The following is a 108,121-nucleotide window of genomic DNA, read 5'->3' on the forward strand; positions in this document are numbered from 1 at the left end:
ATTCTGGTCTCGAGGCAGTCCACGTAGGATTTGTAGGTGAGGTTGTCTCTGCACGTTATCGAGAAGGGTCCAAGTCCAGTTGTCCCTCCAGCCGACTCGCTACACCCAACCCAAGGTAGGCCACCGTGTGGAAGGCTTGACTCGCAACCACCGTTGCAATTGCTGGCGACCTTCTCCAGCGCGGCAATCCTGGCCAATGGTGGACCTGATCCACCCGTGGGCGTGCCGTCGTCGACCGATGACGTCTGGCGGACCGACGATCTGCGGTGAGACACCACCGTGTGTGCCACCCGCTCCGGCCTGCTTGGCCTTGCCACCTGCTTCGGCGCTTCGACCGTGATGGAGGGGAGCGGGGCGGTGGCGTCTGTTTGCGACGCGGCCGGGCCGCACAGCGCGACAGTTGACAACATAGCGACGGCGGAAGGCACGACAAGGCTTGACGACCATCTCATGACCATGTCCTTTCAAGGGACGCACATGCCGTCCCAATTGCGTTACCACGCATATTCAACTAGCCGAAATCTCCAAACTTGGCCACCGTAGGTCAAAAAGATTCCTGTTTGATCCTTGGCGGTCCGTCGATTCGCAATGCCGCCGAACTATCCGCCCTGGCGCAACCGCGCCAGCACCTTCAATCCACCATAGCCGTCGGCGGGCAGCAGGCCCATTTTTGCCTGGTAGTCCTTGATCGCCTGCATGGTGTCGTTGCCGACACGGCCGTCGGTTCCGCCGGTGTCGAAGCCGGCTTTGGTGAGCCGGGTCTGCATCTCCTGCACTTCGGCCAGCGTCAGGATGCGCTCCGATCCCGGGAATGGTTGGATGAAAGGCGGTCCGCCGAGACAGCGATCGCCGAGATGGCAGATCGCCAGCGCATAGTTCATCGACGGATTGTAGCTCTTCACCGAATTGAAGTTCGGTCCCAGCAGAAACGCCGGGCCGCCCGCAACGGGGATCCAAAGCTGTGCGCTCGCGTTCGGTTGCGGGAATGGCTGGCCGTCGGCACGGGTGACGCCGGCGCTCGCCCACGCCTCATAGGTGCGGTTGCCGCTTGAGCTGGCGCCGGGCGCGCGGACCTCGTAGCCCCAATGCTCGCCGCGGCGATATTTGCCACGATTGAGCAAATATTTTGCGGTCGAGCCGAGCGCATCGTCGGGCCGGCCGAATGGCGAGACCTTGCCGTCGCCGTCATAATCGAAGCCGACATTGAGCCAGACCTCCGGCATCCATTGCGAATGCCCCATCGCGCCGGCCCAGGAGCCGTTCATCTCCTCGGGCGTGCCCCAGCCGCGCTGCACGATCTTCATGGCGTTGATCAGCTCGGTCTCCCAATAGGCTTTGCGGCGCGGCTCGTTCCAGGCGAGCGCGGCGAGCGAGGGGAACACCGGCGTCATGTGGTTCTGCTGCACCAGCGGATCGCCATAGGCGGATTCAACACCCCACAGCGCGAGCAGCGTGCCGCGCTCGACGCCGAAATCGCGCTCGATCCGGGCGAACAGCGCCTCGTTCTTTCTCAGCGCTTCCTTGCCATGGATGATGCGCCAGTCGGAGACGCGCCGGTTGATGTACTGCCAGATCTGCTCGTGGAATTCAGGCTGGTTGCGCATCTGCTTGAACACGCTCATGTCGGGCTCGACCCGCGCCATGCAGCGGTTCCAGGTCGCTTCCGTGATGCCTTTTGCTATTGCACGAGCGCGAAAATTGTCACGCCACTGATCGTAGCCCGGAGGCGAGGCCGCCAGCGCGCGGAGCGGATTGGCGAGCAACACAGCCGCAGCAAGCCCCGTCGTCAGGACGGCGCGGCGGGCGGGGAAATTCGGAGAATCAGGCTGTTTCATTCGGCCAGTCTAGCGGCGCTGATGGTATGGACCAAAAGCCGTGACGCCGCAGGAGTTATTTGTTTGAGCATGATCTTCTCGGAAAACCGGTACCCACTTTTCCGGATCATGCTCTAGCTATCCTGAAACTCTGCGGCGATTTTTGACAGCCAGCGCCGGATTACGCGTTCCGCCTTGGGGGTGAGGCTGGCGGCCAGCCGCCGTTCCAGCGCCTGGGCGATGCGGCGACATTTCACCAGCAGCGCGGTTCCACGGCGGGTCAGGGTCCACTGCAGCGCCCGGCCGTGGACCGGGTGCGGTGTCTTGCGGATCGCGCCGTCGCGCTCGAGGTTGCCGATGATGACGCCGACAGTTTGCGGGGTCAGGATCGCAACCCGCGCCAGATCGGCGCCGGACAGGCCCGGATAGGCCTTCAGCATGGTGAGGACGACGAATTGCGGCGTGGTGACGCCGAGGCGTGCGAGCGCGCGCTCCATCGACAGCCGCGACGCGGCCTGGGCCTGGCGGAGCAGGTAGCCGAGGTAACCCTGCTCGCCGCGCTTGCCCTGGCCGGGCGGCGGGGGAACGGGCAGGGCGAGATCTCGTGTCGGCGCTTTTCGAATCGCCGCCGGCTTTTTCCCGGTCCGGCTCTTCGCGGGCCGTTTTCCGGCGGCGCCGGATTTTCCGTATTTTCGCATTTCGGCCATGCCGCCTGATCTTGCCTTCGCCGAATTTGCAGTCTTGCTGATCATATCAGTGCTCTGATAAGATATCAGGACTCTGATAACATAGGGTTCGACCAATGTCACACGCCCGCAAGGAATACGCCGATTTCGAGAAGCTCGCGCCCGACGCGTTCGCCGCCGTGCGTGCACTCGGGCAGTTCGCGGCGAAGGCCGGCCTCGACAAGCAACTGCTCGAGCTCGTCAAGCTGCGCGCCTCGCAGATCAACGGCTGTGCGTTCTGCGTGCAGTTTCACATCCTGCAGGGCGAGAGCCTCGGTATTGCCACGGACAAGCTCAACCTCGTCGTGGTGTGGCGCGAGGCACCACAATTCTCAGGCCGCGAGCGCGCCGCGCTGGCCTGGACCGAAGCGTTGACGATGTTGCCGAACGGCGTCAGCGACGAGGTCTATGCGCAGGCGACCGCGGAGTTCTCCGAGCAGGAGCTGACCTATCTGACGTCGGCGGTCGCATCGATCAACGTCTGGAACCGGTTCGGCGCGGCCTATCGCTGGACGCCGCCGGCGCGGAAGCAGGCGGCGAACGCAGCGGCGTCTTGACCGATTCCGGGAAGCAGATCTGAAACAACAACCCTAGGGGAGAACAACCGATGACGTCGATGGCTACGACACTGTCTCTTCCGTTGATCCGGCCGCCACGGCCGGTTTCGCTCGCAATCGTTGCAGGGCTGGCTTGCGCCACGGCGATCGGCAGGGCCCTGCCTGTGACGATGGATGCGATCACCTCGGCGATCGTGCCGCTGTGCGCCGCCGCGGAGGGATCTGATCTCAACAAGGTCGAAATCATCACCTCGCACGCGTTGCCGAACGTGGCGGGCAAGCGCGTCACGGTGGTCCGCGTGACCTATGGCCCCGGCGGATTTACCCCGCCGCATCGCCACGCCGGTTCTGTGACGGCCTACATCACCAGGGGCGAGATCCGCTCCCAGCTCGGCGGCGGGCCGGTCGAGACCTTCACGGTCGGCCAATCCTTCTTCGAGGCGCCGGGCTCGACCCACGTCGTCTCGGCCAATGCAAGCAACACCGAGCCGGCGGAGCTGATCGCCGTGTTCGTGGCCGACGAGGGCGCGCAGCTCACGACGATGCTGCAGTAGCCACGGGTCAGGAGCACTGGACCACTTTGCTCCAACTCCGCAGCAGACTGGACCTTGCAAGCATGGCAGGTGAGGGGATTGATGGGGCTGCGGCGAGATGGGTGCTCTCGCCGTCTGCTGCTGTTTGACGTCACGAGGAGGACAATGCCATGGTCGATTTCAAGGGGCTTTCTGCGTTCCCGATCACGCCCTCGGACCCCGACGGGCGGATCGATGTGGGAGCCCTGCGCGCGTTGCTGGAGCCCTTGATCGCGGCAAGAGTGGATTCGATCGGGCTGCTCGGCAGCACCGGGTCATATCCATATTTCAGCCGCGAGGAGCGGCGGCGAGCGGTGCAGGCGGCCGTCAGCGTCGCGGATCGTCGGACGCCGATGCTGGTCGGCGTCGGCGCGCTGCGCACCGACGACGCGGTGAGACTAGCGCAGGACGCGCGCGATGCCGGCGCGGCGGCGGGGTTGCTGGCGCCGGTGTCCTATACGCCTCTGACCGATGACGAGGTGTTCGAGCACTTCCGGACCGTCGCGCACGAGAGCGGGTTGCCGATTTGCATCTACGACAATCCCGGGACGACGCATTTTCGCTTTACGCCGGCGCTGATCGGCCGTTTGAGCCGTGTGGAGGGCATTGTCGCGGTGAAAAGCCCCGCGCTGGACGCCGCTGCCTTGCCCGGCCATATCGCGGAGTTGCGGGCCGCCGTCCCCAACGGCTTTCCGCTGGGTTACAGCGCCGACTGGAATTGCACGGCAGCGCTGCTGGCAGGCGCCGAGACCTGGTACAGCGTTCTCGGAGGAGTCTTCCCGAAAATCTGCCTCGACATCGTTCGAGCCGTAGCGAGTGGCAATACTGCCAGGGCGCAAGAACTCGACGCACGTCTGCAACCGGTCTGGCAATTGCTGAAGACCTTCTCGAGCCTCCGGGTCGTCTACGCGATCGCCAATCTCAGCGGAATCTGTGCGGCCGAGCCGCCGCGTCCGATCTTGCCATTGCCTCCGGACGCGCAGCGGAAGATCAGAGATGTGTTGGCCGGACTGGAGATCAGTTGATCCCGGCTTACGCCAGATCGTAAGGCGCCGAGCGAGCCCGATCCGTTGTTGGTTGTCGGCGCCCGCGCAAATCTGCTCGCTCGACTGCTGACGTCGCCCTTACGACTTGAACGCCAGACTGGTGCAATACCCTATGGTTTCAATATCTCTCAAGCCGAGAGCCAGTCCGGCCGTCTTGCACTCGCTGTAGGTCTTGTAGTGGCCGACGTTGCGGCACGTCGTCGAATAACTGATAGAAGACCAGTTGCATCCGACCCAGGGTTTGTTGCCCGACGGCAGGCTTGATACGCAACCATCGACGCAGCTGCCGGTGATCATATTCGGAAGCCTTGCAAGCTTCTCCATCGGCGTCAGCGTCGATGCGCTTGGCGACGTCCTATGGAGTACGCTGCTGCGGACAACGCTGTGCTGGATCGGCTTGTGCGGCCTCGCGACGTGGCTCGGCGCGTCGACCGTGACGTCGGGAAGCGTGGTGGTGGCGTCGCCGGTTTGCGACATTGCCGTGCCGCTCAGGCCGCACAGCAGCAGTGGGATCGACAAGACAGCGATAGCTCGACTCGCAACGAAGAGTGACGAAAACCTCATAGTCCGTGTCCTCCAAATGCGGGGACGGCCAATTCCATCCTAGGACGCAGGATATCAGGTCCCGATGCGAATTTGAGCTACAGACAATTTCAAATTGTGTCACCAAGGGCTGAAACAGGCCAGGACCTGCCACGCCAAAGGCTGGTCAGCTCACACGCTCCATCGCGTTGTCGGAGGACGGTGGCGCGAGCATCACATCGATCTCGAATGAAAGTGTCTGCCTCAGTCCGTGGGGGTGTCGGTTCTCGATCTCCAGGAATCCGCCTTGCCGCTCAATGATTTCCTTCGCAATTGCAAGCCCCAGTCCGGCGCCCGGGATCGGCTGGCGACGCGCAGGATCGACGCGAAAAAATGGTTCGAAAGCGCTTTCAAGGAATTTCTCGGGAATGCCGGGGCCGTCATCTTCGATGACGACGCGCGCTACTCCGTCGGACGCCACGACGCTGACGATCGCGCCGCCGCCGTGTGTCGCGGCGTTGATCACAAGGTTCCGCAATGCCCGCGTTAGCGCGATCGGAGAGATTCTGACGACGGCTGGCTCGATATTGGCGGTCCGAACCGGCAGCTCAATCAGGCGAAGTTCATTGCAGATGCCGCCAACGAGTTCGTCCAGCCTGGTAATTTCGGTACCCTTTCCGACTGTTTCTTCACGGACGAGCTGGATCGCGCTATCGGCAATCCTGTCCATCTCATCGAGATCACGGAGCCATTCCGCGCGTTCGCCATCCCCGAGGAATTCCGCACGGAGCCGCATGCGCGTCATCGGCGTTCTCAAATCGTGTCCGGCAGCGGCAACCAGTCGGATTTTGCTGTCCATCGCCTTCTTCAGGTTGTTAGCCAGCACGTTGAGAGCGCGGGCAGTCGCCTTGATCTCTGCCGACCCTTCTTCGCGGATGACAGGCAGAACGCCATCTTTCCCGACCGACAGCGCCATGGTCTCGAGGAATTTGAGTTGCTTCGTGGTTTGATGGGCGACGGTGAGGGCGACGCCTATGACGCCCGCCGTAACGAGCGCCATCCACCCGGCCAGGCCGTACCAGACCTCGAGCGGCGGCGTATGGTCGGGCACCGGCCAACTGAGCCAGCCCGGCCCCATTTTGATCGACGCCCAGACGCGACCGTTTGGTGCTCGCTTGACGAAAATGTCGAACTGGCTATGTGACTTCGCGAACGACCGCTTCAGGAGTTCCGTCGGCTTCTCCAGGATTTCTCCTTCCGCCGGCGCCGGCTGCAGATGCAAAATCGCAGTGTCGTCCTTGAAGGTGATGATATTGGAAAAGGCCGTGACGCGATCCGTCAGTCCGTCGCGAAAATTCTGTTCGACGAGGCGCACGACCATCTGCGACATCACTGCGCCGGCCAGGACGACGACGCACAGGACCGAACAGACAAGCATCACGGTGATGCGAACCCGGATCGAATTCATGACTCTTCGCCGATTGTTTCAACGCGTGCAGAAAACGTATAGCCATGGTTCCGCACGGTTTTGATCAGTTGCATGTCGTCGTTGTCGCCGAGCTTTTTTCGCAATCGGCTCATGAGGACGTCGATGGACCGGTCGTACACGTCTTCGCTGCCGCGGTTGGTGAGGTCGAGGAGCTGGTCTCGCGTGAGCAGCCGTCCCGGGCGTCTGACGAGCGCAAATAGCAACTCGTATTCGGCGCTGGTCAGCTCGAGTGGAAGCTCGGCATCGGTGCAGACATGGCGGGTGCCGGGACGCAGCCTGAATTTGCCGAACCGGTGTTCGACGGTCTTCGCGATCTTGATGTCCTGAGCTGTTTTCCGGCGCAGGACTGCGCGAATTCGTGCCAGTAATTCGCGCGGATTGAACGGCTTTCCGAGATAGTCGTCGGCACCGATTTCCAGGCCGATGATACGATCGACGTCCTCTTTCAGGGCGGTGAGGAGAATGACCGGGACCTCGGATCCCTCGCGACGAAGGTCGCGGCAGATGTCGAGGCCGGATCCGTCGGGCAACATCACGTCGAGAACGATCAAGCTCACCTCGTTTGCGATCAACGCGTCCTTCATCGTCCGCTGATCGGAAGCCAGATGTACGCGATAGCCCTGTTCGGTGAGATAGCGGCCGAGCAATCGCCGGATCTCGAGATCGTCGTCAACGATGAGAATTTGCGAGACGCCTTGCATGCCATCCAGATCGATGTGGCCCATCACGTCAAATCCGATTCAACCATCGTCACCCTCAGTGTACCAGCCAAGACGGCAGCCGCGCCGCCGATCTAGGTCACTGCACGACCGGTGTCGCATCATCGGTCCATTCTGGCGGCTGTCCCAACTTGCCGCCGACGAGAGACGTAATGCCGATCCGACCAAACGCGTCGCAGGCGGCATATTTTGGCGTTCCGCCCAGCGACGATTGCACGCGTTGGCCGGTCAGGAGCGTCAGATGATGGTCAAACGGGTTCTCGCCGGTGTTCAGCAATTTGCTGAAGTCGGCGCCGAATTCGCCCGCCAGATCATACGCGTCCCCTGAAGCGGCGACCCGGGCATTGCTGGTCAACATATCCGCACCCCGCGCCCAGACGAAAGCCGCGCGTTGCCGGCCGCTCGCATCCTTGGCTTCCGCCTCGACCGACAAGGCACCCATCCCGTAGGGAATGCGAGGCACGATAATGGGGACGCTTGAAGTTATGAACATCGGCGCAATCGAAGCGGCCTTGGATACGCCCGCCACGACCGCGTCGGTGATCGTGACGTGGGTGATGGTGACATGTGCCGTGAGATCGGCGGGCTGCCCCAGGGTGACGACAACAAATCGATCGCTCAACCCTATGCACAGCGATCGATCGATGGCGTTGGCGATGACGCGGCGCTGCTTGTCCGACAGTCCGGGTGTTGTGGCTGCGCTCGAATACGCCGTAGGCGCGATCGCAACGCTCCTGGCCGCCAGCACGTCGGCCTTGTCGATTCGAAGTTTCGACTTGGTCGCAAGGCCATCCGCGGGGCCCAACTCGTCGTATGACGCCAACGATCCCGCCGTTTCCAGCTGCGCAGTCGCGCACCCAGCCAAGGTTACCACGAGGGTCGACATGAAAATGACCTGGGATATCGTTGTTCGTGGCGCAGCCCGCATAAGTAGTCCCCAATTGTTCGGAACTACCTTCGTAGGCGGCCATCATGGCCGGCAAATTTCGGAACATTGCAGACACGGAGGCGCATATTGCTGAATGTTGCAGAGCGCTCTAATTGCCGCCACCCTCCTGGATGTCGATGTGATGCGCGACGTCGTCGGGCAGGGCATGGGCCACGGCGGCCGCAGGTCCCGGCTCCGGCCCGATCTCGCGGCCGCGGCCGCGGATCAGCCGCTCATAGGCCGACACCAGCGTGGTGTAGGGATTGACCCACAGCCAGCCGTCGCGCGTGAACACCTGCACGTCGAAATGCAGGTGCCGCGACGTGCCGTTGGGGTGATCGAGATAGTTCGAGACCACGCCGATCTTCTCGCCCTCGGCGACGCCGCGCCCGTTGAGCAGGCCCTCGGCGTCCATCACCGATGGGTTCATGTGCATGTAGCGGAAGCGGACATGCTCGGTTGTTGTGTTGACCTGCAGGGTCGCGGCCTGCTGCTGCGGCGAGCGGATCACGATGCTGTCGCGCACCGCGACGATCGCCTGCTGCTTGGGATCGCAACCATCCTTACTGTCCGCCGGACATGCGCCCGGTCTGATATCCTGGCCCTGATGGCCGAAACCGCTGGCGCATTGCCCGACCTCGAAGCTGCGCGCCTCGCAGAAATTGTCCTGCCATGGATAGCTGTCGGCAGGCCCGTCCGATTTGCGCTTCGCAAACGACTGCGAGTGGGCGAAGGCCGGCGCCTTCTCGAGCGGAAAGCGGATCTGCGAATAGGCGGTGATGTCGGCGTGGCCGCCTTGCTTGCGCCCGCCGCTGTTGGCGATGATGTCGCCGCTCGGGTGATAGGTGAAATCGGGCGAGGGCGCCGCGGGCCGTTCGGCGACGTCGGAGGCGATATCGTTGCGTGGCCGCGATGGCTGTCCGCCGGTGATGCGCAAGGCCTTCAGGAAGCGTTCCGCGACGGGATAGGCCTCGCGGCAGGCCAGCCGCTTCGGGCGCGTCGCGCTGTCGAGGCACTGGATCGACACGACATAGGGAATGCCGAAGCGGGAGAAGGCGTAGCGGACATAGCCTTCCCGGATGAAGCGCCGCATGTCGGGGAATTGGGCCGCCAGCGGCTTGACCGCTTCGCCCTTGCCGCCGAGCCGGTCGACCAGGTCGTAGACCAGGATCGAGCCTGATATCTGCACCTCGACCGGCTTTGCGTAGGTCCGCTGCGGCATGCCGTCGCCGGCGCCTGGTTCGAGCGAGAATACGGCGTCATAACCGGCTGCACCGGCATCGAAGAAATCGGCAGGGCGGAAGTCGGCCTGATAGCGCTGCAACGACAGGCTGTCCGGCGCACCGCGTTGCCGTGCATCGAGATAGCTTGCGGTATCGAACGGCAGCAGCACGGGAACAGGGCTGCGCGCGATGCCGGGGAAGATCGTTGATGTCATCGCGTTCAACTGCACCAAAGCGGGCATTGAACGCGGATCGGAGGCCGGGACACGGCGCTGCCTAGCGAAGGTGAAGCTTTGGGCAATGGCCGGCTGGGCGTTGATCTCCTGCCGGAGCTGCTCGAGCACGGCGCGCCATTCGACCCGCATGGCCGAGATCGATGGTGTCCTGAACTCGTCGGCGCAAGCGCCGGGCAGGGGCAAGAGCAGGGCTGCCAGCCAGCAACTGACGAAGCTGACAACCTTCCTGTTCAATGCCCCCCCCGGCCCATGCGAGTCATCGCCAGAGAAGAGTAGCGCCTAATCCTTGGCGCGTTCAACGTAGGAACCGTCCTCGGTCATGACAACGATGCGCGTGCCCGCGGCGACGTGCGGTGGCACGCCGGTGCGGACGCCATTGGAGAGGATCGCTGGCTTGTAGGAGGAGGAGGCGGTCTGGCCCTTGGTCACCGGCTCGGTCTCGACAACTTCCAGCGTCACGCGCTGGGGCAATTGAATCGCGACCGGATTGCCGTCGTGCATCGAGAGCTTCACGGTCATGTTTTCCTGCAGGTATGGCGCCGACGATCCCACGGTCTCCTTGGAGACCTGCACCTGGTCGTAATTCTCGCCATTCATGAAGTGGAAGCCGTCGCCGTCTTCATAAAGGAAGTTGTAATTCTGGTCCTCGACGGTGGCCTTCTCGACCTGGTCGGTGGTCTTGTAGCGCTCCGCGACCTTCACCCCATCGCCGATGCGGCGCATTTCGATCTGGCTGACCGGGGTGCCCTTGCCCGGGTGAATATTCTCGGCTGACAGCACCACATAGAGCTTGCCGTCCTGCTCGATGATGTTGCCCTTGCGGATGGAGCTGGCGATGACTTTCAAAGGTGTTTTCCTGAATTTGACGGCCGTGGACGCAAACCGAATGGGCTGTCCCTAGAGCCATGGGGCGATTTCGGCTGCAACATACTGATTTGTCCCTGAGATGCCAGCCTTTTGCGGTCGATTTCGACCGGTTGCCAGGGTTCAGTCAGGGGCGCATGGACAAGGCGGGCGTCTTTCGACATGAAGGGACGAATTCCGGCGCGTTTCCGTGAGATGTCAGGCTATGCCAGTCGTCAATTGGCTTAATTTCAATGGCTTGCACTTGTTTCCTCAACAAGATGGCGGGCGTCTTGATGTCGATTCCAGAAAGCCGGAGGCGGCATGACCGTACAGGACAAGCCCTCACCCTGGTGGACAGCGGCGCGCTATGCCGACCGCAGGCCGTTCCTGCTGGCGCGGAGCGCGATCACAAAGGCGGCCAGGGCCTGGTTCGAGGAGCAGGGCTTTGCCGAGGTCGAGACCGGAATCCTCCAGGTGTCTCCGGGCAACGAGACGCATCTGCATGCCCCCCGCACCGAGCTGACGAGGGCCGACGGCTCACATGTGACGCGGTTCTTGCGCACCTCGCCGGAATTCGCCTGCAAGAAGCTGCTCGCGGCCGGCGAGCCGAAAATCTACGAGTTCGCGCGGGTGTTCCGCGACCGCGAGCATGGCGATCTGCATTTGCCCGAATTCACCATGCTGGAATGGTACCGCGCCAATGCGGGCTATGACGCCATCATGGCCGACACGATCGTCGTGATCGCCCACGCCGCGCAGGCCACAGGGATCGGGCCGTTTTCGTTCCGCGGCAGGACCGCCGACCCCTTCGCCGAACCGGAGCTGCTGACCGTGGCTGCGGCCTTCGAGCGGTTTTCGGCCATCGATCTCTTGGCGACGATTGCCGGCGGCGAGGGCGATCGGGCGGCGCTGGCGGCCGCCGCGAGCGGGCGGGTGCGGATCGCGGACGACGACACCTGGTCCGATATCTTCAGCAAGGTGCTGGTCGAGCATGTCGAGCCCAATCTGGGGCAGGGCCGGTTGACCGTGCTGTTCGAATATCCGTCGCCGGAAGCCGCGCTGGCCCGCACCAAGTCCGGCGATCCGCGGGTGGCGGAGCGCTTCGAGGTCTATGCCTGCGGCGTCGAGCTTGCCAACGGCTTTGGCGAGTTGACCGACGCCGCCGAGCAGCGTCATCGTTTCACCGCCGCGATGGACGAGAAGGCCCGCCGTTACGGCGAGCGCTATCCGCTCGACGAGGATTTCATCGCCGCGGTTGGCCAGATGCCCGAGGCCAGCGGCGTTGCGCTCGGGTTTGACCGGCTGGTGATGCTGGCGAGCGGCGCATCCAGGGTTGACCAGGTGGTCTGGGCCCCTCCTGCAGGAGAGACATGAACAGGATCGATCCCAAACTGACGGCGACGCTGCGCCAGCCGCGCGACCTCATCGAGGCCGCTCTCGTGCCAGCCTCGGCGCTTGCCGACCTGGAAAAGGTGGCGGCGCGCTATGCGGTCGCGGTGACGCCGGAGCTCGCCGCACTGATCGATGTGGCCGACCCCGATGATCCAATTGCGCGGCAGTTCGTCCCGAGCGCCGAGGAGCTCGTCGAGCAGCCCGGCGAGACGGCCGACCCGATCGGCGACGATGCGCATTCGCCCGTTTCCGGGATCGTGCACCGCTATCCCGACCGGGTGCTGTTCAAGCTCGTTCATGTCTGCGCGGTGTATTGCCGGTTCTGTTTTCGCCGCGAAATGGTCGGGCCGGGCAAGGCTACGGCCTTGTCTGATGACGCCTATCGCGCGGCACTGGATTACATCCGCGGGCATCAGGAGGTTTGGGAAGTCATCCTGACCGGCGGCGATCCCTTGATGCTGTCGCCGCGCAGGCTGTCGGAGATCATGGCCGATCTCGCCGGGATCGATCATGTGAAGATCATCCGCATCCATACAAGGGTGCCGATTGCCGATCCGGAGCGGATCAATGCCGACCTGATCGCGGCGCTGCGCTGCGACGGTGCGACAACTTGGATCGCGGTCCACGCCAACCATCCGCGCGAACTGACCGCGAATGCCCGCGCAGCCTGTGCGCGCCTCACTGACGCCGGAATCCCGCTGGTCAGCCAGTCCGTGCTGCTGCGCGGGGTCAATGACGATGCCGCCACGCTGACAGCGCTGATGCGGGCGTTCGTCGAATGCCGGATCAAGCCGTATTATCTGCACCACGGCGATCTCGCGCCGGGCACCGCGCATCTGCGCACCACGATCGAGGCCGGGCAGGAATTGATGCGGGCCCTGCGCGGGCGCGTCTCAGGCCTGTGCCAGCCGGATTACGTGCTCGATATCCCCGGCGGCCATGGCAAGGCGCCGATCGGGCCGACCTATTTGTCGCGGCCTGCTTCCCGCGAACGTGAAGATTCCGCGGAACTGCCGTATCGTATCGTCGATTATTGCGGTGACGTTCACGTGTACCCGCCTGAAACATGAGCCGGCGATGAGCCGGGCCGCGGATGGACGGCGGGAGCCGCAGGAGGACGAGGGCAGACGCGGGATCGAGAATGCTGTGATGCCCGGATTCTTTGTGGTGCCGGCCGACGCGGGAATCTGGCTACTTGGCGCGATGGCCGATATACGGAAGGTGCAGGATTGCGCAGCACACGGGCGACGCAACTGCGCGACCATCGATGCCCCGAACGGGCGCGATCAAAGGGCTGAGAAGCGGAGACGCGAGATGCGGAAAACAGTTTTGTCGTTGGCGTTGCTGGTCGCGGTTGGGGTGCCCCAGATTCTGGCGCAACAGGCGTTGGCGCAGCAAGGCGGATCGTCCACCGCGCAGAAGGGCGGCCAATTGCCCCCGGCACCCGTCGGCCACCGCCAGCCGCGGGCCGGCGACGTGCCGAGCGAGAAGAATTTGAGCAATCCGAACGATCCGGCGAACAAGGAAGACGCCGCGCTCGACAAGAAGATCAAGAGCATCTGCCGCGGCTGCTAGCCGGGACAGGAGGCAGGCGGAGCGCGACATCGCGCGCCCCGCCCTTGGCGCTCAATCCAACCCTCAATCCATCTTGCCGCGTCAGGCCGTGAGCTCCTTCAGGCTGCCTCGTCGCGCGCCTCGCCGGGCCGCGACGGCGTCAGCCAACTGCTTCAGCACAGTAACCGTCGTATCCCAGTCGATGCAGCCGTCGGTGATGCTCTGGCCATAGGTCAGCGCGGTGCCTGGCACGACGTCCTGGCGACCCGCGACCAAATTGCCCTCGATCATCGCGCCGACGATGCGCTGCTCCCCGCCCGCGATCTGGCGAGCGATATCGGCGGAAACGATTGGCTGGTTCTCCGGCTTCTTGCTCGAGTTGGCGTGGCTGGTGTCGATCATCAACCGTGGCACAACGCCGGCGCGGCCGAGTTCGGCCGAAGCAGCATCGACGCTGGCGGCGTCATAGTTCGGCGCGCGGCCGCCGCGCAGGATGACGTGGCAGTCCTCGTTGCCGCTGGTTGCCGCGATCGCCGAACGGCCGCCCTTGGTCACCGCCATGAAGTGATGCGGGTGCGAGGCCGACTGCACCGCATCCGCCGCGATCCGAACGCCACCGTCGGTGCCGTTCTTGAACCCGACCGGGCAGGATAATCCCGACGCCAGCTCGCGATGGATCTGGCTCTCGGTGGTGCGCGCCCCGATCGCCGCCCACGACACGAGATCGGCGATGTATTGCGGCGTCGTCATGTCGAGGAATTCGGTGCCGGCCGGCAGGCCGAGATTGTTCACCGCCGACAGCACGCTGCGGGCCAGGCGCAGGCCCTTGTTGATGTCGAAGCTGCCGTCGAGATCGGGATCGTTGATCAGGCCCTTCCAGCCGACGGTGGTGCGCGGCTTCTCGAAATAGACCCGCATCACGATCTCGAGGCGGTCGGCGAGCTGTTCGCGCAGGCCGGCGAGGCGCTCGGCATAGTCGACGGCCGCCGCGGGATCGTGGATCGAGCAGGGGCCGACGACGACCAGCAGGCGGTCATCGGTTCCGTGCAGGATCGCGTGGATGGCGTTGCGGGCGCCCATCACGACCCGCGTCGCCGTCAGGGTGCGCGGGACCTCCCGCATCACCTCTTCGGGCGTACTCAGCTCTTTCAGTTCCTTGATCCGAAGATCGTCTGTTGTGCTCAACACGGCTTGGCTCCTTTGGGGACTGGGACCTGCCGGCACAAAAAAAGCCGCCAGGATCTGGCGGCTTGGTTCGGACTTATGCTGCAATTCTTTAGATTGAGCGTGATCCTCCTGCCGCCAGCAAGCTGTCGTAGCTAAAGTACCAATAGCTGGTGGCGGCGGTGATCATGGGGCGGCTCTATAGCGCACGGATTTTGGCTTGTCATCCAAAATCCGACAGCGCCGGTCTTGTCCGGCTATGAGGCGCTGCGCGCCGCCAGCGCCATGCCGATCAGGGAGGCGCCGCCGAACATCAGGTTAAGGCCGACGAGTAGACCGAGCGCCCATTCCGCGGAGCCCGGCAGGCCGGCAATGATGAAGAAGGCGATCACGATGTCCATCAGGCCGGCGATCAGCAGCCACGACCAGCGCCCGGACAATTCGCGCCGGTGCTCCAGCGCGTACATGATGGTGGTGACGCCCTCGGCGAGGAAATAGGCGCCGACCACGATGGTCAGTGTCAGCACGCCCTGGACGGGGCGCGTCAGCAGCACCAGTCCGGCGAGAACGGCGAGGGCCGCCGAGATCAGCGACCACCAGAAGCCCGGCATGTTGCGGGCCCAGAACGTCACGATCAGCCCGCCGATGCCGGAGATCAGGAACATCCAGCCGAGCATGATGGTGACGGCGAGGCTCGCCAGCGGCGGCACGATGACAGCCGCGATACCGAGGATCACGAGCAGGATGCCTTCGAACAGGAAGGCCTTCCAGTGCTCCTTGACCGCGGCGCTCAGCTCCGACCTCAGCTTGTCGAGGTTGTTGGAAACGGTCATCGCGGCTCTCCCGGTGTCGGAGCGTGAGCGCTACCCTAGCCCGGACCGGGGGCCGACGAAAAGCCCTGCGGCGCCGTTCGCATCCGGTTGCGGCCGAGAAAGTAGACTGTCGTGGTCGCGATCAGCAGCGCAAGACCGATCAGGATCGACGTGAAGCCGATCGGAACCAGGATGAACGAGGCATTGCGCTCGGGGTTGACGTACCAGTGATGCAGCGAGGTGAGCAGGAAGGCGACGCCGGCAAAGCCTGCGCCGCTGCCGATCAGCAGGAGTGCCCACATCCGCCGCAACTGGCTGAGCCGCTCGCGCGCAAGTTCGGTGCGCGGTGCGTGATGCCTGCCGACGCGCCGTACCAGCCGTATCGCGAAGCCGATTGAAGAGAAGCCGATCAGCACGCTCGCCGAACCGAGCAACAGTCGCGTGGTTGAACTGAGGTCTGGATTGCGCTGCAGGGAGAGCAACGGAAAGTCGAACGCCGCATGCAGCGCGATCGGCGCGAACAGCACCAGCGCCCAGCTCGAGATGCGCTGCCAGTCGCGATTGCGCCGGTGCGCGCCGAGTGCGCCGCCCGAGCGGGCGATCGCAAGGTAGGCGCCGGCGATGACGCCGAGCGAACCATGGAAGGGGACGGTCAGCACACTGCGCAGGGCCGCGAGCGCGCGCCACATGTCCTTGTGCTGGACCAGATAGGCGAGGTTTTCATAGGCGGCAAAGCCAAGTCCGGCCGCGGCGCCATAGACCACCGTATCCATCGGGTCGGCGAAGGCGCGGCGCCGCGTCGAGATGGCGACGATGACGAGGACCTTGACGATTTCTTCCGGCGCCGCGACGCCGAACAGCGAACGCACCGCCTGCGTCATCCAGGGATTGCCCGGAATCGCGAGTAGCGCGTTGAACGGCACCCGCGCCAGGCCCAGCAGCGAAATGCTGGCCGCGCCGAGCACGAAGGCCAGCCACACCTGGGTGGGCGGCCCAGGGCGCTCGTCGGCGGCGATCACCAGCCAAAGCACCAGCAACGCAGGCGCGATGGCGGCGACGCCAATCACAGTCGGAAGTGACTCAAGCAACCACATGAACGAAATCTGACCTCGCTTTGGACGAAAATGGCCATAAATCCAGCGCTTTGCAAGTCGGTCCGTCGCCGTGGGCCCGCATTCGGAACTCACATTCTGCTGTAGCTGACGGTTGGCTTCTGACGCGCAAGGATCAAGCGGCGCGATGAACGGCGTGGTAGACGTGCATTGTTGTTCAGACGGGAGGCGTTGCCGGGTGCTGTTACGTGGAGCGGAGACTCATGCGCGGTCGATCCTCAAGGCCGTCAGCTGGCGGACGCTGGGAACTCTCGACACCTTTGCGATCAGCTGGTTCATGACCGGCAAGGTCGCGATCGCAGGCTCGATCGCCGGGCTCGAAATCGTGACCAAGATCGCCTGGTACTATGTGCACGAGCGCGTCTGGGCGGTGGTTCCGTTTGGACGGCGCGCCTAAAGCGCGATCAGCGCGGTGCGATGGCCCCTTGGACCGGTTGCGCCAGCAGGCGCCGGCAGGCTTCGACAAAGACTTCGGCCCCCATGACGATGTCGGCATCGTCGGTGTTTTCGGTCCAATGATGGCTGATGCCGCCGATTGACGGCACGAACAGCATGGCTGATGGCATGATGGTGGCGAGGGTCTGGGCGTCGTGGCCGGCACCGCTCGGCATTCGCACCGATCTGCCGCCGGCAAAGCTGGCGCTGGCTGCCTCGATCGCATCCTGGAACGCGGTGTTCATGATCGCAGGCACACCGGTTCTGATACGCTCAACCTCGACGCCGCAACGGCCTTGTGCCGTGACCTCGGCCGCCAAGCGGCGCAGATGCGCCTCAAGACGCGCGATCACATCAGGATCATCGTCGCGGATCTGGAACAGCATCTCGGCGCCGCCCGGAATGATGCTCGGCGCGCCGGGGTCCAGTGTGATGCGGCCCGTGGTCCACACCGTGCGCGGTCCGCACAAAGCAGGGAAGCTGTCGTCGATCGCGACGCAGAATCTGGCGAGCGCGAGCCCCGCGTCCTTGCGGATCGCCATCCGCGTGGTGCCGGCATGGTTTTGCGCGCCGGTGAACGCGATCCGGTACTGCCAGATCCCGACGATCGAGGTGACGACGCCGATCTTGAGGCCGCTGCTCTCGAGCGCCTCGCCCTGCTCGATATGGGCCTCGAGATAGCCGATGTGGCGACCCGGTGCGACTTGCAGGCGTGGGCGGCCGGCGAGTCCTGCGTCCTGCAACGCCTGCCGCATCGTGCGATCGCTGCTGCGGTCGCGCGCGGCATCGATATCGGCTTCGGTGACGGCACCGACATAGGAGCGGCTGCCGAGGAAATGGCCGAAATGTCCTTCCTCATCGCACCAGGCCGCCACCTCGACCGCACCGTTCACGCTGCTGTCGGGGTTGAGCACGCGTGCCGCTTCGAGCGCATAGATGACCCCAAGTGGGCCATCGAGCCAGCCCGCATGGTTCTGGCTTTCGAGATGCGAGCCGGCGAGCAGCTTCGATCCCGCCTTTGCGCTGCTGCCGAGAACGTTGCCGATCCCGTCGATCGTCGCGGTCAGACCTGCCTCGGGGAGCCGCTGCGCAAGCCAGTCGAGCGAGCGGATATGCGGTTCCGAAAATGTCGGCTTGTGGACACCGGTCTTGTAGGCGCCGATGGCCCGGAGTGCGTTGAGGTCGGCGAGCACACGCCTGCCATCGAAGCGACCGTTGATGTCAGACATGATCGGGTTCCTGTTTTGCCGTTTGTGCCTCAATACCGTCTTCGTTGGATACGATGGTCGGGAAACAGGGCAAACGATTTCTTAGCGGTTCTGCTTTTAGGTCACAGTACAAATAGCGTGAGAGTGTGAACATGTCCTCGTTCCGGAACTGGGTGAGCAGGGCTGCGGTCCTGCTTCTGCCGATCTCGCTTGGTGCCTGTGCGCAATATGCGCAATACGGCATGACGACCACATCGGCACCAACTGGACCGGGACCGATCGCCTGGGACGGCGCCGGACGGGATCCCAATCTCGCGCCGCCGCAACGGCATGCGCGGAACGCCTCGCCGGCTGTAGCGCAATCGGCCGACAGCCAGCAGCCATTGGCCGCTGATGACGACGACCAATTGGCGCGGAAACTCGTGATCTGCAGCACCTGCATCAAGCCCGCGGCGCAGCCAAGCGACCGCCAGGATGTGGCCAGCGTCACCAACCGGTAAGCGGGTTGCAGGTCCGGCCGCCGCGTGGGTTCGCCTCTCACACAGGCGGGCCCATCGAAACCATTACATTTTCACGGGTCGCCTGATCGCGCGGTGTGATCCACCAGAGCAGCATCAACAGCGCCAGCCCGTTGGAGAGGAAGGTGGTCGACAGCGGCACGTTCAACAGCGTGTGCGGAACGATCGCGCCGGAAATCAGCACAAAGCGCGCAGGCAGCCCTGACGCGACCTTGTTGCCGACCCCGATGATGAGCCCGCAGACCAACGCGGCCAACGGCATCCACAGCGCCCCGACCGACGCAACGCCCTCGGTTGCGAACAGCGACGCGTTCATGCTGCCGATATGGTATTCGTTGGCCATCAGAACGCCGAGCTGGTCGGAATAGGGGCAACTCATCAATGGCCTGAGGAAGGACACCTGGCAGAAATAGGTGTGCGGGTGATGCTGGAAGAAAGCGAAATAGTGCTCCAGCGAAATCGCAGGAACCGCCAGCAGCCGGAAATCCAGGATTCCAAACACGATCTGGCGGAAGACGTTCATGTCCTGCTTCTCGCTGCCGGCGATCGCTACCAGTCCGATCAGCAGCGGTATCATGAGCGACAGGATGACAACGATCCGCGCCTCAAAGCGCACAGACATCGCGGCCACAAAGACCACGAAGGGCGCGATGAGGATCGCCGTTTTGGTGAACGTAATCGGATAATATGCCAGCGACACGACGCAAAGCGCCGCCACCATCCACTTCCGGTCGCGCATGAAGGCGCACGCCAGGGCGAAAGGGATCAAGGCGCCGTTGATATTGCCGATCGCATATTCAGCGAGGCGCGGGCGCGCGATCGCAGCCCTGTATTTCTCCATTTCGTCGAAGCCGACGATATGGAAGTTGTCAAGCGCGCACCAAATCAACACGAAGGTCGAAATCGCGAGAATGATTTCGGGGGCCCGGTTCAGAACCGCGGCCGAGAGCTGTGGCCGAATGATATCCCCGCGGACCATCAAAGCAGGCAGCAGAAACAACACGATCGAGATCGCTGATGCGACGAGGGCCTGATGGTGATCGTAGCTGAGCAGGCTGAAGGCATTGAGCCAGAAGTAGCCTGCCATCATCACGAAGAGATAGAATCCGACCAGATAGCCGAAGCTGAAGCGCGCAAAAACGAACGCGGCTCCGATTGCGATGGTCAGGCAGACCGGCACCGCAGAGAGCGCCAACCACCGGTCGCTAAATCCGACGTGGAACAACGGCTGGATCCACGAGACCTTGGTGAAGGAAAAAAACAGCAGTCCGAAGAACGCGAACAGGAGGGCGGCGCGCGTCAGCGCCTCGACCTGGGATGGCTTCGAATCGAGCGGCGTCCGGCCCGGCAAGGGGACCGGGTCTTCGAATCCGCGCGACCGGCTGCTTGGGTTGCTACGCCGCGACACGATCTTCGTTGCACTCTTCATCGATGGTCAGGATCGCCGGCATGGCCTTTTCATGGATGGCTGCAACCATGACATTCAATGTCGTCGGTCGTCAGCGTCGTTCGTTGTGAGGAAAGTCGCAGACCAAGTGAGGGCCCGGCACCGGCCAAGGCTCGGTGCCGCAGGTCGGCGGTGCGCGAATCGAGACCACACACATTGGATTTTTACGGTGTTCCAAACAGGACAGCACCTTAACAATTGGAACAGTTGGTGCAGCCAACAACAATCCGCATGGATTAAGTTGCTATCGCAAGGCGTTGAATAATAGGGATAATTTTGGGGGAGCTTTGCGATGTGGCGCTCCCTAGCGGAATCGAACCGCTCTCTCCACCGTGAAAGAGATAAGAACACGTCCATGGCGGACTACGTCCGTTTGCAAATCTGAATTCAATCAACAAGTACTGCCACATAGGACCATGCCCATCCATTGAACGTCCAGCCACAGATATTGGACATTCGTTGGACACGATGCTTTTTCGACCTTTTCGGGGGTGATGCATGGCCCGCACAGTCCGAGACGCGAATTTGGAAAAGCGAGAGGCTCGCCGCCGGCTCCCTGTCCGCGGGAAGCCTCATTACCGCGTGATGGAGGAGGGGCTCCACATCCGTTACCGGCGGCTCAAAAACGGCACCGGCAGCTGGGTAGTGCGGAGCTACGTCGGCGAGCAAAAGTATGAGGTCGAAACGATCGGGCCGGCCGACGACCTTTCCGATGCCGACGGCGTCAAAATCCTCAGCTTCTCACAGGCGCAGGCGAGGGCGCGCGAGCTCATGGTCGACCGCGCCAACAAGGCTGCGGTCAAGACCGGACCAATCACCGTCAAATCCGCCATCGACGCCTACATCGAGTTTTTGGAGGCCAAGCGTAAGTCCGGGCAGTTCAGTCGGTACGCCGCGGACGCGTTCATCCTGCCGGTGCTCGGTGCGACCGAGGTCCACGACCTGACAAAGGACCAGATCGAGGCTTGGCACCACGATCTCGCCAAGGCCGGCGCGCGCATCCGAGTGAAGAAAGGCAAGGAGCAGCGGTTCAAAGAGATTGCCGACCCTGAGGAGCACCAGCGCCGGCGCAAGTCCTCAGCAAACCGCATTCTTACAGTGCTCAAGGCCGCGCTGAACAAGGTCTGGCGCGAGCGGAAGGTACAAACGGATGCCGCCTGGCGGGCGGTTGAGCCCTTCAAGGGCGTCGACGCGGCGCGCATACGGTACCTCGAGCTCGCTGAGGCGGCACGACTGCTCAATGCCGCGGATAAGGATTTCCGCCGCTTGGCCCGGGGAGCGCTCGAGACCGGCGCGCGATATGGCGAGCTGACGCGGCTCAAGGTGACCGACCTCAGCCACAACTCCGGCACGGTTTCCATCCGGAAATCCAAGGCGAGCAAATCCCGGCATATCCATTTGACCGAGGACGGCGTCGCTTTCTTCCGCTCAATCACGGCCGGCCGTTCTGGGACTGTCTTTCTGTTCGTCAAAGAGAACGGCGAACCATGGAAAAAGGATCACCAAAAGGATCCCATGCGGGATGCCTGTGAGCGGGCGAAGATTGATCCGCCGATGGGTTTTCACGGCCTGCGCCACACATGGGCTTCTCATGCCGTCATGAACGGCGTGCCATTGATGGTGGTCGCGAAGAACATGGGCCACAGCGACACCAGGATGGTGGAGAAGCATTACGGCCATCTCGCTCCCAGCTACGTCGCCGATGCCATCCGCGCTGGCGCGCCGCGGTTCGATGTCATTGAAGATGGGAAGATTGCGGCGCTGCCGGGGAGGGTGTGATCATGGCCCCGCGAGGTTCATTCAAGAACGAACTCGCCGAGTATCGCCGCTCGCTTGGGCCGATTGGAGATGACCGGCAGGAACTGCTCATGGTTGCCGTTCTCGATCGTTGGCAAGAGCATACCGACGTCGAATTAATCTGGGTAAAGATCACGGGTGCCGTCCCGGACCTTTCTGCCCAATCTTTCATCGGAGGCGTGTTGCACGTCCGCGAGCAGTGCGATCGGCTGCGCCACGTTCTTGAGAAGCCGCCCGGCCTTGTCGCCGACGCGCGGACATCGGCAGCGAAGGATGATGATGCCGATGAGTATGAAGTAGCCGCCTTGAAGCGGCGCATGGCGAAGCAAATGTTGGACCGCGCCAATCGATTGGTCGGTCACAAGAAGGTAAGTGCGCCCCGGCAGCAATTCATGAGGGAGACCAGCAGGATGGTGGAACTCAACTGCGGGAAGCACCTTGATGAGGTCGTGGCAGCGCTGACCGAGATTGCCTTCGACTCCACGACTGACATAAAGGCCGTTCGTGACGCTCGGCGGGCCCCTAAGCGACGCCGGGACATTCGTACCCCAAAATAACGATCGAATGTCCCTCTAAGCGCTCCCGCAAATCACCGAGTCTACTCCCGCACACACGGATGCAGGGAGTTACCGATGCACGCTCAGACCATCTCTACCAAGCGCTCGTTCCGCGTCGACGAGTTTGCCGCCCGCAATTCGATCAGTCGAGCGCAGGTCTATGTCGAGATGAGGGAAGGGCGCCTCAATTCGCGCAAGGTCGGCACCGCGACGCTGATCACGATTGAAGACGAGAGCGCGTGGCTGGCATCTCTGCCGCAGACGAAGCCGCACGCCGGTATTCAGGCGGCGTAGCAGAACGCCGCCCATCCCCGGCCAGGGAGAGCGGCGCTTTTTGCATTTCCCTTTGCGATCACCACCGCAGAGATCACGGACATGGACATATCACCCGAGAGTCCGGCTTGCAAACCCACACCAGTGCGGAAGCGGCTGCAAAACCGCCGAGCCTGCGAAACGTTCGCATTTCAACACCAAGGCGCCGACTTCACCATGTCGACCGGCTGCTATCCGGACGGCACGATGGGCGAAGTTTTCATCAATGCCGCGCACGCAAACAGCGCACTCGATGCGCTCGCTAGCGATGCAGCGATTGCCCTTTCATTCGCCCTGCAGCACGGCGCCGACCTCTCCACCATCGAGCTTGCAATGAAGCGAACGGCCGGCGGTGATCCATCTTCGCCGATCGGCGCGGCGCTGGATCGGTTGTTACCATGACCACGCCGAACACGCTCGCCGACCCGATCGAGATCGCAAAATTCTGGAAGAACAGACGCTGCAACGAGTCCGTGCATGTCGCACTCAGCGGATACGAGGGCCATCCCCTCATCAACGTTCGCGTCTATTCGACCGGGACGGACGGCATCGACCGTCCGACGCTAAAGGGAATAGCGCTGGCAGTCCGCAAATTGCCGGAGCTTGCCCAAGCGATCAAGAAGGCGCTGGTGAAGGCGCAGGCGTTGGGCCTGCTCGACGGCGGGGGCGAGTGATGGGCCTCATCGAACTTGTTCGCCCCGCGCCGCTGCCGATCGAGATCGAGCCGAGGCCTTGCGAGCGCTGCGGACGCACGATCGATCAGCACGATTGCCGCGACGACGGCGATGGACCGCTGTTTTTTTGCTGGAGCGACGGCGACATCGTGACGCTCTGGGAACTCGCCGATCCGCGCGACGCTTGGCGGCAAACGGGGGAAGCACCGCCGGCCTGGACCGTTCGCAATTCGGATATTGCGGGCAGTACGCCTGAAAGGCCGCAGCTCTATCGCACCGCGCAGTCGACCGTCGAGGCATTCCGGTTTGTCGTCGCGGCGGGAGACATTCAGCACGTCAAAGGATGGCTTGGCGACCATCCGAAAGACGCGCCTTACCTGATATCAATTCTGGAGCGCCAGAACCATGCAGCTTAGCCGCGCTCACCTCGACGAACTGCAGCGCGAGTTTGGCGCGCGCGACCAGCAGCCGCCGGCCGATTTCATTCCGCTGCCCAACGGGCCCGAGGACTACGGACTGCAGTCGGACGACGAAACCATTGCCGACGAGCCTTTCGGAAGCTGGGCTCCGGCGCGTGGAGGGGACGGCAAGGGCCGCGGCTCCGATACCGAGGTTACACCGGAGCCGCTCCGGGTGATCACGCCGCCCCATTGGAAGGGGAAGCAGCATGAGTTGCACTGTTCCTTTCTTGCAAGGAGCCGGAGCACAATATCCGCGATCGCGGCGAACGCATCTGCAAGCATCGCGGGTTGGATCTTCACACCATTGCAGACCTGCATATGGTTTTTCCGGATTTGGATGCGACGTGGCTTGTGCACGCGGGCAGAGACGGCCGAATGGCTAGGGCACCGCTGCTCGACTGGCTGGAAAGCTGGATTAAGGAACATAAGCCCGTCCTGGTCGTGATCGATTCCATCGCCGCGGTGTTCGACGGCGAGGCCATTGCTCGGCGCCAGGTTCGCGCCTTCTTCGCGATGTTTCGGAAGATTGCCCGGGATCACGGCATGGCCATTGTGCTTCTGGACCACCCCAGCGTCCGCGGCATGGCCGACGGCACCGGGACGGCCAATAGCGTCGACCGGCGCAATTCGGTTAGATCACCCGACGCGCCGGAACATGGGAAGGGCTGCGACATGAAGCGCCGTCGACGCCTCCGGAAGCGCAACCGACAGCGGCTAGTGGCGCATGCCCGTCGGCTGAGGCGATGACAAAAACTCCGCTCGCGCGCATGCTTTGCAAGCGGGCGGAGTTGATTCGGCCATGGAGATAGAAGCCCTAGTGTCGCTCATGGGACTCGGCGCTTGCGCCTTGCTGCTCATTGCCTTCTGGGGACTCACATCGCGATAGCCACCAAAAAGCTACGCCGGCGGGCTCGAAATACATTGTCCCGGCGGCCGCCTGTTCCAGGCTGGGGCTCTATAGTTCCCAGTAAGTCGATATCAGCAAGCAGCGGGCCAGCGTCTGCGGTGATCGTCCACACGCTCGCGCTGACCGACCGGGGGAAGCAGCAGCCAGCCCGGAGGCTCACCAGCGGCCTCGCCAGAGTCGTGGCCGGGGCCCTAATCGGACACCTCATCCCAGAACTAAGACGGTGGTCAGAATTGACCAGCCAGCCATGGCTGCATGTGATCAACTAGAAGTGGAAATGTTGCTTAGCCGCGGGCTAGCGACATACCCACAGACGGCTCCAGCGCTCGCCAGCCCCGGTGCTGGAGCCAGTCTGCCCACCGGAGGTGCATCCTTTTGGCAAGCCAACGATTCAGACGATGGTCTCCCGGTGACGACGCGCGGCTTTTAATGGTGTGGACCACCGAACTTCATCCAAGGGAGATAGGGAAGGCGCTCGGCCGAACCGAGGTCGCGATTGGTCTTCGTCGCGCCATGCTCGTCAAAAGGCAGCCTGATTATGAGTCCATGAATGCTGATGGTGCTACCAAGTCGTTCTTCGGCCGGAACGAACACCGCTTGCTAAGCATCGGGTCGCCAAGTCGGGCCACCTGCTGGATCAGCGACCTCGGCTTTGTTAGCGTGAAGTAAGGCCAGCCCGATCACAACCACCAGCACCGTTGGGCCCCCTCAGAGACATGGCGGACATTCTGGCGCCCACCGGCACGCCGCCGACCGAGGCGGCCTCCATGCACTCTCAGTCGTCGTTCGCGGCCGAGGGCCGAGTGGCTCCGTCTGCACCTGACATGAAGAGCCCGCAGGCTGTCCGCGGCCGCGTCGCTAACTCCCGCTCAATCTCCGCCATAAGTTGGCGGATTTCTTCCGTGCTGAAGCTCTCCAGGGTTTCGTTCAGATGGGCCCTTAATTCGTCAGGCTGTATCATAGGTTCGGTTGACATGGCGTGACCCGCAATTGGTCAGTCGGAAGCAGCAAGGACTCCCGGTCGCCGAAGATTGCCCAAGGCTGTGCGGCGATGGCTGAGGCTACTTTATGCCCGGCGTTTGACATAATTAATTCAGGCAGTTCTTCGGAACTCCGTTTACCCGCGTTAATCCGTTTGCAGAAACCGCCTTGGGGAGGGGGCGACGTTCGACGCCTGGCGGCTTGGCTTGGATATGAGGCCCCACGCGCGGAATTCAGGAAACGATAGCCGGCTCAGGGCAGCCCTACGAGTCGAGCGACCGTGCCAGGATCTACATGCCGGTCGCGATCGACCCCGTATCGCGCAAGCGCGAGCGAAAGCGACAGGCCGACGAGCTGAAGATCACTACGATCGTCAGGCTTGAAACCCGAAAACTGGCCGCGGTCTGTTGTGTGATCGCAATCATCGGCTGTCCCCTATTTGGTTAGCGGTGCCGACTGGTACGAACAGCGTCGACAGCGTGGGCGAGGAAAACGCTAATGCTCAAGAACACGAGAAGGGCGGCAAATGCCTCGATCATGATCGCGCCCCCGGCCTCGGCATGGCACCGAGGTAACTACAAAGCCAGTGCTGATAGAACTTGTCCAAAATGAACTTCAACATGACGTTCCCCTCTTTAGTTAAGGAACGCTAGCTGCGGCGCGTTGCACGCACATTTCGTGCTTCCCGCAAAATGGTTTCGTCGTCTGTTTCGTGGGAACTCTCACTTCCAGCGGGCCAGCGGCCCGTTGGCGCTGTCGATCGGCACCAAGACAGCCGCCGATCCGGACCCGCATCAGCGGCCTCGTCAGAGTCATGGCGGGGCCTTTAAATGAGCTTCGGGAGCGGGCGCAACTGAGGCGGCCTCAAACTCCAAACGAATGCCTCATTTGGCTCACCATGCGCTGCAGAGCGTAGGTGTACTTGCCTTGGGCGTATTGTTGGTCAGCGAAGTAAAGGGCAGCAATAACGCCCCTTTCATGAGAAACCTCCCAAGGAATTGAACTGGATTGTCGCGCTTCCGCCGGGTTGGGCCATGACCCAAACAGGTCAATTAAAAACGAATGGCCGCGTTGCTCGCTGAACCAGGACAGTCCCGCTTACGTTTCTAGTCTGTCGGCTATCGCTCCTGTTGAATGGCAGGGGGCAATTGGAAGTGGCCGGCAGGGGCCGTCCGTTTTACCTCCGGACGGCCCCAATAACCGCTCGCGTCGAAAGCTGCCGATGCACCAGGGGCTCGCCAGAGTCACGGCAGGGCCCATCTGGCGGCGGTAAGGGCTGCCAACTGAGGCGCCGCCTCCATGCACTCTCAGTCGTCGTTCGCGGCCAAGGGCCGAGTGGCTCCGTCTGCACCTGACATGAAGAGCCCGCAGGCTGTCCGCGGCCGCGTCGCTAACTCCCGCTCAATCTCCGCCATCAATTGCTGGATTTCATCAATGCTATAACTTTCCAAAACCTCGGTTAGAAGCTCCGTCATCCAGCCAGGTGCTGGTACGCGGTGGTTTGACATGGCGTGACCCGCAATTGGTCAGGCAGAAGAACACTCTCAGTCGCCGAAAATTGCCTAATGCTGAACGGCGATGGCTGAGGCCTGTTTCAAAACTGGGGCCCTGAAATCCCAGTGATATGAAATTAGCGAATGCATTGCCAAGCAGATGTGAAGTGGTTCACGCTGGCGCGTGGCAACTTCGGATTTAATGAGCGCGGAGTGTTAGTGCCCCCAACCCCGACACTCCAAGCGCGCGGCCTCGGTTCCCAAAGACTGGGGCCGTACCTTTTGGGGTGACCGCTTGGACACGGACCGAGGCGCCGCCCATTATTCGCTGATAATGCGCAAAACTTCTTCGGGGATGGGGCGCGGCTTGTGGTCTGGGACGCGTTTCGGCTCCTTCGCTTGGGTCTCGCGAAGCTTGCGCAGGATCGCCTCCATCGTGGGCCGTTCTTCCATGACGGTCATCATATTCTCCGTTCGTTGATGACCGGTTATCAGGAACTCTGTTCACCGTGTGCTCCCGCCTGTGAACACGGGTGCGCACGGGCGGGGTCTCCGCAATCTGGTTTGCGATAGGTGCCCCATTCTCAATAAATTTTTAATCGCGGATTGCTACGCATTGCTCAATCGTGGACAGCTCCCAAGCCCCCGCGAGAGTGCGGAACCCGCCGACCTCAACCTCGGTGGGTTTCTGCGTTGTGGGCTGGTGCCCAGGCGCTTGGCGGCCGTCGACCGGCACATGACAGCGGGAAATCCGGACCCGCACCAGCGGCCTCGCGAGAGTCACGGCGGAGCCGTCTGACGGCTGGCGTCGATTGTGACCGAACGGCCTGGCAGCGATAGGCTGCCTCAATCGGCAGCGGGAAAATGCCGGACCGCAAACTCAATCTGACCGTCCGGGAGTTGCCGCCATTTCTCAATGACTGCGGTGAAGCCGCTCTGCGGCGCCTCGTGGATAATTTCGCGGGCTTTGCAGCGAGCAGCGGCCAAGGGCAACGTAAGGATCTCCAGCTGCTGCCCGTTAGACATTCGGTCTGATATATCACGAGGGCGAATGAGCATGTCGGAACTCCAAAGTGGGTGAAAGCCGACGGGTCGTGAGCAATCCGATCGTCGAACTACGGCATGCGCAATCGAGCAGCCATTTTTGTCCCCGCTGTCCACCGATCGGCCCCGTCAACCAACGGCGTCAGTCCATGCCCGTATATGGGATGCACGTTGGACACGCTGCCGGAGGGACGGGATAAGCCATTGAAATAATTGGCGCTCCCTAGCGGAATCGAACCGCTCTCTCCACCGTGAAAGGGTGGCGTCCTAACCGATAGACGAAGGGAGCAAAACTCCCGGCAGATCAATACGTTACCCGTGAGATGCGCCGGACCGGCCACAGCCGTTCAACGACCGCGACGAGCGAACGTATAGTGGCGATTGGCCGGGCCGGCAAGCGCTCTGGAGGGCCTTTTCCCGGCTTGGCGCAGCCGCCGCCACAATCCCAGAATCGCTCTAATCCCGGATGATTTCGCAACCCTTTGTAAAGCCACCGGCGGTAGGGCTGAGCCTTGGGGACGATGTGATGGCTTTAGGGACCAAGAAGCGCGAAGCGCGCAAATCGCTGCGCCAATCCGGCTGGATCACGCTGGATGGCGGATTTGCTGCGCGCCCCTGCATGGTCGAGGATATCTCTCCGTCAGGCGCCAAGATCACTGTCGCGGACAACAACACGCTGCCGGCCAAGCTGCGGCTGGCATTATCGCGCGACACCCGCAGCGGCCGGGCCTGCGAAGTGGTCTGGCGTCGCGGCAAGACCTGCGGCGTCAAATTCGTGAGGTAGAGCGTTTTCGAGCGAAGTGGGTACCGGTTCGCGCAAAGAGAACGCGTCAAAACAAGAATCTAGAACCCCGTTCCGATTCCATCGGAACGGAAACGGCTCTAGCCGCTTCGCGAGCTAGCGTCTTGAGCTAGCCTCTTGGGGCCACGCGCGATAAAAGGCCTGATGCGGACAACATCCTTCGCCATCATCGTCGCCTTGCTGCCGGCTGTTGCGTTCGCCCAGCAAGGCAACCGCTGGAATCTTCAGACACCGACCGATGCCGGCAAGACGCTGCCGTCGAAGGCCACGGCGCGAAGCAATTCCTGCGCGTCGTATGGACCGGGCTACGTCAAGGTCGAGGGCTCCGACACCTGCGTGAAGCTTGGCGGCAGCATCAGCGTGGGCGCCGGAGCGTCCGCCGGGCGCTGACGCGCCTCCTCAGCAAGTCACGACATCGGCGGTGCAATGAAGCGGACGAATCCGGGCCGCTGTGCGATCTCGTTGAACCAGCGCTCCAGATTAGGCAGCTTCGGCTTGCTGACGCCTTCGACGCCGAGCCAGCGCCGCGCATAGGCGCCGATTGCAATGTCGGCGACGGTGAACTGATCGTCCTCGATGAAGCGGCGGGTTGCGAGTTGGCACTCGATAACGCGCCACACGATCGCTGCGGCATCGGCGTCCTTCTGGATCTGCACCATGTCGCGTTTTTCGGGCGGCGTGCGCACCAAGGCCCAGAACACCGGGCGGTCGACCGGCTGTAACATCGACAGCGTCCAGTCGAGCCAGCGGTCGATCGCGGCGCGCGCCTTCGGCGATTGCGGATAGATCGGCGCGCGCTCGCCATAGGCCATGCAGAGATAGCGCATCACCGAATTGGATTCCCACAGCACGTAGTCACCGTCGACCAGTGTCGGCACGCGGCCATTCGGATTCATCGCGAGATAGTCGGGCTGATCGTTCTTGCCGAACTGCATGCCGGCGTCGACGCGCTGAAAGGGCAGGTCGAGTTCAGCCAGGCACCAGAGCACTTTCTGCACATTGACCGAATTGGCCCGGCCCCAGATCGTCAGTTGCTGGTTGCGATCAGTCACGCGTTCTCTCCCGCTGTTGCTGTTTGTCGATGGTCTTAGCGGAGTGCTCGAGGAAAAGCGCGGCATGAATTGTCCGGAGTGCAAAAAAGAGGCCCCGCCGCGTCACGGCAGGGCCTCTCGCATCTCAGTCGGTTGCAGCATTTAAGTCCGTTGCCGGCGCGCTGCGCGTGAACTGGATTCAGCGGCCGAAGAACAGCCACAACAGGATGATCACCGGGATCGGCACACCCAACAGCCAAAGCAAAAGTCCTCTTCCCATTGTCGTCTCCTCCTTGATGGAAGAGCAACGTCGTGGGCCGCTTCATGTTCCTAATCTGGATCCGTAGCGGCTATCCCGCGGATACAAGGCGTCAATCCAGGCTCGAAACGGCGGAGGAATTCGTTCGGCTCACCAGTGGCCGGTGTTCGGCATCGAGGTCCACGGCTCCGCCGGCGGCTTCGGATCGCCCTTCTGCAAGAGCTCGATCGAATGCAGGTCGGGCGAGCGGACGAACGCCATGTTGCCGTCGCGCGGCGGGCGGTTGATGGTGACGCCCATCTTCATCAGTCTGTCGCAGGTCGCGTAGATGTCGTCGACCTCGTAGGCGAGGTGGCCGAAATAGCGGTCCTCGCCGTACTTCTCCTCGTCCCAATTGTAGGTGAGTTCGACCAGCGGCGCGCCGCGGGTCTGCGGCACCGACTTGAGTAAATGGAAATCTTCGGGTGCGCAGAGAAATACCAGCGTGAAGCGGGCCTTGTCGTTGTCGATGCGGCGCACTTCCTGCAGCCCCAGCGCGTCCTGATAGAACTTGATCGCGGCGTCGAGGTTGCGGACGCGCAGCATGGTGTGGAGATAACGCATGGTTGTTGGCTCCCTGGAGTTTCTGGGGACGGTTTGGTCGAGCGGTTCGCGGCACTCAATAGCAGCAAACGGCGTGTCATGGCAGGGTGTCGCAGCGCTTCTGCAATGCCGGTCCGGTCATGGACCCTGGTCGATCTGGCTGTGCATCGGCGTGTCAGCGCGCTCTTAATGTTTTGTAAATGGATTCGGGTGGAATGGCCGTCGGGGACGGCTCCGGACCGGATGCCACGCCAGTTGCGCAAAATCGCCGCAACGCGTCCCGCTCGCGAACCGCCCCGGTTCGCGCCATAATGCTGCAACGGGAGACGGGCGACGAGAGTGATGAAGAACGGACTTTACTCGCTTCACATGCACATGACCGATGGTGTGAGGGGCCGGGACAGCGGCATTCTGATCCTGCGGGATGGCCTCCTGGTTGGCGGCGGTCCGCATTTCTGGTCGATCGGCGCCTACACGGTCGGGGACGGGACCTGGAAGGGACATCTCCGCACCAACCAGCACACGCCGTTTCCGGATCCATTCGTCCGGCCGCTGTCCGGCGGGCAGGAGGTCAATAGCGGCTTTTCGGGTACGTTCTGGGAGGGCGGCGCGGATGCGTTCGGCACCGCGCTGGTGGGAACCCGCAGCCTGAGCTTCCGGGCCACCCTGAAACGGCTGGCCGAGGCGTGATCCGCCTGAACGTGCCGAACACATGTGGCCTGTGGATTTGTGCGCAGCAAGATCACGAAGCCGCTTGGTAAATTCGTTTGGCGCGCCGGTGGATTTGCTGCGGACAAGCTCTGGATAAGGCGGTGGAAGACTTTGGCGGCGGCACGCGCTGAAGCGTTTCCGCATCGGCGATAACCTTGTTCAGTTAGGTTAAGCGCAGGATTGCGTTGCACCGACCTGTGGTTGCGTTACCGATGGCTGCGGTGACAGCCATGATGCCTTCGTTTCACAATGCGGACAGACCGACCCACCGACGCGTGATGGTGGTGGGGCTGCTGTTCTGTGCTGCCTTTGTCGCGATCAGCTTTTGGCTCCGGCCGCAGCCGGAAAACGACCACGTGCTGGTGAAGGCGGATAGGTTGGTTCGTACCGCGGGCGACCCGCACAAAGCGAACTGATGGGGGCAACGCCAATCGACGGCTGCGACCGGCTCAGTCCGGCAGTTTCCCATTCGGGTGCTTGTGATACGTTGCGATGCCGATGAAGCCGGCAAACGCCACCACATTGAGCACAAGTTCCATCCACGCTGGCATGACGCCAACCTCGCTTTCCCGCGAGCTTAAACCCGCAGGTTGTCTTTCTGTTCCGGCGCAAACTGATGGTAGCTCTGCGCAATCGCATGGCTGAGGAACCTGACGACAACGCGCGGTCCGACATCCGATGATCCACGGTTCGTGAGATGGACCGACGGGGCCAATCTGAAACCATCGCCCCGAACTCGCGTTGACATGCCGAACGATGCGAGGAGGATGTGCATGAGAAAGACATTGGCAGTTGTGGCGACGGTGGCGGCAGTTGGCGCAACCACGCTGAGCGCGCCAGCGCAGGCACGCGGTATTGGTCCCGCTTTGGGCTTCGGTCTGGCGGCTGGCGCGATTGCGGCCGGCGTCGCAGGCGCCTACGGCCCTTACGGATATGGCTACGGACCCTATTACGGGCGGGGCTACTATCCGGGGTACGCGTATGGTCCGCGCTACTACGGCCCGGGACCGTACGCTTACTACGGCGGTCCGTATTATCGGCACCACTATTATTACCGTCACTGGTAATGAGGAAAGCCCGGAGCGCACCACTCCGGGCTTTTCAATAGCGCGGCTGACGTGCGCCGGCAGCGCAACGGACATCGTCACGCCTCAAGCGGTCTCCCGCTGAAATCCGCTCCAGGCCCCGCCGAGGGTGCTGGCGTAATATTCCTGGCGCTCGCGCTGAAATCTGTCCTGCGTCGCCTTGAAGCTGGCGATACGCGCGGCGATCTCTTCGCGCTCCTGCACGAGGCTGTCTTCCTTCTCGGTCATTGCCCATCCTGCTTGTGGTCCTATCCTGATGCGAATAGGCGCGGGCGATTTGGGCGTGAATGCGGAATGGACGTTGCAGGATTGTGATGAAGCGAAGGCGGTGGATAAGGCGTACGCCGCCTTGTCGGTCGCTCAGCTTCCCGCTAGCCAAAAGAAAAACCGGAGGCCGCGATGGCAAAGATCGATCTGGACGCACTGAGCATCGAAGAACTCGCAAGCCTGCGCGATCAGGCGACCGAAAAGCTTTATGAGAAAGTTGCGGCACGCCAGGCGGAGCTCGAAGCCGAGCTTCTCAAGCTCTCGCAATATGCAAGGCCGGTGAAGAAGCTGCCGGCGGCGGCACCGATTGCCAAGGTCAGGAAGAGCGACGAGGCTGAGACGCCGAAGGAGCAGGTCGCCAAGGCGGCCTGACCGCCGCGCATCGGTCCCGCAGTAGGTTGAGCCGTGCTATGGTTGGCGCGGCCAACCGGACAATGTCCAGTGATTGCAAAACACGTGATCGCAAAAGGCGTAGTTGCAAAAGATCTCGGCAGCGGCGTCGAGCAACTCGGCAACATGATCGCCGAGGCGTCCTCGATCGTTCCCTTTTCCGGAGCCGGCATCTCCACCGAGTGCGGCATTCCCGACTTCCGTTCGCCGGGCGGGCTCTGGACCCGCAACCGGCCGATCCCGTTCGACGAGTTTGTCGCCAGCCAGGAGGCGCGCGACGAGTCGTGGCGTCGCCGCTTCGCGATGGAACCGACCTTTGCGGCGGCTCAGCCCGGTCGAGGGCATCGCGCGCTGGCTTCGCTCTATCGCGCCGGCAAGGTTCCCGGCATCATCACCCAGAACATAGACAATCTGCATCAGGCCTCGGGCTTCAGGGACGATGACGTGATCGAACTTCATGGCAACACGACCTATGCGCGCTGCATCGGTTGCGCCAAGGCGTACGAGCTGTCGTGGGTGAAGCGGCGCTTCGACGGAAGCGGCAGCGCGCCTGACTGCGCGGACTGCGGCGATCCGGTCAAGACCGCGACGATCTCGTTCGGCCAGGCGATGCCCGAAGATGCAATGCGCCGCGCAACGGAACTCACCCAGCATTGCGATCTGTTTCTGGCGATCGGATCGTCGCTGGTGGTGTGGCCGGCCGCAGGCTTTCCGATGGTGGCGAAGAACTGCGGCGCGCGGCTCGTGATCATCAACAACGAGCCGACCGACCAGGACGACATTGCCGACCTGGTGATCCGCCACGACATCGGCGAGACGCTCGGTCCGTTCGTAGGCAATTGATGCCTATTTGATTCGCTGACGCGCAAGCCTGTTCATAGTTCCCGGCAGATTCGTTTTTTAGCTATGCGCCGCAGGCGGGAGTGTTATCTTTTGAGTCGAGAGATTCGCGCGGCGTTATCGTGAGTTGGTCATGGTGAGCGGCGTGTTCAAGCTTCGCCGGAACGACGGCAAATTACCATTGATGTGTGGGGTCCGGGGTCATGGGGTCGGACGGATTTGAGTCCAAGAAGCTCGGCGGACCGCCGGCGGGCGCGTCAGGACAAGGCAGACTTGGACCTGGCGAATATGCGAGCGGCGCGCCGCGCGATCCAGCGATGGACGCCTTCTCCGGCCTCGGCGATGCCGCGGCCAATCTCGTTGAAATCTCCGGCATCATCAAATGGTTCGACGCCTCGAAGGGCTACGGCTTCATCGTCCCTGACAATGGCTGGCCGGACGTGCTGCTGCACGTGACCGTGCTGCGGCGCGACGGTTATCAGACCGCCTATGAGGGTGCGCGCCTCGTCGTCGAGTGCGTGCAGCGCGCGAAGGGCTACCAGGCCTTCCGCATCGTCTCAATGGACGAGTCGACTGCGATCCATCCGGCGCAGATGCTGCCGCCGCGGACCCATGTCACGGTCACCGCGACCAGCGGGCTCGAGCGCGCGCAGGTCAAATGGTTCAACCGGCTGCGCGGCTTCGGCTTCCTGACTTGCGGCGAGGGGACGCCTGACGTCTTCGTCCATATGGAAACGCTGCGCCGCTTCGGCATGACCGAGCTGCGACCCGGCCAATTTGTGCTGGTGCGCTTCGGGCCCGGCTCCAAGGGCATGATGGCTGCCGAAATCCACCCGGAGAGCGGTCCGTCGGCGCTGTCGTCGCACTAAACCAATTGGCCGCCCTGACGGAAACGTGAGCCGTTGGCTGCACCGCAAGGCTCTGGCATTTGCCGCAATCGTCGGGTTAGGGTCCGCCGGAAATTGTCTCCGGCGTGAGTATCTCTGCATGAATTTCTCTTCGCTCGTTGGGCGGCTTCGCCCGTGGCTGATGGCCTCGCTCGTCATCATGTTCGGCGCACTGGCAGGCCCCGCTGCGCAGGCCGCATCCTTCCAGCCGCTCGAGATCGTCACCAAGTCAGGCGTTCACGTGTTCTCGGTGGAGATCGCGACCACGGAGCAGGAGAAGGAAACCGGCCTGATGTACCGGAAGGAGCTGGCGGACGGCAAAGGCATGCTGTTCGACTTCTCGCCGGAGCAGGAGGTGTCGATGTGGATGAAGAACACCTATGTCTCGCTCGACATGATCTTCATCCGCGCCGACGGGCGCATCCTGCGGATCGCCGAAAGCACCGAGCCGCTGTCGACCAGGATCATCCCGTCGCGGGGACTGGCCAAGGGCGTCCTCGAGGTGGTGGCGGGGACCGCGCAGAAATACGGCATCCAGCCCGGCGACCGGGTCGGGCATCCCCTGTTCAGCGGGCACTAATTTTTGGTTGAAAACGCCAAGAAAAGGCCAGAACCGGCGCCTTGCTGAGGCCGGTTTATGCGTGTATCGACATGGCTTCTCGGAAACCTCGGGGTATAGCGCAGCCTGGTAGCGCGGCAGTTTTGGGTACTGCAGGTCGTTGGTTCGAATCCAGCTGCCCCGACCAATTAAATCAAATACTTAGCTGCATTGTTCAAGGCCAAATCTTCCCAGAGATTCGCATTGGGAAGACCATGGGAAACCAAAAAAATATTTTTACGGGCGGGCAGGGTTCGCTACGACGGATGACGCCGAGATCCAATTGCGTGCGCAGCCGCTCCTTCGACCGGGTGAACGATGACCGTCGCAGATGAGATCATTCGCGAGATACGAGCACAGCAAGGCCGCACAGAGCTTGAACTGGCGGAATTGCTCTTTGGCCCCTGCAAGGCTGCGCAGCAGCGCATCAACCCGACCTGTCGCAAGCTCGTTGCCAAAGGCAGACTAGTCCGAACCGGCAAGGGCGGCCCCTCCGATCCATTCACCTACCACTTGCCGCGACGAACGAACGGCTGACCTCAGCTGTAACGCAACCCGCTAGAAGGCCCCTCCATGACTCTGGCAAGGGCGCTAGTGTGGGTACGGATTGACGATGTCTTGTGCCGATCGCCAGCAACGCCGCACCGGTTGCTCCCGTCATGGCGCGGATCAGACCCTCGCGCGGATTCGCGGTCATGGCGCCGAGGGATGCTCTTCTCATCCAGCCCGTAGTTTTCCCGAGCACCGCTCGCAAGTCGACTCAATTACAAATGACCTGTCGAACAAAAAGCCTACTGATCCACACGGGGGGACCAATGCAGAAACCATGGACATGCGAGGACGAACGGAGACTACTTAAGCTCCGCGCAAGTGGATTGACGTGGCGCCTTGTCGCTCACGAGCTCGGGCGGTCCGAGGCCTCAGTTGTGGGCCGCAGGAGTACACTTAAACGGCAGATCGTCGCATCCAACGTCACCATCTCGGCCGTCCAAGCCCGTAGACGCACCCGCCATGACTCTGGCGAGGCCGCTGGTGAGTCCGGGAGTTACGGGCTGCAAAGTGCTGGCCGGTCGGCCCCAGCGCACGGTCGGCCATGATGGGGGGTAGGAACCGATCGATTCGGGGCGCATATTCCCGGGATGAGCGAACCTCAGTACGAGATCTTTGAAGCCGGCGACGGCACCTTTGCGGTCGACGTCCACGGTGGCGATGGCAATGATGCCACCATGACGGGGCTCGCCAGTAGGCAGGATGCTGTGAATTGGGTCGGGGAACAGCGCCGAAAGCTCGGCATCGACGAGCGCTGGCCGGAAATCACCAATGACTAATGTGGCGCGGACCGAAGCTCGCGCCCTCGTTGTCCGCAGCATATCCACAGCATACCCACAGGGCCGATTCTTGGGATGCGTGAGCGTCGACATGGTCTTGCTGCGCACCCGTGCACAGGATCCGGTGGGCTCGCTTCAGTAGGATCGTTCACCATTGGTTATTTGCTCGCCGTACCACTTGATCCGACGCTCAAGTGTGGCGACGGAACGATAAGTGCCAAGCTCTTCTTTCTTGCCGTACCGCTCCACCAACTTGAATGCGCCGGCGCTACCTCGCAACATGAGCCCGAGATGATTTGCGTACCTTCGAACCCTTCGCCTCTCAGCTGCCGGATCCAATTTCGCAGCCTTCTTGCTTCCCATCGAACTATCTCTCTCTTCACATGATCCTGGGCGCCCCGCCGATGCCAAGACGTTGCACCGGCGGGGCTGTGGATAAGCTACCGCCTCAGCCGCCTTGAATGTGAGACCAGCCGTTGCCGGTTACGCTTCCGGTATCGCCGCCGGCGCTTCATCGCTGACCCTCGGTCATCACGAGGGCGACATTGATTGCCGCTGCAAGCTTAACATCCGCAGCAGATAGCTCCTCGATTTCGGCGGCCGCCATCTCCCGCACAGTCTCCAATTTTTCTTGGATCAACCTTAGCTTGGTTTGGGCCTTTGCGACGTCGCAGCAAACGTCCCTAACCAGATCGGCTTGGCTTGAAGACAAGATCAGGGCGCGACTGCGGAATAGAAGCGTCTGCATGTTTGGCCCCCTGCGGCGGTATGGACGCCCTGAACTGCGACATTTGTACTGGTCGGGATCTCGATCGGGGACGCTTTTTCGGTTGCCGGGAAATGCAAGGATGTTGTTCGATATCATGCTTCGCTCCCTTGAAATAAGGGCGAAACCGTCCGTGGCGTGCTAAGCACGCAATCAGCTTGGGTCATTTGGAGACCAGTCCTTTTTGGCTCGGGTTAGAGCCGGGGTGGAAGACTGAACCCTTCCCCTCGGCTTGCTTTTGTGATAATCCTAAATTCATGAAGAAGTCAATAAAGGATAATCCTAAAAAGACGCGCGGTCGCCCGGCGACGGGCAAGGCACCGTTGGTTGGTGTTCGAATGCCGGAACAATTTCAGGCTGAAATCAAAGCTTGGGCCAAGAAGCAGCAGGATCATCCCGCGTTGGCGACTGCCATCCGCCGGCTGGTCGAGCTCGGGCTGAAGAAAAAATGAACCTTTCGTTATTTGAATGCCTCCTGGCTGCGGGTGAAGTGGGCATTGAGGAGTTGGTTGCCGATGGACGTGAGGAATCCCTGCACCTTGAGTTCAAAACGTTACCTGTCAACGATCGCCTAACGCGCGACGACCGAAAACTCATTGCGAAAGCGATATCGGGCTTTTCAAACGCTGAAGGTGGCCTGTTGATTATCGGAGTGGCCACCAAGAACTTGAACGGCGTTGACAGCGCGCATCAGAAGCAGCCAATCGAAAATCTACAACGCTGCAGCAGCCTGATTAGAGCCAGTCTTGCGGATCTGCTCTCTCCTCAGAACACTGCCATTCGGATAGAGCCGCTGTTGAGTTCCCAAGGCAGCGATCGCGGATACTTGTTGATTTACGTCCCGCCCTCTGAGCTTCGTCCCCACATGGACCTAATGGAGCAGAGGTACTTCCGAAGGGGCAGCGATGGCACCCGCGTTCTTTACCATCAAGAAATTCGTGAGCTTATGCTCGCGCCGCGCGAGGCAGCTTTTAAGGCAAAGTTTGGAATTCAGACGACCTTCTCAACTGGAGATCTAAAGTTTTCAATTCGTGCAATGTTGATCATTCAGAATGAAGGAAAGGTGCCCCTGATTGCTCCCTATGCTCGGCTCGATCAGCAAACGTGGGACGTCGTTGAAGGGATTCCCGGAATTGTGGCTCGCCGATCTGGGAGGAAGTCCGGTTTCTTTGGTTCTCGTGACACGATTGTTCACGTCGAAGACGAGATGGCGATTGCGCAAATTATCACCGGCCTCGATTTCCGCGGCACTGGCGAAAAGCTCCTGCCTTTGGCGATCCAGTTTGCTCGATCGCCGAATGGCGAACGGTTGTTCCGCATGGCTCCGACTTCTCAAATGGGGGATACGTCTGACATTCCGATCAATGTGTCGGGCATGATTGGCGCCGAAAACGCTCCGGCGCAAAAGTTCGAATTTAGTATAGGGAAGGCTGAGTTGTTCGCCCTTTTTTGCGACGATCAAAAGGTGTGACTCCACGCCCGTCTCCGCCGCCCACCACGAGAAGTGGCCCCCGCCGTTCCAAGCCGCAAGGGATTGATAATTTGCGCACGAGGGCTGTCGCTGTTTTCATAGGCCATGCGGCCTCAGAAAATCACATTCGGCGAGATGCGCTCGATGGGTGTCCTTGGCGTACTGGTCTATTGCGCCGACTTTAGCTGTAGCCACTCGATTGCGCTGATGGCCGATCGCTGGACGGACGACGTGAGGCTTTCGGACGTCGAGCCACGCTTCATTTGTCGCGCCTGCGGCAAGCGTGGCGCTGACGTCAGGCCGAATTTCGATCCCCCAAAAATGGGAACAGACGCATGAAATACGCCGAAACCCGCCCCTATGCCGATCCGGAAAAAGCAGCGCGCCGATTGCTGGAGCATGCCAACGCCTTCGAGCTGATCCAGGATGGCCGGATCTACATCGAGGTCATCAACGGCAAGATGTTGTTCGGCGATAAGGCGACCGCGGCGGAATATTGGGCTGGCCTGCAATTCGCGATCTCGCACGGCTGGCTCGAGTATCACGAGAGCGGAACCTTCGTGAAGTTCACCCCCGCCGGCGCGGACCTGTTCGCCTGATGGCCGCGTCTCGAACGGAGATCAGATGAACCGGATTTGCTGCTCTGGCCTTGAAGCGCGGCAAGTCGGTGGACTTCACCGGCTACTGGCAGAGACATACGAAAGCTGACTCTCGACAAACGGAACATCAGGAACTATAATTACAAATACGAGCGGCGACGCATCGTTAGATGCGCCGCCGGTAGCCTACCGCAACAGATGCCCGGGGTGGACCGGGCCGTTGCACCCTTACCCGGGGTGTACCGAGCAGGTTCAGCAGGAAGTTCGCGAACATCCTACCGTTTAGGGCCCCGGGTAGACTCCGGGGCCTAAACTTTTATGGGCCTTCAGCCAGGGTATAAATTCCCTCAGCTACTGTGGTCACTTTTCCCGAACGAACCAGATTCAGAAGAGTGGAATGAATTGACCGTCCAGCACTGGTCCCGTCTGGGAAATAGCCAGCGTGTTCCGCAAAGACCTTCAGATCGTCCTTTGTCGCTTCGCTATGTTCCAGCTTTTTAAGAAGAAAATCTCCGAGAGGCGGTTTTTCGCTCGCAGCGCTCGTCTCAACGTCAGGCTTTTGGCCGAATCGCCGCTCCTCCTGATCAAGCAATTTCGTCAGCAGATCAATTTCGCCATCGAACTCTTTGGCCTTCGCCAGATGGCCGTCCCGGCCGACCACGGCCGTCCGCAGCCGATCCTTAAGATCAGTACGGATATCCCGATAGGGTGCTGTGCGAATCCTGATGACCATATGGAAGTTTATCTAGCACTTGGAACTCCATTGCAATCCCCATTCGACCATTGAATGCGGTTTCGTAGAACGAATGAAGAACAAATGGGAACAGGAACGAACAGTTAAGGCTCATACGGAATCGGTTAGCCGCCACCTAGCCGGGCTGGCCTCGCCAACCCACTGTACGCCCTTGCCGTCATGGTTCTTGGGTCACCGGATTCGTAAAACCCGCCCGAAATACCCATCTCCTCGACATGGCCATCCGGAGAAAGCCCCTCGAGATCCCGCCCGCGGCAGCACGGCAGTTTCTCGCCGACATGCAGGCCTATCACGCCGAACAGGATGTCCACCGTCGCGATGAGATCGCGGCTGGTGCTCGGCATGCGCTTCTGGAGCACATGCCCAAGGGTGCGAAGCTGCGGCTGACCGAGGTCAAAGAACTGTTCCAGCAAATGAGGTCGCTGGCGTAACCCAGGCACTCCATTGCCGCATTGCGCAGTGCACCAAATTAGAAACATCCCGAAACCAATCGGGCCGACACCCCGTAATTGAGGTGTCGGCTATCGCTCCTGTTGAATGGCAGGGGGCAATTGGAAGTGGCCGGCAGGGGCCGTCCGCTTTCCGAACTTACGGGCGGCCCCACCTTCAAGTTTCACGGATCTGGGAGGTTTTTGAGGGGGAAGCCGCGCGAAGGAGCCTATGTGGTCAGGATTGCGTGGATACTGTTAAGTGCGACGGCCATGATCGGCTGGACCATTGCAATTGGCTATGGCGTTTTCTACGCCGCACAATGGCTGTTCTCGTGACCGTCCGCTGCATCTGCTGCGAGGACACCGGCTGGGTTTGCGAGAACCACCAGGACCAGCCATGGACCGGGCCTCACGCCTGCACCTGCGGCGGTGCCGGTGCGCCATGCCCCGCCTGCAACAAGCCGGGCGACGGCGAGGTGCCACGGATGCCGCGGGGATTTCGCAATATGTCCAATAAAGGAGACGGCTGACGGCTTGCGCTCGCCCTGCGGTTGCGGAATCAATGATCCGTCTCAGGGGAACATTGATGCCGGATATTTCAGCAATCGCAGCCGCGGTGTCTGCCTTCAAGGCGGCGAAGGATATCGGCGAGTCGATGGTAGGCCTGAGGGATGCCGCAGCCTTCCAAGGCAAGCTTCTCGAATTCCAGTCCAAATTGCTCGACGCCAATAATGCTGTATTTGCGGCACAAGAGGAGCGCTTTTCGCTGCTGCAGCGCATAGGCCAGCTTGAAAAAGAAATGGCTGATTTTAAAGCATGGCACACTCGCAAGGAGCGCTACGAGCTTAAGAACGTGGGGTACTCTTCGTTCGCTTACGTTCTTAAGAAGGAAGAACGCGGAAGCGAACCACCGCATTGGGCATGTGCAAATTGCTTCGAGAACGAGCATATATCGATAATTCAATATACGTCCAAACGCGATGAGGGCTTTTCGTGGACATGTCCTCGGTGCAAATCGACGATCGAGCCTGGCAAAGGGGTCGTCGTCTGGTGCGACTAGCTTAGAGCCCTTCATCTGCTCGCCCTCGCCATCGCGTTGCCGGCCTTGGCGATTTCCATCATCGCGAGACCGGCGCCGCAGATGGCTGAGAACTCCGCTTCTCATAGGTCTGGCCGTCCTTGCCGATGTAGTGCGTGCCGACCGGGAGCTCGTCATATTGGTCCTTGGTGGTGACGCGCGCAGGACGAGCTGGAGCTGAGCCGCCCCCGGGCGACATGTCGCCAACCGCGCGCGGAACCACCTGCGAGAAATCAACCGTGCTCGGATCGGTGCCGAGGTTCTTGAACATGTAGTAGCGAATTTTATCCGCGTTCGACGGCTGATACTGCTTCACATATTGCGAGATCAGCGACTTCTCATCGCGCAGGTCGAGCGCGTTCGGCTGCAACGTACCCGCGACAGCCTGCTTCTGGTAATCTCGCACAAAGCCATAAAAGAACTTGCCGTAGTTTTCAGCGCCCTCCAGCGATTGCTCAATCTGTTGCTTGGCTGCACCCATCACGCCCGTGAATACGGGATCGCTGAGGGTACTACCTCTCCCGCTGCCGATCATCTCTTTGAGAATCGTGGCATCCTTGTTGCTCAATTTATTGTCGATCTGAGCCTGCAGAATATCCTGCATCTTCGTTGGCTTATCCGCCGACAACATGCCATCGAGCAGGCGATTCCGCGTGGCCGGATCTGTAGCGCTGTTTTCCTTGCTCGCGGTACGCTCGACGATTCCGATCATGCGCTCGCGCGCTTCACGGGTCAGAGTGAAGTCGTTGGCAATCGACTTCGCGTTGACGCTTTGCTGCTGTTGCGGATCATCGCTATGCAGTTTGGCGATATATTCGCCCTCGCGCTGATCTGAGGCATCCTGTTTCTGCTGTTGTCGCTGCGTTCGCTGATATGCCTGGTCGACATGTTCAGCACGAACGACGGCACGCTGCTGCTGCTCAAGCGTCTTCAGGTCTGATGCGCTGAGGTACTGCGCATATTTCGGCGAGCTGAATTCCTTATAGCCGGCTTCCGGATTCTGCGAGATCGCGCCGAACGCGGCTGCGCGCACCAAGGTCCGCTCCGAATCGGCAAGCACGGCGCTGGTAATGTTCGCGCGATCCATGCCGGACAGGTTCGGGCTGCTGTCGACGTTGGCGGCGACGGAATGCCGCAGCAGGTCGAGCGACGTCTGCAGGCTGGACGGGTCCTGCAGCACGGCATTCGAAAGCGAGTTGGTCGTCGTGACGACGTTTTGCTTGACCGCCTCGCCAGCGCGGGCCGCTATATCCGCGGAAGTCTTGATGAAGAAGTGATCGCGGATTTTGTCGATCTGGCTTTCCGCGTATTGCTGTCCGCCTTCCGTCAGGAAGCCCGATCGCAATTGGTCGAGCGTCGGCGCCAGCACATCATCCTTGAACTTCTGCGCAACCGTCGTATCCTTCGGATCGGCCTTGGCGATCGTGTTGTTCCAGCTCTGATCGAGCCCGGCAAAGGTCTGCGCTGCAGCGGCCGCGCCGTTGCTGATCTCCTGGTGCTCGATCGACTTCAAACCAACGTCGCCAGCCGCTTGAAGGGCGCTGCCAGCGCGGCGGCCAGTTTCCGCGATGGCCTCGCCGGCTTCCGCATACGATGCGTGGACGCTGCGCGCGGCCTGTGTCGCCGCCTCGATGCCGCGATCGCTTGGCGTCAGGCCCAAGTTTGACGGCGCATCTAGCTGGGCGATATTCGGCATCAGTCATTCTCGCCGGTGAAGAGATCAGCAATCGCGCGGACACCGGGCATCGGGTTGAAGATTGGCGGCATCTCGCGTTTGAACATATCGGCGCGCTGCCGCTTCATCTCTTCGAAGTCAGCTGTTAGGTCCGATGCGGCGGTTTGCGCAGCGCGGTGGCGGTTTGGAAACTGGATAATTGTTCCCATTGCTAAGCTGCCTTGCCGCCAGCGATGACCTTCAATTGCGTCTTGTGCGGAGGCCCCTTGTAGAGACTGAAGTCGCTCGGCTTGGCACCACGCTGATATGCGCGGAACGCGAACTGCGTTGCCGCCCATGGCATACAGCCATCCACCCTCCACCATGAACGCAGGAGATCCTTCGGATATTTCGAGAGCAGATAACGGAAGATGTACCGCATGTGCTTGTTGCGAAGGCGGCGATATTCCTCCTTCAGCAATTCGACAAAGCACGACGGAAGGCCGTCTTCCTGCTCTTCTGGATTGGTCACGCTTTCCCCGCAGGCTCCGCAGCGACCAGGGCGTCGAAGGCTGCCTTGCGCTGAGTTTTGTCGTCAGGTGAAAGTTCGCTCAGGAAAGTCCGGGTCTGTGCCGCCTTGGGCAGGCAGCCCGATCCGGTTTCGAAGAGCCGGCCGGTCTGCGCGCAGACCTCGCCATCCTTCGGCATGTCAGCCAGCCGGCCGCGTTCGCGCACGAAATTGGCGGTCTGCTGTTCGTGCGGCAGCGCGCCTGAACCGACTTCATAGGGGCGGCCGGTGACCTTGCACCGCGGATGGTTCGCATCGCGCCCGAGATTGAACACGAGGCCTTCCGAGTTTGCGGTATCGGCCATCACACCCTCCCTTCAGCCTTCTGGAGCGCGGTGCGGTGCTGGCTCGTCTGCTGGACCTTGCTGCCCTTGCCGACTTCGATCGGGTTGCCCTTGTGGTCGCGCTTCGCGTTGACGCCGAAGACCGCCTCGAATTCGGCCTGCGCGGCCGTGTTGATGTCACCACTCTTGCGGAAGGTGGCCTCAAAGACCGCGCTCAGCGAACTCGGATTGCGCCCAGCGGCAATGATTGCGTGGTTGTCGGCATCGTCGAAAGTCGATGAGGGGATCGGTTCGTCGGCCATAGCTTCAGGCTCCTTCGGTTTGGACGGGTGAAGACAGGATCAGGGAAATGCGAGTCATCAGTGACGCTTCCTCGCGCGAGCCATCGAGGTACTTTGTGACCCATGCACGATCGCGCATAAGCTGCTCTCTGGTGCGCAGCGCCCAATCGCGCTCATGCGGATGGACCGGTCCGTTCCGCTCGACCTGTGCCCAGGCCTTGTCGTCGAGGTCGGCATATTTCTTCAGCGCATCGAGCTGCGATGCGCGATGTAGGGCATCGTTGTTCGGCGGACCCTTGCCGACTACTGTGTGCAGGCGTGTGAATTCATCCCGTGCCGTCATCTCGCCGTTGAGATAGCGCTCGGTGAATTTCGGATCAGCTTTCAATTCCGATATCCGCGCCGTCGCCGCCTCAGGTGTCAGTTGCGGAGGCAAGAGATCGGTTGCGCCGACTGGTTCGGTCATCAGGCCGCCTCATCGTCAGGAAGGGTTGAAGGGACGCCGCGGATCATCTCGAGCAAATCGCTCGACGCCGTGGCGATACGTTCGGCCAAGGTGCCGGTGTTGGTGTCACCGGTGATCCCGAGGCCGACATTGCCGGGCGCAGGCAGTCTGCTGACGCCATTGCGCGGGCGGCCAGCGGCAAACATCGCCTGTGAGGTTTCGCGAGCGATCAAAGCCTCGCCGAGCAGGCCCGTACGCAACGCGGCGGCGGACATTCTCCACATGCGGGAAATCGCGAGGTTCTGATCGATCAGTTCGAAATAGAGCCGCCCCATGTCGACGATCGCGGTCTCCAGCTTTACGGCCGTGGCATCTCGTTCGCAAAGTGCCGTCTCGGTGGCAGCTACCCGCTCGGCGCTGTCGCGATCGGCGGCTTGCTGCTGCTGGCGCCGCACCTCGCCGCGAAACGCCGTGATCCGGTCGGCATGGATGCCAACAGCCGCGGCGGCCGCGGCGATCTGCTTGTCGAGCGCGGCGATCTCCTCGACGCCATCGATCTCCAGGAGCTTCACCGCGCGCTGCTCTCCCAGCGCACGCACCTTGGCCTCGGCTTGCGTCTTGGCCTCAAGGGCACTCTGCAAAAGCTCGTCCGGAGATGAACGTAGGGCGGCTACTATCTTGGTCATGAGGCTCTCACGCTGCGGCGGCGCCGGCCGAATTATCGGCGGCGAGTTGGCGCTGGACGGCAATTTCGGCGAGCCGCTCGAGGAGGAGCCGCCGAGCCATTGAAGCAGTTGTTCGCGTGTCAGCAATCGCCATCTCCTCGATCATGCTGAAGGCCGGATCAGCGAGGCGCAGGCCGATGAGTTTTTCCATTCGTCGACGCATGGTGATTTCCTCTCGCACGTATCATTGCTATCGGTGCTATCCACAGCAACGCACTTAAGTGCGCTATCTGCGCGAATTCCACTGATCGCGCATGATCGTCTCGCGCTCGGCGTCGACCTCAGGCCTGATGGCTATCGCGAGGGCGTCGCAATACCGCTCGATCGTTCGCGCGCCTGGGCGCTTCTTCGCGTTGACGATCTTGTTGGTGTAGCCGTCGGGCAGACCCGCGATGTGATCCACTTCGAGATGCGACAGCCCGAGTTCCGAAATCCGGTCCCGAAAAACCGCAGCCCAGTCCGCCGCCGATCGGATCAGCCGGCCGGTCATCGCGACCACCCGAAGATTTTTTGACCGGGCCGCGCCGCCAAAATTTCAGTGGCGCTTCTGCAACAGGTTCTCCGCAGAAGGCCGCGAAAGCTTCGCCGGATGTCGATTATCCGGCCAGCGCCAGGTTCCGGCCCCCACCCACCCCCACCCGGTCTTTCGTGCTGCAATCCCCATGCATTTCGAGCGTTCACCCGTTTCGCCGGGTAGAATCTTCCCATGTCATTCCCACCTGCCGGGAAATGACGGTCTATTGCCAATAAGCCATTGTTGTTACGATAGTTATCAAACGTGTTGCTGCAGTGGTCTAGACTGCTGCCGCTGATAACTAGTGATCGCACATGACCGCTTAGCCGTTTGATGTCGCGTGGATTTCGACTTCGGCGATTCTGGGAAGTTATCTCACACTCATGATTGATGAGGTCTTTTCCGCCGCCAATCACCCCTCGTTCGAAGCCGCTCTCGCGCGCATGTGAGCGCAGGTGGACTGCTTCAATACAGTGAGGACTTAGTTGGCACTTGCGCGTGCTAGCTGTTCCGACGGTCGATGGGGAATGGTCGAGGTCGAGCAATCGAACGCGAGCGGAGCGACAGCGCAGCCGTGTTTGAGTGCGTGAGGCGAGCACTGCTCGTGCTGCCGCGAGCGGAGCAAGCGGATAGGGGGGTATGGGGGGATGTGTGCGCAGGGTGTTTGCGGCGTTTGTGGGGGTGTCTGCATGGGTGTCTGCATGGGTGTTTGTAGGCGCCTGCAGGGTGTTTGTAGGGGTGTTTGTAAGGCTCATGCGGCGGCCCTCTCGATGTGCTTCGAGCGCTTGCCTTGGACGCTGACAATCTTGCCGGCCTCGAACAGGCGCGCCATCGCGACCCTGAAAGCCTTCGCCCGAACGCTCGAAGCCTTGGCTTCCGGATCGTCCTCGAACTCGGCCGGCGCGTAGCCTGAACCGAAGGTCGACCGCACTTCTCGGCCCTGGGCCGTGATCTTGTCGAGCAGCCGGAGGAATAGGTCATCAACCTTTGCGTCCTCGGCGACTCTTGCGAGCGAGCTGGAGGGCTTCTCCAGCGCCAGGCCTCCGTCACCCCACTGAAGCCGCACCGGCTCGCCGGTGGGCCCGTAATTCGATTTCTGGACCTCGAGGATGCGGACCCCGCGGTCAGCCTCCGCCTTGTCGTCGGGCAATTTGAGATACAGGGCCGAGCGGACGGCGTTGCGCCAATCCATGTTGCCGCCGCGGCCGTTGCCGTTCGTCAGGCCGGACAGGCTCGGATGGTCGAGCAACAGCACCGCCGGCAGGCTGGGCAGGCGGGCGATCGACCGCCAGAGGTTCACGTAGCTGCGCACCATGACGCGGTCGTTCTGGTTGCCGGTGAACGTGGCTGCCACGTTATCCACAATGACCAGTACCGGGGCGATTTCCTTGATCGCCTGGATCGTCGCCTTGAACAGTTCGCTTTCAGTCATGAGCCCGGTTGGTCGAGCTGGCGTGGCAAACGAGGCGGCGGCGACCTCATCCGGAAACCACAGGTGCAGGTCGACGAGCTTGGCGGGATCAAAACCATCCCGGCGACCGTGCAGCCAGATACGGCGGCGCAGTTCGCGTTCGGGCTCCTCGGCGCTGAGGATTACCACCGGTCCGGGAGCCACCTCGCGACCGAGCCAGTAAAGCTTTTTGCCGGCGCACGCCTCGGCTAGCTGCAGGGCAATGTCGGTCTTTCCTGCGCCACCGTCACCGTGCAGGGTGGTCACGTCACCGCGCGGGATCCTGTGATGGGCCAGCCAGTCGACGTCCGGCGGTGGCTCGTTCGGCCAGTCCCGCGGCGTGATCAGGCTCAGCCCTTGAGGCGGCGCCGGATGGATTGCGAAAACCGCGTCAGGATCGCGCTCGTCATCCGCTGGCAGGCCGTAGTCTTCGGGCCCGCCGGGCAGCGGAATAATATCGGTCGGCGGTTGGTCGTCGCGCGGGTCAAACTCGCGCCTCAAAGCCTCGACGTCTGCGCGCTTAAGCATGGTCCTGGCGCTCCAGAATTGAGATGAGGTAAGGCGCATCTTTAGGACGCTGGCCAAGCCATGCCTTGATGCGGTCGACGCTGCCCGCATCGGCGACCATCCGGAATGCGGCGACAGTTGAATCCGCGGGGCGGCAGATGGGCGCTCGGTCGGGTGCCTTCCCCCCAATATCCGAATTGCGAACGCTGGCAGGCGGTGGCACTTCCCCGGTATGTCTCCAACGGTCGCGGCTATCAGCCATCTCCCAAAGCGTCACGATGTCGCCATCGCTCCAGCAAAAGAACAGCAGTCCATCGCCGTCGTCGCGGCAATCGTGCTGATCGATCGTACGGCCGCAACGCTCGCAAGGCCTCGGCTCGATCTCGATCGGCAGCGGCGCGGGGCGAACAAGTTCGATGAGGCCCATCACTCGCCGCCCCCGTGGGATGGCCTAGAATTAAATTCCTCATCGGTATTTAATTTAGGCCCAGGCTTGATGAGGCCTAGCTCCCGAGCTTTGGCGATTGATTTGCCTACATTCGCAGCAAATTCCGTTAGCTGCGCCATGCCGATAGTCACCCCCTTGGTGGTGGGGACGCTTTGTCCTTCCGTGTTGGTGTCAAACAGCCGGCAATCGAGGAACGTGTGTCCCTCATATTGCTTGATCGCGAAGACGATCGTCCGCTTTCGATCGCGCGGCGATTTCCACATTTTGCCGATGGTCACCGGCTCGGCCAATGTCGGCTTGTCGGTCATGGCAACCGATCGAGCGCCGCGCCGATCGGCGATGATGGCTCGCCCTGGCTGTTGCGCTTCATTGCAAGCTTCATGGTCGGCAGGTCGGCGCCGTGCTGCAGGGCGAACGAAAGAGCGATTGCGGCGTCGGATGCGAGGGCATCGAGCGCGCTGTTTGCGTGGGCGGCGTTGATGAATATTTCGCCTATCGTGCCGTCCGGATAGCAGCCGGTCGACATGGTGAAGTCGGCGCCCTGGTGCTGAAATGCGAAGGTTTCGCAGGCTCGGCGGTTTTGCAGCCGCTTCCGCACTGGTGTGGGTTTGCAAGCCGGACTCTCGGGTGATATGTCCATGTCCGTGATCTCTGTGGTGGTGATCGCAAAGGGAAATGCAAAAAGCGCCGCTCTCCCTGGCCGGGGATGGGCGGCGTTCTGCTATGCGGCGTGTTCGCCGCGGGCGTGCTGGCGAACGGCGCCGAGGTTGGCGCCCTTCTTGCCGGCCTTGCTGGCGCTGAGAGGGAACGTCGGAACCGGCGGATTACGGCGCCATGTGCGCTCCGAAACTCCAGTCATAAGCGCGCAAGTCTTCAACGTAACAGCCGCGCTGTCCGGCAGCTTCTCGATGCGCTGAAGGATTTTGATTTCGTCGTCGGTGAGCTGGCGCATCTGCGCGGTCTCCATCGGTTAAGATGGCCGCAGTTGTGCCGCGCTGGCCGCGCCGTGATCAGATGTTAAGTCGTCGGGCGAAATGTCACGTGACATTTCAGGATGCGAAATCTCACCCCCTGCGCTTGGGCTTCCTTTTCGCCTTGAGGAGCCGGATATGCCGGATCACGTTCGCGATCTCCTCGGGCGTCGGATTACGGTATTTCTCATGCGCGATCTCGCGCGCCAGCTGATTGAGGTTCGCCTTGGGGCGCATCATGCGCAGGCGCAGGAGAATGCTTTCATTCGCAAGGCGCCGCATTTTGCTCGGCGAGGGTGGCGTCCCCCACATTGCGAAAACCCGCCTTGTGGCGTCGGTGCCCAGGACCTCCGAAATCTCCTGAAACAGGAAGGAGGCCTTGTTGCGTGCCCAGGTATCTGGGTCCAACTGCCTTTGAATGTGGTCGTCGAAGCTGATCGGTTCTTCCGCCATGTCAGGCCACCGCTTTAAGCGATTCATCGCTCACGATGCGCTGAAGGTGTTCGGCCCACCGATTGAGCGCAACGACCCGCTCGCGGAGATACAGCGCCTTGTTGTAGACGCCGCCGACGCCCTTCTTGCCACTCTGCAGGCTGGATACGTGGTTGAGGACAGCCTCGACGACGTGGGGCAGGACGTCGAGCTCGTCATTCATCTTAGTGGACAACGTCCTGCGCAAGTCGTGCGGGCGCCAATGCTCAAGCGGCCGGCCGAGTTCTTTCTCTATGCGTGCGTCGAGCCGCTCCTTGCATCGAGACCATCCTGAAAAGCCGCGCTGTCCGATGCCGAATAGATACTCGCGCGGTGAGCCGTCATCGTTCACGCGGAGAGGTCGCTTGTTAATGAGAGAAAGGGCGAGGGGAGATAGCGGGATGATGTGCGGTCGCTTGTTCTTGGTGCGCTCCGGCGGAAGGTCGATCGCGTCGATCTCGAAAGCGGGAAGCTCTGCGCCGCCGTCATCGCTCCGCTTTTTCGGAACGGTCATCCTCACCACCTCGGCGCGGGATAGGTTGGCGATCTCGTCGGCCCGCTGGCCGGTCAGCATCATCAGCTTGAGGATGGCGCCGTGATCATCGTCGCCGGCCAGTTGCCAAATCGTGCGCAGCTCGATGTCCTTTAGGACGCGCTCCCGGCTGGTCTCCTCCGATCTGTTCGTGCCGATCACCGGGTTGGTCTCGGCAATTCCTTCGCCCATCGACCAGGAAAAAAGATCGGAAAGGGTTGACCGGACCCGATTGGCCGCCACCGGGCCGCTGTTGGTCTTGATGGCGCTGAGCAAGGAGGCCACGTCACGGCGCTTGATCTTGCCGACCTGTAGACGATTGAGGGTGCGCGCGTGCTTGAGGATGTGCCGCTCGGTCTCGTCATAAGTGCCGGGGCGGATGTCCGCCTTCTTCGCCTTGAGGAAGTCAGCAGCCACCACCTCGAAGGTATCGGCTGCCCTTGCTCTGACCTCCACCTTTTCGCCCTGAGGATCCTTGCCGGCTTTGACGTCGAGGACCAGTTGCATCACGCGATCGCGGATGCCGAGACTGGGCTTGCCGTCCTCCTTGCTCTTCGTGGTCTTGAAGCTTTCCGCGGTTGCAGGGCCCAGCGACATGCGGCGCTGCTTCTCGTCGAGCGCATACTGGAAAACCCAACTCCTCGAGCCGCCGGCACGGACACGAAGGCCGAAGCCGGGCAAGTCGTCGTCAAAGAATATCTTGTCGGCGACGCCGGGGTCGAGTTTCGCGAGGTGGAGGGTTTTCGCCGATAGCTTCATTTCTGCCCCCTGGGAAGATCATGGGAAGATGCAGGCTGTCACTCGGTGGCCGCGGTTGGCCGATATGACTGCAGGTATCTGAGCAAAAACGGGCATTTGCAAGGGAAATTTGGTTAGGCTGGCCGCGGGTGTCCGACTTGTCCACCGCGGCCGCTGCTTTGGGTACTGCAGGTCGTTGGTTCGAATCCAGCTGCCCCGACCAACCCTTTCCCTTTGCAATCCTTTGGAACCTGCCGCGGACGCTAAAGACCGGCCGCGTGCGCGGCTGCGGCACGCCCATAAGGAAAACCCCGCGGGCGGCGCGGGGTTTTCAGTCGGCAGAAATCGGGATTTAAGGGCCAGCGCTGCCGGCTTCGCTCTAAACTAGAGATTGTATCTTAAAATGCAACAGCGCTGCCTGAACGGAATATGATCATCCAGACGGCGCTGCGCGAATTACTGGGCCCTTAAATCCCCAGTCTGTGTTGGTCGCGCCTTGAGCTGAAAAGGTTCAAGGGAAAGCAAGTTTTCTCAGCCGCTTGCCGCAGCACGGGGGGCTCTCCTCAATGCACAAATGGATGCCGCTTGCCGATCGAGCACGCGGGCTGGCAGGGTAGCGCTGCCCAAAACAAAAATCAGCGAGGAAACACCGTGGCGCGCAAACTGATCGATATCTCGGTTCCCCTGCAGAATGACGTGCCGGCCGATCCGCCCGGTCTTCACCCGACTATCCATTACAGCGATCACCAGCAGGGCCTGCCGCGCATGCTGCAGTTCTTCGAGGGGCTGAAGGCCGAGGAACTGCCCGACGGGCAGGGTTGGGCGATGGAGATGGTGTCGCTCTCGACCCACAACGGCACGCATCTCGATGCGCCCTGGCACTTCCATCCCACGATGAACCGCGGCGAGCGGTCCTGGACCATCGATGAGGTGCCGCTGGACTGGTGCTTTCAACCGGGCGTGAAGCTCGACTTCCGGCATCTGCCTGATGGCTACGTGGCGACCGCTGACGATGTCGAGGCCGAGCTGAAACGCATCGGCCACACGCTGTCGCCGCTCGAGATCGTCGTCGTCAACACCAGCGCCGGCGCCAAATATGGCAGGCCCGATTACGTCACCTCAGGCTGCGGCATAGGCTACGAGGCCACGATGTATCTGCTCGAGCGCGGCGTGCGGCTCACCGGCATCGACGGCTGGAGCTGGGACGCGCCGTTCGTCTACACCGCGAAGAAATATGCCGAGACCAAGGACGCCAGTCTGATCTGGGAAGGTCACAAGGCCGGGCGGCACATTGGCTACTGCCACATCGAGAAGCTGCACAATCTGGAGCAGCTGCCATCGACTGGCTTCATGGTGTCGTGCTTCCCGGTGAAGATCGAGCGCGCGTCGGCCGGGTGGACGAGGGCGGTCGCGATCGTTGACGGCTAACCGTTCCCTGCAGAAGTCCGCAAACGCCATAGACGATAGTCCGGGGCGAGGAGTGCTTGCGTGATTTCGGAATAATGGAATAATACCGCTGAGTTGCCCGACATGTCAAGTAGTCGTGTCGAGCGCCGGCAGCGGCCGGCTACTTTGCATGGGGTTGTTTTCGATATTTTGGCAGTGCGCTCAGTTGCAGAAGCCGCGAATGCCACATGCGATAGCGCTGGGGGGAACACGGGTGATCCGATCAATCCCGCTGATTGTTGCTGCGAGGCTACAGCCTGACGCAGGTAAATGTGCCCTAATACACGTCGTGGTCGCGAGCGGTTCGATGACTGAGCACGGTAGCTCGTCACGACACGACCTGATGGTTTCGCAGTTCTCTCCCGTGGACTTGAGCCCCGGCGTCGCCCGGGGCTCTTTCTTGTCCGATGATGGAAAGCGAGGGGCGATCAGGAAGCTGGTGGTTCGAGGCCGCGCCCGAGCGCAAACTGACCGACCGGCCCCTCGACGTGAAAGTCGAGCCCGGTCATCTTGGCGAACAGATCGATATTGGTGGTGCCGATCGCACAGCCGCCGAGACCGAGATCGGTTGCCATCATGTACAGCGTCTGGGTCAGGACGCCGACATCCTTCAGGATCAGCGCGTAGGCTATCGCGCTGTACTTCCAGGAAACCCGGCCAAAGCGCGCCGCGATCGTGATCAGGATCTGCGGCGGCGATGTCGCGTCCATGGCAAAGACGGCGCTTTGCAACATGGACTCGAAGTGGTGCGAGTGGACGTCGATGGCTGCGAGCGCGTGCGCATCGGCGTCATAGTGATAGAACCCCCGCGCCAGGCCGTCGCAATTCGCAACCGCCAGATAGAGCTCGAGCTCGTAGGCGCTGCCCGCCCCAGGATAGGGCCGGCCGGTGTATTCGATGTCAGGGCCGTCGTCGGTGAATTCAAGCTGGCTGCTCCATTTCGACCTGATGCGCGCGACGCTGTCGAGCAGCGTCGAAAGCTCAGCCAGCGTGATTGGCTTCTGGTCATCGAAATCGCGCGCGGAATGCCGTTCGTGCAGCAGTCTTTCGAACGGCGAGGCGGTAACCCCGGACTCCTGCAGCTTGATGGTCTTGCCGGGCCAGGCGGGCCGGACCGCCGGCAGCGGTGCGATCAGGCCGGTGTGCGGATAGAGGCCGCCCAGCGGATTGGCCTGCCGGCCTTCCGTGCTGCGGGCATGGAACAGCAAATCGTGAAAATCCCACAGCACAAGGCCGTCATCGCCCTCCGCCTGCCGGAGGGCATCGGGCTTTGCGGTGTCGACCGCGATCAGGATCTGGCAATCCAGCAGCAGCGCGAGCAATGCCGGTCCCGGGTAGTCGTCGCGACGCCTGATGCGGCTGACCGTCTGTGGCGTGGCGAGGATCGTGAGCAGGGGCGCAATTCGGGGATCGCAGATCCTGAATACGGCGCCGGCGCGTGGTGATTCCAGGATCATCTCGGCGCCGCGCCGCCGCAGATAGGCGAAGCGTGACAGTGCAATCGTCGTCGCGTCGCCAAGTTTTGGCGTACGTGGCCAGTAATCCGGGATCTGCGGTTCGATCACCACCAAATCATCGTCGGTGTCCGCGCGCCGCAGGTGGTATTCCACGAGACCGCGGCGCGCCAATTGCCGGATCAGGCGCTCGACATCTCGCTCGACCGCATCACCTTCAGGCGAGGGGAGAGTCAGGCCTACCCGCAATTCCTGTGCGCGTTCCGCTGCCGCGGCGCTGAACGTCCCCAGCGGCTCCGTATAGCCGTCGAAATGCGCGGCTATGCTCCCGTCGGCCTGCGCATCGAGCGCGACTTGCGCATTGAGCTGAGCGAAGAGAGCCGGCGGCGCGGCGCTTTGCGATTTTTTTTTCGCGGACGCGCGCATGCCGGAGCGACCTCAACTATGCGGCAGGAACGGCGTCAGTTCGCTTTCCAGCGACGGCCGATCGCGCAATCCAAGCTTGACGGGCACATCATAGAGCCGTCCCGGCCCGAAGCGGCGATAGAAATGCCGCATGCCGGGAACGATGACGCGAACCACCGGAACCTCGACGTCCGGCCGGGTCTGATCCAGCACCAGAAAGTCCATCCCGGCGCGCGCCGCGATCTCGACACAGGCATCGGCCTGCGCGCGCGCATTGTCGAGCGCCACCTTGGCCGCGGGGGCGGGCGGAACGATCGGATTGGGATCCGGAATCAGGAACGGATAGTCTTCCAATCGCAGCGGATTGATGCCGTCGAGGCTCGGCTTTTCGCCCGTGCCGCCGCCCATCAGTCCGATCGACAGGAACTGGTTCAACTCCGTCAACGACCGCAACAAGGCGATGCGTGGGTCGAAGTGCGAACCGGAGCCGAACTCGATATTTTCCTGTCCGTTCTGCATCCAATGCACAATCGCGACATAGGTCGGGATGGCGAGATCGCTGGTGATGTCGAGCACCCACAGCTTGCGGCCGGATTCCTCGAGCTGGGACTTGAGATCACTAACATAGGAATCATCGAACTGGTTGAGATCGACTTCCGCCCGCCGCGATCGGTTGTACCACCAGATTGCGTAGGCATCGCGCTCCATCAGTTCAAGGAAGCCTTGTGTGATCGCCTCCTCGCGGGTGTTGCCGGCCGCGCAGCCGTTGGAATCGGCGGCGAAGCCTGCCGGGCCCTCGTAGAAAAAATACAGCAAGCTGGTCGGGATCTGGCGGAAGCGTTTGTCGCGCAGCGACCAGACCGGGGTCCACTCGATCCGTTCCGACGGATCGAACGGTTCCGGCGCCGGTTGGGTGGGATGCGAATCGTCGTGATTGTGCACGCTGCGGGTGCGGAACTGCTCTTCGCTGAACAGCAGGATGTCGTTCGGGCGGATCGCATCACCTGCCGGAAAATCGGTGAAACGTTTTCGAGCCCGGATTTCGTCGCCTTGAAAGATTCCCGAATAGCGCTCGATCGCTTCCATCAATGCGCTGGCTTCGCCTTGCTCGGCGGTGCTGCCCTTGCCGAAGCTGCCGCCGCTTAGCCCTGAGCGGAGCTGGTCGACGCTCTGCGCCGGCGCGGAGAAATTATGCTGGGCGTAGAAATTGGTGTTCATCGGCAGATCGACTTCGATCCGCTCCAGCCGCGTTACCACGCCGGTGAGCGGGCTGACATGCTTCTTGAACTTCGCCACCGTGGCGCGTGACGACACGGCGCGATAGCCGCCGCTGGTCATGACGAGCTTGGCGCCTGGTCCGAGTTCAAGCGGTTGCGGTGCGCGTCGCGGGTTTTGCAGTTTCTTGCTGCCGCAGGTCGGACATTGCGGGCGATGCGCCACGTAGTGCCTGGCGATGGTCGAGCCCAACAGATCGAGGCTCACAATGTGATTGCGCAGATCGGTGCGGAAGCCGCTGGCGATCGCTTTGGCGATCTCGACCGCCGCAAACTGGATGGCGCTCTGCCCGACCGTGTGCTGCGCTAGGGGAGACACCGCCACGGCCTTGGCGTCGCCGCGATCAAGGAATCCCCTGACCTCGCGGTTGCGGATCATCCGATCGAACAGACAGGTCCAGCACGCGGTCTCGCCCGGGTCGAAGACGGGGCCGACCAAAGGAAACACGCCGGAAGGCTGAACCAGCAGCCAGGCAGACTTGCTGGACACGCGCTCAAGATTGCGCTCCGTCAGCCGCCGATCGAGATAATCATTGACCAGCGTGACCGTGAGGTCGGGCGATGTCTTGACGATGCGGACGCCGAGATACTGCAGGGCCGTGCTCAATTCGGCCGCGCCCTTGACGTCGATCGTTTCAAGCTTCACGCGGCAGTTCTGAAGGTTTTGCTCGGCGACCGCGGTGGGCAGGCCGAGACTCTCCCAAAACCCGGCGACGACGTTGTTCGGAGCCGGCGGTTTCGAGATCAAATAGCGGCGATCGAGCAGCCGCTTGATGGCTTCATTGACGGTGTCAGGCGGAAATTTTCTTCCGAGGTCGCCGACAAGCTTGGCGACACTGCTTCCCTTTGTGCCGATTGCCGAAGCAAGCGCGCAGTAGAGCTCACCGTGAAGAAAGAATTTGCGGTCTTCCGAATAGAGGCAGACGACATCGGGAGGCAGTACGTAGGCCGTGAAATTCGGTGCGAACTGCAAAACGTCCTTGTTGGCCTGCGGAGTGGATTTTCTGGGCAAAGAAGCGTTCCTGTACAGCTTGCGGGCCGACTCTTCGAACGGCGCAAGGCGGTGATCTCAACGCCCGCGCTGTTGCCCGACCGCGGCGCGCAACGGCGCATGACACCATGAAAGGGCGACACCATGAAAGGGCGGCAACATGAAATGGCGGCAACATGAAATGGCCGGGTCGACCTGCGTCGAACCCGGCCATGACGATTGATGTTGGTCAACGCGATGCTGTCTGGCTTAGCAGACGCGGCAGGCGCCCCACGACAGGCAGCAGCCACCACCGCAACCACCGCCGCATCGGCAACCACGACAACCGCGGCAGCCACGGCAACCGCGGCAACCGCCGCAGCCGCGCCACGCGACCTGAACGCCAGCTCCAACGTTCTCCTTGTCGAACAGGTGGAACGTTGCCAGGCTGACGTCGGCGATTTCTTCTTCGCCGAGTGTGATGGCTTGGGTCGGCACGTAGTGCGAAGTCTGCGGCAGGTCCGCCGCCGGCACAGCCGATGCGGACGCACTTCCCACCAGTGAGAGAGTCAATCCGGCCGCACCCAACGCGGGCATGGCGGCCTTGGTCACACGCTTCCGCTTGGGGGCTTGCTTCACCCGTGGCATAGTCGCATCCTCCATTCCTGATAAAACTGTAGTCTCGAGTCCACCCTGCGTATTTGTACGCTCGACAATCTGACCATGCAAGACTCGCTATGCTGTCGCACGACGTTTCGTGATGCATTCATGCTGTTCATCGAGCGTTCATGCTCTTGTTCATGCTGCGGTTCATCTTGATGAACGAGATCAGCAGCCGGTGCTGTGACGGGCCCTTCATCGACAATTTCAAGCTGCGCGAAACGCCCATGCTGCACTGCGATTACCCTGAGGACGAAGCGAGGAATCGGCATGGAGGGTGATGGCGCGAGCTTCGCCTGGTACGAACTGCTGACCACTGATGTGGCGGGCGCGAGCACCTTCTACGGCAGTGTGCTGAGCTGGGAAGCGAAGGACATTTCTACGCCCGGGCTTTCTTACAATTTGTTCATGTCAGGCGGGAGCCCGCGAACCGGCCTGATGGAGCTGCCGGAAGAAGGCAGGCGGCAGGGAGCGATGCCGAGATGGATCGGCTATGTCGGCGTCGGCGATATCGACGCGACCGTTGGCCGGATTCAAAAGCTTGGTGGCGCCGTCTATGTGCCGCCGACCAACACCAATATCGGCCGCGTCTCGATCGTCGCCGATCCGCAACGCGCGACGTTTGGATTGGTAGGCGGTTTGAAGGTCGCTCCGTCGATGGTCGCTGACCTCGATGCGCCCTGGGGTGTCTGCTGGCATGAATTGCTGGCCGCCGACTGGCGCAAGGCCTTCGGGTTCTACAGCGAGGTTTTCGGCTGGCAGCAAGCTCAGTCCGATTTGGCTGCCGACGAGCCCTATCAGTTGTTCTCGGCTGGCGGGCTGACTGCCGGCGGTATCTTCAACAAGCGGCCGCTCGAACCGATCCCGTTCTGGCTCTATTACTTCAACGTCGATGACATCGACGCCGCCATAGTGCGGGTGAAGACCGGCGGCGGACGGGTCTATGCGGGCCCGCTGGAGTTGCCCGACGGCAGCTGGATCGTCCGTTGCCTCGACCCTCAGGGCGCTGCATTTGCTCTGCAGGGAGCGCGAAGTCAGGACAGCATAGCGAAGGCACCAGCCGCCGAATATAGCTGGACCAGCTCCTGGGGCGGGATCTCGTCGCAGGGCAGGTGGCGCAACGACCGACCGGCCGGCAAGGGCCGGCCGCCGGGCAAGTGAGGCAGATCGTCAGCCGGCCTTCGGTCAGGCAGCAGTTAGTTAGGCCGCTTTGGCTGGCGCCGCGGGCGGTTTGGCTGCTGCCGGTGGTTTCACCGGCTTGTCCTGCCGCTTCGACCAGGAGATGTAGTAGGCCACGATCGTCATGATCGCGATGCCGGAGACGCTGACGAAGATCTGGGCGAACAGCGAGCCCGAGCTCATCGACAGCTCGAAATGCCCGACGAAGGACAGGAACACGCCGACGCAGAACACTGCGAGCGACTGCTGGCCGCAGACGATGACCGGATCAAACACCTTCCACTCCAGCGCCGACCAGTCCTTCGGGACGAAGCGGATCACCAGCACGGTGATGACCACGAAGTGCAGGAACCGATAGGGCGCAAGGTTGGTCTTGTCGTTCGGGTTGAACTCCGAATAGAGCCAATGCGGGAACATGGCGCCAAGGCTGTCCGGGAAGCGCCCTGCCATCGTCATGATCAGTGCGAAGATCATATAGGCGATGCAGAACCAGAGCGTGTAGCGCGAATTGATGATGTGCATGTTGTCGCGCGCACCGCCCATCGCGCACCATGATCCGAATACGAACAGCACCTGCCAGCAGTATGGATTGAAGTACCAGGTCCCCGCCGGATAGGCCGCCAGATTCCAGCCCATCTGCCGCGCGACCAGCCACAGCGCGATCGAGGCCAGCATGGTCCAGTTCGGCTGCCGGAGCATGATCCACAGCACCGGCGGAAACAGGCCCATCAGCACGATGTAGAGCGGCAGCACGTCGAGATTGACCGGCTTGAACTTCAGGAAAAGTCCCTGCCGCAGCGTCTCGGTCGCATTGTCGACGAGGCCGGCGACGTTGAACTCGTTGATCATCTCGGAATCGCCGAAGCGCAGCGCGAGGTAGCTGATCGAGGCGATGTAGATCACGAACAGGATGATGTGGGCGACGTAGAGCTGCCAGACGCGCTTGGTCAGCCGCGTGGCGCCGACGATGAAGCCGCGCTCCATCATCATGCGGGCATAGACAAACGACGCCGTGTAGCCGGAGATGAAGACGAAGAGGTCGGCGGCGTCGCTGAAGCCGTAATTCCGGGTCGTGATCCAGTTCACGATATTGTCGGGGATGTGATCGAGATAGATCGCCCAGTTCGCGATCCCGCGGAACAGGTCGAGCCGGAGGTCACGTCCTTTTTCGGGCAGGTGAGCGTGAATTTCCATGGGGTCCCGCTTCTTCGAGGTGATGCTTCGGCCTCGCCGCGTGGGGCAGAACGATCCCGAAGCCCAGATTGTCACAGCTTAGCAGAATGACTATACCGGTCCGGTGAAGGTAGCTTCCGAGGGCAGGGAATCACCGATCAAGTTCTGAACGGTGTCTCTATACTGTCCCGGCGGTTTCCTCCAACCGCTTCAATCTTGCACCTCCCACGGGGCCCGACCATCCATGACCGCACGCATTTTTAAGCCCGCCAAAAACGCGATGCAATCGGGACGTGCCAAGACCAAAGAATGGCAACTGGATTACGAGCCGGAGCAGCCGCGCACCGTGGAGCCGCTGATGGGCTGGACGTCGTCGGGCGACATGAAGCAGCAGCTCACGCTTCACTTCGAGACCAGGGAGGAGGCGGTCGCCTATTGCGAGCGCAAGGGCATCGCCTACCAGGTGATCGAGCCGAAGGATTCGGCGCATCGCCAGATCGCCTATGCCGACAATTTCGCGTTCCGCCGCTGGGAGCCCTGGACCCATTAAAGCGTTGGACCCGTTGAGGGGGCCAGGAATCAGGCCGCCGGGTTTGGTACTGCCAGGCTGCCGGGAATCGGCAGCGGGGCGTCCTTGGAGACGCCGAGCACCGGAAAGCTTCTGATTTTACGCACATTGGGCAGGCCTGCGAATTGCAGCAGCTGCCGGCGCATGTCGTCGACATCAGGCGCGACGCATTTGAGCATGAAGTCGGCATCCCCGGAAATCCGCCAGCATTGCAGGAAACGCGGCACGGTTGCGACCGCGCCCTCGAATGCCTCGATCGCGGCCAGATTCTGGCTGTCGAGCTGAATCAGGACGAAGGTCGTTACCTCATAGCCGAGCAGCCGTTCGTCGATTGTGGCGCGGATCGCCTGGATCACGCCAAGGCTGCGCAAGGTTCTGACACGGCGAAGGCAGGGTGGGGCGGTGATGCCGACACGGGCGGCGAGTTCGTTGATCCTCATCCGGCCGTCCTGCTGCAGCTCGGACAGGATCTTGAGGTCGATGTCGTCGAGCTGGTGACGCTCCGTCACGGCTGCTCACCGGCCAGGATGCTGCGTTGACGGCTGCCGCCCTTGCCTGTCTCGCCGAGCACCGCCTGCGGCGCCACCCCCGACAGCACCAGCTTCTCGTGGGCTGCGACGATCGCCTCCTTGGTCAGCCGGCCGCCGGGTCGGTACCAGGTGCACAGCCCGGTCAACAGCGCGATGATGGCAAAGGTTGCGACCTGGATGTCGACCACCTCGAAGGCGCCTTCGGACACCCCGTCCGCGAGGATCTGCGCCAACCGCTGCTCGTAGGCGCCGCGCAGCGTCACCACCACGTCGTAGTTCTTCGGCTCCAGGCTGCGCAGCTCGGAATTGGCGATGAAGACCTCGCGCTTGCGGGTCATGTGGTAGGTGACGTGGAAGGCGACGAAGCTGCGCAGCCTCTCGACCGGATCGGTCTTTCCCTCCAAAGCGAGATCAAGCTGCCGCAGCAAATCGTTAATATGGTCCTGCACCAGGTCGAACAGCAATTCCTGCTTGGTTGAGATATGGTTGTAGAGCGAGCCGGCCTGGATGCCGACCTCGGCGGCGAGCTGGCGCAGGCTCATCGCCTCATAGCCTTGCTCGAAGATCAGGCGCACGCCGGCCTTGCGGATCGCCTCCAGCGTCGTGGGGCCGTGTGAGCCGATCGTGCGTGCCATCGAGGGCCTCGGGATGGGTGTTGGCTTGCCAGAGACGTGCAGAAACAAGCGAACGACCGTATGTTTGTTGCACAAAATCCAAGCAGATTCAACGCGCTGCGGAACTCACGCACGAACTATAGCAGAGCCGCTTGCGAAAGAAATAAAAAAACGTATGATCGTTTAATTGCGGAATGAATCTCACAGGGAGGGATCATGGCCTCGAACCAGGCGGCAATATTCAATTTCGACCTCGGCGAAACCGCGGATGCGATCCGCGAGACGGTGCATGATTTCTCGAGCAACGAGATCGCACCGCGCGCCGCCGAGATCGATCGCAGCAATCAATTCCCGCGCGACCTCTGGCCGAAGATCGGCGCACTCGGTCTGCACGGCATCACGGTCGAGGAGGAATATGGCGGCTCGGGCCTCGGCTATCTCGAGCATTGCATCGCGGTCGAGGAGATTTCGCGGGCCTCGGCCTCGGTCGGGCTGGCCTACGGCGCGCATTCCAACCTCTGCGTCAACCAGATCCGGCGCAACGGCAGCGAGGCGCAAAAGCGGAAATATCTGCCAAAACTGATCTCGGGCGAGCATGTCGGGGCGCTGGCGATGTCGGAACCGTCGGCCGGCTCCGACGTGGTCTCGATGAAGACCCGCGCCGAGAAGAAGGGCGACCGCTTTGTGCTCAACGGCAACAAGATGTGGATCACCAACGGCCCGGTCGCCGAGACGCTGGTGGTCTATGCCAAGACCGATCCGAACGCCGGCCCGCGCGGCATCACCGCCTTCATCATCGAAAAGGGCATGAAGGGTTTTTCCACCGCGCAGAAGCTCGACAAGCTCGGCATGCGCGGCTCCGACACCTGCGAATTGGTGTTCGAGGATTGCGAGGTGCCCGAGGAGAACGTGCTCTCCGAGGTTGGCCGCGGCGTCAACGTGTTGATGAGCGGGCTCGACTATGAGCGCGCGGTGCTGGCAGCCGGTCCGATCGGCATCATGCAGGCCTGCATGGACGTCGTGCTGCCCTACGTCCACGAGCGCAAACAATTCGGCGAGCCGATCGGTACGTTCCAATTGGTGCAGGGCAAGCTCGCCGACATGTACACCACGATGAACGCCTCGCGCGCCTATGTGTATGCGGTGGCGAAAGCCTGCGACCGCGGCGAGACCACGCGCGAGGATGCGGCCGGCGCCATTCTCTACGCTGCCGAGAAGGCCACCCAATGCGCGCTGGATGCAATGCAATTGCTCGGCGGCAATGGCTACATCAACGACTATCCCACCGGCCGCCTGTTGCGCGACGCAAAACTCTACGAGATCGGCGCCGGCACCAGCGAAATCCGCCGCATGCTGATCGGCCGCGAGCTGTTTGCAAAGACGGCGTAGGATTCGCGCGATAATCTTTTCCACAAGTCCTTGTCGGTATCCCCAACGAGACGTGCAACGCCCATGCCGCTTCATTCGACGATTGATCCCACATCCTCCGAATTTGCCCGCAATGCCGACGTGATGCGCGGCCTGGTCGCGGAACTCCGCGACAAGCTCAATCAGGTTGCCGGCGGCGGCGGCAAGGTTTCTCGCGCCCGTCATACGTCGCGCGGCAAGATGCTGGCGCGCGATCGCGTCGATCTGCTGGTGGACCCCGGCACCGCATTCCTCGAACTGTCGCCGCTGGCCGCCAACGGCCTTTATGGCGGTGACGTGCATTCGGCGAGCGTCGTGACCGGGGTGGGACGCATCTCGGGGCGCGAATGCATCCTCGTCGCCAACGACGCCACCATCAAGGGCGGCACCTATTATCCGATGACGGTGAAGAAGCATCTGCGCGCCCAGGACATCGCACGGCAGAACAATCTGCCTTGCGTCTACATGGTCGATTCCGGCGGCGCGTTCCTGCCGCTGCAGGACGAGATCTTCCCCGACGAGCGGCATTTCGGCCGCATCTTCTACAACCAGGCGCAGATGTCCGCAGCTGGCATTCCGCAGGTGGCGATCGTGATGGGATCCTGCACTGCCGGTGGCGCCTATGTGCCGGCGATGTCGGACGAGAGCATCATCGTGCGAAATCAGGGGACGATCTTCCTCGGCGGTCCGCCGCTGGTGAAGGCTGCGACCGGCGAGATCGTCACCGCCGAGGAACTCGGCGGCGCCGATGTCCATTCGCGGCAATCAGGGGTGACCGATCACTACGCCCAGAACGATGCGCACGCGATCGGGATCGCCCGGCGCATCGTCGGCACCCTGAAGCAGCCGACGCCTGCGTCGCTCAACATGCGTCCGCCGCAAGAGCCGTTGTTTCCAGCGGAAGAGATCTACGGCGTCGTCTCCGCCGACGGCAGAAAACCGTTCGACGTGCACGACATCATCGCGCGGATCGTCGACGGCTCCGAATTCGACGAGTTCAAGAAGCTCTACGGGACCACGCTGATCTGCGGCTTCGCCCATATCTGGGGCTATCCGGTCGGCATCATCGCCAACAACGGCATCCTGTTCAGCGAGAGCTCGCTGAAGGGCGCGCACTTCATCGAGCTGTGCTGCCAGCGTGGCATTCCGCTGGTGTTTTTGCAGAACATCACCGGCTTCATGGTCGGCAAGAAATACGAGGCCGGCGGCATCGCACGCGACGGCGCCAAGCTGGTGACGGCGGTTGCCACCGCCGGCGTGCCGAAATTCACCGTGGTGATCGGCGGCTCCTACGGCGCTGGCAATTACGGCATGTGCGGCCGTGCCTACAGCCCGCGTTTCCTCTGGCTGTGGCCGAATGCCCGCATCTCCGTGATGGGCGGCGAGCAGGCCTCGATGGTGCTGAGCCAGGTCCGCCGCGACAATATCGAGGCCAAGGGCGAGGCCTGGTCGGCGGAGGAAGAGGACAAATTCCGCGCGCCGATCCGTGCCCAGTATGAGAGCCAGGGCAATCCCTATTACGCCACCGCACGGCTGTGGGACGATGGCGTGATCGATCCCGCCGATACGCGTCTGGTGCTTGGGCTCGGCCTCTCGGCCGCCGCTAATGCGCCAATCGAACCGACGAAATTCGGCCTGTTCAGGATGTGATGCAGGATCTGATGATGGACCGCTCAAAACTCTACCGGCGTTTCCGTACGCTGCTGATCGCCAATCGCGGCGAGATCGCCTGCCGCGTCATCCGCTCCGCGCACGCCATGGGGCTGCGCACAGTGGCGGTCTATTCGGAGGTCGACCGCGACGCCATGCATGTCGCGCTCGCCGACGAGGCCGTGCTGCTCGGCCCCGCGCGGGCGCGCGACAGCTATCTCAACATTGAGCGCGTGATCGCCGCCGCCCGCGAGACCGGCGCCGAGGCCGTGCACCCCGGCTATGGCTTCCTCTCGGAGAACGCCGAATTCGCGCAGGCCTGCCTCGACGCCGGTCTGGTGTTCGTCGGCCCGACCGCCGGGATGATGACCGCGATGGGCTCGAAATCCGGCTCGAAGGCGCTGATGGAGAAGGCCGGTGTGCCCTTGGTGCCCGGCTATCACGGCGAGGCCCAGGACGAGGCGACCCTTGCGGACGCGGCCAACCGGATCGGTTTCCCGGTATTGGCGAAGGCCTCCGCCGGCGGTGGCGGCCGCGGCATGCGCGTGGTCAATTCGGCCGCCGAATTGTCGGCCGCGATCGTCAGCGCCAAACGCGAGGCCAAGGCGGCGTTCGGCGACGACCGCATGCTGATCGAGAAATACGTCCAGAACCCCCGGCATATCGAGGTTCAGATCGTCGGCGACAGCCATGGCAATCTGCTCTCGCTCTGGGAGCGCGAATGCACGCTGCAACGGCGGCACCAGAAGGTGATCGAGGAGGCACCGTCGCCGACGCTCAACGCCGCGCAACGCGAGGCGGTCTGCGCAGCCGCCCGCAAGGCGGCCGGTGCGGTCAACTACGTCGGCGCCGGCACCATCGAGTTCGTCTCCGACAGCAAGGACGTGTTCTTCATCGAGATGAACACGCGCCTGCAGGTCGAGCATCCCGTCACCGAGCTGATTACCGGCATCGATCTGGTCGAATGGCAGCTCCGCGTCGCCTTCGGCGAGGCGCTGCCGCTGAAGCAGGACGAGATCAAGCTCAACGGCCACGCCATCGAGGCCCGGGTCTATGCCGAGAACCCGCAGAAGAATTTCATGCCGTCGGTCGGCCGGATCAAGACCTGGCGGACCCCACCAGAGGGCGACGGCCTGCGCATCGATGCCGGCTATCGCAGCGGCGACGCCGTATCGCCTTACTACGACGCGATGCTGGCCAAGGTGATTGCCTGGGCACCGACGCGGCAGGCCGCGATCGAGAAGCTCAACCGCGGGCTGGAGCAGACCGATGTCCGCGGTATCGTCACCAACATCCCGTTCCTGTCGGCGCTGGTGATGCATCCGGAGACGCGGGCCAACAGGATTGACACCGGCTTCATCGAGCGCGAGCTGAAGAACCTGACGGCCGAGAAGGGCGCGGCGGGCGAGTTCGAGCTTTGCGCGGCGGTGGCTGCGATCGTCAACGAGGAACAGAAAGCCGCGCGAAGCGCCGCCAACTCGCCCTGGCAGACCTTCGGCTGGATGCCGGTCGGCCGCCGCCAGCGCGTCTTCTCGTTCCGGCAGGGCCATACCGCCGAGCAGACCATCACGTTGCACTATGGCCACGGACCCTCGACCTTGTCCGTCGGCGGGCACGAACTTGCCTTCACTATCTCATCACCTGACGATGGCGGATTCGATCTGACGCTCAATGGCCTCAAGTCGCGTGTTGCGTTCGTCATCGACGGTCACGAGCTCTATCTGCGCACCCGCAACGGCCGCTTCGATTTGCACTGGATCGATCCGTTCGGCGGCGAGAGCGACGAGGAGGTCGGCGAGGACAAGATCGTGGCGCCGCTGCCGGGCACTGTGGTGGCGCTGCTTGCCGAGGAAGGCGCGACACTGGAGAAGGGCGCGCCGATCCTGACGCTGGAAGTCATGAAGATGGAGCAGACCTTGCGCGCGCCTTACGCGGGCGTGCTGAGGAAGCTCAAATGCAAGGTCGGCGACATCGTCGGCGAAGGTGTCGAGCTTGCCGAGATCGAGCCGGCGGCGGCGTCATGAGCGATCATATCAGCATCATCGAAATGGGGCCGCGCGACGGCCTCCAGAACGAGAAGAGATCAGTCAGCGTTGAAGCACGCATCGCGTTTGTCGAGGCGCTGGTGGCGGCCGGGCTTACCACCGTCGAGGTCGGCGCCTTTGTCTCGCCCAAGGCGATCCCGCAGATGGCGAGTTCGGATCAGGTGTTACGCGGCGTCAGCCACGTCAAAGGCGCCGAATTCCATGTGCTGGTCCCGAACGAGAAGGGCTATGACGCCGCGCGCGCAGCCGGCGCCAAGGTCGTCTCGGTGTTCGCGGCCGCATCCGAAGGGTTTTCGCGCGCCAACATCAATTGTTCGATCGCGGAGTCCATCGAACGATTCAAGCCGGTTCTTGCGCGCGCCGGGGACGATGGCGTCAAGGTTCGCGGCTATATTTCGTGCGTGCTGGGATGTCCGTTCGACGGCGAGATCAAGCCGAAAGCTGTCGCCGATCTCGCGAAGACATTGTGGGACCTCGGCTGCTACGAAATCTCGCTCGGCGACACCATCGGGGTCGGCACGCCGCTCAAGGCAAAGCAGATGCTGCGGGCTGTCGCCGGCGAGGTGCCGGCGGACAGGCTCGCAATGCACTTCCACGATACCTACGGCCAGGCGCTCGCCAATCTCTATGCCGGCATCGAGGAGGGCGTCCGCGTCATCGACAGTGCCGCCGGTGGCCTCGGCGGCTGCCCCTATGCGCCAGGCGCGACGGGGAATGTGGCGACCGAGGATGTGGTCTATATGCTCGAGGGGATGGGGATCAGGACCGGCGTCGACATAGAGAAGCTGCTCGTGGCGACCAACGAGGTCGCCGGGTTGTTGGGCCGTCCACCAGTAAGCCGCGTCGCCTCGGCGCTGAATGCGAAGAAGAAGCACACGACCTCGTAGCGTGGGTAGAGCGCAGCGAAACCCACGAAGGTGATGGGTTTCGCTGCGCTCTACCCATCCTACGTGAGTCTCACCGGCTCCCGTCCGCTCCCATCACCAAATCCGGCAGCCAGGTGGAAATCCCCGGGAACAAGCACAGCATCAGCACTGCGAACATCATCAGCAGCACGAACGGCAGCGTGCCCCAGATCACCTCGCTCAGGGGAATATCCGGCGCGACATTGCGGATGACGAAGATGTTCAGGCCGACCGGCGGATGGATCAGGCCCATCTCCATGACGATGGTCATGACGATGCCGAACCAGATGATGTCGAAATTGGCAGCGCGCAGCGGCGGTAAAACGATCGGCGCGGTCATCAGGATGATCGAGACCGGCGGCAGGAAGAAGCCGAGCATGATTACCATCACCAGGATCGCGAACAGCAGCTCCCAGCGCGGCAGATGCATGGCGACGATGGATTCGGCGACCGACTGCGAGATGTGCAAATAGCTCATCACATAGGAATAGAGCAGCGACATGCCGATGATCATCATCAGCATGGTGGATTCGCGGATCGTCGATTTTAGGATCGGCGCCAGATCGTTCGGCCGCCATACGCTGTAGATCACCGCGATCAAGGCGAGCGCCAGCAGGCCGCCGAGACCGGCGGTTTCCGACGGCGTTGAGTAGCCGCCATAGAGCGCGATCATCACGCCGGTCAGCAGCAGCACGAACGGCAGCACCCGCGGCAGCGCGCTGAAGCGCTCGGCCATGGTGAACTCGTCGTGCTGCAGGATCGCTGCGTCCTTGCCGGTTGCGTCATAGACGGCGCGGGCCGCGGCATATTCTTTCCGGAAGCGATACACGGCGTAGACGCCGAACAGCGTCACCAGCAACAGCCCGGGGCCGATCCCGGCGAGGAACAGTCGGCCCAGCGATTTCTCGGCGGCGACCGCAAACAGGATCATCGTGATCGATGGCGGCAGCAGGATGCCGAGCGTGCCGCCGGCGGCGATGATCCCTGCGGCGAAGCCGCCAGAATAACCGCGCTTGCGCATCTCGGGGATGCCGGCCGAGCCGATCGCAGAGCAGGTTGCCGGTGAGGAGCCCGCCATCGCTGCGAACAGCGCGCAGGCAAACACGTTGGCGACGCCGAGACCGCCGGGCACGCGATGCAACCAGGCGTGCAGCGCCGAATAGAGATCCTGACCGGCGCGGGATTTTCCGATCGCAGCGCCCTTCAGGATGAACAGCGGGATCGACAGCAACGTGATCGAGGCCATCTCCTCATAGACGTTCTGCGTCACCGTATCGAGCGAGGCCGCCGGCATGTAGATCGCCATGAACACGACCGCGACCGCGCCCAGCGCGAATGCGATCGGCATGCCCGAGAACATCGCAAACAGGGTGGCAAGCCCGTAGGAGATGCCGATACCAAACACGGTCATCGGCGCGCGCCACCGGTCAGCGGAACGATGATCTGCAGCAGGATCTGCACGCAGAGAAGTGTCATGCCAAGCGCCATCAGCACATAGGGGATCGCGAGCGGCGGCGACCACATCGAGTTGGAGACCTGGCCGTCGACATAGGCCTCATGCGCCAGGGTCCAGGACTTCCAGGCGAAGAAGGTGCAGAACGCGAAGCTCGCGACATCGACCAGCCAGAGCCGGACGCTGTTGGCCCGCGTCGAGAGCAGGCCGACGAATGCCTCGATGCCGATATGGCCACGCTGGCTCTGCACATAGGCCGCGGACATGAAGGTGGCGCCGACCAGCAGGAACACGGCGGCCTCGTCCTGCCAGTAATTCGCCATGTGGAAGACGGCGCGCCCGATCACGCTGTAGCTGAGGACCACGCAGGCCGCGATCAGGGCGATCGCGGCAAACACCACGATGATGTTGTTGCAGATGGAAAGCGCGCGCTCGAGCAGCGCCACGGGCGTGTTGCCCGCGACAGGGCTTGCGGTTTCGGCTTGATCCGGGATCGGACCATGCATCATGTGGCGACGTCGCTTGCGAGTTTCAGCAGGTTGGCTGCCGTCGGCGTCTTGGCACCGTAGTCCTTCCAGGCGGTGTCGCGCGCAATGTCGCGCCACTTGCCGACGGTGGCGGCATCGAGCGCGCTGACCTTGGCGCCCACTTTCTCATAGACCTTGGCGACCTCGGCGTCGTCGTCCTGCGCGCCCTTGCGGCCGAAGGCTTCCAGCTCCTCGCCGACCGCCAGGATGACGTCCTGCTGGTTCTTGGGCAGCTTGTCGAAGATCGCCTTCGACATCATCAGCGGCTCCAGCATGAACCAATAGGATGCACCGGCGCCCGAGGTGAGGGATTTCGCGATCTCCTCGAGGCGGAACGAGATCAGGCTGGTGGAGGAGGTGATACCGGCGTCGCAGGCGCCGGTCTGCATCGCCGCGTAGAGCTCGTTGGAGGGGACCGACAGCACGGCGGCGCCGGCGGTCTGCAGCACCATGTCCATTTCGCGCGAACCGCCGCGCACCTTCATTCCTTTGGCGTCTTCCGGCGCCACGATCGGCTTCGAGCGGCTGGCGACGCCGCCGGCCTGCCAGACCCAGGAGATCAAGATGATGCCCTTGTCGGCGAGGAAATCGGTCAGCGCCTTGCCGACCGGCTCCTTCTTCCAGCGCATGCCCTGGTCGTAGGTCGTGACGAGACCCGGCATCAGGCCGATATTGGTCTCCGGGAGTTCACCGCCGGCATAGGGCATCGGATACAGGCTGAGATCGAGCGCGCCCTTGCGCATCGCCGAGAACTGCGCGTTGGTCTTGATCAGCGAGGAGTTCGGATAGACCTCGGCGGCAAGCTCGCCGCCGGATCGCTTTGCCACCTCGGCTGCGAACACCCGGCAGAGACGGTCGCGGAAGTCGCCCTTGTCGATCGTGCCGCCGGGGAACTGGTGCGAGATTTTCAGTGTGGTCGCGGCATGCGCAGTGCCGGTGCCCATCTGCAGAATGGCGGGCGCGGCGAGGGCGGACGCGAGGACGTGGCGGCGTGTGAGCATGGGTTCCCCCTGAAGAGCTTCTTGATGGGCTGTTAGGCCGGCGCTGGGCGCACCTTAGCCGGTCTTCGCGTGAATCTTCTCTAGTCTGATAGTTCGAGGGCTCTGATAGTGCGAGTGGACGCGCGACGGCAAGCTCCGAGCTTGCTGCGATGCACACTGCGGCGCGACGACGCAGTGTCGTCCAACCCCCGTGCGCGGTGGATCATCCGAACGAGGGCGGCGCCGCGGTTCAAGAATACGTCATTGAGGTAACGTTCGATGGTCCTGACGCGTCGACAAGACAGCGGCAATCGTCGCTCTCACATTCGACCACACCAGGGATGATCATCATGACCACCAAGACCAGCATCGGCCTTTCGGCCGCGCTCCTCTCGTTGAGCCTTGCGCTCGCACCGGCCACGTTTGCCCAGGACAAGATGGGCAAGGACGACGGGATGAAGAAAGAGGACACGATGTCCAAGGACGGATCCAAGGATGCCATGAAGAAAGACGGTGGCATGATGAAGAAGGACGACGCCATGAAGAAGGATGGCGGGATGATGAAGAAAGACGACGGCATGAAGAAGAACTGACCTGCCGGCACAATGCCATCATCGCCGGGCCCGCTATATCGTGGCGGGCCCAAAGCGTATCAGCCTATCGCTTCTTCTTGCCGCGCTCCTTGCGGGCGGCGTAGCGGGCGTCGCGCTTGGCCTTCTGATCGGCCTCTTCTGCGGCGAGCCTCGCCACCTCCTCTTCCTTTTCGCGGGCGATCCGGACGGCCTCGGCCGCCGCGGCCTCTTCCTCGCGCCGCTTCTGTTCGGCCTTCTCGACCTCGCGGGCCTCTCTGGCCTTTTCACGCCGTTCGGCGGTCGCTGCGCGCTCGTCGGCGCGCGCCTTCACGGCCGGATCATCAGGACCCGGCTGGGTGCGAAACTTGTTGAGGATCTGCTGCCGCGCCAGCAGGGCCGCTTTCTGGCGGTCGGCAAAACCGGGTTCCTTGAAGCCACTCATAGAGGAAGCCTTGCTGCTTTCTGTTCGGGGGATGGGGTTTCAGTTGGGCGTCTAATAGGTGAAGCCTACGCAAAACGCCAGCGTTGAACGAGGGCGACAGAGCAGGGGAGATATGAGTGAACAGCAAATAGCCCAAAAACCATCCTGATGGGTGCGCTGGTCACCGCGATTCGCCGAAAATTCTAACCGCGCGAGAACGGCTCGGGCCGCCCGTTGGTGCCCAGGACCTTTGCGCCCAGGACCTTTAAGCCCAAGACCTTTGTGCCCAGAACCTTTGCAACCGTCTCGGCCGTCATCGTGGCCCGGTCGGAGGCCCGTTGGACCTCCAGCCTGTCACGCGCTCTTTCCTGGACCAGCAGGTCGATCAGCCGCCGCCGGCTGGTCTCGTCGATAGCTTCCGATAGCAATCGCCGGTAACGCTGATAGTCGTAGGTGGTTTCCCGGGTCGCTTCTTGTTCGCTCATCGGCACGCTCCGCACCACGCGCTCCCTGAGCAAGCAGTTTTTCGCAACCAGCCGCAGCGTGCAACGGAATAGCGGCCTGGATGCTCGGGCGGCGCATTTAATTGCGCGACTGTTGCAGAATTGATCGCACGCCACCGTGCAAAGCGGCCATGATGGGCGCTCGCAGGATTTGGAACCGATGCATTCATGAGCGATTCCGACGAGGGAGGCAGCCGCCGCGGCGCGCTGGTGGGACTGCTGGTAGCGGCGGTGATGCTCGCGGTCGGCCTCTGGCTTGCCCATGACCTGACCGCAGCGAGCAAGCTACAGGACTGCCTGATGTCGGGCCGCACCAACTGCAATGTGATCGAGCCGGCGCGCTGATGGTTCTTGCGGCAGTGCGGTATAGATCCCACATCAGGGTCCAAGGGGTAGTCCGAAAGTTCGGTCCGAAGTGTGGTTTTGATCACATAGGCCGGCGACGGGCGGCGCCTAGGCTTCTGGGGATCGACAGGAACCAAGACCATGATACCCAATCTGTGGTCCCGAAAGGCCGTGGTGCTGGCCACCGTGGTCGTGACATGCGCCTGCCTGGTGGCGTTTGTGGCGTTTAGCCTGGCCTCGCCCGAGCAGGTCTCCAGCGCCGCGCTCGGCCCGGACTGGCAATGCAGCAGGGTCGCCTTCGTGCTCACCACCTGCTCCCGCGTGGACAATGTCGCGACCGGGGCGATCCAGGTGCGGGCGAAGGATGTGCCGGCGAAGGAAGACTGCCCCGAGCCGTGACTCGAGCGGCTGGCCGATCCAGGCTGCCCGCATCATGCCTTATTGTTTCTTGGCGGCGCGCGACTTGATCGACAGGCCAAGGCGCATCGCCATTTTCTTGATTCGGTCCGGCGAGCGCCCGGTGGCCCTGGCCACATCCTCGAGTGTCTTGGATGAGCGTGCTAGTTCCATCAGTCGGCGGTCCTCCTTGAATGACCAGCGCGGCTTTCGGGCCATCGTCTCAATATCCTCGTCTTGGCAGCAACAAGGCCGTCAGGCAGAATCGCCTGACGGCCTTGCCGGTGTGGGCCCGGACCTTGGGGAAATGTCCGGTGGATAAGCAATACTGCTTGCGGATAAGGTCGCAATTGAAACTGGAACTTAACCTAACCAATCAAGGTTACTCCAGTGGAACACGGTGGGAGGCCATATGCGCAAGGTCGCCATTCTGGGTGCCGCAGCGCTTGCCCTGTCCGGCTGCTGGTCCGATACCGAGGTCACGGGATCGACCAACACCTGCGCGGCCAATCTCTATCGCCAGTACAATCCCAAGGTCATGGACCAGTGCGTCAACGCCTGCATCAAGTGTGACCACGGCAATGTCACGACCTGCACGACCTCCTGTACGCTGAAGGGGGCGCGATAGTTGATCCGCGCACTCGCTGACGTGAGCGGTGGCTTCTACAGTTGAGGCAATGGTCGCGGGCGATATCAGTCCGCGTTCCTGAACTTCGGCGCACGCCCATACATCAGCGCCCGCCACAGCCACTCGATCGGGCCGTAGCGGAAGCGCTGCAGCCACCACCGACTGGCGATTGCCTGCGCAACATAGACCGCGATGACGATCGCAAGCCCGGTCACGGAATCCAGCTTGCCGAACAGGCCGAGGCCATAGCCATAGAACACAAACCCGAGAATGACCGATTGCAGGATGTAGTTGGTGAAAGCCATCCGTCCGACCGGCTCGGCCCAGCGTAAGAGACGCGCGCCGGCCGTGGTGGTCTCCGCTGCCAGCACCAGCGCGGCGTAGCCCAAAGCGAGCGCAAGCGTGCCGGCGGGACTGCTGTAGGCCCGCGCGAACGGCGCGAGCGTCAAGCCAAGGCCTCCAGCGATCGCGAGCACCGCGGCAAGCCGCAACCATGCCGCCGATCGGCGCGCCGCCGCGAACAGGCCGGCCCGCCAGCATGCCGCGCCGAGCAGGAAGAGCCCGAGCGTGCGCGGCAAGACGTAGCTGTGCAGCGGCAGGAGCGCCGCGACCTCCTTGATCCGGTACGCAAGAATCTCCGAAAAACCAGCCGTCGCGTAGATGCGGTTGGCTTCGCCGACATGGGCGACGAGCCAGGATCGATCGGGAAAGGGAATGATGGTCGGTAGCACCGGCTGCAGCAGATAAAGCGCGAGGAAGGCCACGCTGCCGGCCGCGATCAGCCATGTCGGCGCAAACAGGAACGGCAGCACGACCAGACCCGCAAGCGCGTATTCGGCGAGGATATCGCCGTTCCAGATCAGGAAGAGATGGATCAGGCCAAAGCCGAGCAGCACCAGCATTCGCTGCACCAGGAGACGCGTGCGTTGGTCGTTGTGTGCGAGACGGTCGAACTGGATCGCAAGGCCGACCCCGAACAACAGCGAGAACAGCGCGAACGCCTTCATGTCGATGAAGATGTCGAGCGCGCGGTCGACAAGGCCGCCGAGCCCCTGGTCCGGCGTGCGCGGCAGGAATTGCTGGAAGATCGAGACCCGGAATTCGGTTTCCAGATTGATTGCAAGCACGCCAAACAGCGCAATCCCGCGCAGGGCGTCGATCGAGCCGAGGCGGGACGAGGGAGCAGTAGGGGCAGCTGACGGACGAACGGCGTCGCCGCTGACGATGGTCATTTCGAATCCCGGGCATCGGCCTGCGACGCAGGAGACTACTCATCAATCGCGGGCCTTGCACGATGAAATGAACGGCTTTATCGCGGTAGACGCGACGCCGTCGAAGCACGAAAGCTGGTGATCGTGGGACACAACTCTATGAGCGAAGCTTCATATGTTGCGGTTGACTGGGGCACCAGCAGCTTGCGGCTCTGGCTGATGGATCGTGCTGGTGGCATCCTCGGGGAACGCCGCAGCGACGAGGGCATGATGGCGGCGGCCAAGACTGGCTTTGCATCCGTGCTGCAATCGCATCTCGATGCCCTCGCTGTGGCGGTCAATCTGCCGGTCGTGATCTGCGGCATGGCCGGCGCGCGGCAGGGCTGGGTCGAGGCCGGTTACGTCGACACGCCGGCGCGTCTCACCGATATCCTCGACCGCGCCGCTCGCGTCCCCGACCAGGCGCGCGACATCCGGATCCTGCCGGGGATCGCGCAGCGCGATGCGGCGGCGCCCGACGTGATGCGCGGCGAGGAAACCCAGTTGCTCGGCGCACTCGGCCTGGATGCTGCTGGCGAGGCCATCGTGTGCATGCCGGGGACGCATTCGAAATGGGTCCGCGTCCACGGCGGCACCGTCGAGCGCTTTGCGACCTTCATGACCGGAGAGCTGTTCAGCGCTGTTGTCAGCGACACGATCCTGTCGCATGCGGTTGGTGGCGCCGAGGATGCCGTGGACGCCGATGCCTTCACATCGGCGGTCGCGGAGGCTTTTGCGACGCCGGCGCTCGCCGCCAATTTGCTGTTCCGGGTACGATCGCGGCAGCTGCTGTTCGGAGGCAGCGCATCGGCCGCGCGCGAGGCGATCTCGGGCACGTTGATCGGCCTCGAACTGGCGGCTGGACTTGCCGGACAAACGCCGCGAGCCGCCGTCACGCTGATTGCCTCGGGGCGGCTTCAAGTGCTCTATCAATTGGCTCTCGAAACCCTCTCCGTGCCCAAGAGGTCCGTCGACGCAGAGGATGCAGTCCGCCACGGTCTTGCCAGGGCGGCCGCCGCAATCTGGACGACATGAAGGATCAATCCAAAGGATCTGCCAATGAGTATTCCGTTCCCACCGATGAAGCGTCCGCTGGTCGCGATCCTGCGCGGCGTGCGGCCGGACGAGGCCGATGGCATCGTCAGCGCACTGATCGAGGCCGGCATGACGGCGATCGAGATTCCGCTCAATTCGCCGGAGCCGTTCCGTTCGATCGCAACTGCGGTCAAGCTTGCGCCCGTCGATGTCCTGATCGGCGCGGGCACCGTGCTGACGACTGATCAGGTCGATCGTCTCCATGACGTCGGCGGCCGGTTGATGGTGTCGCCGAACGTCGATGCCGACGCGCTGGCGCGCGCCGGCGCGCGGTCGATGGTCACGCTGCCCGGCGTATTCTCGCCGACCGAAGCGCTGCTGGCGGCGAGGGCCGGCGCCTCGGGCCTGAAATTCTTTCCGGCGAGCGTGCTTGGCGCCGCCGGCATCACCGCAATCCGAGCCGTGTTGCCACCCGACCTGATGATCGCCGCCGTCGGTGGCGTCTCCGACACCAATTTTGCGGAGTATGTGAAAGCGGGGATTCGCGCGTTCGGCCTCGGCGGCAGCCTCTACAAGCCGGGCATGAATGCTGCCGAGATCGCCACGCGCGCGAAGCTGACGATCGCAGCGTATGACGCGGCAATCGAAAGCGCTTTATAGGACTCGTTCAGTCTTACGCTGCCTCGGCAGAACGGTAGACGGCTGTGCCAACCGGTTGTCCGCCGACCGAAAACTGGACTTTGTGGGCGCGCCAGTCACTATCGCGCACGGTCTGGAGAATGATCCTCGCAAGGTCGGTGTAATCGTCGGGTTCGCCTGGGTCGAGGGTGAAGCCATATTTGGGAAGCAACTGGTTCAGGCTATCTCGCACTTCCAGAACGACGGGCATCTTGCGGGCTTCTCACAATTTCGGAGGATGACCCGTTAAAAATGGGATGTGAAAATTAAGAGCCGGTTAACCGACGGCAATTCATCGTGCGAGATCGATGCCGACTCCGTGATAATGTTAATCGTTCTGTCGGCCGCCATCGATCACCCGGAACAGCGGCGCGGCCTCGCGGGGATGCTCGAGCAGTTCGTCGACCATGGCAATGGCGGCTGTGACGTATTTCGCGGTCGCAGAATCCAGCGGCCGTTCGGCCTCGTCGGCGAGCGCAAGCCTGGCGCCTTCGAGCAGCGCGCGGGTTCGCGCGGCGGGCTCATCACCGGCCGTCAGCGCAGCTCTGGCGATCGATCGCAGGACGAACAATTCGCCCTCCAGCCGCAGGAGTCGATCGTTCAGCTTGGTCAGGACGGTGTTCAAGTTCCGCATGATGTCCTCGGTCGCTCCTGGGGGCACATAGCGTTTTCGAGCGAAGTGGACGCCGGTTCGCGTGAAGAAAACGCGTCAAAAAAGAATCTGGCCACCCAAGCCATTACACGGCGCTTTCTTTACAGGTCCTTGTTGCCGGAATTGTTGCCTGTCGAACCCGCTTACCCAGCGCAATTGGGGGCTGCGCCGACGGCGTCAATTCAACCTGCTTCTTGCGCAAATTGAGATAGTAGAATAGTACCGATTACATTGCGGACATCGAACCTTTTTCACGATGAATATTGCGACCGATATCGCGTGGGTGCTGCACACGGCGGTGACCCGCCGCTCAGCGATCTTGAGCGCGATGGATACTCTCTCTGACAATTCGGCGAGGCGCTCCTGCTTCCCATCCTGGTTCCGACGATTTTGCGGTTTGGCGCCTGTCGGCTGACCGGTATGGCGCGGGCCGCCATGTTGGCAGTCAATTGCAGTCCCTGGAACCGACCTCTCGAGACGTGTAATCGGCAACGGAGAGATTTGTGCTCTGGTGGCTCTGGACAGCGATTGCGATAGTCGCACTTGTTTACGGGGCGAAGTGGTTCGTCGGGTGGTGGATACGGCACAACGGAAACTGGAACAAAGACTGATTGCGCGCATGATCGATCAGCCGACCAGACCGGCCCGTTGCAAATCAAGCGGGCCGGGCTCGATCGGCGGCGCGACGGTCTCGAGGGGGTGGGGCGCGATAGGGGCAGTTGCTCCATTGGTCGTGGTGCTCTGCCTCTCCGGCTGCGCGGCAACCACCGAATATGTGTCGACACCTGAGGTGGCCGCGTCGCCGGCGGCCGCACTGCCAACGCCAGCGGCGGAAACACCCATGCGAGAGCTGACCGTCTCCGAACGGGCCACGCTAGCTGACGCGTTCTCAGCCAGCTTGAGCGATCGCGAGGGCGTGAAATTCAGGTGGACCAGAATTCCCATCGTCACCGGCGAGGGCCGGCGATCCCTCGACTACTGCGCCCAGCTCAATGTGCGGAACGGCAAAGGCACCTACCAGGGGATGCAGCCGTTCCTGGCGACGATCATCATCGAAAACGGCGTCGTGACCGGCGGCGCGATTGCCGCGACGAGTTCGGAAGGCGTCGCCCAGGATCCAGCGCTCGTCCCGACGCTCTGCCGGCAGAAGGGCCTCGATCCCTTCGGTTAGTCGGAGATCGCGAAGGGTTCATGGCGATGAGCCGATTATGTGTTTCTCATAGTCCCGGCGGCCGCCGCAGTTTCAGACCTGCATTTATTGATCACAGCCAATATCTTCCTAGATTGCAGGTGATCATGCGTTCCGGTTCGGACGCGGCGCGCGCATGATAGACCGCGGCGCAAGAATTCCGCAGCAATGAAGGAGCCAACATGAAGATTGCCGTCGAAACGACTGTTGCCGCGCCGATCGCCGATGTCTGGCGGGCCTACACGACGCCTGAGGATATCAAGCAGTGGAATGCCGCCTCTGACGATTGGCACACGACTACCGCATCGGTCGACCTGCGCGTCGGCGGCGCTTTCTCCTCGCGGATGGAAGCGAAGGACGGCAGCATGGGTTTTGATTTCGCCGGAACCTACACCAAGCTCGAGGAGCCGAGCCTGATTGAATATGCCTTCGGCGATCGTACCGCGCAGGTCGCGTTCACGCCCGAAGCCGGCGGCGTCAAGTTGCGCGTCACCTTCGACGGCGAGGAAACCCATTCGGTCGAGCAGCAGCGCGGCGGCTGGCAGGCCATCCTGAACAGCTTCAAGCGCTACGTCGAAACGCCGCGACGCGGCTGATCCCGGGCAATGCCGGGTGGCGCGATCGTGGTCGACATGCCGCCGTTTGCGGTAGATAATGCGTCGCCTGGAGCAAATGCGATGCGGTCAGTTCTGGCGCTTGGCCTGTTGATCATCTTGTGCGCTTCGGCGAACGCCGCACCGGAGCGTCACCCCCGCGCACGCCAACCGGCGGCAGCGCGCCCGCCTGCAGATGCGACCTCGGCGCCTCGCGTCGCAGTTCCCGGCTGGAGCGACGAGGCCACGCGCCGCTGGATGGATCAATCCACCCACTACGGAGAAGGCGATTAGTCTTGCGATTGGTCGTTTGCGATTAGTCTTGGCCACCAACCGTTCCAGCGCTTGGCAGATGTCCTGCCAAACTTTCGGGGGGTAACGCTCTCGCCAAAGGCTTGGCGTACGCGAGCTCAGTCGTCGTCTGTCTTTGTCTCCGTCTCCCGTGAATTTGATCGTGAGCGAGTGCCGGACGTTCGAGAAGCCGCCGGGGCCTTTCTCGCGCGCGTCCCTTCGTCCTCACGCAACTCCTTCCGCACGCGCCGGGCGGTTCGCATCGCCCGCTTGATGTTCGGGTCGTGGGAGTCTTCGTCGAAGAACAGGACAACCTCGCAAGCCGGACATTGGCGCGAATAGCCGTTCTGCAGCCGCTTGGCGCGATCGCGAAAGACGTTCTTGCAGCGCGTGCAATTGATCTGGACTGAATCTTCCATGGCAGCCTTGAAATGTCGGCGCGAAGCCTGCCGGCCAGCTCTTCGATGAAGCAAACACGTATAAAAGCCCGCGAATCGCGCGGCGCTGGCAATCCCGGCAGACCGGGCACGTCAGGGAGTGACGGCAAGCTAATCTGGCTCACCTGACTAATGGCTCCAGTTGGTTTCCAAAGTCAATTCACGTGTAGAAGCTGCTTCTTACGAATCCGTCGGCAGGGAAAAGTTGTTCTCTCCCGAAATGGCGGTAGCGCCGACACCCGCAATGGCGGCACGACTTGTTCGCAATCAGCCCGCAAAAGAGTTTTGCGTTTCATTGACGCCGACGCGAGGTCACCCAACGATACTCCGGCGCGTATCGCTCTCAGGTCCGGAACAGTTTCGGCGCCGGCGATGTCGCCGCTTTGCCCAAGGCATTGTCCATGGCTTCCTCATCGCGCGAACCGCTGTCGATCACGACCGACGTTTTGGTCGTCGGCGGTGGCATGGCGGGTGCGTGGGCGGCGAGCGCCGCTGCGGAGGCTGGCGCGCGGGTTATCCTGGCTGACAAGGGCTATTGCGGCACCAGCGGGGTAACCGCGGCGGCGGGCCCAGGGCATTGGTGGGTTCCGCCGGATCCTCCCGAAGCGCGCGCAACGACCGTGCGCAATCGCATGGCGGCGGGGCTTGGGCTCGGCGAAGCCGAATGGATGCACCGCATCCTCGATCAGACCTGGCGGACGCTGCCGCGGCTTGCGCCGTACTACAAATTTGGCGTGGACGACGACGGACGGGTCAATCATCGCGCGGTGCGCGGACCGGAATATTTGCGTGCGCTTCGCCAGTTCGCGCTCGGCCACGGCGTCACCATTCTCGACCATTCGCCGGTGCTGGAACTGCTGGCGCGCGACGATGGCTCGATCGGGGGCGTGCGTGGTCTGCGCCGGCAGGACGGCAACAGGCCGTATCAAATCGAGGCCGTCGCCGTCGTGCTGGCGGCGGGCGGGACCAGCTTCCTGTCGCACCTTCTGGGATCGCGGACCAACACGGGTGACGGTTATTTGCTGGCGGCCGAAGCCGGCGCCGAATTGTCCGGCATGGAATTCACCGCCGCCTACACCATCGCGCCAGCGCATTCGACGATGACGCGCAGCATGGCCTATTCGTTCGCGACCTATTACGACGCCGATCAGCGCGAGCTCGACCTGCCGCTTGGGCCGGATCAGACCGTGCGTCTCGCCCGGGCGTTGCAGCGTGGACCGGTGTACTGTTCGCTGCATCGTCTGCCAGACGATGTGAAGGCGAGGCTGCATACGATTTCGCCGAACGTGCCGCTGGTGTTCGATCGCTGGCTGATCGATCCCTACCGCGACCGGTTCGAGGTCGCGCTGCACAATGACGGCACGATCCGCGGTCTCGGCGGCGCGCGCGTGGTCGATGCGGACTGCGCGACGTCGGTGCCGGGCCTGTTCGTGGCGGGTGACAATGCCTCGCGCGAGAAGGCCGCGGGTGCGATCTCCGGCGGCGGAAACGTCAACTCGGCCTGGGCGCTGTCGTCGGGCGTGTTCGCCGGCCAGGCAGCCGCGCGCCTTTCGCGTGGGACCAACAGCCGTTCGGCGCACCTTGTGCCGCTCGGGCAGGCCGGACTTCGACCGCGCGCCGACGCGAAGGCTCTTCAGCTTGCCGAGATTCGGGACGCTGTCCGTGCCGAGATGCATCCGTTCGACAAGACTCTATTCCGCACGGCTGCCGGACTTGCAGCGTCCCGCGGCGTGCTCGACAATCTCTGGAGACAGATCGCCGATCATGCGCCCGCCGATACGGTTGCATGGCGCGAGGCCGCGGCATTGGTGGCGACGGCGCGCTGGTCGGTCGCAACGGCAGCAAGACGCAGCGAGAGCCGGGGTATGCACCGCCGCGAGGATTTCCCCGAGCCGGATCCCAAACTTGCGACCAGACTTCTCAGCGGCGGATTGGACCAGGTCTGGGTCACGCCCGATGGTGCCGCCGCGAGCTCTCGGCTCGGTCAATTGGAAAGCGCTTTATGATTGAAGTCATCGTCTCGGACCGCTGCACGAATTGCGGTAAGTGTGTCGAGGTCTGTCCGACCAACGTGCTCGATCCCAGCCAGGCAGGTCCGCCCATCCTGGCGCGCGTGGACGATTGTCAGACCTGCTTCATGTGCGAGCTGCATTGCCGCGCGGACGCGATCTATGTCGCGCCCGATTGCGACCGTCGTGTCCCGACCACCTCTGACGAAGCCCTGGCCGCGGGGCGCCTCGGCCAATACCGGCAGCACTCCGGCTGGGACGAATGGGCGGATCAGTTTCCCAACGAACAATGGCTGATGGAAACGGTGTTCCGGCGTGCCGGCGAAGCTGCGCAGAGACGTGAACCTCAAGAGAGATAATTTGATTTGCGCCATCGACGTGCGTCATCCTGTTGTTGCCGAGCGGCAGTGATCTTTGAAAAGACTATCTTGCGGCACGCGCCTAGCATGTCATGACCTTGCAATCGTGAGCGCGTGACATGAATCAGATCGTCGAGAAGCCGAAGAAATATTCACTGGTCGAGCGCGTGCCGGCCGCCTCGTTCGAAGAGGAGAGGTTGCACCGCAAGCAGCGGCTGGCGGCAACCTTCCGGCTGTTCTCCCGTTATGGGTTCGATCAGGGGCTGGCCGGGCATGTCACTGTACGCGATCCCGAATTTCCCGATCGGTTCTGGATCAATCCGCTCTCGAAATATTTCGGTCAGATCAAGGTCTCGGACCTTCAGCTGGTCGATCACGAGGGCAACATCCTGATCGGTGACAAGCCGATCAACCAAGCCGGTTTCGTGATCCATTCGGCGATCCATGCCGCGCGTCCGGAAGTCATCGCGGCGGCCCATACGCACTCGACCTATGGCAAGGCCTGGTCGGCGCTTGGCCGTCTGCTCGATCCGCTCACCCAGGATGCCTGCGCGTTCTACGAAGACCACGCGCTGTTCGATCCGTTCTCCGGCGTCGTGCTCGAGGCGGAGGAGGGCAGGAAGATCGCGGAAGCATTGGGATCGAAGAAGGCCGCGATCCTGCAGAACCACGGCCTGCTGACAGTCGGGCCGACGATCGAAGCGACCGCGTGGTGGTACATTGCGATGGACAATGCCGCGCGAGCGCAACTGCTTGCTGAAGCGGCGGGCACGCCGAAGCCGATACGTCACGATGTGGCGAAGCTGACCGCAAGCCAGGTCGGCACCCACAAGGGCGGCTATTTCAGCTTCCAGCCGCTGTGGGACTGGATCTCCGAAGCCGAGCCGGATCTGTTCAATTAGAGCGTTTTCGAGCGAAGTGGATACCGGTTCGCGTCGGGTAAACGCGTCAAAACAAGAATTGAGGGCCGCGTTCCGATTCCATCGGAACGGGGCTCTCAGCGGAGACGTGTTTCTGCAACGGAAGGATATCTGCCATGACAAAGCCCAGCGCTGTGTTCGAGGAGGTCGTTTCGGCAAACGGAAAATACGCCGGCGACTTCGGTGACAAGGGCAAGCTTGCGCTGCCTCCAGCCCGCCGCTTCGCGATCCTGACCTGCATGGATGCGCGGCTCGATCCGGCGAAATATGCCGGTCTCGCGGAAGGCGATGCCCATGTCATTCGTAATGCAGGCGGCCGTGCGTCCGATGATGCAATTCGCTCGCTCGTGATCTCCCACAAGCTGCTCGGAACCAACGAATGGTTTGTGATCCATCACAGTGACTGCGGCATGCAGTTGTTCACCAACGAGATCATCGGCGATCTCCTGGTGGATGATCTCGGTACGGCACAGTTCGACGGCAAGAAGTGGTCAAACCCGCATCACCACGGCGGTTCCGTCGCCGGGAAGTTTGTCCACTGGCACACCTTCGAGGACAACGGCAAGAGCGTGGTTGAAGACGTGCAGCGGATCCGCAGCCATCCACTGGTGCCGAAGCAGGTCCCGATCTACGGATTCATCTACGACGTCAAGACCGGACGCCTGGACGAGGTGGCTGAAGCGACAGCAGCGGGAAGGGTGTCAGCGTAAATCTACGACCCTCGATCCGGGTCGCGATTGCATGACGCCTGCGCTTCACCGCCGGTTCCTCCCGGCGGTGAATGACGCATCAAACGCGCGAAGAGTGAGGGATCGAAGCCGAGACCGTCTATAGGTCGATCAAGCCGCCGTCGACGAACAGTTCGGCGCCGGTGGTGTAGGTGGCGTCAGCAGCGAGGTAGAGGGCTGCTGCGGCGACCTCGGCTGATGTGCCGGTGCGGCCGAGCGGAATGCGGGTCTTGGCCCCTTCGATGAAGTTGTCCTTCTGAGCCGGCGTAAGACCGCCCTTGTCGAGGATCGGGGTAATGATCGGACCGGGGCTGATGGTGTTGACCCGGATGCCGCGCGGCGTCAGCTCCTTGGCGATGGTGCGGCCGAACGAACGCAGCGCCGCCTTGGTCGAACCGTAGATGGTGCTCCCTCCCAGGCCGCCGCTCGAACCGGCCACCGATGCGGTCAGGATGATCGCGCCGCCGTCCGGAATGACCGGGATGGCGTGCTTGATCAGGAAGAATGCGCCCTTGACGTTGATGTTGAACTGGCTGTCGTAAAGGGCCTCATCGACCTGCGCGATCGGCGCGAATTTGGCGATGCCGGCGTTGACGAACAGGACGTCGATGCGGCCGTGCTTGGCCTTGACCTGGTCGACGAGAGCCTTGGTGGCGGCGACGTTGCCGGCGTCCGAGAGCAGCACCTCGATCCCGGGCAGCGTCGGCTTGGCGGCTTCCACCGAGCGTTCGCTGGAGCCGGTCACGACGACCGTTGCGCCTTCGGATTGAAACAGTTTGGCGGTCTCCGCACCGATACCGGTGGTGCCACCGCTGATGAGAACGATCTTGCCGTCGAGCTTGGCCATGACAATTGCCTTGTTGGAGTGGGTTTCGTGCCCGAGAGATGGGGGCTCGCGCGACCGGAGCAATGGCACGACAGCTGACTTTTGCTGAGTATCGCGACCTTTGACGTCTTGATTCCCGGCCGGCAGCCGCCTTCGTCGTCCCGGCCGCGGGAGGCCTGCGACGCCAGGAATGTCAGGCAATCACGCGATCGCCTGGATGCTGCTGGAATAGACGCTCGCCGGCCGGCTCAGGCCGTAGTGGTCGCGCAGCGTCGTCCCGGTGTAGTCGTGCCGGAACAGGCCGCGCTTGCGCAGGATCGGCACGACCTGCTCGCCGAAAGTTTCGAATCCACCGGGCAGCCAGGGCGGCATGACGTTGAATCCGTCGGCTGCGCCGTTCTCGAACCAGGTCTGGATGTTGTCGGCGACCTTTTCCGGCGGGCCGGCAATCACCCAGTGGCCGCGCGCGCCGGCGAGGCGCTGCACGAGCTGGCGAATCGTCGGTTCCTCGCGATCGACGATGTCGACCACCAGCTTGAACCGGCTGGCGACGCCGCGCGCGCCGTCGGTGTCGATCAGATGGCGCGGGAACGGGCCGTCGAGATCAAAGCCTGAGAGGTCGAGACCGATCATCTGGCGGAGCTGGGTCAGTGAATATTCTGGTTGGATCAGCTCGTTGAACTCGTCCTGCAGCCGATCGGCCTCGACCTGGGTGCTGGCGATGAACGGGCTGATGCCGGGCAGAATCTTGACCTGATCGGGACTGCGGTCGAAAGCGCGCGCCTGACGCTTGATGTCGGCGTAGAACTCCCGCGCGCTCGCCAGCGTCTGGTGCGCAGTGAAGATCGCTTCGGCGAAGCGGGCCGCGAAGGCTCTTCCGTCATCGGACGAGCCGGCCTGGACGTAAACCGGCCGCCCTTGCGGTGTCCGCGAGATGTTGAGCGGTCCACGGACCCGAAAATGCTTTCCGACGTGATCGATCGGATGAATCTTGCTGGTCTCGGCGAAAACGCCGGAGATGGGATCGTTGATCAGTGCGTCATCTTCCCAGCTATCCCACAGCCGGGTGATGACATCGAGGTACTCCCGCGCCCGTTCGTAGCGTTCGTGATGCGGAGGGTGCTCGGGCAGGCCAAAGTTTTGTGCCGCCTGCGCCGTGCTTGTCGTCACGATATTCCAGCCGGCGCGGCCACCGCTGAGATGATCGAGGGAAGCGAACAATCGCGCCAGATTGTAGGGCTCGGTATAGGTCGTGGAGGCGGTTGCGATCAAGCCGATCCGCTTGGTCGCAACGGCAATCGCAGCCAACCAGGTGATCGGCTCGAAGCGGAAGCGCTGCGCATAGCGGACGTTGTCGGCAAGTGCCGGTCCGTCGGCAAAGAAGATCGCATCGAACTTGTGCGCTTCGGCCTGCTGCGCCAGCTCCTGATAGAAGGTGACGTCGAGGATCCGCTCCGCGGCCGATCCCTTGTAGCGCCATGCGGCCTCGTGATGGCCGCCGGGATAGATGAAGAGATTGAGTGAAAGCTTGCGTTCGCTCATGTGTGAGGCTCGCTAATGTTGGTCTTGTCAGTTGTCGGTCGGTGCCTTGCGGGCGAAGGCGAAGCGCAAGTAGCGCTCGAGCGTCAGCCCCTCGGGCGTCCGCTTCGCTTCGACGAGGCGAACGAACGCGCGGCGCACCTGTTCGCGTTCGGTTGGCGAGAACGCCTCCAGAAAGTTGCCGAAAGCGCTGGCTTCCGACCACCGCAGCAACGAATCGGCGTCCTCATGGACGTCGACCAGCGCCCGCAACTCGCTGCGGTAGTCGACGAAACCGTTTGCCGCAAAAAGCGACTTAAGCTCCTCGTCGGTGGACCCGAGCACGGGGTTGGAGTCAGGCCGATGATCGGCAATCCCGGTGTCGGCAATGGCCTGGCGCAGAAACAGGCGCGACTGGTGTGGCCGGGATGGGTCCTGCACATTCAGTCCAAGGCGGCCTGCCGGCTTGAGCACGCGACGTATCTCACGCAAGGCGCGATCCTTGTCCGCGATCCAATGGAACACGCTGTTGAGATAGACCGCATCGAACTGGCCGTCGTGGAATCGTGCGAGATCCTCGGCGCGGCCAACGTCGAATTGCAGATTGTCCGCCTGCCGAAGGCGGGCGATCTCGACGCGGCCGGCAAGGGGATCGATGCCGATCACATGGCCGTTTGGGCCGACCAGCCCGGCCACGAATTCGGCGAGCCGGCCGGTGCCCGTTCCGATATCGAGCACATGCTCGCCTGACTTGATGGCCAGTGGCCCGATCAGGAATTTGCCATGACGGAACTGGACCAGTCCCGCTTCGTCGTAGGAGCGGGCGAGTTCCGGAGTGTCATGGTCAAGGCTGATGACGCCACCAGGTTGCGGCATTTCCAAAAGTGTCCATTGTTTAGCGGCTGCGCGACAGCGTGCGCGTACATTGCACCGGATTCTACGTCGGTGATCGCAAGCATGTCGATGAAATGAATTTGCGTTGTTGTGCGGGAAACCAGCATGAACCGTGTGAGCTGATCGTCGATCGGAGATAAGTGCGTTGGCATCAGCGACGCCAGGCGGCGTGACAAGCGGTTCTCTGTGTCGGTTGGCTTGATTTGTTTGCTACGAAGCGGTGTAAAAGTTGGAGAAAGGGACGTCCGCCGCAAATCTTTCAGTGGCTGCGTCGTCGACGACGCGAACGTTGCTCGCCGCCGAAAACAAAGCTGGTTTCGTTTCATTGACTGGGCAGCGATCGCTTTTACGATTTACAGCCTCAAAGCGAGGTCGCCCATCATGCCGCAATCCGATCCTGACAGCGTTGCCCGCGAAGCCCTTCGCCTGATCGGGCCGGACCCGCAGAACTGGGTGCCGGATCGTGACGGTGTCGACCACAACGTCGTGGTGGTCGGCGGCGGACAGTCCGGGTCGGCCTTCGCCTTTGCGCTTCGGCGGGCGGGGATCGGCAAGGTATCGGTGATCGATGCCGCGGCCGACGGGACGAGGGCCGGTGTGTGGTTGACCAGCGCGCGGATGCACAAGCTTCGCACGCCAAAGACGTTGCCGGGCCCCGAACTGGGCCTCCCCGGTCTCGGCTTCCAGGCGTGGTACGAAGCGCGTTATGGGGTCGCGGCGTTTGACGCGATCGATCGCATCCAGCGGCTCGACTGGGCGGCCTATCTCGAATGGTACCGCAAGGTAACCGGCGTGACCGTGCGTTACGGCACGCGGCTCATTGGTGTTGAGCCCGCCGCAGACCATCTTCGGCTGCATCTCGAGCGGGACGGTTCTGCGACCGTCGAGACCACGCGAAAGCTGGTGCTCGCGACCGGTTTCGCGGGGAGCGGATGCGCCTACGTCCCGCAGGCGCTGCAGAGTTTGCCGAAGCGGTTTTACGCGCATACGTCGGAAAAAATCGACTTCAAGGCGCTGCGCGGAGTGTCGGTTGCAGTGATCGGCGGTGCCGCTTCGGCTTTCGACGCCGCGGCCGTCGCACTGGAAGCCGGTGCCCGCGACGTCCGCCTGTTTGCGCGGCGCGAGAGTTTGGCGGCGCTCCCGGTGATCCGTATTCGCGGCTATCCAGGGGCTTACGACAATTACGGCGCGCTGCCGGATGCGGTGCGGTGGCAGCAGGCGATCCGCTTCCGGCAGACAGGTTCAACGCCGCCTCCGGATGCGATCTCGCGCGCGGTGGCTTTCCCCAATTTTCATCTGCACCTGGGCGCTCCCTTGATTTCAACGCGATTGAAGGGCGTGCGGCCGGTCGCGGAGACGCCGCAAGGCGAGTTCGCATTCGATTTTGCGATCGCAGGGACGGGTTATTCCGTCGACCTCGGTGCGCAGACCGAATTGCGCGACGTCGCGGACGAGATCCTGCTCTGGCGCGATCGCTTGACGCCGCCTGATCACGCGCGGGACGAGACGTTGTCGGCCTATCCTTATCTGGGGGCCGGGCATGAGTATCTGGAGAAGATACCCGGTCGTGCGCCGCATCTGAAGGATATCCACGTCTTCAACCCGGCCGCCTTCGTCAGCTTCGGTCTGCCGGTTGGGGATGTCCCGAGCTTCAAGCGTGACATCCCGGCGATCGTGGCGCGGATCAGCCGCGATCTGTTCCTGGCCGACCTCACGGCGCATGAGGCGCGCATCAACGGGACGATCGCAGAGGATTTTGCCCCTGAGCTCTATGCGCCAGCCGTCTGGCGGCCGCCGCAGCATGTTGCGGCCGAGTAGGAGCTGAGCCCCGGAAGGACTCGCTTATCTCCGCCGTCGCTTTGGCGACCGGCGCCTGGCGGAGGTTTTTAAAAGGGATCGCAGCCGTGAGGACACGATTATGAGTTCGATAGCCATTGATAACGTCATTCCGCGCGCAGACATCGTCAAGCGCGCGGCGCGGCTGGGCGCCGAGATCAAGAACGTCAGGCTATCGGGCGACCTTTCCGACGAGGTCGTCCGCGCCATCAACCAGGTGCTGCTCGAGCACAAGGTGATCTTCTTCCGTGAGCAGGGGCATCTCGACGATGCTGAGCAGGAGCGTTTCGCTGTCAAGCTCGGCAAACTGGTGCCGCATCCGACGGTCGGCGCGATCAAGGGGACGTCATCGATCCTGGAGCTGGACTCGGGCCGGGGCGGAGGACGCGCCGATCAGTGGCACACGGATGTCACATTCGTCGACGCCTATCCGAAGATCTCGGTGCTCCGCGGCGTGGAGATCCCGCCCTATGGCGGCGATACCATCTGGTCGAATACGGCGGCCGCCTATCTCAACCTTCCGGCACCCCTGCAGCGGCTTGCCGACGAGCTGTGGGCGGTTCACAGCAATGCCTATGACTACGCGGTGAAGGCGCGGGCCACCGAAGCCGATCGCAAGCATTTCGACGAGGTGTTCACCGGAACGATCTACGAGACCGAGCACCCGGTGGTGCGCGTCCATCCAGAAACCGGCGAACGCACACTCGTGCTTGGCAATTTCGTCCAGCGTTTCGTCGGTCTGCCGAAGTATGACGGCCAGAAACTGTTCGACCTGTTCCAGTCGCACATCACGGCGCCGGAAAACACGGTGCGCTGGAACTGGAACACCGGCGATGTCGCGATCTGGGATAATCGCGCCACGCAGCATTATGCGGTCAACGACTATGGCGACCAGCACCGCGTGGTCCGACGGGCCACCATCGATGGTGACGTACCGGTCTCGATCGACGGTCGCCACAGCGTGACGCGCGTCAAGACATCCAAGCCCCAGGCTGCGAAAGCCGCTTGATTCAAGCCGACCCAGGGAATTCACAAAATGAACGCGATCATTCGCATCCTCCGCGCGCGGCGCCGCGCCGCGCGCAGGGCCGCACGGCTTCTGTTGGCCGGCGCCGTGGCGCTGGGCGTCACGGCTCCGGCGTTCGCCGAGCCGCCGCTCGAGAAGACCGAGATCCGCTACCAGGGGTGGGCCGGCCAGGTGACGTTCACCGAACTTGCCGAGGACCTCGGCTATCTCGCACCGCTCAAGCTCAAATGGGTCGGTAACACCATCAGCGGGCCGCAGGATATTCAGACCGTGGTTACTGGTGACATCGACGTCGGTGGCGCCTTTTATGGCGCGATTCTCAAATTGATCGCAGCCAAGGCGCCGATCAAGGCGGTGGTCGGCTATTACGGTTCCGACGCCAACACCTATCAGGGCTACTTCGTGAAGGACGACAGTCCGATCAAGACGGCGCGCGACCTGATCGGTACAAAGGTCGCGGTCAATACGCTGGGAGCGCATCTGGAATTCGTGCTCCGCGAATATCTGGCCCGCAACGGCCTCAGCGCCGGCGAGGCCAAACAGGTGACGCTTGTAGCGATCCCGCCAGTCAGCGCCGAGCAGGCGCTGCGGCAAGGTCAGGTCGAGGTCAGCGTGCTGAGCGGCGTGTTGCGCGACAAGGCGTTGGAGCGAGGCGGCATCCGCTCCCTCTTCAACGATACTGATCTGTTCGGACAGTTCACCGGCGGCGCCTATGTGCTGCGGGACAAGTTCATCAACGACAATCCCAATACGTCGCGCAAGCTGGTGGAGGGGATTTCGCGGGCAATCCAGTGGGCGCAGACAACGCCACCGGAAGAGGTGCGGGCCCGGTTCGAGAAGATCGTCGCCGAGCGCAAGCGCAACGAGGATGCCTCCTCGATCAAGTACTGGAAGAGCACTGGCGTTGCGTCGAAGGGCGGCGTGATTTCGGACGCCGAAATCCAGGTGTGGATCGACTGGCTGGTGAAGGACGGCCTGTTCAAGCCGGATCAGATCAAGGCCGCTGATACCTACACCAACGAGTTCAACTATTTCCGTCCCGGAAGAACGGCGGAAGCCCGATGACGTCGGTCAAGATTCGCTTTGAGCAGGTCAGCAAGGAGTTCGTCACGCGCGGCGAGCGCGGCCGTCCAGCGGGGTGCTTCACGGCGCTGGAGGACATCACGCTTGATGTGCGCGCTGGTGAATTCCTGACCCTGGTCGGGCCAAGCGGGTGTGGGAAAACCACCTTGCTCGATCTGCTGGGCGGACTGACCATCCCGACCAGCGGCCGCATCCTCCTTGACGGCCGGCCGATCGCTGGACCCGGCCGCGACCGCGGAATCGTCTTCCAGCAATATGCGCTGTTTCCCTGGCGCACCGCGGCGCAGAACGTCGAGTTTGGGCTGGATATTGCGGGTCTCAAGGCCAGGCAGCGGCGCGACATCGCGCGTCATTTCCTCGACCTGGTCGGCTTGTCGGGGTTTGCCGACCGCTATCCGCACGAGTTGTCCGGCGGCATGAAGCAGCGGGTCGCGATCGCCCGCAGCCTTGCCTACGACCCTGAAGTACTTTTGATGGACGAGCCTTTTGCGGCGCTCGATGCGCAGACGCGCGAGACACTGCAGGGAGAGCTGCTGCGGATCTGGCGCGCCACCGGCAAGACCATCGTCTTCATCACCCATGGCATCGATGAGGCCGTCGTGCTCGGACAGCGGGTGGCCGTGATGACGTCGCGTCCGGGCCGGATCAAGCAGATCGTCGACATTCCCGTGGTGTTGCGCAGCGAGGCCGAGGACGTGCGGTCGCTGCCTGAGTTCGGCCGCGTGCGGCACGAGGTCTGGAGCCTGCTCCACGAGGAGGTGCTGAAGGAGCAGCAGGGGCAATTGAGCGGCGCCGTCACCCGGGGCTCCGACCGATCGGTAGAGGATCTTGCTCATGTCTAGCCTCGAGATGCTGACGCTTCTGGAACTCGCGCATGGGCGGCCCGAGGTCCCGGCCGGCGCGCAACTGACGTTGAAAGCGAGCCCGGTCCTGCCGGCGATCCGCTGGCTTGCGCGGTTCGCCCGGCGATCCCTGTTGCTTCTGGTGCTGCTGTCGGCATGGGAGGCGGTCCCACGGCTCGGACTGATCGATCCGGTGTTCTTTCCACCCTTCTCGGAGGTGATCGCGGCCGGCTGGCAACTCGCGCAAACCGGCGAGCTCTACGATGACGTTGCCGCCAGCCTGCTGCGTGCCTTGAGCGGCTTTCTGATCTCGGTCGTCCTGATCGTCCCGTTGGGCCTCGCGGTGGGCTGGTACGCCCGGCTTGGCGATCTCTTGAACCAGATCATCGAGATCTGCCGCAACACTGCTCCCCTCGCGCTATTGCCGGTCTTCATCCTGCTGCTTGGGATTGGCGAAGTATCGAAGATCACAATGGTGGTCTATAGCTGTGCCTGGCCGCTCCTGCTCAATACCATTGCCGCAGTGAAGCAGGTCGATCCGCTCCTGATCAAGTCGGCGCGCACCATGGGCGCGAGCCCGCAGCAATTGTTCCGAAAGGTGATCCTTCCGGCTGCGCTACCCACCATCTTCGTCGGCATTCGTCTCGCCAGTGCATCGGCCATGCTGGTGCTGGTCGCGTCCGAGATGGTCGGCGCCAAGGCCGGCCTCGGATATCTCATCATCAACAGCCAGTACAGTTTCCTGATCCCGCAGATGTATTTCGGCATTCTCGGGATCACCGCCATTGGCCTGGCGTTCAACGCTGTCCTGGAGGCGCTGGAGCGCCGCTTCATGCGGTGGAAGGCACCGGTGTCAGCATGATATCGGCAGTCAGCTGCCGCTCGGCGTGTTCCGCGCGGTGGCCTGCGTCACCACGCTGTTCGGCGCCACGTCCTTGGTCAGCCAGACGTTGCCGCCGATGGTCGATCCGCGGCCGATCGTGATCCGGCCGAGGATGGTCGCGCCGGCGTAGATCACGACGTCGTCTTGCACGATCGGATGGCGCGCGTCGCCCTTGATCGCCTTGCCCTCGTCGTCGGTCGGGAAGTGTCGTGCGCCGAGCGTGACCGCTTGGTAGATACGGACATTGTCGCCGATGATGGCGGTCTCGCCGATCACGACGCCGGTGCCGTGGTCGACGAAGAAGCCGGAGCCGATGCTGGCGCCGGGATGGATATCGATACCGGTCCGGGCATGGGCGATCTCGGACATCAGGCGGGCCACCAGCCGCGCGCCGAGACGGTACAGCAGATGCGCGAGCCGATGGTGGATAACAGCGGTCATCCCGGGATATCCGATCAGGATCTCCGGAAAATTCCGTGCCGCCGGATCGCCGACGAAGGCCGCGCGCAGGTCGTTGATCAGGAGCCCGCGGACCGACGGCAGCTGGGACGCAAAGGCACGCGTCAGTTCGACCGCCTCTTCGCGCTCGAAGCCCGGTTCGAGTTCGTCGCCGACAAACAGCGCGCCGCGATGAATCTGTGCGCTGAGCGAATCCAGCACGATGCTCAGCGTGTTGCCGACGAAATAGTCGATATTCTCGCCATCGAGATCGGACTGGCCGTAATGACGCGGGAACAGCGCCTCGGTCAGGCCGTTGAGGATCGCCTCCAGCGCATCGCGCGAGGGTGCACGGCGGGCCTCGCCGTCACGCCGGATGCTATGGGTCTGCTCCCGGGACGCACGCAGTTCGCCCACGATCCGGTCGAGTTGCCAGCGGCCAGGCGGGCTGTCAGTCGCGCCGGCCGATGACGGAGGTGATTGCGGAGGGATTTCGCGCTTCATGGTCTCTCCTTGTCCTATCGGACATGCGCCAGGGGAATGCTGACCTCGGCCAAGAGATCGAGATCGGCCTCGTGATCGATCTGGACATACTGGCCGTTCCAATAGGTCAGCCCGGACACCCGATGCGACAACTCCATGCTGGAGAGGCGTGCCACGATGATGCCGTGCGAATGCCGCTCGATGATCTCCTCCACCTGGCATTCGACCAACGCGAGCGACTGCGAGAGCAACGGCACGCCGGATGCACCGTAGGTCCAGGCTGCGCCCTCGAAGCGCTCTTTGCCTTTCAGCCGGCCATTGCTGAACCGCTCCGCAAGCGCCTCTTGGTCGGAACCGAGGATGTTGACGGCAAACTGCCGATGACGGGCGATCAGGGCGAAGCAAGAGGCCTGTCGGTTGATGCTGACCATTAACCGTGGCGGTGCCGCGCTGAGGGAGGTCAGCGAGGTCACGGTCATGCCCGTAATGTCCTCGCCTTGCCCTGCGGTAATGATGCAGACGCCGCCGGCCAGGCGGCGCATGACGAGGCGAAACTGACGCTCGATCTCATGATCCGCATCGACGAGGTGGATATCCGGCTTGCTCATCGGGCTTCTTCCTCTCTTTGCTTCGCCGGATCGCACTTCGTTTAGAAGAAGCCCTTGGCCGGCAATGGCGTGCCGCTGATCTCGTATTTTCCGATCGAGCGGGCCTTGAAGGTGTTCGGATTGTGCGAGGCCAGCGTCCGCGCGTTGCGCCAGTGACGGTCGAAATTGGTTGCCTTCTTGGTGGCGGACGCGCCGCCGACGTCGAACAGCAGGCTGCCGCTGCGGATCGCGAATTCATCCGCGACGATCTTGGCCTTGGCGGACAGCAGCGCCGCCCTGTGGGCCGCATCGACGGCGCTGGCATCGCCGGCATCGAATGCGTCGGTTGCCGCGTCGAGCGCTTCCGCGGCCGCTAGCACGACCGTCTCGGCGGCAAACGCGCCACTTGCGATCTGGCCGACGGTCTGTTGCAGCAGGGGGTCATCGGTCGGGACCTCGCTCGGCGCGTAGTAGAACGTGCGCTTGCGGGACCGCACCAGGGCGGTGGCGTCATTCAGGATGGCGCGCGCGATGCCGGCGTTGATCGCGGTCAGGAACAATTGTGCAAACGTGTTCGAATAGGGGATGCCGTAGCCGGCGTCAGGCGCATCGAACACGACTTCCTGACGTTTGACCCGCACGTTGCGGAAATAGGAGGTGCCGGTCGCGGTCAGCCGTTGCCCGAGGCCATCCCAGTCGTCGACCAATTCGATGCCTTCACGCTTGACGGGGATGAGAACGGCTGCGTTGGTGCCTGACGTGTCGGCGGTGCGGACGAGGACATAGTCGGAATAGAGCGTTCCCGTGCTGTAATACTTCGTGCCGTTCAACAGGTAGTCGTCACCGTCGGCCGTCAGCGTCGTGTTCGGCGTGACGTTGCCGACCTTGGGCGTATCGAGCTCGGTTGCCGCAAGCCCGATGATCGCGCCATCGGCAACCGCCTTTTGCCATTGCCTGTGCTGGTCGTCCTTTGGCTGGCGCACAAGGCGCTCCACCACGCTGAAATGATTGCGCAGGATGTGCGCGACATTGGCGTCGGCTTCGCCGAGGCGAATGACGATCTCGAACAGAGCGCGGATCGATACGCCGGCACCGCCGGCGTCAGTCGGAAGCCGCAGCGCGCCGAGGCGCGCCTTGCGGATGAGATCGATCTCGGCGAATGGCAGGACGCGTTCGCGCTCGCGGTCGCTGGAACCCTCCGCGATGCGGCTGAGAAGTGCATCAATGTCGGGCGATTGACTGTTCAAGCGGTCGGACGACTCGAGCGAGGTGGCGGTGAGGGGCTTGTTCATTGATGCGTTCCGGGATGACGTTGATTGGCGAGATCGTCCCACGATTTCCGATCAACAAGAATAGAGCGGTTTTCCAATTGTCGCAGGTTCCGGAGTTTTCTGGTTTATCGACGCGCGCGAGACGGCAAGGAATCTCTTTTGATGTGCGATTGCTTGATCTCTGGTCTCGTATTGCCGAAAAGACGCTGACCCGACCCAGAGAAACCGAAGAGACAGCACATGACGACACGACCGCTTCGCTTTGGCATCTGGGCGCTGGTGCACGGTTCACGGGCCGCCTATCAGGATCCCGAGGAGCCCTATGACGCGTCGTGGGAGCGCAATCGCGATCTCGTGCTTGCGGCCGAGGCGCTGGGATATGATTCCACGCTGATCGCGCAACACACGATCAATCCGCATCAGGAGGATCTGGATCAACTCGAAGCCTGGAGCGCGGCGTCGGCAATTGCCGCGGTGACCAGCAAGATCGAGATCATCGCAGCCATCAAGCCCTACCTCTATCATCCCGTCGTGCTGGCAAAGCTCGCGCTGGGAATCGAGAACATCAGCCGTGGACGCTTTGCCATCAATCTGGTCAACGCCTGGAACCGTCCGGAGCTGGACAAGGCCGGGATCGGATTCGCCGAGCATGATGCCCGCTACGGCTACGGCCGCGAATGGATCACGGTGGTGTCGCGCCTGATGCAGGGCGAGCGGCTAACCTACAAGGGCGAGCATTTTGATATCAGGGACTATGTGCTGCGCCCCACCAGCCTCTATCGGCCGCGGCCGTTGATCTATGTCGGCGGCGAATCCGAGCCGGCGCGCGACCTGGTTGCCGATCACGGCGACGTCTGGTTCATCAATGGGCAACCGCTGGAGGATGTCGCCGGCCTGATTGCCGATGTCGCGGCCCGGCCTCGGGCGGTGCAGCCGCTCCGCTTCGGCCTGTCCGCCTTCGTCATCGCGCGCGAGACGCAGGCGGAGGCTCAGGCCGCCTATCAGCGGTTGCTGGATCTCTCGAAGAAGGACGCGCCGATCAAGGCGATCCAGAAACAGAACACCGATCCGAAGGTCGTGATGATGCAGACGATGCAGAAGTCGGCGCGCGTCGGCAGCAACGGCGGAACCGCCGCAGGCCTGGTGGGCAGCTATGATGAGGTGGCAGACCGTATCGTGGCGTTCCATGCCGCCGGGATCGAATTGTTCATGCTGCAGTTCCAGCCGTTTGAGGCGGAGATGGAGCGTTTTGCGAAGGAGATCATCCCGCGCGTTCGGCGAACTGAGCCGCCGCCGGCGGTCGACAGATCGCCGGCTTTGGTCGGCTCAGGCCGACCGTCACGCTGAAACGAAGTCCGGCACGCTGGAGGCAAACCGGCTCGGCGGATGCGGCAGCCCGAGATGACTGCGCAGCGTGCTGCCGGCATAGTCATGCCGAAACAGCCCGCGCTTCTGCAGGATCGGCACCACGGTGTCGACGAACACCACGAGCCCGGAGGGCAGCACATCAGGCATCAGGTTGAAGCCATCAGCGGCGCCGGCCTTGAACCAGGCCTCGATGTCATCAGCGATCTGCTCGGGCGTGCCGACGATGATCCGGTGGCCAACCCCGCCGCCGAGGGCGCGCAGCAACTGCCGGACGGTGAGATTGCCGCGACGCGCGATGTTCACGGTTCCCTGGAACATGGTGTGGTTGGCGTTGGCCGGCAGCGGCAGCGGATCGGGCAGGGGCTTGTCGAGCTCAAGGATTGCGGGATCGACCTGCAAGGTACCGGCAAGGCGCGCGAGGCTGTACTCGATCGGAACCAGTTCCCAGAGTTCGTCCTGGCGCCGCTTGGCCTCGGCTTCGGTGCTTCCGATGACGGTGGCGAGGCCCGGCAGAATGACGATGGACTCACTGGCGCGGCCATAGGCGACGGCGCGGGTACGCAAATCGCGCGCATACGCGACACCTTCGTCGATGGTTTGCGCGAGCGTGAACACCGCTTCGGCCTGGGCGGCCGCGAGATCCCGGCCGTCGCTGGAGCCGCCGGCCTGAACGGTGACGGGGCGCCCTTGCGGCGAGCGCGGCACGTTGAGCGGGCCCGCCACGGTGTAATGCGCGCCACGATAGCCGATAGCATGGACCTTCGATGTGTCGACGAACCGCGCGGTCGCCTTGCCGCCGACAAAGGCATCGTCCTCCCAGCTGTCCCAGAGCGCGTGCACGACTTCGGCAAACTCCTTGGCGCGCTCGTAGCGCGCCTTGTGCTCGAGCACGCTGGGGAGACCGAAATTGCGGCTGGCTGAGGCATCGGCCGTGGTGACCGCATTCCAGCCGGCGCGGCCACCGCTCGCCAGATCCAGCGTCGCGAAACGGCGCGCGATGTTGTAGGGCTCGTTGTAGGTGGTCGATGCTGTCGCGATCAGCCCGATATGGGTGGTGGCGGCAGCAACCGTCGCCAGCACGATGGTCGGCTCCATCGACATGAACGACCGATAGTCGATGCGGTCGGTAATCGCCGGCGTGTCGGCGAGGAAGATCGCGTCGAGCTTGCCGCGCTCGGCGATCTGCGCAACCCGGACATAGTGACCGACGTCGAAGCAGGCGCGAGGGTCGCTCTCAGGCAACCGCCATGCCGAGGCGTAGACACCGGAATGCAGCAGATTGACGTTGAGGTGAAGTTGACGAGGGGGCATGACACGCCTTGTGCTGCGATGAGATCACCCAGCAAGTATCGCTCTGACGCGCGCAAGAAAACACAAGGCGGCCGGTCGCGGGCAAAAAGAAATATCTGTCTCCGCTGGCACGCTTGCACGCAATCTCGTGTCGCGCCGCGGTACGGCGTTGGAACAGCCGGCATCGCGCAACACAAATCTTCTTCCTGCGGCGACAACGGTGAAAGACTCGTCCAAGCCGTCGCAAATATCTGAAATTGCCAGACGAACTCGCACGCGTAACGATGTCGAGGTGACGCGCGGCATGATCGCGATCGATTCCGCCTGGAGACGTGGCCCATGAAGATCCCAACCCATCGCGCCGAGCGCGTGTCGGCGCCGGCCGGATCCGTTGAGTTCGACGCCGACGTGCTGGTGCTCGGCGGCGGACCGGCGGGGACCTGGGCGGCGGTGAGCGCAGCGGAGCGGGGAGCGCGTGTGGTGCTCGCCGACAAGGGATTTTGCGGCACCTCGGGGGCGACCGCGGCGGCGGGCACCGGTGTCTGGTACATCGATCCGGATCCGGCCTCGCGCGAAGCCGCGATGGCCAATCGCGAGAAGTTGGGAGGCTATCTGCAGGATCGCCGCTGGATGGCGCGGGTGCTCGATGGCACCTATCAGCAGAGCAATCGTCTGGCCGATTGGGGATACCCCTATCCGTTGGACGACCGCGGCAGGTCGCAGCGCAATTCGCTCCAGGGGCCGGAATATATGCGGCTGATGCGCAAGCGCACCAAACAGGCCGGCGTCACCATTCTCGATCACAGTCCGGCGCTCGAACTGCTTGTGGACGACGGCGGCGCTGTTGCGGGCGCCAGCGGCGTGCGCCGGCAGAAGCACGATCGCTGGACGGTGCGCGCCAAAGCGGTGGTGATCGCGACCGGCGGCTGCGCGTTCCTGAGCAAGACGCTTGGCTCCAACGTTCTGACCGGCGACGGCTATCTGATGGCCGCGGAGGTTGGTGCCGAATTCAGCAGCATGGAGTTTTCCAACCCCTACGCGATCTCGCCGGCGTTCGGCTCGGTGACCAAGACGCTGTTCTACGGCTGGGCGACCTTCAGCTATGAAGACGGCGGCGTCGTTTCAGGTGCGGCGTCCAAGGGCGGGCGCTCGGCGATTGCCCGCGCGCTGCTGCAGGGACCGGTTTACGCGCGCCTCGACAAGGCTGATGACGACGTCCAGCACCAGATGCGCGTGTCGCAGCCGAACTTCTTCCTGCCATTCGATCGCACCGGCATCGATCCCTTCAGGGACCGCTTTCCGGTCACGTTGCGGCTCGAGGGCACCGTCCGTGGCACCGGCGGCCTTCGTATCGTCGACGACAGCTGCGCCACCAGCGTGCCTGGACTTTACGCAGCCGGCGACGCGGCCACGCGCGAACTGATCTGCGGCGGCTTCACCGGCGGCGGCAGTCACAATGCCGCCTGGGCGATGTCGTCAGGGACATGGGCGGGGCAGGGCGCCGCCGACTATGCCGGGCAACTCGGCACGGCCATCGGGCGGAAACTATCGTCTGCGGGAACCATTGCGTTTCGTAGCCGGTCGCGGCGCGCCTTCGAGCCTGCGGTGCTGGCAAGGGCGGCCCAGGACGAGGTGTACCCGTACGAACTGAACTATTTCCGGGAAGCATCACGGTTGCAGGGGGCAATGGCGCGCCTTGACGCGGCATGGCTCGACGTTTCGGAGGCGGATGCAGCCAGCGAGGCCAATGTTTTGCGCGCCCGTGAAGCCGCGGCGATGCTGGCAACGGCGCGGTGGATGTACCGTAGCGCGCTGGCGCGGCCGGAAAGCCGTGGTATGCACCGCCGCGACGATTTCCCGGATCAGGACGACCGGCAGCGTCATTACGTGACCACTGGAGGCCTCGATGAGGTCTGGACCTCGGTCCGGCCGCATGCCGACGCGGCCTATGCGGAGGCTGCGGAATGATCGAAGTCATTGATGCCGGGCGCTGCACGTCCTGCGATATCTGCGTGAACGTCTGCCCGACCAACGTGTTTGAGAAGACGGATGGAATTCCGGTAATTGCCCGTCAGGGCGATTGCCAGACCTGCTTTCTCTGTGAACTTTATTGCCCCGAGGATGCGCTTTATGTCTCGCCGTTCGCGGATGAGACGCAGCCGGTCGATGTCGTCGCGCTCAAGCGAACGGACACGATGGGCAGCTACCGCCGGGCTGTCGGCTGGACCGATGACACCCGCGATCGCCGCGGCGTCGACCGCAGCTATCTGCTCTTTGGTCACTGAGTTCCGGGCTACGATCCGGGGCGACCAAGGCCACCTTGCAATCGGATGATTGAATGAACGTGCATCAACCCCTCGCGACCGTGCGAGCTGTCGAATCTGTCGCGCCTGCGCCGACTGCGAGCGACGCCATGGTGCGCTTTGAGGCAGTCTCGAAGGTCTATCCCGCCTATCGCGACAAGCCGAGCGTCCAGGCGCTGCGGGACGTCGATTTCGCGATTCCGCGCGGCTCGATCACCGGCGTGATCGGTCGCTCCGGTGCCGGCAAGTCGAGCCTGGTGCGGCTGATCAACGGTTTGGAGAAGCCATCGGCCGGCCGCGTCGTCGTCGATAACCGTGAAATCTCCGTGCTTGCGGGCCGCGAGCTGCGTCTGGCGCAGCGCTCGATCGGCATGATCTTCCAGCACTTCAATCTGTTGTCGTCGCGCACCGCCGCGGCCAATATCGCGTTGCCGCTCGAGATTGCCGGTTGGTCGAAGGCCGATATCGCCGTCCGCGTCGCGGAGTTGCTTGACCTCGTCGGCATATCAGACAAATACGACCGCTATCCGTCCGAGCTGTCCGGCGGCCAGAAGCAGCGCATCGGCATTGCCCGCGCGCTCGCCACGCGGCCGAACGTGCTGCTGTCAGATGAAGCCACTTCGGCGCTCGATCCGCAAACCACGCGTGCGATCCTGGATCTTCTGGCCAACATCAATCGTGAGCTCGGCGTCACGATCGTGCTGATCACCCACGAAATGTCGGTTGTTCGTCAGCTTGCCAGGGACGTCGTTGTGATCGACGACGGTCACCTCGTCGAGCGCGGGAACGTCGCCGACATTTTCACGCATCCCAAGCATCCGGTGACGCAGGCCTTCCTCTCGGAGGTGGTCGGGGACAGCGTGCCGGTGTCGTTGGCCAGCCGCCTCGTGGCGCAGCCGATCTCCGGCGGTAAGGCCGTTATTCGCGTGCAAGTGCAGGGCGTCGATGCCGGCAACACAATCGTCGCGCGGCTGGCGCGCGAACTCTCGATCGATGTCGCGCTGCTGTCGGCCCGTATCGACGAGATCGGCGGCCAGCAGGTCGGCTCGCTGACCTTGGCCATTCCTGGCGGTGAAGCCGCGGCGGCGCGGGCCGTATCCTATCTGTCCCAGCACAATTTCCCGGTGGAGCGCCTCGGCTATGTCGCGTGAACTCATCAACCTGATCATTCAGGCGACCGGCGAGAGCCTGTTCATGGTGTCGGTGGCCGCGCTGGTGGCGACCGCGTTCGGGCTTCCGATCGGAGTTTTCCTGGCGACCAGCCGGAAGGGCGAACTGTTCGCAGCGCCGGCCGTCAACGGCGTTCTTGGCATGGTCGTCAATGCGACCCGCTCCACTCCATTCATCATCCTGGTCGTCGCCATCATCCCGTTCACGCGGCTGATCGCAGGGACGTCGATTGGTTCGGGCGCTGCGATCGTGCCGCTCACCATCGCGGCGACGCCGTTCATCGCGCGTCTGGTCGAAGCAGCCATTCGGGAGGTCGACGGCGGATTGATCGAGACGGCGTCCTCATTCGGGGCCAGCCCGCTGCAGATCGTGTTCAAGGTCCTGATCCCGGAGGCGCTGCCCGGGCTGGTGCTGGCCCTGACGCTCGCGGTCGTCAGTTTGCTCGGCTATTCCGCGATGGTCGGCGCGGTCGGCGGCGGCGGTCTGGGCGATCTCGGCATCCGCTACGGCTATCAGCGTTTCATGCCCGAGATGATGCTCGCGGTTGTCGTGGTGCTGATTGCGCTGGTGCAGACGGTCCAGACCGTCGGCGACTATCTGGCGCGCCGGGTCAACCGCCGGCTGCGCCACCGTTGAACCAGGCGCACTTGTGGCGCGTCATGATGCGGTTCCGGTGACGTCGCGTGATCTCGCTTGGCTTTAGCCAGCAGACTCAGAAGCGCTCTCAAGCCTTGGATCGCTTGCGCGCTGGGCCTCTACGCCGCACGTCGGCTGGGGAAGATTGCACCGTCTGCGCCGGTAAGAGACCCGCTGCGCGATAGTTCTCGATCAACGAGTCAAACAGCGAAATATCAGAGCGACTCCTCGCCATGAGCTGCGCGCCGGCGACGGCGGCGAAGATAGCGCGCGCCCACTGTTCGCTCTCCCCGGAATTGACCACGGCCGCTGCGGACAGCACCTTGCCCAGCCACGCCACGTTGACATCGGCAAAGGCCTGGACCTCCTTCTTCACTTCTTCCGGCAGGTCATCGTACTCGGCAGCCATGAAGCTGCAGAGGCACATACGATTATCGGCCTCGAGCGACTTGCGAAAAATACCGGGATACTGCTGCAGGCAGCGGAAGGGATCCGAGGTTTCGGCCAACATCGACTCGAGCTCAGCCGCTGTGTCCTCCCAATAGCGCCTCGCGACCGCTGCGCCGAGATCAGCCTTGCTCGGGAAATGATGGTAGATGCTCGCGGCCTTGATGCCCACTTGGTCCGCGAGATCACGGAAATTCAGGCCGCTGTAGCCATGCGCCTGCGCCGTCCGTCTGGCGGCAGCCAGGATCGCCTCCTTGGAACTTAAACTCATCTCATGCCTTCCGTCACCGCCGGGAGTTATTTCTCCGGATTACCTACCAAGTGATAGATAGGGGCTTGACTGGGGAAAATAAAGGCCCATGTTCACCCTACCAAGTGACAGGTAGAATCTGCCGCAATAACCAACAAGTAGGAGACGCAGCCGTGACCAAAGAGATCATTTTTTCCGACGCAACCAAGCTGGCCGAACTGATCCGCACCAGGGAGGTTTCGCCGGTCGAGGTCGTGCAGGCGCACCTGGATCGCATCGCGGCGGTGAACCCGAGGATCAACGCGATCGTCACGCTCGCGGACGGTGCGCTCAAAGCCGCAAAGGCGGCGGAGGCCGCGGTATTGGCGGGCGACGAACTCGGCCCGCTGCATGGTGTCCCCTTCACGGTGAAAGACTCGATCGACACTGCCGATGTGGCGACCCAACGCGGCTCGCCGATCTTCAAGGGGCGCGTTCCCGACGTCGACGCGACGAGCGTCGCGCGAATGAAGAAGGCAGGCGGCATCCTGCTGGCGAAGACCAACCTTCCCGAATTCTCCTACTGGATCGAGAGCGATAACCTGCTCTCCGGCCGGTCGAACAACCCTTGGGACGTGACCCGCACTCCGGGCGGTTCGAGCGGCGGTGAATCGGCGGCTATCGCGGCGGGCATGTCGCCGATCGGTCTCGGCACCGATCTCGCGATCTCCGTGCGCGGCCCGGCCGCGCAAACCGGTATCACCTCAATGAAGGCGACCCATGGCCGCGTGCCCATGACTGGCATCTGGCCGCGCGCGCCGCGCCGCTTCTGGCATGTCGGGCCGATGGCGCGCTCGATTCGCGACCTCGCGCTCGCCTTCTCGCAACTGGTCGGGCCTGACGGCCGGGACGCGTTTGCCACCAGCACCGTCCAATTCGATGCGGGCATCGGCCGCCAGCCCCACCGCCAACTCCGCGTGGGCTGGATGGTCGGACCCGGCTTCGGGCCCGTCGATCCCGAGGTGGCGGCGACCGTCAAGGCCGCGGCCGAGGCGCTGAAGAACATCGGCGTCTTTGTCGAGCAGGTGAGCATCCCGGCGCTGGAGCGCGATTTCGCCCTCGACGTGTTCAACCGCCTCCATGTGATGGAGATGAAGCCCGCCTTCGCCGAGGCGACGGCCGGCCATGAGGACGAAATGTACAAGATGGCCAAGACCATGCTCTCGCTGCCCGACACGTCGATGAAGGACTATGTCGACGCCGAGCAGGCGGCCGAGCGGCTGCGCGACGGCTATGCCGACTACTTCTCGCGCTACGACGCGCTGATTACCCATGTGCTGCCGATCCCGGCCCACAAGCATGGCGTCGAGAAGTTCACCATCGACGGCCAGACCGTGGACGCCACCTACCTGCAGGGCGCGACCGTGCCACTCAACGTCACCGGCTTGCCCGGTCTGTCGATGCGCTTCGGCACGAGCAAGGAAGGGCTGCCGATCAACGTGCAGGTCGTCGGCAAGTGGCAAGCGGAGTCGATGATCCTGCATCTCGCATCTCTGCTCGAAAGCGTGAGCACCGTGCAGAACCTGCATCCAAACCTCTGACGACTACGGAAGGCCGGCTGGACCGCATCGGCAAGGCGCGCGTTGCTAACGCCGGCCTGGTCGGCCGGCTTGCCTCACCAGCAATCCAATGATCTGGAGCACGACATGACATACGCAATTCGATTGAAGCAATCCGGAGGACCTCAAGTTCTCGAGCTGGAACAGGTTGAACAGTCGGCCCCCGGTCCCGGCCAAGCCTGGATCGAACAGCATGCGATCGGCGTCAACTATCTCGATGTGACGCAACGCAACGGGGCCGTTCCGATTCCACTTCCGAACGGACTTGGACTGGAAGCGGCGGGGATCGTCGATTCGGTTGGCCCCGACGTCGAGAATGTCGTGGTCGGTGATCGGGTCGCATATGCCCTTGGTCCCCTGGGAAGCTACGCGACGGGACGGCTGTATCCTGTAAATCGTCTGGTGAAGCTCCCGGACGCCATCAGTTTTGAGGACGCGGCTGCCGTGGTTTTCAAGGGCATCACCGCTCAATACCTGATCAAGAGCACCTTCGCGGTCGGGCCGGGGACCGTCGTGTTGCTGTACGGAGCCGCAGGAGGGCTCGGACAGCTGCTCGTCCCTTGGGCAAAGCACCTTGGCGCATCCGTTGTCGGCGTGGTGTCGAAGGAAGCGAGCGTCGCACGTGCCAAGGCTGCGGGCTGCGACCATGTCCTGGTGTGGAGCGACAACCTGCCGGCGGACGTTGGCCGGGTAACCAATGGTCACAAGGCCGACGTGATCTATGACGGCATCGGACGCAAGACATTCGCGGCATCTCTCGATAGCCTGCATCAGCGCGGCACGCTGGTCTCCATCGGGGCATCCTCGGGATCCCCTCCGCCGGTGGAAGTCGGCACGCTCAACGCGAAAGGTTCGCTGTTCCTGACGCGTCCGGGCCTTCCCGCGCACGCGACCGATGTCGAGGAATATCGAAAGCGCGTCCTCGACGTGTTCGACGCGGTCGAACGCGGCGTGATCCGTCCCGCCATCTGGAAGACCTACGCCCTGTCTGATGTCGCCCAGGCGCATGAGGCACTTGAATCCGGAAAATCGGCCGGTGCGATCGTGCTGAAGCCGTAAATCAACCTTGCAATCGATGTCGTGCTCCACGCCGGCAAACGTGTCGCGAGAATCCGAAAGGATGCCTCACCGACCGTACAACAGACGCTAGGATCCCTTCGGCGCCCAGATCTTGATGTCGGTGGTATCCACCTTCTTCGGCAGAAGGCCCTCGGCGGTGAACGTATCGGCAATCCGCTGTTGTTCGGAAAGGCCCGCCGTGGTGACCACGCCGACCTTGTAGGAGCGATGGCTGTTGGCCTCCTCCACGGTAGAGGCGTCGATGCCCCAGAGACCGGCGAGCAGGCCGGCAGCCTCCCTGGGGTTGGCCTTCACCCACGCTCCGGTCTCGACAAGCTTGGCGAAGATCACGTTCAGCGCGTCGGAACGTTTTACGGCGAACGCAGCCGAGGCAAGATAATAACGTTTGTAGCTTGCAAGGCCGTTGCTGCCGTCGGTCAGGATGCGCGCGCCGGACTGGCTCCGCGCGCTGGTGAGGAACGGATCCCAGGCGACCCAGGCATCGACATTGCCGCTGACGAACGCCGCGCGACCGTCGGCCGGTGTCAGATAGGCCGGCGTGATGTCCTTGAAGGTCAATCCGGCCTTTGCGAGCACCGCCAGCAGCAGGAAGTGGCTGCCGGCGCCCTTGGTCACTGCGATCTTCTTGCCTTTGAGGTCGGCGAGCGACTTGATCGGCGAATCCTTCGGCACGAGAATCGCCTGTGCAGAGGGTGAGGCGGCTTCTTCTGCGACATACGCGAGCCTGGCGCCGGCGGCTTGCGCAAAGATCGGAACCGTGTCCGCGACGTCGGCGCCAAAATCGACGCTGCCGATGTTGATCGCTTCGAGCAGCGGCAAGCCGCTGGTGAATTCATGCCAGGACACGGTGATCCCGAGCGGCGCCAGTGCCTTTTCTAGCGCGCCATTGGTCTTCAGGATCGCCGTCAACGTGGACGATTTCTGATAGCCGATCCGGATTTCCTCAGCGGCTGCGGGTTGCAGCAAGGAGGCCATCGTCAGCAGTCCGAACGCTCCGAGGGCGAGCCGGCGCGTGATGGGCTTGATCTGAAGCGACGTGAAGAGGCGGGGTATCAGCAACATGTGCAGCATGTGCAGCGGTTTCCTGGAATGACTGAATTGCCGTCATTTGCGGGCCATCGCCGGCCCCTGGCAATTGCGGAAAATCCTCCTGGATTGGAGTAATCTTCTCCGTCGGCGGCAGATGCGAGAAGGACGTTCCAGGCGCGAAGGCGAGGCCTGTGCCGTCAGGTCCTGGCCATTCCGCCGTTCAAGTCATTCTATTTCTGGCGCGCGCATAGCCGTGGCAGCCCGCGAAGGCGAAAAATTTGAACTATCATTTCATTGATTTCAACCGCGGGGCGGGAGATGACCATCCCAGCTTTTTGATTTGCTCCATGGAGACCACGATGTCCTTTCGTTTCACTTTGGCGCTTGCGAGCGCATTTGCCGTATGGTCGGCGGCAGCCGCCGCCGAAACGATCAAGATCGGCGTCACGCCCGGGCCGCACGCGCAGATTCTCGAGGCGGTGAAGCCGATCGCGGCGAAGAACGGGCTCGAAATTCAGCTGATCGAATTCTCCGACTATGTCGTGCCCAATGCGGCGCTCGATGCCGGAGATATCCAGGCCAACTCGTTTCAGAACCAGCCTTATCTGGACAACCAGAAGGCCGACCGCGGCTACAAGATCGAGCAGGTGGGGCTGACGGTCAACTTCCCGATTGGCGTCTATTCCAAGAAGCACAAGGCCTGGGCTGACATTCCCGACGGCGGCAAGATATCGATTCCGAACGATCCCACCAACGGAGGACGGGCGCTGCTGCTGCTGCGCGACAAGGGCGCGATCAAGCTGAAAGACGGCGTCGGCTTCAAGCCGACGGTCCTGGACATCACGGAGAATCCCAAGAAGCTCAGGTTCGTCGAGGTTGACGCGGCGCAGGCGCCTCGCGCGCTCGACGATGTCGACGCCGGGGTCATCAACACGAACTATGCGACGCAGGCCGGGTTGGATCCGGTCAAGGACCCGATCCTGCGCGAGGATCCGAAGGGACCT

125 protein-coding genes and 2 tRNA genes (1 of these 127 cut by a window edge) are annotated in these 108,121 nt (G+C 62.6%); 66 read left to right on the plus strand and 61 right to left on the minus strand.

Annotation, left to right across the window (positions count from 1 at the left end):
• Positions 1–599 precede the first annotated feature (599 nt).
• Both UP10_RS14175 and UP10_RS14180 read right to left on the minus strand, forming a co-directional pair.
• Positions 600–1,835 carry a lytic murein transglycosylase gene (locus UP10_RS14175; RefSeq protein ID WP_044587963.1) on the minus strand — a complete coding sequence of 412 codons (1,236 nt, stop codon included), beginning with the start codon at positions 1,833–1,835 and terminating at the stop codon, positions 600–602.
• 113 nt (positions 1,836–1,948) lie between these two features.
• Positions 1,949–2,512, minus strand: a complete 564-nt coding sequence (locus UP10_RS14180) for a MarR family winged helix-turn-helix transcriptional regulator (protein WP_502692194.1) — start codon at positions 2,510–2,512, stop codon at positions 1,949–1,951.
• A gap of 104 nt (positions 2,513–2,616) precedes the next feature.
• Here UP10_RS14180 and UP10_RS14185 point away from each other — a divergent pair, with 104 nt between their 5' ends.
• From UP10_RS14185 to UP10_RS14195, 3 genes are all read left to right on the plus strand, one after another.
• On the plus strand, positions 2,617–3,096 hold the full coding sequence (locus UP10_RS14185; protein WP_044587964.1) for a carboxymuconolactone decarboxylase family protein: 480 nt from the start codon (positions 2,617–2,619) through the stop codon (positions 3,094–3,096).
• Positions 3,097–3,146: 50 nt separating this feature from the next.
• Complete coding sequence (locus UP10_RS14190; protein ID WP_044587965.1) at positions 3,147–3,650, plus strand: cupin domain-containing protein; 504 nt, start codon at positions 3,147–3,149, stop codon at positions 3,648–3,650.
• A 149-nt stretch (positions 3,651–3,799) separates the two neighbouring features.
• Complete coding sequence (locus UP10_RS14195; protein ID WP_044587966.1) at positions 3,800–4,693, plus strand: dihydrodipicolinate synthase family protein; 894 nt, start codon at positions 3,800–3,802, stop codon at positions 4,691–4,693.
• 99 nt (positions 4,694–4,792) lie between these two features.
• Here UP10_RS14195 and UP10_RS14200 read toward each other — a convergent pair whose 3' ends face one another.
• The 6 genes from UP10_RS14200 to efp form a co-directional block, all read right to left on the minus strand.
• Positions 4,793–5,233, minus strand: coding sequence for a hypothetical protein (locus UP10_RS14200; protein ID WP_245321743.1), 441 nt, complete (start codon positions 5,231–5,233; stop codon positions 4,793–4,795).
• 190 nt (positions 5,234–5,423) lie between these two features.
• Positions 5,424–6,704, minus strand: a complete 1,281-nt coding sequence (locus UP10_RS14205) for an ATP-binding protein (protein WP_044587968.1) — start codon at positions 6,702–6,704, stop codon at positions 5,424–5,426.
• Positions 6,701–7,450 carry a response regulator gene (locus UP10_RS14210; protein WP_283807651.1) on the minus strand — a complete coding sequence of 250 codons (750 nt, stop codon included), beginning with the start codon at positions 7,448–7,450 and terminating at the stop codon, positions 6,701–6,703. Before UP10_RS14210 ends, UP10_RS14205 begins: the two co-directional genes overlap by 4 nt.
• 73 nt (positions 7,451–7,523) lie before the next feature.
• Positions 7,524–8,267, minus strand: a complete 744-nt coding sequence (locus UP10_RS14215) for a DUF3313 domain-containing protein (protein ID WP_197086808.1) — start codon at positions 8,265–8,267, stop codon at positions 7,524–7,526.
• A gap of 214 nt (positions 8,268–8,481) precedes the next feature.
• Positions 8,482–10,065, minus strand: coding sequence for a peptidase M23 (locus tag UP10_RS14220; protein ID WP_044587970.1), 1,584 nt, complete (start codon positions 10,063–10,065; stop codon positions 8,482–8,484).
• A gap of 45 nt (positions 10,066–10,110) precedes the next feature.
• Entirely contained in the window at positions 10,111–10,677 is a 567-nt protein-coding gene (efp, locus tag UP10_RS14225; RefSeq protein ID WP_044587971.1) for an elongation factor P, read from the minus strand.
• Positions 10,678–10,998: 321 nt separating this feature from the next.
• Between efp and epmA the strand changes: the two genes are divergently transcribed.
• The 3 genes from epmA to UP10_RS14245 all read left to right on the plus strand — a co-directional run bounded on the left by epmA (position 10,999) and on the right by UP10_RS14245 (position 13,644).
• Positions 10,999–12,051 (plus strand): EF-P lysine aminoacylase EpmA, encoded by a 1,053-nt coding sequence (gene epmA, locus UP10_RS14230; RefSeq protein ID WP_044587972.1) that lies wholly within the window; start codon positions 10,999–11,001, stop codon positions 12,049–12,051.
• The gene (locus tag UP10_RS14235; RefSeq protein WP_044587973.1) at positions 12,048–13,139 is read left to right on the plus strand and encodes a lysine-2,3-aminomutase-like protein; all 1,092 of its coding nucleotides are present in this window, start codon (positions 12,048–12,050) and stop codon (positions 13,137–13,139) included. The genes epmA and UP10_RS14235 overlap by 4 nt, the downstream gene beginning before the upstream one ends.
• A gap of 244 nt (positions 13,140–13,383) precedes the next feature.
• The gene (locus UP10_RS14245; protein ID WP_044588245.1) at positions 13,384–13,644 is read left to right on the plus strand and encodes a hypothetical protein; all 261 of its coding nucleotides are present in this window, start codon (positions 13,384–13,386) and stop codon (positions 13,642–13,644) included.
• 81 nt (positions 13,645–13,725) lie between these two features.
• Here the strand turns inward: UP10_RS14245 and UP10_RS14250 are convergent, their stop codons facing one another.
• The 3 genes from UP10_RS14250 to UP10_RS14260 form a co-directional block, all read right to left on the minus strand.
• On the minus strand, positions 13,726–14,811 hold the full coding sequence (locus UP10_RS14250) for a 3-deoxy-7-phosphoheptulonate synthase (protein ID WP_044587974.1): 1,086 nt from the start codon (positions 14,809–14,811) through the stop codon (positions 13,726–13,728).
• Between the two features lie 233 nt (positions 14,812–15,044).
• On the minus strand, positions 15,045–15,620 hold the full coding sequence (locus UP10_RS14255; protein WP_044587975.1) for an HdeD family acid-resistance protein: 576 nt from the start codon (positions 15,618–15,620) through the stop codon (positions 15,045–15,047).
• Between the two features lie 35 nt (positions 15,621–15,655).
• Positions 15,656–16,693: a PrsW family glutamic-type intramembrane protease gene (locus UP10_RS14260; protein WP_044587976.1), complete on the minus strand. Its 1,038-nt coding sequence runs from the start codon at positions 16,691–16,693 to the stop codon at positions 15,656–15,658.
• A 196-nt stretch (positions 16,694–16,889) separates the two neighbouring features.
• Here UP10_RS14260 and UP10_RS14265 point away from each other — a divergent pair, with 196 nt between their 5' ends.
• Complete coding sequence (locus tag UP10_RS14265) at positions 16,890–17,108, plus strand: DUF2061 domain-containing protein (RefSeq protein ID WP_044541969.1); 219 nt, start codon at positions 16,890–16,892, stop codon at positions 17,106–17,108.
• Between the two features lie 7 nt (positions 17,109–17,115).
• Here the strand turns inward: UP10_RS14265 and UP10_RS14270 are convergent, their stop codons facing one another.
• Positions 17,116–18,375 (minus strand): Zn-dependent hydrolase, encoded by a 1,260-nt coding sequence (locus UP10_RS14270; RefSeq protein WP_044587977.1) that lies wholly within the window; start codon positions 18,373–18,375, stop codon positions 17,116–17,118.
• A 131-nt stretch (positions 18,376–18,506) separates the two neighbouring features.
• Here UP10_RS14270 and UP10_RS14275 point away from each other — a divergent pair, with 131 nt between their 5' ends.
• Positions 18,507–18,854: a hypothetical protein gene (locus tag UP10_RS14275; protein ID WP_044587978.1), complete on the plus strand. Its 348-nt coding sequence runs from the start codon at positions 18,507–18,509 to the stop codon at positions 18,852–18,854.
• 37 nt (positions 18,855–18,891) lie between these two features.
• On the opposite strand, the gene UP10_RS14280 is transcribed toward UP10_RS14275, so the two are convergent.
• Positions 18,892–20,301 carry a hypothetical protein gene (locus UP10_RS14280; RefSeq protein WP_156179915.1) on the minus strand — a complete coding sequence of 470 codons (1,410 nt, stop codon included), beginning with the start codon at positions 20,299–20,301 and terminating at the stop codon, positions 18,892–18,894.
• A 516-nt stretch (positions 20,302–20,817) separates the two neighbouring features.
• Between UP10_RS14280 and UP10_RS14285 the strand changes: the two genes are divergently transcribed.
• The 8 genes from UP10_RS14285 to UP10_RS44180 all read left to right on the plus strand — a co-directional run bounded on the left by UP10_RS14285 (position 20,818) and on the right by UP10_RS44180 (position 26,455).
• Positions 20,818–22,098, plus strand: a complete 1,281-nt coding sequence (locus UP10_RS14285) for a tyrosine-type recombinase/integrase (RefSeq protein ID WP_044587979.1) — start codon at positions 20,818–20,820, stop codon at positions 22,096–22,098.
• Between the two features lie 2 nt (positions 22,099–22,100).
• Positions 22,101–22,673 carry a hypothetical protein gene (locus UP10_RS14290; protein ID WP_044587980.1) on the plus strand — a complete coding sequence of 191 codons (573 nt, stop codon included), beginning with the start codon at positions 22,101–22,103 and terminating at the stop codon, positions 22,671–22,673.
• A gap of 75 nt (positions 22,674–22,748) precedes the next feature.
• Positions 22,749–22,967, plus strand: a complete 219-nt coding sequence (locus tag UP10_RS14295; RefSeq protein ID WP_044587981.1) for a hypothetical protein — start codon at positions 22,749–22,751, stop codon at positions 22,965–22,967.
• 195 nt (positions 22,968–23,162) lie between these two features.
• Positions 23,163–23,387 carry a hypothetical protein gene (locus tag UP10_RS14300; protein WP_050043680.1) on the plus strand — a complete coding sequence of 75 codons (225 nt, stop codon included), beginning with the start codon at positions 23,163–23,165 and terminating at the stop codon, positions 23,385–23,387.
• A complete protein-coding gene (locus UP10_RS14305) occupies positions 23,384–23,659 on the plus strand; it encodes a PC4/YdbC family ssDNA-binding protein (protein ID WP_044587982.1) in 276 nt (91 codons plus the stop codon). The genes UP10_RS14300 and UP10_RS14305 overlap by 4 nt, the downstream gene beginning before the upstream one ends.
• Positions 23,659–24,075: a hypothetical protein gene (locus UP10_RS42070; protein WP_050043681.1), complete on the plus strand. Its 417-nt coding sequence runs from the start codon at positions 23,659–23,661 to the stop codon at positions 24,073–24,075. The genes UP10_RS14305 and UP10_RS42070 overlap by 1 nt, the downstream gene beginning before the upstream one ends.
• Before the next feature lie 261 nt (positions 24,076–24,336).
• Positions 24,337–24,867, plus strand: a complete 531-nt coding sequence (locus tag UP10_RS14315; protein WP_082077110.1) for an AAA family ATPase — start codon at positions 24,337–24,339, stop codon at positions 24,865–24,867.
• Between the two features lie 1,435 nt (positions 24,868–26,302).
• Positions 26,303–26,455, plus strand: a complete 153-nt coding sequence (locus tag UP10_RS44180) for a hypothetical protein (protein WP_156179918.1) — start codon at positions 26,303–26,305, stop codon at positions 26,453–26,455.
• Between the two features lie 1,367 nt (positions 26,456–27,822).
• Here UP10_RS44180 and UP10_RS44185 read toward each other — a convergent pair.
• Together UP10_RS44185 and UP10_RS45210 are read right to left on the minus strand one after the other, a co-directional pair.
• The gene (locus tag UP10_RS44185; RefSeq protein ID WP_156179921.1) at positions 27,823–27,963 is read right to left on the minus strand and encodes a hypothetical protein; all 141 of its coding nucleotides are present in this window, start codon (positions 27,961–27,963) and stop codon (positions 27,823–27,825) included.
• Between the two features lie 384 nt (positions 27,964–28,347).
• A complete protein-coding gene (locus UP10_RS45210; RefSeq protein ID WP_044587985.1) occupies positions 28,348–28,560 on the minus strand; it encodes a hypothetical protein in 213 nt (70 codons plus the stop codon).
• Positions 28,561–28,595: 35 nt separating this feature from the next.
• On the opposite strand from UP10_RS45210, the gene UP10_RS46635 reads away from it, so the two are divergent.
• The gene (locus UP10_RS46635; protein WP_197086809.1) at positions 28,596–28,745 is read left to right on the plus strand and encodes a zinc finger domain-containing protein; all 150 of its coding nucleotides are present in this window, start codon (positions 28,596–28,598) and stop codon (positions 28,743–28,745) included.
• Positions 28,746–28,759: 14 nt separating this feature from the next.
• Here UP10_RS46635 and UP10_RS14335 read toward each other — a convergent pair.
• Positions 28,760–28,834, minus strand: a tRNA-Glu gene (locus UP10_RS14335).
• A 237-nt stretch (positions 28,835–29,071) separates the two neighbouring features.
• Between UP10_RS14335 and UP10_RS14340 the strand changes: the two genes are divergently transcribed.
• Together UP10_RS14340 and UP10_RS14345 are read left to right on the plus strand one after the other, a co-directional pair.
• Positions 29,072–29,329 (plus strand): PilZ domain-containing protein, encoded by a 258-nt coding sequence (locus UP10_RS14340; RefSeq protein WP_044588250.1) that lies wholly within the window; start codon positions 29,072–29,074, stop codon positions 29,327–29,329.
• Positions 29,330–29,491: 162 nt separating this feature from the next.
• Positions 29,492–29,737, plus strand: a complete 246-nt coding sequence (locus tag UP10_RS14345; protein WP_044588251.1) for a hypothetical protein — start codon at positions 29,492–29,494, stop codon at positions 29,735–29,737.
• Between the two features lie 17 nt (positions 29,738–29,754).
• On the opposite strand, the gene UP10_RS14350 is transcribed toward UP10_RS14345, so the two are convergent.
• Entirely contained in the window at positions 29,755–30,399 is a 645-nt protein-coding gene (locus tag UP10_RS14350) for a glutathione S-transferase family protein (RefSeq protein WP_044587986.1), read from the minus strand.
• Positions 30,400–30,787: 388 nt separating this feature from the next.
• Positions 30,788–31,240, minus strand: a complete 453-nt coding sequence (locus UP10_RS14355; RefSeq protein ID WP_044587987.1) for a VOC family protein — start codon at positions 31,238–31,240, stop codon at positions 30,788–30,790.
• A gap of 321 nt (positions 31,241–31,561) precedes the next feature.
• Here UP10_RS14355 and UP10_RS14360 point away from each other — a divergent pair, with 321 nt between their 5' ends.
• The 3 genes from UP10_RS14360 (at position 31,562) to UP10_RS43020 (ending at position 32,997) form a co-directional block, all read left to right on the plus strand.
• Entirely contained in the window at positions 31,562–31,909 is a 348-nt protein-coding gene (locus UP10_RS14360; RefSeq protein ID WP_044587988.1) for a GrlR family regulatory protein, read from the plus strand.
• 233 nt (positions 31,910–32,142) lie between these two features.
• Complete coding sequence (locus tag UP10_RS14365) at positions 32,143–32,346, plus strand: hypothetical protein (protein ID WP_082077112.1); 204 nt, start codon at positions 32,143–32,145, stop codon at positions 32,344–32,346.
• Between the two features lie 357 nt (positions 32,347–32,703).
• Complete coding sequence (locus tag UP10_RS43020) at positions 32,704–32,997, plus strand: hypothetical protein (RefSeq protein WP_082077147.1); 294 nt, start codon at positions 32,704–32,706, stop codon at positions 32,995–32,997.
• Positions 32,998–33,081: 84 nt separating this feature from the next.
• Here the strand turns inward: UP10_RS43020 and UP10_RS45215 are convergent, their stop codons facing one another.
• Entirely contained in the window at positions 33,082–33,243 is a 162-nt protein-coding gene (locus UP10_RS45215; protein WP_197086810.1) for a hypothetical protein, read from the minus strand.
• Positions 33,244–33,414: 171 nt separating this feature from the next.
• Here UP10_RS45215 and UP10_RS14370 point away from each other — a divergent pair, with 171 nt between their 5' ends.
• From UP10_RS14370 to UP10_RS14400, 7 genes are all read left to right on the plus strand, one after another.
• Complete coding sequence (locus tag UP10_RS14370) at positions 33,415–33,654, plus strand: hypothetical protein (protein WP_044587989.1); 240 nt, start codon at positions 33,415–33,417, stop codon at positions 33,652–33,654.
• A 144-nt stretch (positions 33,655–33,798) separates the two neighbouring features.
• Positions 33,799–34,515: an SIR2 family NAD-dependent protein deacylase gene (locus tag UP10_RS14375; protein ID WP_044588253.1), complete on the plus strand. Its 717-nt coding sequence runs from the start codon at positions 33,799–33,801 to the stop codon at positions 34,513–34,515.
• A gap of 200 nt (positions 34,516–34,715) precedes the next feature.
• On the plus strand, positions 34,716–35,381 hold the full coding sequence (locus UP10_RS14380) for a cold-shock protein (protein ID WP_044587990.1): 666 nt from the start codon (positions 34,716–34,718) through the stop codon (positions 35,379–35,381).
• 118 nt (positions 35,382–35,499) lie between these two features.
• Positions 35,500–35,979 carry a DUF192 domain-containing protein gene (locus tag UP10_RS14385; RefSeq protein WP_044587991.1) on the plus strand — a complete coding sequence of 160 codons (480 nt, stop codon included), beginning with the start codon at positions 35,500–35,502 and terminating at the stop codon, positions 35,977–35,979.
• Positions 35,980–36,068: 89 nt separating this feature from the next.
• A tRNA-Pro gene (locus UP10_RS14390) sits at positions 36,069–36,145 on the plus strand.
• A 170-nt stretch (positions 36,146–36,315) separates the two neighbouring features.
• Positions 36,316–36,534 carry a hypothetical protein gene (locus UP10_RS14395; RefSeq protein WP_044587992.1) on the plus strand — a complete coding sequence of 73 codons (219 nt, stop codon included), beginning with the start codon at positions 36,316–36,318 and terminating at the stop codon, positions 36,532–36,534.
• 602 nt (positions 36,535–37,136) lie between these two features.
• Positions 37,137–37,325 (plus strand): hypothetical protein, encoded by a 189-nt coding sequence (locus UP10_RS14400; protein WP_044587993.1) that lies wholly within the window; start codon positions 37,137–37,139, stop codon positions 37,323–37,325.
• Between the two features lie 511 nt (positions 37,326–37,836).
• Here UP10_RS14400 and UP10_RS14405 read toward each other — a convergent pair.
• Complete coding sequence (locus tag UP10_RS14405) at positions 37,837–38,073, minus strand: hypothetical protein (RefSeq protein WP_044587994.1); 237 nt, start codon at positions 38,071–38,073, stop codon at positions 37,837–37,839.
• 275 nt (positions 38,074–38,348) lie between these two features.
• Between UP10_RS14405 and UP10_RS43025 the strand changes: the two genes are divergently transcribed.
• The 3 genes from UP10_RS43025 (at position 38,349) to UP10_RS14420 (ending at position 40,161) form a co-directional block, all read left to right on the plus strand.
• The gene (locus tag UP10_RS43025; protein ID WP_082077113.1) at positions 38,349–38,543 is read left to right on the plus strand and encodes a hypothetical protein; all 195 of its coding nucleotides are present in this window, start codon (positions 38,349–38,351) and stop codon (positions 38,541–38,543) included.
• Complete coding sequence (locus tag UP10_RS14410; RefSeq protein ID WP_044587995.1) at positions 38,540–39,562, plus strand: AlbA family DNA-binding domain-containing protein; 1,023 nt, start codon at positions 38,540–38,542, stop codon at positions 39,560–39,562. The genes UP10_RS43025 and UP10_RS14410 overlap by 4 nt, the downstream gene beginning before the upstream one ends.
• Before the next feature lie 335 nt (positions 39,563–39,897).
• The gene (locus UP10_RS14420; protein ID WP_044587997.1) at positions 39,898–40,161 is read left to right on the plus strand and encodes a hypothetical protein; all 264 of its coding nucleotides are present in this window, start codon (positions 39,898–39,900) and stop codon (positions 40,159–40,161) included.
• Between the two features lie 316 nt (positions 40,162–40,477).
• On the opposite strand, the gene UP10_RS44200 is transcribed toward UP10_RS14420, so the two are convergent.
• On the minus strand, positions 40,478–40,894 hold the full coding sequence (locus UP10_RS44200) for a hypothetical protein (protein ID WP_156179932.1): 417 nt from the start codon (positions 40,892–40,894) through the stop codon (positions 40,478–40,480).
• A gap of 125 nt (positions 40,895–41,019) precedes the next feature.
• A complete protein-coding gene (locus tag UP10_RS44205; protein WP_156179935.1) occupies positions 41,020–41,328 on the minus strand; it encodes a hypothetical protein in 309 nt (102 codons plus the stop codon).
• Positions 41,329–41,932: 604 nt separating this feature from the next.
• On the opposite strand from UP10_RS44205, the gene UP10_RS42075 reads away from it, so the two are divergent.
• Positions 41,933–42,406 (plus strand): hypothetical protein, encoded by a 474-nt coding sequence (locus UP10_RS42075; protein WP_050043683.1) that lies wholly within the window; start codon positions 41,933–41,935, stop codon positions 42,404–42,406.
• Positions 42,407–42,464: 58 nt separating this feature from the next.
• Here UP10_RS42075 and UP10_RS14445 read toward each other — a convergent pair whose 3' ends face one another.
• Complete coding sequence (locus tag UP10_RS14445) at positions 42,465–43,604, minus strand: hypothetical protein (protein WP_156179939.1); 1,140 nt, start codon at positions 43,602–43,604, stop codon at positions 42,465–42,467.
• Between UP10_RS14445 and UP10_RS44210 the strand changes: the two genes are divergently transcribed.
• Positions 43,554–44,090 carry a hypothetical protein gene (locus UP10_RS44210; RefSeq protein WP_156179942.1) on the plus strand — a complete coding sequence of 179 codons (537 nt, stop codon included), beginning with the start codon at positions 43,554–43,556 and terminating at the stop codon, positions 44,088–44,090. The two genes, UP10_RS14445 and UP10_RS44210, sit on opposite strands and share 51 nt — an antisense overlap.
• Positions 44,091–44,119: 29 nt before the next feature.
• On the opposite strand, the gene UP10_RS14450 is transcribed toward UP10_RS44210, so the two are convergent.
• From UP10_RS14450 to UP10_RS14520, 15 genes are all read right to left on the minus strand, one after another.
• On the minus strand, positions 44,120–44,308 hold the full coding sequence (locus UP10_RS14450) for a hypothetical protein (protein ID WP_044588002.1): 189 nt from the start codon (positions 44,306–44,308) through the stop codon (positions 44,120–44,122).
• A 2-nt stretch (positions 44,309–44,310) separates the two neighbouring features.
• A complete protein-coding gene (locus UP10_RS14455) occupies positions 44,311–44,610 on the minus strand; it encodes a hypothetical protein (RefSeq protein ID WP_044588003.1) in 300 nt (99 codons plus the stop codon).
• Positions 44,607–44,951 (minus strand): hypothetical protein, encoded by a 345-nt coding sequence (locus UP10_RS14460; RefSeq protein ID WP_044588004.1) that lies wholly within the window; start codon positions 44,949–44,951, stop codon positions 44,607–44,609. The genes UP10_RS14455 and UP10_RS14460 overlap by 4 nt, the downstream gene beginning before the upstream one ends.
• A complete protein-coding gene (locus UP10_RS14465; RefSeq protein ID WP_044588005.1) occupies positions 44,951–45,232 on the minus strand; it encodes a hypothetical protein in 282 nt (93 codons plus the stop codon). Before UP10_RS14465 ends, UP10_RS14460 begins: the two co-directional genes overlap by 1 nt.
• A 4-nt stretch (positions 45,233–45,236) precedes the next feature.
• Positions 45,237–45,677, minus strand: coding sequence for a hypothetical protein (locus tag UP10_RS14470; protein ID WP_044588006.1), 441 nt, complete (start codon positions 45,675–45,677; stop codon positions 45,237–45,239).
• Positions 45,677–46,342, minus strand: coding sequence for a hypothetical protein (locus UP10_RS14475; RefSeq protein ID WP_156179945.1), 666 nt, complete (start codon positions 46,340–46,342; stop codon positions 45,677–45,679). The genes UP10_RS14470 and UP10_RS14475 overlap by 1 nt, the downstream gene beginning before the upstream one ends.
• A gap of 7 nt (positions 46,343–46,349) precedes the next feature.
• Entirely contained in the window at positions 46,350–46,532 is a 183-nt protein-coding gene (locus UP10_RS14480; RefSeq protein WP_044588008.1) for a hypothetical protein, read from the minus strand.
• Positions 46,533–46,607: 75 nt separating this feature from the next.
• Complete coding sequence (locus UP10_RS14485; protein WP_156179948.1) at positions 46,608–46,871, minus strand: helix-turn-helix domain-containing protein; 264 nt, start codon at positions 46,869–46,871, stop codon at positions 46,608–46,610.
• 775 nt (positions 46,872–47,646) lie between these two features.
• Complete coding sequence (locus tag UP10_RS14490; protein ID WP_050043684.1) at positions 47,647–48,873, minus strand: AAA family ATPase; 1,227 nt, start codon at positions 48,871–48,873, stop codon at positions 47,647–47,649.
• On the minus strand, positions 48,866–49,279 hold the full coding sequence (locus tag UP10_RS45220; protein ID WP_050043685.1) for a hypothetical protein: 414 nt from the start codon (positions 49,277–49,279) through the stop codon (positions 48,866–48,868). Before UP10_RS45220 ends, UP10_RS14490 begins: the two co-directional genes overlap by 8 nt.
• Complete coding sequence (locus UP10_RS14500; protein ID WP_044588010.1) at positions 49,279–49,608, minus strand: PC4/YdbC family ssDNA-binding protein; 330 nt, start codon at positions 49,606–49,608, stop codon at positions 49,279–49,281. The genes UP10_RS45220 and UP10_RS14500 overlap by 1 nt, the downstream gene beginning before the upstream one ends.
• On the minus strand, positions 49,605–49,940 hold the full coding sequence (locus UP10_RS14505) for a hypothetical protein (RefSeq protein ID WP_044588011.1): 336 nt from the start codon (positions 49,938–49,940) through the stop codon (positions 49,605–49,607). Before UP10_RS14505 ends, UP10_RS14500 begins: the two co-directional genes overlap by 4 nt.
• Before the next feature lie 81 nt (positions 49,941–50,021).
• Entirely contained in the window at positions 50,022–50,252 is a 231-nt protein-coding gene (locus UP10_RS14510) for a hypothetical protein (protein ID WP_156179951.1), read from the minus strand.
• 112 nt (positions 50,253–50,364) lie between these two features.
• Positions 50,365–50,724, minus strand: a complete 360-nt coding sequence (locus tag UP10_RS14515; protein WP_044588013.1) for a hypothetical protein — start codon at positions 50,722–50,724, stop codon at positions 50,365–50,367.
• 1 nt (position 50,725) lies between these two features.
• The gene (locus UP10_RS14520; protein WP_044588014.1) at positions 50,726–52,033 is read right to left on the minus strand and encodes a tyrosine-type recombinase/integrase; all 1,308 of its coding nucleotides are present in this window, start codon (positions 52,031–52,033) and stop codon (positions 50,726–50,728) included.
• 630 nt (positions 52,034–52,663) lie between these two features.
• Here UP10_RS14520 and UP10_RS14525 point away from each other — a divergent pair.
• Positions 52,664–53,440: a cyclase family protein gene (locus UP10_RS14525; RefSeq protein WP_044588257.1), complete on the plus strand. Its 777-nt coding sequence runs from the start codon at positions 52,664–52,666 to the stop codon at positions 53,438–53,440.
• Positions 53,441–53,886: 446 nt separating this feature from the next.
• On the opposite strand, the gene UP10_RS14530 is transcribed toward UP10_RS14525, so the two are convergent.
• Together UP10_RS14530 and UP10_RS14535 are read right to left on the minus strand one after the other, a co-directional pair.
• Positions 53,887–55,338 carry a SagB/ThcOx family dehydrogenase gene (locus tag UP10_RS14530; protein WP_044588015.1) on the minus strand — a complete coding sequence of 484 codons (1,452 nt, stop codon included), beginning with the start codon at positions 55,336–55,338 and terminating at the stop codon, positions 53,887–53,889.
• A gap of 12 nt (positions 55,339–55,350) precedes the next feature.
• Positions 55,351–57,603 carry a TOMM precursor leader peptide-binding protein gene (locus UP10_RS14535; RefSeq protein WP_156179954.1) on the minus strand — a complete coding sequence of 751 codons (2,253 nt, stop codon included), beginning with the start codon at positions 57,601–57,603 and terminating at the stop codon, positions 55,351–55,353.
• Between the two features lie 888 nt (positions 57,604–58,491).
• Between UP10_RS14535 and UP10_RS14540 the strand changes: the two genes are divergently transcribed.
• Positions 58,492–59,382, plus strand: coding sequence for a VOC family protein (locus UP10_RS14540; protein WP_044588017.1), 891 nt, complete (start codon positions 58,492–58,494; stop codon positions 59,380–59,382).
• Positions 59,383–59,421: 39 nt separating this feature from the next.
• Here the strand turns inward: UP10_RS14540 and UP10_RS14545 are convergent, their stop codons facing one another.
• Positions 59,422–60,594 (minus strand): OpgC domain-containing protein, encoded by a 1,173-nt coding sequence (locus UP10_RS14545; protein ID WP_044588018.1) that lies wholly within the window; start codon positions 60,592–60,594, stop codon positions 59,422–59,424.
• 223 nt (positions 60,595–60,817) lie between these two features.
• Between UP10_RS14545 and UP10_RS14550 the strand changes: the two genes are divergently transcribed.
• Positions 60,818–61,123, plus strand: coding sequence for an ETC complex I subunit (locus UP10_RS14550; RefSeq protein ID WP_044588019.1), 306 nt, complete (start codon positions 60,818–60,820; stop codon positions 61,121–61,123).
• Between the two features lie 29 nt (positions 61,124–61,152).
• Here the strand turns inward: UP10_RS14550 and UP10_RS14555 are convergent, their stop codons facing one another.
• Both UP10_RS14555 and UP10_RS14560 read right to left on the minus strand, forming a co-directional pair.
• Positions 61,153–61,650 carry an Lrp/AsnC family transcriptional regulator gene (locus UP10_RS14555; RefSeq protein WP_044588020.1) on the minus strand — a complete coding sequence of 166 codons (498 nt, stop codon included), beginning with the start codon at positions 61,648–61,650 and terminating at the stop codon, positions 61,153–61,155.
• Positions 61,647–62,306, minus strand: a complete 660-nt coding sequence (locus UP10_RS14560) for a TetR/AcrR family transcriptional regulator (RefSeq protein ID WP_044588021.1) — start codon at positions 62,304–62,306, stop codon at positions 61,647–61,649. The genes UP10_RS14555 and UP10_RS14560 overlap by 4 nt, the downstream gene beginning before the upstream one ends.
• A gap of 195 nt (positions 62,307–62,501) precedes the next feature.
• Between UP10_RS14560 and UP10_RS14565 the strand changes: the two genes are divergently transcribed.
• The 4 genes from UP10_RS14565 to UP10_RS14580 all read left to right on the plus strand — a co-directional run bounded on the left by UP10_RS14565 (position 62,502) and on the right by UP10_RS14580 (position 68,274).
• Positions 62,502–63,674: an isovaleryl-CoA dehydrogenase gene (locus UP10_RS14565; RefSeq protein WP_044588022.1), complete on the plus strand. Its 1,173-nt coding sequence runs from the start codon at positions 62,502–62,504 to the stop codon at positions 63,672–63,674.
• A gap of 63 nt (positions 63,675–63,737) precedes the next feature.
• Positions 63,738–65,342 carry a carboxyl transferase domain-containing protein gene (locus UP10_RS14570; RefSeq protein ID WP_044588023.1) on the plus strand — a complete coding sequence of 535 codons (1,605 nt, stop codon included), beginning with the start codon at positions 63,738–63,740 and terminating at the stop codon, positions 65,340–65,342.
• A 14-nt stretch (positions 65,343–65,356) separates the two neighbouring features.
• Positions 65,357–67,366 (plus strand): acetyl/propionyl/methylcrotonyl-CoA carboxylase subunit alpha, encoded by a 2,010-nt coding sequence (locus UP10_RS14575; protein WP_044588258.1) that lies wholly within the window; start codon positions 65,357–65,359, stop codon positions 67,364–67,366.
• The gene (locus tag UP10_RS14580; protein ID WP_044588024.1) at positions 67,363–68,274 is read left to right on the plus strand and encodes a hydroxymethylglutaryl-CoA lyase; all 912 of its coding nucleotides are present in this window, start codon (positions 67,363–67,365) and stop codon (positions 68,272–68,274) included. Before UP10_RS14575 ends, UP10_RS14580 begins: the two co-directional genes overlap by 4 nt.
• A gap of 70 nt (positions 68,275–68,344) precedes the next feature.
• Here the strand turns inward: UP10_RS14580 and UP10_RS14585 are convergent, their stop codons facing one another.
• From UP10_RS14585 to UP10_RS14595, 3 genes are read right to left on the minus strand one after another with little or no spacing between them, the layout of a single operon-like run.
• Entirely contained in the window at positions 68,345–69,703 is a 1,359-nt protein-coding gene (locus UP10_RS14585) for a TRAP transporter large permease (RefSeq protein WP_044588025.1), read from the minus strand.
• On the minus strand, positions 69,700–70,254 hold the full coding sequence (locus UP10_RS14590) for a TRAP transporter small permease (protein ID WP_044588026.1): 555 nt from the start codon (positions 70,252–70,254) through the stop codon (positions 69,700–69,702). Before UP10_RS14590 ends, UP10_RS14585 begins: the two co-directional genes overlap by 4 nt.
• The gene (locus UP10_RS14595; RefSeq protein ID WP_044588027.1) at positions 70,251–71,273 is read right to left on the minus strand and encodes a TRAP transporter substrate-binding protein; all 1,023 of its coding nucleotides are present in this window, start codon (positions 71,271–71,273) and stop codon (positions 70,251–70,253) included. Before UP10_RS14595 ends, UP10_RS14590 begins: the two co-directional genes overlap by 4 nt.
• A gap of 329 nt (positions 71,274–71,602) precedes the next feature.
• Between UP10_RS14595 and UP10_RS14600 the strand changes: the two genes are divergently transcribed.
• Complete coding sequence (locus tag UP10_RS14600; RefSeq protein WP_156180036.1) at positions 71,603–71,845, plus strand: pentapeptide MXKDX repeat protein; 243 nt, start codon at positions 71,603–71,605, stop codon at positions 71,843–71,845.
• Between the two features lie 64 nt (positions 71,846–71,909).
• Here UP10_RS14600 and UP10_RS14605 read toward each other — a convergent pair whose 3' ends face one another.
• Positions 71,910–72,266, minus strand: coding sequence for a DUF6481 family protein (locus tag UP10_RS14605; RefSeq protein ID WP_044541997.1), 357 nt, complete (start codon positions 72,264–72,266; stop codon positions 71,910–71,912).
• Between the two features lie 182 nt (positions 72,267–72,448).
• A complete protein-coding gene (locus UP10_RS14610; protein WP_245321744.1) occupies positions 72,449–72,730 on the minus strand; it encodes a hypothetical protein in 282 nt (93 codons plus the stop codon).
• Between the two features lie 186 nt (positions 72,731–72,916).
• Here UP10_RS14610 and UP10_RS45225 point away from each other — a divergent pair, with 186 nt between their 5' ends.
• Together UP10_RS45225 and UP10_RS14615 are read left to right on the plus strand one after the other, a co-directional pair.
• Positions 72,917–73,093 carry a hypothetical protein gene (locus UP10_RS45225; protein WP_197082766.1) on the plus strand — a complete coding sequence of 59 codons (177 nt, stop codon included), beginning with the start codon at positions 72,917–72,919 and terminating at the stop codon, positions 73,091–73,093.
• Between the two features lie 141 nt (positions 73,094–73,234).
• Complete coding sequence (locus UP10_RS14615) at positions 73,235–73,492, plus strand: hypothetical protein (RefSeq protein ID WP_044588028.1); 258 nt, start codon at positions 73,235–73,237, stop codon at positions 73,490–73,492.
• 39 nt (positions 73,493–73,531) lie between these two features.
• On the opposite strand, the gene UP10_RS45230 is transcribed toward UP10_RS14615, so the two are convergent.
• A complete protein-coding gene (locus UP10_RS45230) occupies positions 73,532–73,708 on the minus strand; it encodes a hypothetical protein (protein ID WP_197082767.1) in 177 nt (58 codons plus the stop codon).
• A gap of 193 nt (positions 73,709–73,901) precedes the next feature.
• Between UP10_RS45230 and UP10_RS14620 the strand changes: the two genes are divergently transcribed.
• On the plus strand, positions 73,902–74,117 hold the full coding sequence (locus UP10_RS14620) for a hypothetical protein (RefSeq protein ID WP_044541999.1): 216 nt from the start codon (positions 73,902–73,904) through the stop codon (positions 74,115–74,117).
• 65 nt (positions 74,118–74,182) lie between these two features.
• Here UP10_RS14620 and UP10_RS14625 read toward each other — a convergent pair whose 3' ends face one another.
• Positions 74,183–75,349: a DUF418 domain-containing protein gene (locus tag UP10_RS14625; RefSeq protein WP_044588029.1), complete on the minus strand. Its 1,167-nt coding sequence runs from the start codon at positions 75,347–75,349 to the stop codon at positions 74,183–74,185.
• 138 nt (positions 75,350–75,487) lie between these two features.
• Here UP10_RS14625 and UP10_RS14630 point away from each other — a divergent pair, with 138 nt between their 5' ends.
• Both UP10_RS14630 and UP10_RS14635 read left to right on the plus strand, forming a co-directional pair.
• Entirely contained in the window at positions 75,488–76,402 is a 915-nt protein-coding gene (locus tag UP10_RS14630; protein ID WP_044588030.1) for a 2-dehydro-3-deoxygalactonokinase, read from the plus strand.
• A gap of 24 nt (positions 76,403–76,426) precedes the next feature.
• The gene (locus tag UP10_RS14635) at positions 76,427–77,062 is read left to right on the plus strand and encodes a 2-dehydro-3-deoxy-6-phosphogalactonate aldolase (protein WP_044588031.1); all 636 of its coding nucleotides are present in this window, start codon (positions 76,427–76,429) and stop codon (positions 77,060–77,062) included.
• 13 nt (positions 77,063–77,075) lie between these two features.
• Here the strand turns inward: UP10_RS14635 and UP10_RS14640 are convergent, their stop codons facing one another.
• Both UP10_RS14640 and UP10_RS14645 read right to left on the minus strand, forming a co-directional pair.
• Positions 77,076–77,291 carry a hypothetical protein gene (locus UP10_RS14640; RefSeq protein WP_044588032.1) on the minus strand — a complete coding sequence of 72 codons (216 nt, stop codon included), beginning with the start codon at positions 77,289–77,291 and terminating at the stop codon, positions 77,076–77,078.
• A 117-nt stretch (positions 77,292–77,408) separates the two neighbouring features.
• A complete protein-coding gene (locus tag UP10_RS14645) occupies positions 77,409–77,714 on the minus strand; it encodes a hypothetical protein (RefSeq protein ID WP_044588033.1) in 306 nt (101 codons plus the stop codon).
• Between the two features lie 859 nt (positions 77,715–78,573).
• Between UP10_RS14645 and UP10_RS14655 the strand changes: the two genes are divergently transcribed.
• The 6 genes from UP10_RS14655 (at position 78,574) to UP10_RS14690 (ending at position 84,240) form a co-directional block, all read left to right on the plus strand.
• Complete coding sequence (locus UP10_RS14655) at positions 78,574–78,903, plus strand: hypothetical protein (protein ID WP_044588035.1); 330 nt, start codon at positions 78,574–78,576, stop codon at positions 78,901–78,903.
• Between the two features lie 200 nt (positions 78,904–79,103).
• On the plus strand, positions 79,104–79,517 hold the full coding sequence (locus tag UP10_RS14660; RefSeq protein WP_044588036.1) for an SRPBCC family protein: 414 nt from the start codon (positions 79,104–79,106) through the stop codon (positions 79,515–79,517).
• A 1,126-nt stretch (positions 79,518–80,643) separates the two neighbouring features.
• The gene (locus tag UP10_RS14675) at positions 80,644–82,248 is read left to right on the plus strand and encodes an FAD-dependent oxidoreductase (protein WP_044588038.1); all 1,605 of its coding nucleotides are present in this window, start codon (positions 80,644–80,646) and stop codon (positions 82,246–82,248) included.
• Positions 82,245–82,610: a 4Fe-4S dicluster domain-containing protein gene (locus UP10_RS14680; RefSeq protein ID WP_044588039.1), complete on the plus strand. Its 366-nt coding sequence runs from the start codon at positions 82,245–82,247 to the stop codon at positions 82,608–82,610. The genes UP10_RS14675 and UP10_RS14680 overlap by 4 nt, the downstream gene beginning before the upstream one ends.
• 119 nt (positions 82,611–82,729) lie before the next feature.
• Positions 82,730–83,512 carry a class II aldolase/adducin family protein gene (locus tag UP10_RS14685; protein WP_044588040.1) on the plus strand — a complete coding sequence of 261 codons (783 nt, stop codon included), beginning with the start codon at positions 82,730–82,732 and terminating at the stop codon, positions 83,510–83,512.
• 134 nt (positions 83,513–83,646) lie between these two features.
• Complete coding sequence (locus UP10_RS14690) at positions 83,647–84,240, plus strand: beta-class carbonic anhydrase (protein WP_044588041.1); 594 nt, start codon at positions 83,647–83,649, stop codon at positions 84,238–84,240.
• 118 nt (positions 84,241–84,358) lie between these two features.
• Here the strand turns inward: UP10_RS14690 and UP10_RS14695 are convergent, their stop codons facing one another.
• The 3 genes from UP10_RS14695 to UP10_RS14705 all read right to left on the minus strand — a co-directional run bounded on the left by UP10_RS14695 (position 84,359) and on the right by UP10_RS14705 (position 87,478).
• A complete protein-coding gene (locus tag UP10_RS14695; RefSeq protein WP_044588042.1) occupies positions 84,359–85,105 on the minus strand; it encodes an SDR family oxidoreductase in 747 nt (248 codons plus the stop codon).
• A gap of 180 nt (positions 85,106–85,285) precedes the next feature.
• Positions 85,286–86,626: an LLM class flavin-dependent oxidoreductase gene (locus tag UP10_RS14700; RefSeq protein ID WP_044588043.1), complete on the minus strand. Its 1,341-nt coding sequence runs from the start codon at positions 86,624–86,626 to the stop codon at positions 85,286–85,288.
• A gap of 27 nt (positions 86,627–86,653) precedes the next feature.
• Positions 86,654–87,478 (minus strand): class I SAM-dependent methyltransferase, encoded by an 825-nt coding sequence (locus UP10_RS14705; RefSeq protein WP_044588044.1) that lies wholly within the window; start codon positions 87,476–87,478, stop codon positions 86,654–86,656.
• 399 nt (positions 87,479–87,877) lie between these two features.
• Here UP10_RS14705 and UP10_RS14710 point away from each other — a divergent pair, with 399 nt between their 5' ends.
• The 5 genes from UP10_RS14710 (at position 87,878) to UP10_RS14730 (ending at position 93,146) form a co-directional block, all read left to right on the plus strand.
• Positions 87,878–89,314 carry an FAD-dependent oxidoreductase gene (locus tag UP10_RS14710; RefSeq protein ID WP_044588045.1) on the plus strand — a complete coding sequence of 479 codons (1,437 nt, stop codon included), beginning with the start codon at positions 87,878–87,880 and terminating at the stop codon, positions 89,312–89,314.
• A gap of 97 nt (positions 89,315–89,411) precedes the next feature.
• Positions 89,412–90,341 (plus strand): TauD/TfdA dioxygenase family protein, encoded by a 930-nt coding sequence (locus tag UP10_RS14715; RefSeq protein ID WP_044588046.1) that lies wholly within the window; start codon positions 89,412–89,414, stop codon positions 90,339–90,341.
• Between the two features lie 27 nt (positions 90,342–90,368).
• On the plus strand, positions 90,369–91,424 hold the full coding sequence (locus UP10_RS14720; RefSeq protein WP_050043686.1) for an ABC transporter substrate-binding protein: 1,056 nt from the start codon (positions 90,369–90,371) through the stop codon (positions 91,422–91,424).
• Positions 91,421–92,284: an ABC transporter ATP-binding protein gene (locus UP10_RS14725; RefSeq protein ID WP_044588047.1), complete on the plus strand. Its 864-nt coding sequence runs from the start codon at positions 91,421–91,423 to the stop codon at positions 92,282–92,284. Before UP10_RS14720 ends, UP10_RS14725 begins: the two co-directional genes overlap by 4 nt.
• The gene (locus UP10_RS14730) at positions 92,277–93,146 is read left to right on the plus strand and encodes an ABC transporter permease (RefSeq protein ID WP_197086811.1); all 870 of its coding nucleotides are present in this window, start codon (positions 92,277–92,279) and stop codon (positions 93,144–93,146) included. The genes UP10_RS14725 and UP10_RS14730 overlap by 8 nt, the downstream gene beginning before the upstream one ends.
• 9 nt (positions 93,147–93,155) lie before the next feature.
• Here the strand turns inward: UP10_RS14730 and epsC are convergent, their stop codons facing one another.
• Genes epsC through UP10_RS14745 form a run of 3 tightly spaced genes read right to left on the minus strand, consistent with a single transcriptional unit; the run spans position 93,156 to position 95,967 of the window.
• On the minus strand, positions 93,156–94,109 hold the full coding sequence (gene epsC, locus UP10_RS14735; protein ID WP_082070345.1) for a serine O-acetyltransferase EpsC: 954 nt from the start codon (positions 94,107–94,109) through the stop codon (positions 93,156–93,158).
• A 14-nt stretch (positions 94,110–94,123) separates the two neighbouring features.
• Complete coding sequence (locus UP10_RS14740) at positions 94,124–94,696, minus strand: flavin reductase family protein (protein WP_044588048.1); 573 nt, start codon at positions 94,694–94,696, stop codon at positions 94,124–94,126.
• A gap of 41 nt (positions 94,697–94,737) precedes the next feature.
• Positions 94,738–95,967, minus strand: a complete 1,230-nt coding sequence (locus UP10_RS14745; RefSeq protein ID WP_044588049.1) for an acyl-CoA dehydrogenase family protein — start codon at positions 95,965–95,967, stop codon at positions 94,738–94,740.
• 219 nt (positions 95,968–96,186) lie between these two features.
• Between UP10_RS14745 and UP10_RS14750 the strand changes: the two genes are divergently transcribed.
• On the plus strand, positions 96,187–97,293 hold the full coding sequence (locus UP10_RS14750) for an LLM class flavin-dependent oxidoreductase (protein ID WP_044588050.1): 1,107 nt from the start codon (positions 96,187–96,189) through the stop codon (positions 97,291–97,293).
• Here UP10_RS14750 and UP10_RS14755 read toward each other — a convergent pair.
• On the minus strand, positions 97,285–98,625 hold the full coding sequence (locus UP10_RS14755) for an LLM class flavin-dependent oxidoreductase (protein ID WP_044588051.1): 1,341 nt from the start codon (positions 98,623–98,625) through the stop codon (positions 97,285–97,287). The genes UP10_RS14750 and UP10_RS14755 overlap by 9 nt on opposite strands.
• A gap of 318 nt (positions 98,626–98,943) precedes the next feature.
• Between UP10_RS14755 and UP10_RS14760 the strand changes: the two genes are divergently transcribed.
• The 4 genes from UP10_RS14760 to UP10_RS14775 are packed head-to-tail and all read left to right on the plus strand — an operon-like array spanning position 98,944 to position 102,713.
• Positions 98,944–100,572 carry an FAD-dependent oxidoreductase gene (locus UP10_RS14760; protein ID WP_044588052.1) on the plus strand — a complete coding sequence of 543 codons (1,629 nt, stop codon included), beginning with the start codon at positions 98,944–98,946 and terminating at the stop codon, positions 100,570–100,572.
• Positions 100,569–100,889 carry a 4Fe-4S dicluster domain-containing protein gene (locus UP10_RS14765; protein ID WP_044588053.1) on the plus strand — a complete coding sequence of 107 codons (321 nt, stop codon included), beginning with the start codon at positions 100,569–100,571 and terminating at the stop codon, positions 100,887–100,889. The genes UP10_RS14760 and UP10_RS14765 overlap by 4 nt, the downstream gene beginning before the upstream one ends.
• Before the next feature lie 53 nt (positions 100,890–100,942).
• Complete coding sequence (locus UP10_RS14770) at positions 100,943–102,058, plus strand: methionine ABC transporter ATP-binding protein (protein WP_044588054.1); 1,116 nt, start codon at positions 100,943–100,945, stop codon at positions 102,056–102,058.
• On the plus strand, positions 102,048–102,713 hold the full coding sequence (locus UP10_RS14775) for a methionine ABC transporter permease (RefSeq protein WP_044588055.1): 666 nt from the start codon (positions 102,048–102,050) through the stop codon (positions 102,711–102,713). The genes UP10_RS14770 and UP10_RS14775 overlap by 11 nt, the downstream gene beginning before the upstream one ends.
• Before the next feature lie 88 nt (positions 102,714–102,801).
• Here the strand turns inward: UP10_RS14775 and UP10_RS14780 are convergent, their stop codons facing one another.
• Positions 102,802–103,431, minus strand: coding sequence for a TetR/AcrR family transcriptional regulator (locus tag UP10_RS14780; protein ID WP_082077118.1), 630 nt, complete (start codon positions 103,429–103,431; stop codon positions 102,802–102,804).
• A 152-nt stretch (positions 103,432–103,583) separates the two neighbouring features.
• Here UP10_RS14780 and UP10_RS14785 point away from each other — a divergent pair, with 152 nt between their 5' ends.
• Positions 103,584–104,990, plus strand: a complete 1,407-nt coding sequence (locus tag UP10_RS14785; RefSeq protein ID WP_044588056.1) for an amidase — start codon at positions 103,584–103,586, stop codon at positions 104,988–104,990.
• Positions 104,991–105,095: 105 nt separating this feature from the next.
• A complete protein-coding gene (locus UP10_RS14790) occupies positions 105,096–106,067 on the plus strand; it encodes a quinone oxidoreductase family protein (RefSeq protein ID WP_044588057.1) in 972 nt (323 codons plus the stop codon).
• Between the two features lie 87 nt (positions 106,068–106,154).
• On the opposite strand, the gene UP10_RS14795 is transcribed toward UP10_RS14790, so the two are convergent.
• Entirely contained in the window at positions 106,155–107,150 is a 996-nt protein-coding gene (locus UP10_RS14795) for an aliphatic sulfonate ABC transporter substrate-binding protein (RefSeq protein ID WP_156180041.1), read from the minus strand.
• Between the two features lie 314 nt (positions 107,151–107,464).
• Here UP10_RS14795 and UP10_RS14800 point away from each other — a divergent pair, with 314 nt between their 5' ends.
• Positions 107,465–108,121 carry the 5' portion of a MetQ/NlpA family ABC transporter substrate-binding protein gene (locus UP10_RS14800; protein WP_044588059.1) on the plus strand. It continues 138 nt past the right edge of the window, so the window shows 657 of its 795 coding nt (coding positions 1–657); the start codon lies at positions 107,465–107,467; the stop codon falls past the right edge of the window.

Origin of the sequence: Bradyrhizobium sp. LTSPM299, assembly GCF_000938235.1 — a bacterium.
Lineage (GTDB): Bacteria > Pseudomonadota > Alphaproteobacteria > Rhizobiales > Xanthobacteraceae > Bradyrhizobium.

Coding starts and splice junctions, on each gene's coding strand:
- UP10_RS14175 (WP_044587963.1), bottom strand. CDS start 1,835: ATGAAACAGCCTGATTCTCCGAATTTCCCCGCCCGCCGCGCCGTCCTG.
- UP10_RS14180 (WP_502692194.1), bottom strand. CDS start 2,512: ATGCGAAAATACGGAAAATCCGGCGCCGCCGGAAAACGGCCCGCGAAG.
- UP10_RS14185 (WP_044587964.1), top strand. CDS start 2,617: ATGTCACACGCCCGCAAGGAATACGCCGATTTCGAGAAGCTCGCGCCC.
- UP10_RS14190 (WP_044587965.1), top strand. CDS start 3,147: ATGACGTCGATGGCTACGACACTGTCTCTTCCGTTGATCCGGCCGCCA.
- UP10_RS14195 (WP_044587966.1), top strand. CDS start 3,800: ATGGTCGATTTCAAGGGGCTTTCTGCGTTCCCGATCACGCCCTCGGAC.
- UP10_RS14205 (WP_044587968.1), bottom strand. CDS start 6,704: ATGAATTCGATCCGGGTTCGCATCACCGTGATGCTTGTCTGTTCGGTC.
- UP10_RS14210 (WP_283807651.1), bottom strand. CDS start 7,450: ATGGGCCACATCGATCTGGATGGCATGCAAGGCGTCTCGCAAATTCTC.
- epmA (WP_044587972.1), top strand. CDS start 10,999: ATGACCGTACAGGACAAGCCCTCACCCTGGTGGACAGCGGCGCGCTAT.
- UP10_RS14235 (WP_044587973.1), top strand. CDS start 12,048: ATGAACAGGATCGATCCCAAACTGACGGCGACGCTGCGCCAGCCGCGC.
- UP10_RS14245 (WP_044588245.1), top strand. CDS start 13,384: ATGCGGAAAACAGTTTTGTCGTTGGCGTTGCTGGTCGCGGTTGGGGTG.
- UP10_RS14255 (WP_044587975.1), bottom strand. CDS start 15,620: ATGACCGTTTCCAACAACCTCGACAAGCTGAGGTCGGAGCTGAGCGCC.
- UP10_RS14260 (WP_044587976.1), bottom strand. CDS start 16,693: ATGTGGTTGCTTGAGTCACTTCCGACTGTGATTGGCGTCGCCGCCATC.
- UP10_RS14270 (WP_044587977.1), bottom strand. CDS start 18,375: ATGTCTGACATCAACGGTCGCTTCGATGGCAGGCGTGTGCTCGCCGAC.
- UP10_RS14275 (WP_044587978.1), top strand. CDS start 18,507: ATGTCCTCGTTCCGGAACTGGGTGAGCAGGGCTGCGGTCCTGCTTCTG.
- UP10_RS14280 (WP_156179915.1), bottom strand. CDS start 20,301: ATGAAGAGTGCAACGAAGATCGTGTCGCGGCGTAGCAACCCAAGCAGC.
- UP10_RS14285 (WP_044587979.1), top strand. CDS start 20,818: ATGGCCCGCACAGTCCGAGACGCGAATTTGGAAAAGCGAGAGGCTCGC.
- UP10_RS14290 (WP_044587980.1), top strand. CDS start 22,101: ATGGCCCCGCGAGGTTCATTCAAGAACGAACTCGCCGAGTATCGCCGC.
- UP10_RS14295 (WP_044587981.1), top strand. CDS start 22,749: ATGCACGCTCAGACCATCTCTACCAAGCGCTCGTTCCGCGTCGACGAG.
- UP10_RS14300 (WP_050043680.1), top strand. CDS start 23,163: ATGTCGACCGGCTGCTATCCGGACGGCACGATGGGCGAAGTTTTCATC.
- UP10_RS14305 (WP_044587982.1), top strand. CDS start 23,384: ATGACCACGCCGAACACGCTCGCCGACCCGATCGAGATCGCAAAATTC.
- UP10_RS42070 (WP_050043681.1), top strand. CDS start 23,659: ATGGGCCTCATCGAACTTGTTCGCCCCGCGCCGCTGCCGATCGAGATC.
- UP10_RS44180 (WP_156179918.1), top strand. CDS start 26,303: ATGCCGGTCGCGATCGACCCCGTATCGCGCAAGCGCGAGCGAAAGCGA.
- UP10_RS44185 (WP_156179921.1), bottom strand. CDS start 27,963: ATGACCGTCATGGAAGAACGGCCCACGATGGAGGCGATCCTGCGCAAG.
- UP10_RS45210 (WP_044587985.1), bottom strand. CDS start 28,560: ATGCTCATTCGCCCTCGTGATATATCAGACCGAATGTCTAACGGGCAG.
- UP10_RS14340 (WP_044588250.1), top strand. CDS start 29,072: ATGGCTTTAGGGACCAAGAAGCGCGAAGCGCGCAAATCGCTGCGCCAA.
- UP10_RS14345 (WP_044588251.1), top strand. CDS start 29,492: ATGCGGACAACATCCTTCGCCATCATCGTCGCCTTGCTGCCGGCTGTT.
- UP10_RS14355 (WP_044587987.1), bottom strand. CDS start 31,240: ATGCGTTATCTCCACACCATGCTGCGCGTCCGCAACCTCGACGCCGCG.
- UP10_RS14360 (WP_044587988.1), top strand. CDS start 31,562: ATGAAGAACGGACTTTACTCGCTTCACATGCACATGACCGATGGTGTG.
- UP10_RS14365 (WP_082077112.1), top strand. CDS start 32,143: ATGGCTGCGGTGACAGCCATGATGCCTTCGTTTCACAATGCGGACAGA.
- UP10_RS43020 (WP_082077147.1), top strand. CDS start 32,704: ATGAGAAAGACATTGGCAGTTGTGGCGACGGTGGCGGCAGTTGGCGCA.
- UP10_RS45215 (WP_197086810.1), bottom strand. CDS start 33,243: ATGACCGAGAAGGAAGACAGCCTCGTGCAGGAGCGCGAAGAGATCGCC.
- UP10_RS14370 (WP_044587989.1), top strand. CDS start 33,415: ATGGCAAAGATCGATCTGGACGCACTGAGCATCGAAGAACTCGCAAGC.
- UP10_RS14375 (WP_044588253.1), top strand. CDS start 33,799: ATGATCGCCGAGGCGTCCTCGATCGTTCCCTTTTCCGGAGCCGGCATC.
- UP10_RS14380 (WP_044587990.1), top strand. CDS start 34,716: ATGGGGTCGGACGGATTTGAGTCCAAGAAGCTCGGCGGACCGCCGGCG.
- UP10_RS14385 (WP_044587991.1), top strand. CDS start 35,500: ATGAATTTCTCTTCGCTCGTTGGGCGGCTTCGCCCGTGGCTGATGGCC.
- UP10_RS14395 (WP_044587992.1), top strand. CDS start 36,316: ATGACCGTCGCAGATGAGATCATTCGCGAGATACGAGCACAGCAAGGC.
- UP10_RS14400 (WP_044587993.1), top strand. CDS start 37,137: ATGAGCGAACCTCAGTACGAGATCTTTGAAGCCGGCGACGGCACCTTT.
- UP10_RS14405 (WP_044587994.1), bottom strand. CDS start 38,073: ATGCAGACGCTTCTATTCCGCAGTCGCGCCCTGATCTTGTCTTCAAGC.
- UP10_RS43025 (WP_082077113.1), top strand. CDS start 38,349: ATGAAGAAGTCAATAAAGGATAATCCTAAAAAGACGCGCGGTCGCCCG.
- UP10_RS14410 (WP_044587995.1), top strand. CDS start 38,540: ATGAACCTTTCGTTATTTGAATGCCTCCTGGCTGCGGGTGAAGTGGGC.
- UP10_RS14420 (WP_044587997.1), top strand. CDS start 39,898: ATGAAATACGCCGAAACCCGCCCCTATGCCGATCCGGAAAAAGCAGCG.
- UP10_RS44200 (WP_156179932.1), bottom strand. CDS start 40,894: ATGGTCATCAGGATTCGCACAGCACCCTATCGGGATATCCGTACTGAT.
- UP10_RS42075 (WP_050043683.1), top strand. CDS start 41,933: ATGCCGGATATTTCAGCAATCGCAGCCGCGGTGTCTGCCTTCAAGGCG.
- UP10_RS44210 (WP_156179942.1), top strand. CDS start 43,554: ATGCCGCAGCAGGTCGAGCGACGTCTGCAGGCTGGACGGGTCCTGCAG.
- UP10_RS14450 (WP_044588002.1), bottom strand. CDS start 44,308: ATGGGAACAATTATCCAGTTTCCAAACCGCCACCGCGCTGCGCAAACC.
- UP10_RS14460 (WP_044588004.1), bottom strand. CDS start 44,951: ATGGCCGATACCGCAAACTCGGAAGGCCTCGTGTTCAATCTCGGGCGC.
- UP10_RS14465 (WP_044588005.1), bottom strand. CDS start 45,232: ATGGCCGACGAACCGATCCCCTCATCGACTTTCGACGATGCCGACAAC.
- UP10_RS14470 (WP_044588006.1), bottom strand. CDS start 45,677: ATGACCGAACCAGTCGGCGCAACCGATCTCTTGCCTCCGCAACTGACA.
- UP10_RS14475 (WP_156179945.1), bottom strand. CDS start 46,342: ATGACCAAGATAGTAGCCGCCCTACGTTCATCTCCGGACGAGCTTTTG.
- UP10_RS14480 (WP_044588008.1), bottom strand. CDS start 46,532: ATGGAAAAACTCATCGGCCTGCGCCTCGCTGATCCGGCCTTCAGCATG.
- UP10_RS14485 (WP_156179948.1), bottom strand. CDS start 46,871: ATGACCGGCCGGCTGATCCGATCGGCGGCGGACTGGGCTGCGGTTTTT.
- UP10_RS14490 (WP_050043684.1), bottom strand. CDS start 48,873: ATGCTTAAGCGCGCAGACGTCGAGGCTTTGAGGCGCGAGTTTGACCCG.
- UP10_RS45220 (WP_050043685.1), bottom strand. CDS start 49,279: ATGGGCCTCATCGAACTTGTTCGCCCCGCGCCGCTGCCGATCGAGATC.
- UP10_RS14500 (WP_044588010.1), bottom strand. CDS start 49,608: ATGACCGACAAGCCGACATTGGCCGAGCCGGTGACCATCGGCAAAATG.
- UP10_RS14505 (WP_044588011.1), bottom strand. CDS start 49,940: ATGGACATATCACCCGAGAGTCCGGCTTGCAAACCCACACCAGTGCGG.
- UP10_RS14510 (WP_156179951.1), bottom strand. CDS start 50,252: ATGCGCCAGCTCACCGACGACGAAATCAAAATCCTTCAGCGCATCGAG.
- UP10_RS14515 (WP_044588013.1), bottom strand. CDS start 50,724: ATGGCGGAAGAACCGATCAGCTTCGACGACCACATTCAAAGGCAGTTG.
- UP10_RS14520 (WP_044588014.1), bottom strand. CDS start 52,033: ATGAAGCTATCGGCGAAAACCCTCCACCTCGCGAAACTCGACCCCGGC.
- UP10_RS14530 (WP_044588015.1), bottom strand. CDS start 55,338: ATGCGCGCGTCCGCGAAAAAAAAATCGCAAAGCGCCGCGCCGCCGGCT.
- UP10_RS14540 (WP_044588017.1), top strand. CDS start 58,492: ATGGAGGGTGATGGCGCGAGCTTCGCCTGGTACGAACTGCTGACCACT.
- UP10_RS14545 (WP_044588018.1), bottom strand. CDS start 60,594: ATGGAAATTCACGCTCACCTGCCCGAAAAAGGACGTGACCTCCGGCTC.
- UP10_RS14550 (WP_044588019.1), top strand. CDS start 60,818: ATGACCGCACGCATTTTTAAGCCCGCCAAAAACGCGATGCAATCGGGA.
- UP10_RS14560 (WP_044588021.1), bottom strand. CDS start 62,306: ATGGCACGCACGATCGGCTCACACGGCCCCACGACGCTGGAGGCGATC.
- UP10_RS14565 (WP_044588022.1), top strand. CDS start 62,502: ATGGCCTCGAACCAGGCGGCAATATTCAATTTCGACCTCGGCGAAACC.
- UP10_RS14570 (WP_044588023.1), top strand. CDS start 63,738: ATGCCGCTTCATTCGACGATTGATCCCACATCCTCCGAATTTGCCCGC.
- UP10_RS14575 (WP_044588258.1), top strand. CDS start 65,357: ATGGACCGCTCAAAACTCTACCGGCGTTTCCGTACGCTGCTGATCGCC.
- UP10_RS14580 (WP_044588024.1), top strand. CDS start 67,363: ATGAGCGATCATATCAGCATCATCGAAATGGGGCCGCGCGACGGCCTC.
- UP10_RS14585 (WP_044588025.1), bottom strand. CDS start 69,703: ATGACCGTGTTTGGTATCGGCATCTCCTACGGGCTTGCCACCCTGTTT.
- UP10_RS14590 (WP_044588026.1), bottom strand. CDS start 70,254: ATGATGCATGGTCCGATCCCGGATCAAGCCGAAACCGCAAGCCCTGTC.
- UP10_RS14595 (WP_044588027.1), bottom strand. CDS start 71,273: ATGCTCACACGCCGCCACGTCCTCGCGTCCGCCCTCGCCGCGCCCGCC.
- UP10_RS14600 (WP_156180036.1), top strand. CDS start 71,603: ATGACCACCAAGACCAGCATCGGCCTTTCGGCCGCGCTCCTCTCGTTG.
- UP10_RS14605 (WP_044541997.1), bottom strand. CDS start 72,266: ATGAGTGGCTTCAAGGAACCCGGTTTTGCCGACCGCCAGAAAGCGGCC.
- UP10_RS14610 (WP_245321744.1), bottom strand. CDS start 72,730: ATGAGCGAACAAGAAGCGACCCGGGAAACCACCTACGACTATCAGCGT.
- UP10_RS45225 (WP_197082766.1), top strand. CDS start 72,917: ATGAGCGATTCCGACGAGGGAGGCAGCCGCCGCGGCGCGCTGGTGGGA.
- UP10_RS14615 (WP_044588028.1), top strand. CDS start 73,235: ATGATACCCAATCTGTGGTCCCGAAAGGCCGTGGTGCTGGCCACCGTG.
- UP10_RS45230 (WP_197082767.1), bottom strand. CDS start 73,708: ATGGCCCGAAAGCCGCGCTGGTCATTCAAGGAGGACCGCCGACTGATG.
- UP10_RS14620 (WP_044541999.1), top strand. CDS start 73,902: ATGCGCAAGGTCGCCATTCTGGGTGCCGCAGCGCTTGCCCTGTCCGGC.
- UP10_RS14625 (WP_044588029.1), bottom strand. CDS start 75,349: ATGACCATCGTCAGCGGCGACGCCGTTCGTCCGTCAGCTGCCCCTACT.
- UP10_RS14630 (WP_044588030.1), top strand. CDS start 75,488: ATGAGCGAAGCTTCATATGTTGCGGTTGACTGGGGCACCAGCAGCTTG.
- UP10_RS14635 (WP_044588031.1), top strand. CDS start 76,427: ATGAGTATTCCGTTCCCACCGATGAAGCGTCCGCTGGTCGCGATCCTG.
- UP10_RS14640 (WP_044588032.1), bottom strand. CDS start 77,291: ATGCCCGTCGTTCTGGAAGTGCGAGATAGCCTGAACCAGTTGCTTCCC.
- UP10_RS14645 (WP_044588033.1), bottom strand. CDS start 77,714: ATGCGGAACTTGAACACCGTCCTGACCAAGCTGAACGATCGACTCCTG.
- UP10_RS14655 (WP_044588035.1), top strand. CDS start 78,574: ATGCGAGAGCTGACCGTCTCCGAACGGGCCACGCTAGCTGACGCGTTC.
- UP10_RS14660 (WP_044588036.1), top strand. CDS start 79,104: ATGAAGATTGCCGTCGAAACGACTGTTGCCGCGCCGATCGCCGATGTC.
- UP10_RS14675 (WP_044588038.1), top strand. CDS start 80,644: ATGGCTTCCTCATCGCGCGAACCGCTGTCGATCACGACCGACGTTTTG.
- UP10_RS14680 (WP_044588039.1), top strand. CDS start 82,245: ATGATTGAAGTCATCGTCTCGGACCGCTGCACGAATTGCGGTAAGTGT.
- UP10_RS14685 (WP_044588040.1), top strand. CDS start 82,730: ATGAATCAGATCGTCGAGAAGCCGAAGAAATATTCACTGGTCGAGCGC.
- UP10_RS14690 (WP_044588041.1), top strand. CDS start 83,647: ATGACAAAGCCCAGCGCTGTGTTCGAGGAGGTCGTTTCGGCAAACGGA.
- UP10_RS14695 (WP_044588042.1), bottom strand. CDS start 85,105: ATGGCCAAGCTCGACGGCAAGATCGTTCTCATCAGCGGTGGCACCACC.
- UP10_RS14700 (WP_044588043.1), bottom strand. CDS start 86,626: ATGAGCGAACGCAAGCTTTCACTCAATCTCTTCATCTATCCCGGCGGC.
- UP10_RS14705 (WP_044588044.1), bottom strand. CDS start 87,478: ATGCCGCAACCTGGTGGCGTCATCAGCCTTGACCATGACACTCCGGAA.
- UP10_RS14710 (WP_044588045.1), top strand. CDS start 87,878: ATGCCGCAATCCGATCCTGACAGCGTTGCCCGCGAAGCCCTTCGCCTG.
- UP10_RS14720 (WP_050043686.1), top strand. CDS start 90,369: ATGAACGCGATCATTCGCATCCTCCGCGCGCGGCGCCGCGCCGCGCGC.
- UP10_RS14725 (WP_044588047.1), top strand. CDS start 91,421: ATGACGTCGGTCAAGATTCGCTTTGAGCAGGTCAGCAAGGAGTTCGTC.
- UP10_RS14730 (WP_197086811.1), top strand. CDS start 92,277: ATGTCTAGCCTCGAGATGCTGACGCTTCTGGAACTCGCGCATGGGCGG.
- epsC (WP_082070345.1), bottom strand. CDS start 94,109: ATGAAGCGCGAAATCCCTCCGCAATCACCTCCGTCATCGGCCGGCGCG.
- UP10_RS14740 (WP_044588048.1), bottom strand. CDS start 94,696: ATGAGCAAGCCGGATATCCACCTCGTCGATGCGGATCATGAGATCGAG.
- UP10_RS14745 (WP_044588049.1), bottom strand. CDS start 95,967: ATGAACAAGCCCCTCACCGCCACCTCGCTCGAGTCGTCCGACCGCTTG.
- UP10_RS14750 (WP_044588050.1), top strand. CDS start 96,187: ATGACGACACGACCGCTTCGCTTTGGCATCTGGGCGCTGGTGCACGGT.
- UP10_RS14755 (WP_044588051.1), bottom strand. CDS start 98,625: ATGCCCCCTCGTCAACTTCACCTCAACGTCAATCTGCTGCATTCCGGT.
- UP10_RS14760 (WP_044588052.1), top strand. CDS start 98,944: ATGAAGATCCCAACCCATCGCGCCGAGCGCGTGTCGGCGCCGGCCGGA.
- UP10_RS14765 (WP_044588053.1), top strand. CDS start 100,569: ATGATCGAAGTCATTGATGCCGGGCGCTGCACGTCCTGCGATATCTGC.
- UP10_RS14770 (WP_044588054.1), top strand. CDS start 100,943: ATGAACGTGCATCAACCCCTCGCGACCGTGCGAGCTGTCGAATCTGTC.
- UP10_RS14775 (WP_044588055.1), top strand. CDS start 102,048: ATGTCGCGTGAACTCATCAACCTGATCATTCAGGCGACCGGCGAGAGC.
- UP10_RS14780 (WP_082077118.1), bottom strand. CDS start 103,431: ATGAGTTTAAGTTCCAAGGAGGCGATCCTGGCTGCCGCCAGACGGACG.
- UP10_RS14790 (WP_044588057.1), top strand. CDS start 105,096: ATGACATACGCAATTCGATTGAAGCAATCCGGAGGACCTCAAGTTCTC.
- UP10_RS14795 (WP_156180041.1), bottom strand. CDS start 107,150: ATGTTGCTGATACCCCGCCTCTTCACGTCGCTTCAGATCAAGCCCATC.